113 protein-coding genes and 1 riboswitch (2 of these 114 only partly in view) are annotated in these 111,882 nt (G+C 66.4%); of the genes, 59 read left to right on the top strand and 54 right to left on the bottom strand.

The window, feature by feature from the left end:
- Positions 1-222 carry the 5' end (the start) of a YcgN family cysteine cluster protein gene (locus tag ACQR1D_RS10145; protein WP_315804199.1) on the bottom strand. It extends 291 nt beyond the left edge of the window, so the window shows 222 of its 513 coding nt (coding positions 1-222); it begins with the start codon at positions 220-222; its stop codon lies off the left edge, out of view.
- Positions 223-564: 342 nt separating this feature from the next.
- Between ACQR1D_RS10145 and ACQR1D_RS10140 the strand changes: the two genes are divergently transcribed.
- The 5 genes from ACQR1D_RS10140 to ACQR1D_RS10120 all read left to right on the top strand — a co-directional run bounded on the left by ACQR1D_RS10140 (position 565) and on the right by ACQR1D_RS10120 (position 6,243).
- Complete coding sequence (locus ACQR1D_RS10140; protein WP_434893817.1) at positions 565-2,844, top strand: transglycosylase domain-containing protein; 2,280 nt, start codon at positions 565-567, stop codon at positions 2,842-2,844.
- Between the two features lie 14 nt (positions 2,845-2,858).
- Complete coding sequence (locus tag ACQR1D_RS10135; RefSeq protein ID WP_315716128.1) at positions 2,859-3,440, top strand: DUF1214 domain-containing protein; 582 nt, start codon at positions 2,859-2,861, stop codon at positions 3,438-3,440.
- Positions 3,437-4,021, top strand: coding sequence for a DUF1254 domain-containing protein (locus ACQR1D_RS10130; protein ID WP_315716127.1), 585 nt, complete (start codon positions 3,437-3,439; stop codon positions 4,019-4,021). The genes ACQR1D_RS10135 and ACQR1D_RS10130 overlap by 4 nt, the downstream gene beginning before the upstream one ends.
- Positions 4,022-4,140: 119 nt before the next feature.
- Positions 4,141-4,644 (top strand): CYTH domain-containing protein, encoded by a 504-nt coding sequence (locus ACQR1D_RS10125; RefSeq protein ID WP_434893818.1) that lies wholly within the window; start codon positions 4,141-4,143, stop codon positions 4,642-4,644.
- A 108-nt stretch (positions 4,645-4,752) separates the two neighbouring features.
- Entirely contained in the window at positions 4,753-6,243 is a 1,491-nt protein-coding gene (locus ACQR1D_RS10120) for an acetyl-CoA hydrolase/transferase family protein (protein WP_316182583.1), read from the top strand.
- 27 nt (positions 6,244-6,270) lie between these two features.
- Here the strand turns inward: ACQR1D_RS10120 and ACQR1D_RS10115 are convergent, their stop codons facing one another.
- The gene (locus ACQR1D_RS10115) at positions 6,271-7,032 is read right to left on the bottom strand and encodes a hypothetical protein (RefSeq protein ID WP_315804205.1); all 762 of its coding nucleotides are present in this window, start codon (positions 7,030-7,032) and stop codon (positions 6,271-6,273) included.
- A gap of 19 nt (positions 7,033-7,051) precedes the next feature.
- Positions 7,052-7,240, bottom strand: coding sequence for a hypothetical protein (locus tag ACQR1D_RS10110; protein ID WP_315804206.1), 189 nt, complete (start codon positions 7,238-7,240; stop codon positions 7,052-7,054).
- Between the two features lie 398 nt (positions 7,241-7,638).
- Here ACQR1D_RS10110 and ACQR1D_RS10105 point away from each other — a divergent pair, with 398 nt between their 5' ends.
- On the top strand, positions 7,639-8,592 hold the full coding sequence (locus tag ACQR1D_RS10105) for a DUF2336 domain-containing protein (protein WP_315804207.1): 954 nt from the start codon (positions 7,639-7,641) through the stop codon (positions 8,590-8,592).
- Between the two features lie 31 nt (positions 8,593-8,623).
- Here ACQR1D_RS10105 and ACQR1D_RS10100 read toward each other — a convergent pair whose 3' ends face one another.
- Genes ACQR1D_RS10100 through ACQR1D_RS10090 form a run of 3 tightly spaced genes read right to left on the bottom strand, consistent with a single transcriptional unit; the run spans position 8,624 to position 11,472 of the window.
- Positions 8,624-8,974: a DUF1491 family protein gene (locus tag ACQR1D_RS10100; protein WP_315804208.1), complete on the bottom strand. Its 351-nt coding sequence runs from the start codon at positions 8,972-8,974 to the stop codon at positions 8,624-8,626.
- Positions 8,975-9,023: 49 nt separating this feature from the next.
- The gene (locus ACQR1D_RS10095; RefSeq protein WP_316182579.1) at positions 9,024-9,716 is read right to left on the bottom strand and encodes a peptidoglycan-binding domain-containing protein; all 693 of its coding nucleotides are present in this window, start codon (positions 9,714-9,716) and stop codon (positions 9,024-9,026) included.
- Positions 9,709-11,472 carry a PAS domain-containing sensor histidine kinase gene (locus ACQR1D_RS10090; protein ID WP_434893819.1) on the bottom strand — a complete coding sequence of 588 codons (1,764 nt, stop codon included), beginning with the start codon at positions 11,470-11,472 and terminating at the stop codon, positions 9,709-9,711. Before ACQR1D_RS10090 ends, ACQR1D_RS10095 begins: the two co-directional genes overlap by 8 nt.
- Before the next feature lie 452 nt (positions 11,473-11,924).
- On the opposite strand from ACQR1D_RS10090, the gene ACQR1D_RS10085 reads away from it, so the two are divergent.
- Positions 11,925-12,386 carry a DUF5330 domain-containing protein gene (locus ACQR1D_RS10085; RefSeq protein ID WP_434837908.1) on the top strand — a complete coding sequence of 154 codons (462 nt, stop codon included), beginning with the start codon at positions 11,925-11,927 and terminating at the stop codon, positions 12,384-12,386.
- A 74-nt stretch (positions 12,387-12,460) separates the two neighbouring features.
- Positions 12,461-12,886, top strand: coding sequence for a SufE family protein (locus ACQR1D_RS10080; protein WP_434837907.1), 426 nt, complete (start codon positions 12,461-12,463; stop codon positions 12,884-12,886).
- 9 nt (positions 12,887-12,895) lie between these two features.
- Here the strand turns inward: ACQR1D_RS10080 and ACQR1D_RS10075 are convergent, their stop codons facing one another.
- Positions 12,896-13,312: a MucR family transcriptional regulator gene (locus ACQR1D_RS10075; RefSeq protein ID WP_315716114.1), complete on the bottom strand. Its 417-nt coding sequence runs from the start codon at positions 13,310-13,312 to the stop codon at positions 12,896-12,898.
- Between the two features lie 229 nt (positions 13,313-13,541).
- Positions 13,542-14,462, bottom strand: coding sequence for a hypothetical protein (locus tag ACQR1D_RS10070; RefSeq protein WP_315804344.1), 921 nt, complete (start codon positions 14,460-14,462; stop codon positions 13,542-13,544).
- A gap of 441 nt (positions 14,463-14,903) precedes the next feature.
- On the opposite strand from ACQR1D_RS10070, the gene ACQR1D_RS10065 reads away from it, so the two are divergent.
- Positions 14,904-16,556 (top strand): glycosyltransferase family 39 protein, encoded by a 1,653-nt coding sequence (locus ACQR1D_RS10065; protein ID WP_316182575.1) that lies wholly within the window; start codon positions 14,904-14,906, stop codon positions 16,554-16,556.
- A 105-nt stretch (positions 16,557-16,661) separates the two neighbouring features.
- Entirely contained in the window at positions 16,662-17,441 is a 780-nt protein-coding gene (locus tag ACQR1D_RS10060; protein WP_316218097.1) for a class II aldolase/adducin family protein, read from the top strand.
- A gap of 107 nt (positions 17,442-17,548) precedes the next feature.
- On the opposite strand, the gene ACQR1D_RS10055 is transcribed toward ACQR1D_RS10060, so the two are convergent.
- From ACQR1D_RS10055 to groES, 5 genes are all read right to left on the bottom strand, one after another.
- A complete protein-coding gene (locus ACQR1D_RS10055; RefSeq protein WP_434837906.1) occupies positions 17,549-18,082 on the bottom strand; it encodes a hypothetical protein in 534 nt (177 codons plus the stop codon).
- Positions 18,083-18,172: 90 nt separating this feature from the next.
- Positions 18,173-18,622 carry an Hsp20 family protein gene (locus ACQR1D_RS10050; protein WP_315804216.1) on the bottom strand — a complete coding sequence of 150 codons (450 nt, stop codon included), beginning with the start codon at positions 18,620-18,622 and terminating at the stop codon, positions 18,173-18,175.
- Positions 18,623-18,887: 265 nt separating this feature from the next.
- The gene (locus ACQR1D_RS10045; RefSeq protein ID WP_315716108.1) at positions 18,888-19,118 is read right to left on the bottom strand and encodes a hypothetical protein; all 231 of its coding nucleotides are present in this window, start codon (positions 19,116-19,118) and stop codon (positions 18,888-18,890) included.
- A 265-nt stretch (positions 19,119-19,383) separates the two neighbouring features.
- The gene (gene groL / locus ACQR1D_RS10040; RefSeq protein ID WP_315804217.1) at positions 19,384-21,006 is read right to left on the bottom strand and encodes a chaperonin GroEL; all 1,623 of its coding nucleotides are present in this window, start codon (positions 21,004-21,006) and stop codon (positions 19,384-19,386) included.
- 40 nt (positions 21,007-21,046) lie between these two features.
- On the bottom strand, positions 21,047-21,361 hold the full coding sequence (groES, locus tag ACQR1D_RS10035) for a co-chaperone GroES (protein WP_316182572.1): 315 nt from the start codon (positions 21,359-21,361) through the stop codon (positions 21,047-21,049).
- A 222-nt stretch (positions 21,362-21,583) separates the two neighbouring features.
- On the opposite strand from groES, the gene ACQR1D_RS10030 reads away from it, so the two are divergent.
- Complete coding sequence (locus tag ACQR1D_RS10030; protein WP_434837905.1) at positions 21,584-22,678, top strand: trypsin-like peptidase domain-containing protein; 1,095 nt, start codon at positions 21,584-21,586, stop codon at positions 22,676-22,678.
- Positions 22,679-22,823: 145 nt separating this feature from the next.
- The gene (locus ACQR1D_RS10025; RefSeq protein ID WP_434837904.1) at positions 22,824-24,035 is read left to right on the top strand and encodes a diguanylate cyclase domain-containing protein; all 1,212 of its coding nucleotides are present in this window, start codon (positions 22,824-22,826) and stop codon (positions 24,033-24,035) included.
- Positions 24,036-24,095: 60 nt separating this feature from the next.
- On the opposite strand, the gene ACQR1D_RS10020 is transcribed toward ACQR1D_RS10025, so the two are convergent.
- Both ACQR1D_RS10020 and ACQR1D_RS10015 read right to left on the bottom strand, forming a co-directional pair.
- On the bottom strand, positions 24,096-25,499 hold the full coding sequence (locus ACQR1D_RS10020; protein ID WP_434837903.1) for a M20/M25/M40 family metallo-hydrolase: 1,404 nt from the start codon (positions 25,497-25,499) through the stop codon (positions 24,096-24,098).
- Positions 25,500-25,658: 159 nt separating this feature from the next.
- On the bottom strand, positions 25,659-27,266 hold the full coding sequence (locus tag ACQR1D_RS10015) for a helicase HerA-like domain-containing protein (RefSeq protein ID WP_316218103.1): 1,608 nt from the start codon (positions 27,264-27,266) through the stop codon (positions 25,659-25,661).
- 334 nt (positions 27,267-27,600) lie between these two features.
- Here ACQR1D_RS10015 and ACQR1D_RS10010 point away from each other — a divergent pair, with 334 nt between their 5' ends.
- The 14 genes from ACQR1D_RS10010 (at position 27,601) to ACQR1D_RS09945 (ending at position 39,412) form a co-directional block, all read left to right on the top strand.
- A complete protein-coding gene (locus ACQR1D_RS10010; protein WP_434837902.1) occupies positions 27,601-27,807 on the top strand; it encodes a hypothetical protein in 207 nt (68 codons plus the stop codon).
- A gap of 67 nt (positions 27,808-27,874) precedes the next feature.
- Positions 27,875-28,282 (top strand): DUF4332 domain-containing protein, encoded by a 408-nt coding sequence (locus ACQR1D_RS10005; RefSeq protein WP_315804224.1) that lies wholly within the window; start codon positions 27,875-27,877, stop codon positions 28,280-28,282.
- 74 nt (positions 28,283-28,356) lie between these two features.
- Positions 28,357-29,214: a dihydropteroate synthase gene (gene folP, locus ACQR1D_RS10000; protein ID WP_315804225.1), complete on the top strand. Its 858-nt coding sequence runs from the start codon at positions 28,357-28,359 to the stop codon at positions 29,212-29,214.
- Positions 29,211-29,579 carry a dihydroneopterin aldolase gene (gene folB, locus ACQR1D_RS09995; protein ID WP_315804226.1) on the top strand — a complete coding sequence of 123 codons (369 nt, stop codon included), beginning with the start codon at positions 29,211-29,213 and terminating at the stop codon, positions 29,577-29,579. Before folP ends, folB begins: the two co-directional genes overlap by 4 nt.
- Before the next feature lie 5 nt (positions 29,580-29,584).
- Positions 29,585-30,076 carry a 2-amino-4-hydroxy-6-hydroxymethyldihydropteridine diphosphokinase gene (gene folK / locus ACQR1D_RS09990; protein ID WP_315804227.1) on the top strand — a complete coding sequence of 164 codons (492 nt, stop codon included), beginning with the start codon at positions 29,585-29,587 and terminating at the stop codon, positions 30,074-30,076.
- A 102-nt stretch (positions 30,077-30,178) separates the two neighbouring features.
- Positions 30,179-32,047: a methylmalonyl-CoA mutase subunit beta gene (locus tag ACQR1D_RS09985; protein WP_315804228.1), complete on the top strand. Its 1,869-nt coding sequence runs from the start codon at positions 30,179-30,181 to the stop codon at positions 32,045-32,047.
- Entirely contained in the window at positions 32,044-32,508 is a 465-nt protein-coding gene (locus ACQR1D_RS09980; protein WP_315804229.1) for a GFA family protein, read from the top strand. The genes ACQR1D_RS09985 and ACQR1D_RS09980 overlap by 4 nt, the downstream gene beginning before the upstream one ends.
- Before the next feature lie 19 nt (positions 32,509-32,527).
- Positions 32,528-34,684: a methylmalonyl-CoA mutase gene (gene scpA / locus ACQR1D_RS09975; RefSeq protein WP_434837901.1), complete on the top strand. Its 2,157-nt coding sequence runs from the start codon at positions 32,528-32,530 to the stop codon at positions 34,682-34,684.
- A 125-nt stretch (positions 34,685-34,809) separates the two neighbouring features.
- The gene (locus ACQR1D_RS09970) at positions 34,810-35,586 is read left to right on the top strand and encodes a DUF3298 and DUF4163 domain-containing protein (protein ID WP_315804231.1); all 777 of its coding nucleotides are present in this window, start codon (positions 34,810-34,812) and stop codon (positions 35,584-35,586) included.
- A 50-nt stretch (positions 35,587-35,636) separates the two neighbouring features.
- Positions 35,637-35,951: a nucleotidyltransferase family protein gene (locus ACQR1D_RS09965; protein ID WP_315804232.1), complete on the top strand. Its 315-nt coding sequence runs from the start codon at positions 35,637-35,639 to the stop codon at positions 35,949-35,951.
- Between the two features lies 1 nt (position 35,952).
- Positions 35,953-36,294 (top strand): HepT-like ribonuclease domain-containing protein, encoded by a 342-nt coding sequence (locus ACQR1D_RS09960; RefSeq protein WP_315804233.1) that lies wholly within the window; start codon positions 35,953-35,955, stop codon positions 36,292-36,294.
- Between the two features lies 1 nt (position 36,295).
- The gene (gene meaB, locus ACQR1D_RS09955) at positions 36,296-37,279 is read left to right on the top strand and encodes a methylmalonyl Co-A mutase-associated GTPase MeaB (protein ID WP_316238696.1); all 984 of its coding nucleotides are present in this window, start codon (positions 36,296-36,298) and stop codon (positions 37,277-37,279) included.
- Positions 37,276-37,926, top strand: a complete 651-nt coding sequence (locus tag ACQR1D_RS09950) for a pyroglutamyl-peptidase I (protein ID WP_315804235.1) — start codon at positions 37,276-37,278, stop codon at positions 37,924-37,926. Before meaB ends, ACQR1D_RS09950 begins: the two co-directional genes overlap by 4 nt.
- Positions 37,927-38,038: 112 nt before the next feature.
- Positions 38,039-39,412 (top strand): TIGR03808 family TAT-translocated repetitive protein, encoded by a 1,374-nt coding sequence (locus ACQR1D_RS09945; protein WP_434837900.1) that lies wholly within the window; start codon positions 38,039-38,041, stop codon positions 39,410-39,412.
- Positions 39,413-39,416: 4 nt separating this feature from the next.
- Here the strand turns inward: ACQR1D_RS09945 and ACQR1D_RS09940 are convergent, their stop codons facing one another.
- From ACQR1D_RS09940 to ACQR1D_RS09925, 4 genes are all read right to left on the bottom strand, one after another.
- Positions 39,417-40,034 carry a TIGR03809 family protein gene (locus ACQR1D_RS09940; protein ID WP_315804236.1) on the bottom strand — a complete coding sequence of 206 codons (618 nt, stop codon included), beginning with the start codon at positions 40,032-40,034 and terminating at the stop codon, positions 39,417-39,419.
- A 467-nt stretch (positions 40,035-40,501) separates the two neighbouring features.
- A complete protein-coding gene (locus ACQR1D_RS09935; protein WP_315804237.1) occupies positions 40,502-42,145 on the bottom strand; it encodes a S8 family serine peptidase in 1,644 nt (547 codons plus the stop codon).
- 33 nt (positions 42,146-42,178) lie between these two features.
- Entirely contained in the window at positions 42,179-43,018 is an 840-nt protein-coding gene (locus ACQR1D_RS09930; RefSeq protein ID WP_434837899.1) for a hypothetical protein, read from the bottom strand.
- Entirely contained in the window at positions 43,015-43,584 is a 570-nt protein-coding gene (locus ACQR1D_RS09925; protein ID WP_008961196.1) for a sigma-70 family RNA polymerase sigma factor, read from the bottom strand. The genes ACQR1D_RS09930 and ACQR1D_RS09925 overlap by 4 nt, the downstream gene beginning before the upstream one ends.
- Positions 43,585-43,906: 322 nt before the next feature.
- Between ACQR1D_RS09925 and ACQR1D_RS09920 the strand changes: the two genes are divergently transcribed.
- Together ACQR1D_RS09920 and ACQR1D_RS09915 are read left to right on the top strand one after the other, a co-directional pair.
- The gene (locus ACQR1D_RS09920) at positions 43,907-45,070 is read left to right on the top strand and encodes a GGDEF domain-containing protein (RefSeq protein ID WP_434837898.1); all 1,164 of its coding nucleotides are present in this window, start codon (positions 43,907-43,909) and stop codon (positions 45,068-45,070) included.
- Entirely contained in the window at positions 45,067-46,176 is a 1,110-nt protein-coding gene (locus tag ACQR1D_RS09915) for a DUF2336 domain-containing protein (protein ID WP_434837897.1), read from the top strand. Before ACQR1D_RS09920 ends, ACQR1D_RS09915 begins: the two co-directional genes overlap by 4 nt.
- A 5-nt stretch (positions 46,177-46,181) precedes the next feature.
- On the opposite strand, the gene ACQR1D_RS09910 is transcribed toward ACQR1D_RS09915, so the two are convergent.
- Together ACQR1D_RS09910 and ACQR1D_RS09905 are read right to left on the bottom strand one after the other, a co-directional pair.
- Complete coding sequence (locus ACQR1D_RS09910) at positions 46,182-46,820, bottom strand: DUF1109 domain-containing protein (protein ID WP_315804241.1); 639 nt, start codon at positions 46,818-46,820, stop codon at positions 46,182-46,184.
- Positions 46,821-46,822: 2 nt separating this feature from the next.
- Positions 46,823-47,368, bottom strand: a complete 546-nt coding sequence (locus ACQR1D_RS09905; protein WP_315804242.1) for a sigma-70 family RNA polymerase sigma factor — start codon at positions 47,366-47,368, stop codon at positions 46,823-46,825.
- Positions 47,369-47,705: 337 nt separating this feature from the next.
- Between ACQR1D_RS09905 and ACQR1D_RS09900 the strand changes: the two genes are divergently transcribed.
- From ACQR1D_RS09900 to ACQR1D_RS09875, 6 genes are all read left to right on the top strand, one after another.
- Positions 47,706-48,095, top strand: a complete 390-nt coding sequence (locus ACQR1D_RS09900; RefSeq protein ID WP_315804243.1) for a hypothetical protein — start codon at positions 47,706-47,708, stop codon at positions 48,093-48,095.
- Between the two features lie 83 nt (positions 48,096-48,178).
- Positions 48,179-48,958 (top strand): enoyl-CoA hydratase, encoded by a 780-nt coding sequence (locus ACQR1D_RS09895; protein ID WP_315804244.1) that lies wholly within the window; start codon positions 48,179-48,181, stop codon positions 48,956-48,958.
- 249 nt (positions 48,959-49,207) lie between these two features.
- Entirely contained in the window at positions 49,208-50,620 is a 1,413-nt protein-coding gene (locus ACQR1D_RS09890) for a TolC family outer membrane protein (protein ID WP_434893820.1), read from the top strand.
- A 116-nt stretch (positions 50,621-50,736) separates the two neighbouring features.
- Positions 50,737-51,024 carry a DUF3303 domain-containing protein gene (locus ACQR1D_RS09885; protein WP_316182532.1) on the top strand — a complete coding sequence of 96 codons (288 nt, stop codon included), beginning with the start codon at positions 50,737-50,739 and terminating at the stop codon, positions 51,022-51,024.
- A complete protein-coding gene (locus tag ACQR1D_RS09880) occupies positions 51,021-51,428 on the top strand; it encodes a hypothetical protein (protein WP_434893821.1) in 408 nt (135 codons plus the stop codon). Before ACQR1D_RS09885 ends, ACQR1D_RS09880 begins: the two co-directional genes overlap by 4 nt.
- A gap of 127 nt (positions 51,429-51,555) precedes the next feature.
- Positions 51,556-52,563, top strand: a complete 1,008-nt coding sequence (locus ACQR1D_RS09875; RefSeq protein ID WP_434893822.1) for a hypothetical protein — start codon at positions 51,556-51,558, stop codon at positions 52,561-52,563.
- Between the two features lie 36 nt (positions 52,564-52,599).
- On the opposite strand, the gene ACQR1D_RS09870 is transcribed toward ACQR1D_RS09875, so the two are convergent.
- A complete protein-coding gene (locus ACQR1D_RS09870; protein WP_434893823.1) occupies positions 52,600-53,799 on the bottom strand; it encodes an adenylate/guanylate cyclase domain-containing protein in 1,200 nt (399 codons plus the stop codon).
- Positions 53,800-53,994: 195 nt separating this feature from the next.
- Complete coding sequence (locus ACQR1D_RS09865) at positions 53,995-55,341, bottom strand: carbohydrate porin (protein ID WP_316182525.1); 1,347 nt, start codon at positions 55,339-55,341, stop codon at positions 53,995-53,997.
- Positions 55,342-55,731: 390 nt separating this feature from the next.
- Between ACQR1D_RS09865 and ACQR1D_RS09860 the strand changes: the two genes are divergently transcribed.
- The gene (locus ACQR1D_RS09860; protein ID WP_434887708.1) at positions 55,732-56,238 is read left to right on the top strand and encodes a hypothetical protein; all 507 of its coding nucleotides are present in this window, start codon (positions 55,732-55,734) and stop codon (positions 56,236-56,238) included.
- 14 nt (positions 56,239-56,252) lie between these two features.
- Here the strand turns inward: ACQR1D_RS09860 and ACQR1D_RS09855 are convergent, their stop codons facing one another.
- The 4 genes from ACQR1D_RS09855 to alaS all read right to left on the bottom strand — a co-directional run bounded on the left by ACQR1D_RS09855 (position 56,253) and on the right by alaS (position 61,728).
- Positions 56,253-56,510 (bottom strand): hypothetical protein, encoded by a 258-nt coding sequence (locus ACQR1D_RS09855; RefSeq protein WP_434887709.1) that lies wholly within the window; start codon positions 56,508-56,510, stop codon positions 56,253-56,255.
- Positions 56,511-56,844: 334 nt separating this feature from the next.
- Positions 56,845-57,051 (bottom strand): hypothetical protein, encoded by a 207-nt coding sequence (locus tag ACQR1D_RS09850; protein ID WP_434887710.1) that lies wholly within the window; start codon positions 57,049-57,051, stop codon positions 56,845-56,847.
- 763 nt (positions 57,052-57,814) lie between these two features.
- Positions 57,815-59,044, bottom strand: a complete 1,230-nt coding sequence (locus tag ACQR1D_RS09845; protein ID WP_434837890.1) for a cyclic nucleotide-gated ion channel — start codon at positions 59,042-59,044, stop codon at positions 57,815-57,817.
- A 2-nt stretch (positions 59,045-59,046) separates the two neighbouring features.
- Positions 59,047-61,728, bottom strand: coding sequence for an alanine--tRNA ligase (gene alaS / locus ACQR1D_RS09840; RefSeq protein ID WP_434893861.1), 2,682 nt, complete (start codon positions 61,726-61,728; stop codon positions 59,047-59,049).
- A gap of 181 nt (positions 61,729-61,909) precedes the next feature.
- Positions 61,910-62,021, top strand: a riboswitch (glycine riboswitch).
- Between the two features lie 146 nt (positions 62,022-62,167).
- On the opposite strand from alaS, the gene gcvT reads away from it, so the two are divergent.
- From gcvT to gcvP, 3 genes are all read left to right on the top strand, one after another.
- Positions 62,168-63,316, top strand: a complete 1,149-nt coding sequence (gene gcvT, locus ACQR1D_RS09835; RefSeq protein ID WP_434837889.1) for a glycine cleavage system aminomethyltransferase GcvT — start codon at positions 62,168-62,170, stop codon at positions 63,314-63,316.
- A gap of 9 nt (positions 63,317-63,325) precedes the next feature.
- Positions 63,326-63,691 carry a glycine cleavage system protein GcvH gene (gene gcvH / locus ACQR1D_RS09830; RefSeq protein ID WP_316238711.1) on the top strand — a complete coding sequence of 122 codons (366 nt, stop codon included), beginning with the start codon at positions 63,326-63,328 and terminating at the stop codon, positions 63,689-63,691.
- Between the two features lie 154 nt (positions 63,692-63,845).
- Complete coding sequence (gene gcvP, locus ACQR1D_RS09825; RefSeq protein ID WP_434837888.1) at positions 63,846-66,719, top strand: aminomethyl-transferring glycine dehydrogenase; 2,874 nt, start codon at positions 63,846-63,848, stop codon at positions 66,717-66,719.
- Here gcvP and ACQR1D_RS09820 read toward each other — a convergent pair.
- A complete protein-coding gene (locus ACQR1D_RS09820; protein WP_434837887.1) occupies positions 66,698-67,777 on the bottom strand; it encodes a DUF1835 domain-containing protein in 1,080 nt (359 codons plus the stop codon). The two genes, gcvP and ACQR1D_RS09820, sit on opposite strands and share 22 nt — an antisense overlap.
- 287 nt (positions 67,778-68,064) lie before the next feature.
- A complete protein-coding gene (recA, locus tag ACQR1D_RS09815; RefSeq protein ID WP_315804259.1) occupies positions 68,065-69,153 on the bottom strand; it encodes a recombinase RecA in 1,089 nt (362 codons plus the stop codon).
- Between the two features lie 564 nt (positions 69,154-69,717).
- On the opposite strand from recA, the gene ACQR1D_RS09810 reads away from it, so the two are divergent.
- From ACQR1D_RS09810 to ACQR1D_RS09800, 3 genes are all read left to right on the top strand, one after another.
- On the top strand, positions 69,718-70,011 hold the full coding sequence (locus ACQR1D_RS09810) for a hypothetical protein (RefSeq protein ID WP_434837943.1): 294 nt from the start codon (positions 69,718-69,720) through the stop codon (positions 70,009-70,011).
- 1,267 nt (positions 70,012-71,278) lie between these two features.
- Entirely contained in the window at positions 71,279-71,518 is a 240-nt protein-coding gene (locus ACQR1D_RS09805) for a DUF6894 family protein (protein WP_012045383.1), read from the top strand.
- 182 nt (positions 71,519-71,700) lie between these two features.
- A complete protein-coding gene (locus tag ACQR1D_RS09800) occupies positions 71,701-71,838 on the top strand; it encodes a hypothetical protein (RefSeq protein ID WP_315828230.1) in 138 nt (45 codons plus the stop codon).
- 18 nt (positions 71,839-71,856) lie between these two features.
- On the opposite strand, the gene ACQR1D_RS09795 is transcribed toward ACQR1D_RS09800, so the two are convergent.
- Together ACQR1D_RS09795 and ACQR1D_RS09790 are read right to left on the bottom strand one after the other, a co-directional pair.
- The gene (locus tag ACQR1D_RS09795; protein ID WP_434837886.1) at positions 71,857-72,102 is read right to left on the bottom strand and encodes a hypothetical protein; all 246 of its coding nucleotides are present in this window, start codon (positions 72,100-72,102) and stop codon (positions 71,857-71,859) included.
- Between the two features lie 111 nt (positions 72,103-72,213).
- Complete coding sequence (locus tag ACQR1D_RS09790; RefSeq protein WP_315804261.1) at positions 72,214-72,510, bottom strand: hypothetical protein; 297 nt, start codon at positions 72,508-72,510, stop codon at positions 72,214-72,216.
- A gap of 271 nt (positions 72,511-72,781) precedes the next feature.
- Here ACQR1D_RS09790 and ACQR1D_RS09785 point away from each other — a divergent pair, with 271 nt between their 5' ends.
- Positions 72,782-73,222, top strand: coding sequence for a PaaI family thioesterase (locus tag ACQR1D_RS09785; protein ID WP_315804262.1), 441 nt, complete (start codon positions 72,782-72,784; stop codon positions 73,220-73,222).
- Positions 73,223-73,369: 147 nt separating this feature from the next.
- A complete protein-coding gene (locus tag ACQR1D_RS09780) occupies positions 73,370-73,621 on the top strand; it encodes a PilZ domain-containing protein (protein WP_315716061.1) in 252 nt (83 codons plus the stop codon).
- A gap of 15 nt (positions 73,622-73,636) precedes the next feature.
- Here the strand turns inward: ACQR1D_RS09780 and ACQR1D_RS09775 are convergent, their stop codons facing one another.
- Together ACQR1D_RS09775 and ACQR1D_RS09770 are read right to left on the bottom strand one after the other, a co-directional pair.
- Entirely contained in the window at positions 73,637-75,610 is a 1,974-nt protein-coding gene (locus ACQR1D_RS09775; RefSeq protein ID WP_434837942.1) for a pyrroloquinoline quinone-dependent dehydrogenase, read from the bottom strand.
- 279 nt (positions 75,611-75,889) lie between these two features.
- A complete protein-coding gene (locus tag ACQR1D_RS09770) occupies positions 75,890-77,386 on the bottom strand; it encodes a caspase family protein (RefSeq protein ID WP_434893824.1) in 1,497 nt (498 codons plus the stop codon).
- 242 nt (positions 77,387-77,628) lie between these two features.
- On the opposite strand from ACQR1D_RS09770, the gene ACQR1D_RS09765 reads away from it, so the two are divergent.
- The 3 genes from ACQR1D_RS09765 (at position 77,629) to ACQR1D_RS09755 (ending at position 80,650) form a co-directional block, all read left to right on the top strand.
- Entirely contained in the window at positions 77,629-78,018 is a 390-nt protein-coding gene (locus ACQR1D_RS09765) for a hypothetical protein (protein ID WP_434837884.1), read from the top strand.
- 210 nt (positions 78,019-78,228) lie between these two features.
- Positions 78,229-79,275, top strand: a complete 1,047-nt coding sequence (locus tag ACQR1D_RS09760; protein ID WP_434837883.1) for an HD-GYP domain-containing protein — start codon at positions 78,229-78,231, stop codon at positions 79,273-79,275.
- A 139-nt stretch (positions 79,276-79,414) separates the two neighbouring features.
- Entirely contained in the window at positions 79,415-80,650 is a 1,236-nt protein-coding gene (locus ACQR1D_RS09755) for a GNAT family N-acetyltransferase (protein WP_434837882.1), read from the top strand.
- Here ACQR1D_RS09755 and ACQR1D_RS09750 read toward each other — a convergent pair.
- Together ACQR1D_RS09750 and ACQR1D_RS09745 are read right to left on the bottom strand one after the other, a co-directional pair.
- A complete protein-coding gene (locus tag ACQR1D_RS09750; RefSeq protein ID WP_434837881.1) occupies positions 80,628-81,293 on the bottom strand; it encodes a DsbA family oxidoreductase in 666 nt (221 codons plus the stop codon). The genes ACQR1D_RS09755 and ACQR1D_RS09750 overlap by 23 nt on opposite strands.
- 66 nt (positions 81,294-81,359) lie before the next feature.
- The gene (locus tag ACQR1D_RS09745; RefSeq protein ID WP_434837880.1) at positions 81,360-82,178 is read right to left on the bottom strand and encodes a helix-turn-helix domain-containing protein; all 819 of its coding nucleotides are present in this window, start codon (positions 82,176-82,178) and stop codon (positions 81,360-81,362) included.
- A gap of 100 nt (positions 82,179-82,278) precedes the next feature.
- Here ACQR1D_RS09745 and ACQR1D_RS09740 point away from each other — a divergent pair, with 100 nt between their 5' ends.
- From ACQR1D_RS09740 to ACQR1D_RS09730, 3 genes are all read left to right on the top strand, one after another.
- Positions 82,279-82,509: a hypothetical protein gene (locus ACQR1D_RS09740; protein ID WP_316218128.1), complete on the top strand. Its 231-nt coding sequence runs from the start codon at positions 82,279-82,281 to the stop codon at positions 82,507-82,509.
- Positions 82,510-82,536: 27 nt separating this feature from the next.
- On the top strand, positions 82,537-82,935 hold the full coding sequence (locus ACQR1D_RS09735) for a hypothetical protein (RefSeq protein ID WP_434837879.1): 399 nt from the start codon (positions 82,537-82,539) through the stop codon (positions 82,933-82,935).
- Positions 82,936-83,053: 118 nt separating this feature from the next.
- On the top strand, positions 83,054-83,671 hold the full coding sequence (locus ACQR1D_RS09730) for a class I SAM-dependent methyltransferase (RefSeq protein WP_316182487.1): 618 nt from the start codon (positions 83,054-83,056) through the stop codon (positions 83,669-83,671).
- Positions 83,672-83,697: 26 nt separating this feature from the next.
- Here the strand turns inward: ACQR1D_RS09730 and ACQR1D_RS09725 are convergent, their stop codons facing one another.
- From ACQR1D_RS09725 to ACQR1D_RS09715, 3 genes are all read right to left on the bottom strand, one after another.
- The gene (locus tag ACQR1D_RS09725; protein WP_434837878.1) at positions 83,698-84,363 is read right to left on the bottom strand and encodes an SET domain-containing protein; all 666 of its coding nucleotides are present in this window, start codon (positions 84,361-84,363) and stop codon (positions 83,698-83,700) included.
- A 237-nt stretch (positions 84,364-84,600) separates the two neighbouring features.
- The gene (locus ACQR1D_RS09720) at positions 84,601-84,885 is read right to left on the bottom strand and encodes a hypothetical protein (RefSeq protein WP_316218132.1); all 285 of its coding nucleotides are present in this window, start codon (positions 84,883-84,885) and stop codon (positions 84,601-84,603) included.
- A gap of 45 nt (positions 84,886-84,930) precedes the next feature.
- Complete coding sequence (locus ACQR1D_RS09715; protein ID WP_434837877.1) at positions 84,931-85,647, bottom strand: TetR/AcrR family transcriptional regulator; 717 nt, start codon at positions 85,645-85,647, stop codon at positions 84,931-84,933.
- A gap of 121 nt (positions 85,648-85,768) precedes the next feature.
- On the opposite strand from ACQR1D_RS09715, the gene ACQR1D_RS09710 reads away from it, so the two are divergent.
- The 4 genes from ACQR1D_RS09710 (at position 85,769) to ACQR1D_RS09695 (ending at position 88,886) form a co-directional block, all read left to right on the top strand.
- Complete coding sequence (locus ACQR1D_RS09710) at positions 85,769-87,193, top strand: carotenoid oxygenase family protein (RefSeq protein ID WP_316238722.1); 1,425 nt, start codon at positions 85,769-85,771, stop codon at positions 87,191-87,193.
- A gap of 115 nt (positions 87,194-87,308) precedes the next feature.
- Positions 87,309-87,893 carry a hypothetical protein gene (locus tag ACQR1D_RS09705; protein ID WP_316182479.1) on the top strand — a complete coding sequence of 195 codons (585 nt, stop codon included), beginning with the start codon at positions 87,309-87,311 and terminating at the stop codon, positions 87,891-87,893.
- Between the two features lie 25 nt (positions 87,894-87,918).
- A complete protein-coding gene (locus ACQR1D_RS09700; protein ID WP_315804277.1) occupies positions 87,919-88,470 on the top strand; it encodes a septation protein IspZ in 552 nt (183 codons plus the stop codon).
- A gap of 119 nt (positions 88,471-88,589) precedes the next feature.
- Positions 88,590-88,886 carry a hypothetical protein gene (locus tag ACQR1D_RS09695; protein ID WP_315804278.1) on the top strand — a complete coding sequence of 99 codons (297 nt, stop codon included), beginning with the start codon at positions 88,590-88,592 and terminating at the stop codon, positions 88,884-88,886.
- Between the two features lie 847 nt (positions 88,887-89,733).
- Here the strand turns inward: ACQR1D_RS09695 and ACQR1D_RS09690 are convergent.
- Genes ACQR1D_RS09690 through ACQR1D_RS09680 form a run of 3 tightly spaced genes read right to left on the bottom strand, consistent with a single transcriptional unit; the run spans position 89,734 to position 92,720 of the window.
- Entirely contained in the window at positions 89,734-90,432 is a 699-nt protein-coding gene (locus ACQR1D_RS09690) for a DUF429 domain-containing protein (protein ID WP_434837876.1), read from the bottom strand.
- On the bottom strand, positions 90,426-91,061 hold the full coding sequence (locus tag ACQR1D_RS09685; protein ID WP_434837875.1) for a hypothetical protein: 636 nt from the start codon (positions 91,059-91,061) through the stop codon (positions 90,426-90,428). The genes ACQR1D_RS09690 and ACQR1D_RS09685 overlap by 7 nt, the downstream gene beginning before the upstream one ends.
- A gap of 3 nt (positions 91,062-91,064) precedes the next feature.
- Positions 91,065-92,720: a fumarate hydratase gene (locus tag ACQR1D_RS09680; protein WP_434837874.1), complete on the bottom strand. Its 1,656-nt coding sequence runs from the start codon at positions 92,718-92,720 to the stop codon at positions 91,065-91,067.
- A 116-nt stretch (positions 92,721-92,836) separates the two neighbouring features.
- On the opposite strand from ACQR1D_RS09680, the gene ACQR1D_RS09675 reads away from it, so the two are divergent.
- The 4 genes from ACQR1D_RS09675 (at position 92,837) to ACQR1D_RS09660 (ending at position 94,950) form a co-directional block, all read left to right on the top strand.
- Positions 92,837-93,517, top strand: a complete 681-nt coding sequence (locus ACQR1D_RS09675; protein WP_434837873.1) for an alpha/beta fold hydrolase — start codon at positions 92,837-92,839, stop codon at positions 93,515-93,517.
- 103 nt (positions 93,518-93,620) lie between these two features.
- Positions 93,621-93,938, top strand: coding sequence for a Kazal-type serine protease inhibitor family protein (locus ACQR1D_RS09670; protein ID WP_316238727.1), 318 nt, complete (start codon positions 93,621-93,623; stop codon positions 93,936-93,938).
- 144 nt (positions 93,939-94,082) lie between these two features.
- Positions 94,083-94,562, top strand: a complete 480-nt coding sequence (locus tag ACQR1D_RS09665) for a hypothetical protein (protein ID WP_316238728.1) — start codon at positions 94,083-94,085, stop codon at positions 94,560-94,562.
- Positions 94,563-94,725: 163 nt separating this feature from the next.
- Entirely contained in the window at positions 94,726-94,950 is a 225-nt protein-coding gene (locus tag ACQR1D_RS09660; RefSeq protein ID WP_434837872.1) for a hypothetical protein, read from the top strand.
- 296 nt (positions 94,951-95,246) lie between these two features.
- Here the strand turns inward: ACQR1D_RS09660 and ACQR1D_RS09655 are convergent, their stop codons facing one another.
- The 9 genes from ACQR1D_RS09655 to flgB all read right to left on the bottom strand — a co-directional run bounded on the left by ACQR1D_RS09655 (position 95,247) and on the right by flgB (position 103,619).
- A complete protein-coding gene (locus ACQR1D_RS09655) occupies positions 95,247-95,951 on the bottom strand; it encodes a glutathione S-transferase (protein ID WP_316218140.1) in 705 nt (234 codons plus the stop codon).
- Positions 95,952-96,058: 107 nt separating this feature from the next.
- A complete protein-coding gene (locus ACQR1D_RS09650; protein WP_434837941.1) occupies positions 96,059-97,030 on the bottom strand; it encodes a Tim44 domain-containing protein in 972 nt (323 codons plus the stop codon).
- Between the two features lie 154 nt (positions 97,031-97,184).
- Positions 97,185-99,752 carry a cell cycle histidine kinase CckA gene (cckA, locus tag ACQR1D_RS09645; RefSeq protein WP_434837871.1) on the bottom strand — a complete coding sequence of 856 codons (2,568 nt, stop codon included), beginning with the start codon at positions 99,750-99,752 and terminating at the stop codon, positions 97,185-97,187.
- A 155-nt stretch (positions 99,753-99,907) separates the two neighbouring features.
- Positions 99,908-100,987 carry a flagellar biosynthesis protein FlhB gene (gene flhB / locus ACQR1D_RS09640; RefSeq protein WP_434837870.1) on the bottom strand — a complete coding sequence of 360 codons (1,080 nt, stop codon included), beginning with the start codon at positions 100,985-100,987 and terminating at the stop codon, positions 99,908-99,910.
- Between the two features lie 12 nt (positions 100,988-100,999).
- Entirely contained in the window at positions 101,000-101,767 is a 768-nt protein-coding gene (fliR, locus tag ACQR1D_RS09635; RefSeq protein WP_315716025.1) for a flagellar biosynthetic protein FliR, read from the bottom strand.
- Between the two features lie 218 nt (positions 101,768-101,985).
- The gene (gene fliQ / locus ACQR1D_RS09630; protein ID WP_008965881.1) at positions 101,986-102,249 is read right to left on the bottom strand and encodes a flagellar biosynthesis protein FliQ; all 264 of its coding nucleotides are present in this window, start codon (positions 102,247-102,249) and stop codon (positions 101,986-101,988) included.
- A gap of 133 nt (positions 102,250-102,382) precedes the next feature.
- Positions 102,383-102,739 carry a flagellar hook-basal body complex protein FliE gene (fliE, locus tag ACQR1D_RS09625; RefSeq protein ID WP_315738761.1) on the bottom strand — a complete coding sequence of 119 codons (357 nt, stop codon included), beginning with the start codon at positions 102,737-102,739 and terminating at the stop codon, positions 102,383-102,385.
- Between the two features lie 16 nt (positions 102,740-102,755).
- The gene (gene flgC / locus ACQR1D_RS09620; protein ID WP_315716023.1) at positions 102,756-103,181 is read right to left on the bottom strand and encodes a flagellar basal body rod protein FlgC; all 426 of its coding nucleotides are present in this window, start codon (positions 103,179-103,181) and stop codon (positions 102,756-102,758) included.
- A gap of 30 nt (positions 103,182-103,211) precedes the next feature.
- Entirely contained in the window at positions 103,212-103,619 is a 408-nt protein-coding gene (gene flgB / locus ACQR1D_RS09615; protein ID WP_315804287.1) for a flagellar basal body rod protein FlgB, read from the bottom strand.
- Between the two features lie 356 nt (positions 103,620-103,975).
- Here flgB and ACQR1D_RS09610 point away from each other — a divergent pair, with 356 nt between their 5' ends.
- Both ACQR1D_RS09610 and fliP read left to right on the top strand, forming a co-directional pair.
- Positions 103,976-105,043: a flagellar biosynthetic protein FliO gene (locus ACQR1D_RS09610; RefSeq protein ID WP_434893826.1), complete on the top strand. Its 1,068-nt coding sequence runs from the start codon at positions 103,976-103,978 to the stop codon at positions 105,041-105,043.
- The gene (gene fliP, locus ACQR1D_RS09605; protein ID WP_316238731.1) at positions 105,040-105,795 is read left to right on the top strand and encodes a flagellar type III secretion system pore protein FliP; all 756 of its coding nucleotides are present in this window, start codon (positions 105,040-105,042) and stop codon (positions 105,793-105,795) included. Before ACQR1D_RS09610 ends, fliP begins: the two co-directional genes overlap by 4 nt.
- A 131-nt stretch (positions 105,796-105,926) precedes the next feature.
- On the opposite strand, the gene ACQR1D_RS09600 is transcribed toward fliP, so the two are convergent.
- The 4 genes from ACQR1D_RS09600 to fliM form a co-directional block, all read right to left on the bottom strand.
- Positions 105,927-109,721 carry a tetratricopeptide repeat protein gene (locus ACQR1D_RS09600; protein WP_434863772.1) on the bottom strand — a complete coding sequence of 1,265 codons (3,795 nt, stop codon included), beginning with the start codon at positions 109,719-109,721 and terminating at the stop codon, positions 105,927-105,929.
- 103 nt (positions 109,722-109,824) lie between these two features.
- Positions 109,825-110,595 (bottom strand): flagellar protein FlbB, encoded by a 771-nt coding sequence (locus ACQR1D_RS09595; protein WP_315804291.1) that lies wholly within the window; start codon positions 110,593-110,595, stop codon positions 109,825-109,827.
- Complete coding sequence (locus ACQR1D_RS09590) at positions 110,592-111,071, bottom strand: DUF6468 domain-containing protein (RefSeq protein WP_315804292.1); 480 nt, start codon at positions 111,069-111,071, stop codon at positions 110,592-110,594. The genes ACQR1D_RS09595 and ACQR1D_RS09590 overlap by 4 nt, the downstream gene beginning before the upstream one ends.
- Positions 111,068-111,882, bottom strand: the 3' portion of a protein-coding gene (gene fliM / locus ACQR1D_RS09585) for a flagellar motor switch protein FliM (RefSeq protein WP_315804293.1). 388 nt of this gene lie beyond the right edge of the window; the window shows 815 of its 1,203 coding nt (coding positions 389-1,203); its start codon lies beyond the right edge, outside the window; its stop codon occupies positions 111,068-111,070. Before fliM ends, ACQR1D_RS09590 begins: the two co-directional genes overlap by 4 nt.

The following is a 111,882-nucleotide window of genomic DNA, read 5'->3' as shown; positions in this document are numbered from 1 at the left end:
ATTCGGGTAGTCCTTGCAAGCACATAGCCCGGCATCCAAGAGTTTGCAGGAAATGTGGGTGAAGTAGATGTCGCCGGTATCCTCGTCTTCCAGCTTCTCCAGGCAGCAGCGCCCGCAGCCATCGCAGAGGCTTTCCCATTCCGCCTCGGACATCTCTTCCAAGATCTTGGTTTTCCAGAACATTCCCTCCTGGCCCGAGGGACGTTTGAGCGGTGCGGTCATCGGGCGATTCTCAAAGAGGGCGTGTGGCGTGGCCGCCATCTAGGTGCCCGGCCCCGAGCCGCGCAAGGGGCTTTGCCGGCTTCAGCGACACGTTAGCTTTGTGCATCAAATTGTGAGCGGAACCATTGGTTTGTGACCCCCGCTCGGCTAGATAGATGATTGAGTCACTCCGGCGGCGGCGCCGGCACGCGGCTTGGGGTCAGGTGCTCGGGTTCGGGCGGCTGACTGTGCAGTGCCATGGGTTTGCCGCAACAATCGCGCAAGACCCTTCGATGGCCCCCAGCCCACTTGCTGAGTGCTTTCGAAGCCAGCTGACACGCTTTCGAAACGACCAGGGTTCCCGTGCGGCAGATCATTCCAGACGATTGGAAGAAGCGGATCAACAATTTCCGCCTGGATCTCGACGCCCGCTTCGATTCGGCGCTGTTCTCCTCCCTGCGCGGCACCCGTGAACTCTACGAGCGCTATTCCGCGTTCATGGACCGCTTCTATGTCGGCGGCTGGAAGCGCTGGGTGTTCGTCGAGCCATTGTCGGAGGCCGCCACGATCGGCCTCGGCGGTCTGGTGTTGATGCTGGCGCTGGCGATTCCCGCCTTCCGGGAAACCGCCGACGAGGACTGGCTGAAGAAGTCCGACCTCGCCGTCACCTTCCTCGACCGCTACGGCAACCCGATCGGCAGCCGCGGCATCAAGCACAACGATTCGATTCCGCTGGAGGACTTCCCGGACAATCTGATCAAGGCGACGCTCGCCACCGAGGACCGCCGCTTCTACGACCATTTCGGCATCGACATCGCCGGCACGGCGCGTGCCCTCGTCACCAACGCCCAGGCCGGCGGCGTCCGCCAGGGCGGCTCCTCGATCAGCCAGCAGCTCGCCAAGAACCTGTTCCTGTCCAACGAGCGCACCATCGAGCGCAAGGTCAACGAGGCGTTCCTGGCGATCTGGCTGGAAACCCGCCTGACCAAGAACGAGATCCTCAAGCTCTATCTCGACCGCGCCTATATGGGCGGCGGCACCTTCGGCGTCGACGGCGCGGCACACTTCTATTTCAACAAGTCGGTGCGCGACATCAACCTCGCCGAAGCCGCGATGCTGGCCGGCCTGTTCAAGGCGCCGACCAAGTTCGCCCCCCACATCAACCTGCCCGCCGCCCGCGCCCGCGCCAACGTCGTGCTCGACAACCTGGTCGATGCCGGCTTCATGACCGAGGGCCAGGTGTTCGGTGCCCGCCGCAACCCGGCGTTCGCGGTCGACCGCCGCGACGAGAGCTCGCCGAACTACTTCCTCGACTATGCGTTCGACGAGATGCGCAAGCTGGTCGACACGTTCCCGAAGTCCTACACCGAGCGCGTCTTCGTGGTGCGGACCTCGATCGACATGACCGTGCAGCATGCGGCCGACGAGGCGATCGAGAACCAGTTGCGCCAGTTCGGCCGCGACTATCACGCGACCCAGGCGGCAACGGTCGTTTCCGACCTGGACGGCGGCATCCGCGCCATGGTCGGCGGCCGCGACTACGGTGCCAGTCAGTTCAACCGCGCCGTCGACGCCTACCGGCAGCCGGGATCCTCGTTCAAGCCGTATGTCTACACCACCGCGCTGCTGAACGGCTTCAAGCCGACCTCGATCGTGGTCGACGGCCCGGTCTGCATCGGCAACTGGTGCCCGCAGAATTATGGCCATTCCTATTCCGGCTCGGTGACGCTGACGCAGGCGATCACCCGCTCGATCAACGTCGTGCCGGTCAAGCTGTCGATCGCGCTCGGCGGCAAGGAAGGTCCGAAGGCCGGCCGCGCCAAGATCATCGAGGTCGCGCGGCGCTTCGGCCTCAAGGCGCCGCTGCCCGACACCCCGTCGATGCCGATCGGCTCCGACGAGGTCACGGTGCTGGAGCATGCGGTCGCCTATGCGACCTTCCCGAACAAGGGAAAGGCGGTGACGCCGCATTCGGTGCTCGAGGTCCGCACCGGCGCCGGGGACCTGGTCTGGCGCTGGGACCGCGACGGGCCGAAGCCGAAGCAGGCGATTCCGGCCTCGGTCGCCGCCGACATGGCCGGCATGATGAGCCACGTCGTCAGCGAGGGCACCGCGCGCCGCGCCGCGCTGGACGGCATTCCGACCGCCGGCAAGACCGGCACGACCAATGCGTATCGCGACGCCTGGTTCGTCGGCTACACCGGCAACTTCACCTGCGCGGTGTGGTACGGCAATGACGACTATTCGCCGACCAACCGCATGACCGGCGGCTCGCTGCCGGCGCAGACGTGGCACGACATCATGCTCGCCGCGCATCAGGGCGTCGAGGTCAAGGAGCTGCCCGGCGTCGGCATGGGCGAGAAGCTGCCGCAGTCCGCGTCCGCCGCGATGGCACAGGCCGGCCAGCCGAAGGCCCTGGAGATCAAGCCCGGTCCGCCGCCGATCCTGACCCGCCGCGGCGCCGAGGTGCTGGTTCAGGTCGAGAAGATGCTCGACGATGCCGCGCGCGTCGCCGAAAAGAGCGCGCCGGCGGATCCGCGCAAGCCCGCCAAGCCGGTCTCATCGAGCGCGCTGGCCTTCCCCGAGAACTACGCCGCGGCAACGGCCGACGGCGTCGCCACCCCTGCCCTGCGCAAGAACTGACGTCAGCGATCCCCGTGCGGCTGCTCTTCATCACCTTGGTCACGCTCCTGATCGCCACCGGCGTCGGCATCGGCGCGACCTGGATGACGACGACCCGCGGCACCGAATTCGGCACGCTGACGATCGGCGCCTGGACGGCGCGTCCGAAAACCGGCACGGCCGATGTCGACCCCTATGCGCGCGCGACCATCACCCGCAATGGCGAATTGCCGATCGGCACCGGCGACGGCGTGGCCTTCACCGCCACCACAGACGACAAGAGGAAGCCGCTCGACGGGCGCTGCGACATCCTCGTCAGCGGCGTCACGCCGCCCGCCCGCTTCTGGACGCTCACGCTCTACGACCGCAAGGGCCACCTCGTCGCCAACACGCTGCAGCGCTACGGCTTCACCAGCCAGGAGCTGGTGCGAGGTGCCGATGGCTCGTTCGAGATCCGCGTCGCCGCGCGCTCGCGCTCCGGCAACTGGCTGCCGACCGGCGGCATCGAACGCTACGCGCTGATGCTGCGGCTCTACGACACGCCGGTCGGTGTCGCGACCCGCACGCAGCGTGACGCGCCGATGCCCTCGATCACGACAGTAGGCTGCCCATCATGATCCGGCTGCTGTTCACGGTCGTGGTCGGCGTGCTGCTCGGCGGCGTGGTTCATCTCGTCAGCGTGCTGGCGCTGCCGCGGATCTCGACCCAGGACGCCTACTCCCGGCTGACGCCGATGACCAAGCTGAACGCCGTGACGCAATTGCCATTGGCCGACCCCGGCAATTCACCGATGCCGTTCATGGATCCGGCGTTCGCGATGGCGATCTGCCGCTACGATCTGTCGGACGGACCGCTGAAGCTCACGGTCCCGGTGAGCCAGGCCTATACGTCGGTGTCGTTCTACACGCGCAACGAGATCGCCTACTACGCCATCAACGACCGCTCCGCCGGCAAGCGCGTGATCGAGCTCAACCTGATGACCGAGGCGCAGCACGAAGACTTGCCCGAGGACGAGGAGATCACGGCCGCCGACCGGCTGATCATCGATTCGCCGACGACGACCGGTTTGATCGTGCTGAAGGCCCTGGCCGCCGAGCCGGGTCTCATGCCGCAGGCGCAGGCCTCCCTTGCAGCGGCGAGCTGCGGCGTACAGACCGAGGCACCGGCCAAGGCCGAGAAGCCGCGCGGCAAACGATAAGTCAATACGACGTCCGGAATGAATCTGACAACGCTCTCTTCATCCTTGGTGGCATAGTCGTCGTCGCGCGCCGCTGCTATGACGTATCAGGACGGCGGCGCTTCGCTCAACATCAGGTCATGCCTCTCGAAATCGAACGGAAGTTTCTCGTCAAGTCCGATGCTTGGCGGGATCAGGCGACGCACAGTGAACGCCTTCGCGACGGCCTCGTCGCACGTCAGGACGGCCTCAAGGTCCGCGTTCGCTGCTATGGCAACCGGACGACGCTGTGCGTGAAGAGCGGCCGCCGCGGTCTGGCCCGGGATGAATTCGAGTACGATATTCCCGCGGACCACGCAGCGGTGCTGTTCGCGCATTGCGCGGGACGCATCCTCGAAAAGACGCGTCACTACGTGCCGGCCGAAAGCGGCGTCTGGGAGGTCGACGTCTACCACGACGCGCTCGACGGCGTCGTCATTGCCGAGATCGAGCTGCCGACCGAAACGACCGTCGTGACCCTTCCCGACTGGGTCGGCGACGAGGTCACCGGCGACCCGCGCTACAGCAAGGCCAACATGCTGACGGAGCGCTCGCGCGCGGCGAAAGTCCGGGAGCTGCGGCGCGCGCGCCTTGCAGGGCTGTGATGCACGCACGGGCCGTTGCGGCTTGACCCCTGTCAAATCATACGTCGAGGGCACACCTTAAACAGCGCGGACTTGGCGGTCTGAACGATCGCGCATGGAGTTTGCACGATGAGTTCATCGCAGGTGATGTCACAGGCGCTGCGCGCCAAGATCATGTCGGCCGACGAGGCTGCCGCGCTGGTCGAGCCCGGCAACCATGTCGGCATGAGCGGCTTCACCGGGTCGGGCTACCCGAAGGCGGTGCCGCTCGCGCTGGCGCGCCGGATCGAAGCGGCGCATGCGCGCGGCGAGCCGTTCCGCGTCGGCGTGTGGACCGGGGCGAGCACCGCGCCCGAGCTCGACGGCGCGCTCGCCCGGGCTGATGGCATCGACCTGCGCCTGCCCTATCAGTCCGATCCGGCGACACGACAGCGCATCAACGCCGGCAGCATCGACTATATCGATCTGCATCTCAGCCATGTCGCACAGTTCGTGTGGTTCGGCTTTCTCGGCCATCTCGACGTCGCCGTGATCGAATGCGCCGGCATCCTGCCCGACGGGCGGCTGATCCCCTCGACCTCGATCGGCAACAACAAGACCTGGCTCGATCTGGCTGACCGCGTCATCATCGAGGTCAATTCGTGGATGAATCCGGCGCTGCTCGGCATGCACGACGTCTACTACGGCACCCGCCTGCCACCGCATCGCAAGCCGATCCCGATCGTGGCGCCCGGCGACCGCATCGGCGAGACCACCTATCGCTGCAATCCGGACAAGGTCATCGCGGTCGTCGAGACCCATGCGCCCGACCGCAACACCAGCTTCGCCGCGCCCGACGATAACTCGGGTGCGATTGCCGGCCACATCCTGGAGTTCTTCGAACACGAGGTGAAGCAGGGCCGCCTGCCGCGCAACCTGCTGCCGCTGCAATCCGGCGTCGGCAATGTCGCGAACGCCGTGATGGCCGGGCTCGATGACGGCCCCTTCCCGCATCTGACCGCCTATACCGAGGTGCTGCAGGACGGCATGCTGAACCTGATCCGCTCGGGCCGCATGGATCTGGCGTCGGCCACCGCGCTGTCGCTGAGCTCGGAAGCTGCGGTCGAATTCAACCGCGAAATCGAGTTCCTGCGCGACCGCATCGTGCTGCGGCCGCAGGAGATCTCCAACCATCCCGAGGTGATCCGCCGGCTCGGCGTCATCGCCATGAACGGCATGATCGAGGCGGACATTTACGGCAACGTCAATTCGACCCATGTGCGCGGCAGCAGCATCATGAACGGCATCGGCGGCTCCGGCGACTTCGCCCGCAACGCCTATCTGTCGATCTTCATGACGCCCTCGACCGCCAAGAACGGCACGATCTCCTGCATCGTGCCGATGGTCACCCATGTCGACCACACCGAGCATGACGTGCAGGTCCTCGTGACCGAGCGAGGCCTCGCCGATCTGCGCGGCCTGTCGCCGAAACAGCGCGCCCGCACCATCATCGACCAGGCGGCGCATCCGAAATTCCGGCCGGCGCTGGCGGATTATTTCGAACGCGCCTGCCGCGATTCGACCGGCAAGCACACGCCGCATCTGCTCGAGGAGGCCTTCCGCCTGCTCAGGCCGGATTGAGCGAAGCGGCGTGCGACCGCGTGCGGGCTAGCCCCGCGTCGTCAGCGGCCGTTCGATCAGGGGCCGCGCCGCGACCGGCGGATTGGCGGTCTGGGCCGCCAGTTCATGGATCAGGCGATCGGCCTCGGCGGCCATGCCGTCGGGCGCCTGCAGCACCAGGCGCTCCAGCGCCCAGCGATAGGACGAGACGCGCTGCTCCAGGCTGATCTGCACCCACTGTACGATCAGCGAGTTCTCCTGCATGCGCGCGACCGCGTCGGCCTTCTCGCGCGGCGAGAGCTCGGTCATGTATTTCATGCTGGCATCGCGCTTGCGGTCGAGATCGATGACGCGGATCGCCGAGGCGAAGAACGGCTCGAAGCGGGTGATGTCGTCGCGCACGTCGTCGATCAGTTGGGTGTAGCGCGAGGCGTGCGAGCGGTGCGGCTCGTCGATCAAGGCGCGGCCATAGGCGGTGCGGTCGAACACGACCTTCTGGCGCCAGGGCGAGGCCGACGGCTGATAGTCGCCGAACACGCTCTTCCAGGCGGGGCGCGAATGCGGCGGCTCGATCAGCGGATAAGCGAGATCGCGCAGCTGGCGCTCATTGTCGGTGAGCTGGAACTGCGATGGCATGACACCGACGCTGGCGGTGGCTTCCGCGCCGATCCATTTGTGCATGTCGTCATTGCGCATGTCGGCGCGGGTGCGGCCAAAATCGCCGCCGCTGCAGGCGCCGAGCAGGTCGCCGACGAGGACGAGCGCGAGGACCGGCAGCGCGCGCCGGACCGGATTGACGATGGCCGGCATTCCCATGTCCCCCGACCTGTCAGCGGCGACGGCGGCGGCGGCTTGGCGCTGTGCCCTCGCGGGGCCCGCGATCGTCGGTCGTGGTCTCGCGCTCGATCCGAACGACGGGAAGAATCAGGATCGTTCCCATGCCCTCCTGCGGCGCGCCGGTCACGGCAGGCCGCGCGCGACGCGAAACGTCCGCCGGGAATTCAATGATGGTCGCCATGTCCACTCTCTTTCGTGCCCGAAGTTCTTACCCCCTGAAAACTCCCCGTCGCCCGAACTTCGCAGGCAAGAGGGCACGCAGAACTGACGATCACGAATGCCGGCGCATGACGCTGCACTTTGGCATTCGGCGCGGCGAAGATCAGGCTGGGCGCGAGACGCGGCCAAGGCGAGATCATCGAACGGATCGATTAAGATCAGGACGTGGTTAAGAGGATATTAATGCGCGGGCCGCCCGACACGGATCGCGTGCACCGGTGGGAGAGAAGGCAAGCCGGCGTTGCGCCTTTGTCTCACCGGGTCATTTCGACCCATCTTCACCGATTGTTTTCCTTAACGCCGCATTAAAACAACTCCGCTCTAATCGGCGCAACGATTGCCGAAGTTGCGTACCCCGACATGACAAGATCATCGCTGTTCCCCGGCTTCGACGGGTTGCTCACGCTCTCGCGCCGCGAGGGCGTCGACATCAAGCCCACTCTGCTGCGCGTGCTGACCGACCTCTATGTCCAGGCGAGCGCGCATTCCGCTGACGAGGAGCGGCAGTTCGTCGAATTGGCTTCCCGTCTGGTCGACGACGTCGATGATGCGACCCGTGCGGCGGTGCGTGCGCGGCTGGCGATCTATCCGGCGACGCCGATCGAGATCCTGAACAAGCTGGGCTTGCGCCCGGCGCAGAGCGAGCCGGCGCCGCCGCTCGCCGGCCCCATTCCCGCATCGCTCCGCTCGTCGTCTCCGATGCCGCCGCGCGACGACGCATCGTCGGGACTGTCGATGCAGCCGAAGGATGCCGCCGAGCTGAGCGAGATGTTCATGCGCGCCGCCTCGCACGAGCGCATCGCCATCCTGCAGAACCTCGCCACCACGCCGCTGAGGCCCGCCGCGCCGACGCCGTTGCACCGCGCGGTGCATGCGATCGAGGCGCTGGAGATGGCCGCCTTCAACGCCGACGTCGAGACGTTCACGATCGAGCTCGGCGAGAGCCTGATCCTGCCCTCACGCATGACCCTCGAGGTGGTCAACGATCCCCATGGCGAGCCGCTGGCCTGTGCCGCAAAGGCGCTCGGCATGCCAGCGCCGGTGTTCGAGCGCGTGCTGCTGTTCCTCAAGCCGGAGATGGGCCAGTCCGTCCAGACCGTGTTTCGGCTGTCACGCTTCTACGAGCGCCTCAGCGAGCGCGCGGCGCTGATCATGCTGGCGGCCTGGCGCGGCTCGGGCATGGCGGCGATCAGGGCCAAACATCGCACGATGCTGTACGACGACGAGCGCCAGTCTGTCCGCGCAGGCGGAGCGCGGCCCGGCACAGCGACGCGACCGATCGTGCGCACGGGCACCGACGGCTTCAAGCGCTGACGCGCGATCACCGTCGCGGATCGGAGGATGATCAGGGACGCTCGCGCACGAGATCGAGGAAATGACGGCCCTGCCTGTCCTCGGTCTCGATGATCCAGGCGTCGGGATCGAAGCGCAGCTCCTTGACGAGACGCTCCTCGACCTGCGCTTCCGCGATCGGCTGCGGCGATACCGGTACGAAGAAGCGGTCGATCGGCCGGCTGTCGTCATAGACGGTCTGCGGCGCGGGGACATAGAGCTGCGCCGTGCCGTCCATCAGCGCGACCTTGACGAACACCGCGCCGGCCTCCTCGGCGCCGCGGTGGCGGATCGCGCTGAACGCGCCGGCCGACTGGCAGCGCCGCAGATAGGCGCTCACCCAGATGCTGGTCTTCAATCGCATGATGGTTCGATGCAGGAGCAAGCGCGCTGCACGTCGCAGCCGCCCTGCTCTATTCGATCGGGTGACCGATGACAATCGCAAGCTCGCGCACCAGGCGGTCCGACACCTGGCCGGTCACCGGCAGCTTGCGCTCACGCTCGAACTTCTGGATCGCGGCCTGGGTGTCGGAGCCGACCATCCCGGTGGGCTTCAACTGGCCATAGCCATATTCGGTCAGCGCACGCTGGACCGCCGCGACACGGCGGACATTGCCGCCCTGCTGCGTCGGCTGCGGACGCGGCACATTGCCCTGACCGCCGCTGACCGAGCGGACGAGATCGGCCAGGGGATCGGCATATTTCTGATCCGGACGCGCCTCGGTCGCGCGCTGCTCGACCGCCCTCTGCTCCGCCGCCCTGGTTTCGGCGGGCCGCGTCTCGATCACCTTCGGATCGAGCGGCGAGATGTCCATCGGCCGGGGCCGCGGCAGCGGATTGGAGCTCGTCAGATTGGGCGGAATGGTGACGATCGATCCGAACATCGGCGCCGGATGCGGTCCCGATTGCAGGAACACGGCATTGACGATGATGGCGCTGCCAGCCGCACAGGCCAGCAGGCCCGCAAACAGATCCTTCGGGCTGTAGAGCATGGCCCGCAGCAGCCAGCCGCGCTCCTCCGCCACGTCGACGACGGCCGCAGCCGCAGCGGCGCGCTTGCGACGGCGCGGCGGCGCCGGATCATCCTCTGCAGCTCGTCTAGGCACTCTTCTTCACCTGCATGACCTGCCCTGGCTGGGCGGAGCGCGAGGGTGACAGCGGCGTGACGGTGGCGCCGGCGGCCGCCTCGGCCACGAAGTTGATCGGCAGCGCGATCGTGACCGTGGTCCCCTCGTCGATCTTGCTTTCTATCGACATTTCGCCGCCGTGCAAGTTCACGAGGCTCTTGACGATCGACAGCCCGAGCCCGGTTCCCTCGTGGCGCCGCTGGTAGGTCTTGCCGGCCTGAAAGAACGGATCGCCGATGCGCTTGAGATCATCGGCGGCGATGCCGACGCCGGTGTCGGTGATTCGCAGCAGCAGGCGCGCGCCGTCGACGCCGGCAGAGACCGTGACACGGCCGCCGCGCTCGGTGAACTTGATGGCATTGGAGACGAGGTTGAGCACGATCTGCTTGAAGGCGCGCGGATCACCGGTGACCATCGGCAGGTCCTGCGGCACGTCGGCCGACAGATCGACACCGTTCTCGCGCGCCCGCAGCGCCAGCAGGTTGCAGCAATTGATCAGCGCAGCGCGCGGCGCAAACGGCTCCGGCGTCAGCTCGAAATTGCCGGACTCCATCTTCGACATGTCGAGGATACCGTTCACGACCGACAGCAGATGCTGGCCGGAATCGTTGATGAGCTGCGCGTATTCGCGGCGCCGCGCCGCATTCAGCACCAGAACCTGCTCCTGCATCAGCATCTCGGAGAAGCCGATGATGGCGTTCAAGGGGGTGCGCAGCTCGTGGCTCATGGTGGCGAGGAATCGCGTCTTCGCGGCGTCGGCGCGCTCGGCGGCGCTGCGCGCCAATTCGAGCGCCTGCTCCTGCAGCTTGCGGTCGGTGACGTCGCGCATGACCGCGACCACCTCCTGCTCCGATCCGCCCGGCACCACGCCGATGCGGTCGAGCGGACGGCAGCGCATTTCGACCCAGATGAAATCGACCGGATGATGAAAGCCGCGGCCCTCGCCCGGCGCATCGCGGCGCAGGCGGAACTCGACGCTCGAGGCTTCGCTGCCGCCCGCCGCTTCCGACAGCGCCGTGAGGTAGGCCGGCCGGTCGGCGACATGGACCCGTTCGAACAGGCCGTGGCCGTGCAACTGCGCGACCGGCGCGCCGAGCAGCGTCTCGGCCGCCGGCGAGATGAACATGACCGCGCCGTTGCGACGGTGACGGGAGATCACGTCGCTCATATTACGTGCGAGCAGGCGATAACGCTCCTCCTCCATCGACAGCAGCGTCACGCCGGTGCGCGCGAGCGTGTCGGCGGCAAAGGCGAGCACGGCCGCATAGAGCGTGGCCGAGGCGACGCCGAACGCGAGCAGCCCGGTGCGCAGGGCGGGGTTGATCTCGGGCTTCGGCAGCCACCCGAAATGACCGATGAGGATGAGCAGCAGCGCGCAGCACAGTGCGAGCCCCGCGGAGAACACGACGACGCGGCGCGAGGCCGAGAACGAGGCTTCCAGGGGTACGACGATCAGCCACACCGCGGCAAAGGATTCGATGCCGCCGGTCTCGATCGACACCGCCATGATCAGCGCCGACAGCGCCATCGACGACAGCGCGCAGGCGCTCTCGTAGCGGCCGGTGCGTGACAGATACCAGGACAGCAGAATGGGCGCGATCAGCCAGGACAGCGCGCCGACCTCGAGCGCGCTCGGCGCACCGCGTAGCGCGAGATAGGCGGGAAACACGGCGAAGGCGGCGAGGCTGCCCAGCAGGCGCGGCGCGATGAAGGCGCGATGACGCGCGCGCGTCATCGCATCAGTTCGAGCCGATGGATGCAATAACGCATCGAGACAATCGCGGATGATACTCAACACACTCACGGCTCTCGCGCCTCGGCCTAATCGGTGGTTCTCACAAAGAGAACGCGCCGGGACGCCCCCTGTCGTCGGAAGTCACCGTGTCAGACTCGCATTAAGCGAACGCTAAGGTCCAGACTGCGGTGAGCCCGCCATTCGGCCGGGATGGTGAATGCATCGTTTCCGGCCGGGCCTGCGGTTGCGAAAGCGGCGCGATCTACAGCCGGTTGCACGGCGCGGGCGCCCGACGCCAATGAAAAATTGACTCCGAAAAAAATCCAGCGCCCGGCTTCGCGAAATCTCAACCAATTAAGCCCAATGCAAGCAGTCGCGACATAGAACAATCAGCTGCGATCCCGTTGCGCGATTTGAGCACGCGAGATCAGCAGCACGGTCGGGGTTGCGTGATGTTCTTTCTGCTTCGGATGGCGTTCTGGCTCGGACTCGTGCTGGTGCTGCTGCCGCGCGAGAAGAGCCCGGACGCCGACAAGCTGCCGCAGATCAATGCACACGAAGCCGTGCAGGCCGCGACCGCGGCCGTCTCCGACATGAGCCAGTTCTGCAAGCGCCAGCCGCAGGCCTGCGAGGTCGGCGGCCAGGCCGCGACCGTGATCGGCCACCGCGCCCAGGAAGGCGCGCGCAAGATCTACCAGATCATCACCGACAAGGCCGAAGGCGCGGAGAAGCCCGCCGGCGCCGACAAGGTCATCGGCCCGGTGAAGCCGGCCAGTCTCGACAAGCGCGGCAACGATCACACCGGCTCGATCGACGCCCCCGTGCTCGAGGAGATTCCGCCGGGCGACGCGCCGGCCGATACGCTCTCGACCGACGATCTCGCCGTCGAATGGCATCTGCCGCCGACGCCCTGAACCGGCGGAACCGACTGTCGCTTTCGTCGTCCCGAACGCCTATATGAAAGCCGACATCGGGACCGAAGAGCATCATGACGATCGACGACATCCGCGACAATTTCGCCCTGCTCGACGACTGGGACGACCGCTACCGCTACGTGATCGAGCTCGGCCGCACCCTGGCCCCGATGCCGGAGGACGAGCACTCCGCCGCGAACAAGGTGCAGGGCTGCGCCAGCCAGGTCTGGCTGTCCAAGCACGTCGATCACAGCAGCGCCGTGCCGGTCCTGAACTATCTCGGCGACAGCGACGCCCATATCGTTCGCGGCCTGATCGCAATTCTGCTGACGCTGTATTCGGGGCGGACGCCGCAGGAGATCATGACCATCGATGCGCCCGCGGTGTTCGACGAGCTCGGGTTCCGCGAGCATCTGACGCCGCAGCGCTCCAACGGCCTGCGCGCGATGGTCGAGCGCATCCGCGCCGACGCCCGCGTGGCGCTCGCCGCGGCGTCCTGATCGGCTCGGCTACTTCTCCCGCTCGGGCCGCTGCTGGCCCAGGCCCATCTTCTTGGCAAGCTGCGAGCGGGTGACCGCGTAGTTCGGCGCCACCATCGGATAGTCCGGCGGCAGGTTCCATTTGTCGCGGTATTGTTCCGGCGTCATGTTGTACTGCGTGCGCAGATGTCGCCGCAGCGACTTGAAGCGCTTGCCGTCCTCGAGGCAGACTAGATAGTCCGGATGAATCGATTTCTTCACCGGCACCGCCGGCCGCGCCGGCTCCGGCGCGGGCTCGCTTCGTCCCGCTGCGACCCGCGTGAGCGCCGCATGCACCTGGCTGATCAGAGAGGGAATCTCGGCCGCCGGGGTCGGGTTGTTGCTGAGATAGGCCGACACGATGTCGGCCGTCAGATCGATAAAGCTCTTGCCGACCGCTTCGGTCATTGACCCCTCATCCCGCTCCGCCCTGTGACCGTCGATCGCAAGTATCCCTCGATCGCAAGTATCACTCGCGCCGAGTGGCAGCGTTGTCTCGCGATTCTGCAAGCAATATGGGCAAATGACTGGCAAAATGACAAGATAGTGAGGACTTCTTCTTGAGAAGTCTGTCACCCGCCAAGTAGTGTGTACCGTATGCCAGCCGGGTTCAACCTGACCGTGTGATCCCGCTGCCTCAGGTCCGGCCTTCGAGATGGGCGCGCAGCTCGTCGATCGACGCAAAGCGCATCATCCCTTCGGGCATCTGCGCCTCGATCGAGCCGTCGGAATAGAGCGAATAGGCCATCCCATCCACCACGCCCGACTTGACGATGCTGACGGCCGGCGCGTCCAGATCCTTCGGCTCAGGCGGCGGCGGGGTTGGCTCGGGATCGACGAAGGCCGGGGCGGCCCGCGCCAGGCGCCGCGGGAACGGCGGGCGCAGAGGCTCCGGCGTCCGCTCCGGTCGCGACCAGCCGTCCGACGCGCCCGGCTCGGTCGCGGCAGGTTCGTCCAGCGGCACGGGCGGCGGGGCGCTGAGGGGCGGTGACCGGAAATCCGTCGGCAGCGGCTCGGCGCCGCGCTTCTCCGCGCGTTCCCGCTCCCGGCGCGACGACGCAAACAGCAGATTGCGCTTGGGCCGCTCGGCGGGTTCGGACGGCGACTCGGCGGGATCCCGCAAGGACTCGGAAGCGCGCAGCGAGCTTGACAAGGGAGACGAGGACAGCGGTGAGGACGACGACAGCCCCGAGGACAAGGGGGCCGACAGGTCCGGCATGCGGGGACGCGGACGCGGCGAACCGCCTTCGCGCCAGACATCTTCTGTCGGCGGCACCGGGGCGGTCTCGAAGTCGGTCGTCCCGGCGGCAGGTGGGAGCTGCAGGGGCCTGGCCTCGGACTCGGCGCCCGAACGCGACCTCAGCCGGCTCGAAATCACCTTCAGCTCGTTGAGGACGGCCGCCAGTCCGAACAGGATCAGCCCGCTGCACACGCCAAGGGTCCCCGACAGGATCAGCGTATTACCGACGCTGAACTCCTTGACCGGAATTCCCCAGGCGATCGCCCCGAGCCCGGCCAACACGGCGAGGGCCCCGGCGGCCAACATTGCACTCATCATCGAACTCATCCCCTAATGCGCCGGTTCCGGGCGGTGTCCCGACCGAAATCACATTAGATAGCTGCGGTTGCGCGCGTCCTTGAATCCGGTTTCTAGTCCAAATCCGCGACGATTTGCAGCGGAAGTTCGTCCAAGACCGCCGAAGTTCGTATCCGACCTGTGCCGCCCGCCACGATCCCGCCACAATACGGTTCAGCCAACCCTCGGAATTCCTAGAGGTTCCTCTCGGGTTCTCCCGGTCCTTCTGGTTCAGCGGGCGTTCATTTGGCTGTGCCAATATGGCGCTTAGCAGCCGAAATTCGGGTCCCCGCTGCGCTGCGACAAGGCGTGCCTCCCATATTTTCGACACCTCCGAACACGGGACGCGCTATACGCAGGCGGGGAACACAAGCCTGAAACGCGGAAGCGGGGTCGCCAGGGGACGCCGGGTCACACTCAGCCATGACAACGATAACCACTTCGGTCCTCGAGACGCCGACGCGGCGGTCCCTCGAGCGGACGTATGACGATCTCGCCGTGTTCGTGCTCGCCGCAGTCGCGGTGGTGGCCGGACTGACGTTCCGGGATTACGGCCTCGGCTGGGACGATTACACCCATGCCGAATATGCCGATCTGTTGCTGCGCATGTACGGCTCCGGTTTCAGGGACCAGGCGGCGCTGTCGTTCGCCAACCTCTATATGTACGGTGGCGGCTTCGACATGGTTGCAGCCCTGCTGCACAAGATCATGCCGCTGGAATTGTTCGAGACCCGCCGGCTGGTCGGGGCCATCGTCGGGCTGATTGGCCTCGGCGTGACCTGGCGCCTGGCGCGCCGCATCGGCGGCCCCGTGGCCGGCCTCGCCGCGCTGCTGCTGCTGGCGCTCTGCCCGATCTTCTACGGCCACATGTTCATGAACCCGAAGGACGCGCCCTTCGCGGTCGCCATGGTGGTGCTGCTGATGGGCCTCGTGCGCCTTGCCGAGGAGTATCCCTACCCCTCGCCACGCACCATCCTGATCATCGGCCTCGGCGCCGGCTTCTCGATCGGCTCGCGGATCCTCGGCGGCATGGCCGTGGTCTACGCCATGGTCGGCTTCATGCCGCTGTTCATGGAGGAGTACCGCACGCAAGGGCCCCGCGAGGCGATCCGCCGCTTCGCCCACGTGCTCTACGTGCTGATCCCCGGCCTGATCCTGGGCTACCTGATCATGGGGTTGATCTGGCCGTGGTCGATCATCGAACCGGCCAACCCGTTCCGGGCCCTGACCTACTTCTCGCATTTCTTCGAGAAGCCGTGGAAGGAGATGTTCGACGGGGCGCTGGTCTCGGTGCCCGACATGCCCTGGTCGTATCTGCCGACGCTGTTCGCGCTGCAACTGCCCGAACTGATGATCGCGCTGTTCGTCGCCGGCGTCGTCGCCTCGATCATGTCGCTGTCGCGGCCCGACATGCCGGCGCGCCAGAAGAGCATCCTGTTGATGCTGACCCTAGCGGCGACGCTGCCGATCCTGATCGCGATCGTCAAACGCCCGGCGCTCTACAACGGCATCCGCCATTTCGTGTTCGTGATCCCGCCGATGGCGCTGCTCGGCGGCATCGCCTTCTCCTGGCTTCTGTCGTGGCTCAACGCCGACGAGCGCCGGAGCTGGCAGCCGGTGGCGATCGCCGCGTTCTGCTTCGGCCTGCTGCTGCCGCTGGCGGAGATGATCCGGCTGCATCCCTATCAGTACACCCACTTCAACTTCATCGCCGGCACCGTGCGCGAGGCCGACACCCGCTTCATGCTCGACTATTGGGGGCTGGCGCTGAAGCAGGCCTCCGACGGGCTGAAGGAACAGCTCGACGAGCGCCAGGAGGTGCCGCCGATCGGGCACAAATGGAAGGTCGCGGTCTGCGGCCCGCAGCGCCCCGCCCAGGTCGCGCTCGGCCCCGATTTCACCATCGGCTGGGACAGCCATGCGGCCGACTTCGCCATGACGCTCGGCGAGTTCTACTGCAAGGGACTGACGGCCCCGGTCATGGTCGAGATCAAGCGCGATGACGTCGTGTTTGCCCGGGTCTACGACATCCGCGGCCGCAGCATCTCCAGCCTGCTGTCGATCCCGGCGCCCTGAGCGGCCTGCTCAGCCGAACGGCATGACTGCTCCCCGGCCCCGCGTCTTGTCGCGCGGCGGCGTGCCGCCTAGGCTCCGATCAACTCTTGGAAATCGGAGAATGCCATGTCGCCAGCCGAAGCGCGCCTCAAGGAAGTGCCGTCGAACATGACCGAGGCCGAATGGTCACAGCGGGTCAATCTCGCCGCCGCCTACCGGCTGGTGGCGCTGTTCGGCTGGGACGACCTGGTGGACACTCACATCTCCGCCCGCGTGCCCGGCCCCGAGCATCACTTCCTGATCAACCCCTACGGCCTGCTGTTCGAAGAGATCACCGCCTCCAGCCTGATCAAGGTCGACCTCTACGGCAATCAGTTGTCCGAGAGCGAGTACAGCATCAATCCCGCCGGGTTCACCATCCATTCCGCGATCCACGAGGTGCGCGAGGATGCCGGCTGCGTCATCCATCTGCACACGCTGGACGGCGTCGCCGTGTCGAGCTGCGCCGACGGCCTGCTGCCGCTGAACCAGATCGCGCAATACGTGACCCACGACCTCGCCTATCACGACTATGAAGGCGTGGCGCTGGACCATGACGAGCGGCCGCGGCTGCAGCACGACCTCGGCAGCAAGAACCACATGCTGCTGCGCAATCACGGCACGCTGACGGTCGGCCGCTCCGTCGCCTCCGCCTTCGAGCGCATGTATCATCTGGAGCGCGCCTGCTCGATCCAGGTGCGCACCCGCACGCTCGGTCCCTCGGCCTATCCGGTGCGCGACGAGGTCATCGACAAGAACGCGAAGCTGTTCGACAACGAGGATCGCGTCGAGCTGCGCTCCAATCAGTTGGTGTGGCCGCCGCTGCTGCGCCGGCTCGATCGCCTCAACCCGGGCTACCGGAATTGATTTTTCGCCGATGATCGGCTAGCCTGAGTTCATCACCCTCTACGCTTTCGGAGTCAAACGCCGCCCAATTCCGGGCGGCGTTTTCATTCGTCCGGCGATGTCCCTCGTCAGCAGCACCCGGCCCGAGCCGAGCCATGCCGCTCGGCCGGGCCGTGCACTTGCTGCAGCTCCTCGGCCAGCCGGCGCTCGACGAAGCGCCGCTCGTGCTCGGCAAGGCGGGTGGCAAGCAGCTTGCGATAGCGCCGCACATTGGCCTCGCGCGAGAACCGCAGGCGGGCGGCGGGCCGCATCCTGCCGCTAGCGGTGCTGTCCATCGCAGCGCCATCGGCCTCGACATCGACGCGCGGAACGATGCGCATGGCCGCCCCGCCGCGCGGGCGCGGCGGCTGATCCTCGCGGTCGAGCTGACGCAGCGCGCCGAGCACATCGGCCAGATGCAGCGGCCTGGAGATGCCCGGAATCTTGCGCAGGCCCGGCTGCGACTCGACGGCATACATGTCCGACGCCCAGGACGACAGGATCAGCCGCTTCTCGGCCAGTGACAGCTTGCGGTCGTTCAGCAGGTCGGCCGGCGCCTCGTAGTGCGAGACCGGATGGAATCCGGCTCTGCCCGCGGTGATCGAAAAACGGTGCTCGCTCATGGCGTCTCTCCCCTTCCACTCCTTTCACAAGAGACAGATGCTGCAAGGGCGCGGGCGACACGCCGCCCGCGCCGCAACTCGAACAAGGCGTCAGGCCGCCTTCTGCTGCGCGATCTTCTCGACCGGCACTGTACCGATGGCGATGCGGCGCGGCTTCATCGCCTCGGGGATCTCGCGCACGAGCTCGATCCGCAGCAGGCCGTTGTCGAACGCCGCGTTGGTCACCTGCACGTAGTCGGCGAGATTGAACTGCCGCTTGAACGGCCGCGACGAGATGCCTTGATAGAGATATTCGCGGGTCTCCTTGTCGCCCTTGCGTCCTTCCACCGTGAGCACGTTGTGCTCGGCGGTGATCGACAGCTCGTCCGGCGCGAACCCCGCCAGCGCCAGCGAAATCTGGTAGCGGTCGTCGCCGAGCCGCTCGATGTTGTACGGGGGATAGTTGTCCTCGACCGCGCGCTGGGTCTCGTCGAGCAGATCGAACAGACGGTCGAAACCGATGGTCGAACGCCACAGCGGAGAGAAGTCGTAGGTCCTCATAGCCAAGTCCTCCTGAGAGCAAGATGGATACGAAGGAGCGCCGAGCCGATGCGGACTTCAAAGTCCCGGAGATGTCTGAGTACCAAGAGACTTGGTACAAGAGACTACTGAGTACCAGACAACCGGTCAGCGCCCAGATTTCGACCGGGCCCTGATGGCACCCGGCGCCGCCGAAGCGGCAGCAGACGAATTAGAACAACCGATATCCATTTCAAGAGGGGAAGATCGAATTTTTTGTCGCAGCCTTTTCGCGGCGCAACACCCGTCAGGCGGCCACGGCAGACAGCCGCTGCAGCCGCATCGTCGCCTCCCGGAGCACGCTGACCAGCCGGTCGCGCTCGCGCTGATCGATGTCACCGCGCGACAGCACGGCCTGGCAGTGTGCCACCACGCGCTGTTCGCTCTCGATCAGAAACCGTGTCAAGCGACGCGGATCGCCCATGCTCATGACGGAGGTCGGGTTGGGCGGCGGATGATCGTATTGCCAGGCTGGCATGATCGGGCCTGCGAGCTCGCGCTGCTGATGAGACCGGGCGGCGCGACAGCGCTCAACCACACCTCCCGTCGACCGTCGGTCCGTTCTCAGCCGGCTCACCGAATGCAATTGTGGCCGGTTGTGGACGGATTGCGGTCGTTGGCCTGATTGATAGCTGCGCGTTGTGGCCGATCCACGACCTCACGGGGCAGCGATCAGTTGTTTGTCGATATTTCTTTCGGGGAGCCGGGGGTGGCTGCGGCCAGCCGCCCCCGGCTGCATCGGATCAGAAGTCCATCGACGGCGCGGCCGCGGTGGCGTCGGCCTTCTTCGGCTTGTCCGCCACCAGCGCCTCGGTGGTGATCAGCAGCGAGGCGACCGAGGCCGCGTCCTGCAACGCGGTACGGACCACCTTGGCCGGGTCGATCACGCCGGCCTGCACCAGATCCTGGTACTCGCCGGTCGCGGCGTTGAAGCCCCAACCATAGGCATCCTTCTCCAGGAGCTTGCCGACCACCAGCGAGCCGTCCTCCCCGGCGTTCTGCACGATCTGCCGCACCGGCACCTGGATGGCGCGGCGGACGATGTCGACGCCGGCCTTCTGGTCGGCATTGGCGGTCTTGACGCCGTCGAGCACCTTGGTGGCGCGCAGCAGCGCCACGCCGCCGCCGGGCAGGATGCCCTCCTCCACCGCGGCGCGGGTGGCGTGCAGCGCATCGTCGACGCGGTCCTTGCGCTCCTTGACCTCGACCTCGGTGGCGCCGCCGACCCGGATCACCGCGACGCCGCCGGCGAGCTTGGCCAGCCGCTCCTGCAGCTTCTCGCGGTCGTAGTCGGAGGTGGTCTCCTCGATCTGCAGCTTGATCTGCTGCGCGCGGGCCTCGATGTCGGCCTTCTTGCCGGCGCCGTCGACGATGGTGGTGTTCTCCTTGTCGATCACGACCTTCTTGGCGCGGCCGAGCATCGACAGGGTCACGTTCTCCAGCTTGATGCCGAGATCCTCGGAGATGGTCGTGCCGCCGGTGAGGATCGCGATGTCCTCCAGCATCGCCTTGCGGCGATCGCCGAAGCCCGGCGCCTTGACGGCCGCGATCTTCAGGCCGCCACGCAGCTTGTTGACGACCAGGGTCGCCAGCGCCTCGCCCTCGACGTCTTCAGCCACGATCAGCAGCGGCTTGCCCGACTGCACCACGGCCTCGAGCAACGGCAGCATGGTCTGCAAGCCCGACAGCTTCTTCTCGTGGATCAGGATGTAGGGATCCTCGAGCTCGACCCGCATCTTCTCGGAGTTGGTGACGAAGTACGGCGAGACATAGCCGCGGTCGAACTGCATGCCCTCGACCACTTCCAGCTCGGTATCGAGGCTCTTGGCCTCCTCGACCGTGATCACGCCCTCGTTGCCGACCTTCTGCATGGCCTCGGCGAGGAAACGCCCGATCTCATTGTCGCCATTGGCCGAGATGGTGCCGACCTGGGCGATCTCGTCGTTGCTGGTGATCTTCCTGGCGTGCGCCTTGAGGTCCGCGACGATCGCGTCGACGGCGAGATCAATGCCGCGCTTGAGATCCATCGGGTTCATGCCGGCGGCCACCGACTTGGCGCCCTCCTTCACGATGGCCTGGGCGAGCACGGTGGCGGTCGTGGTGCCGTCGCCGGCGAGATCGGCGGTCTTCGAGGCCACCTCGCGCACCATCTGGGCGCCCATGTTCTCGAACTTGTCCTCCAGCTCGATCTCCTTGGCGACCGTGACGCCGTCCTTGGTGATGCGCGGCGCGCCGAACGATTTCTCGATCACGACATTGCGGCCCTTGGGGCCGAGCGTGACCTTCACGGCATTGGCGAGGATGTCGACGCCGCGCAGCATGCGGTCGCGCGCGTCGGTGGAAAACTTCACGTCCTTGGCAGCCATGTTCGTCGTCTCCTTTCCTTCGATGACTGTCAGTTGGGGATCAGGCGGCCTTCTTCGCCGCGGCGGGCGCGTCGATGATGCCGAGCAGGTCGCTCTCCTTCATGATCAGGAGATCCTTGCCGTCGATCTTGACCTCGGTGCCCGACCACTTCGCGAACAACACGCGGTCTCCCGGCTTGACGCCGAGGGCGACCTGCTGCCCCTGCTCGTTCCGCGCCCCCGGACCCGCGGCAACGATCTCGCCCTCCTGCGGCTTCTCCTTCGCGGTGTCGGGAATGATGATGCCGCCCTTGGTCTTCTCCTCGGCATCGATGCGGCGCACGAGCACGCGGTCGTGCAATGGACGGAAATGCATGCACATCCTCCTTTACAGATCAGCGATGTCATAAGCCTCGGGTCCCATCAGGCCCCCGGGCGAGCAACGACCTAGGAAAGCCGAACTTTTCGTTCAAGAGGGTCACGCAAATTTTTTGGCACTCTCGGGGAACGATTGCCAGCCCGGCTCTTGAACCGGGCCGGCCGCCTTCCCAGCTCTGTCGTCGCCAAAAAATCCTGATCGCGCTTGTTGGGGATCACGATGCAGCTTCCGCCTTCTCTCCGGGCCGTCCTGGCGCCTGCCATCCTGCTTTGCCTGATGACCGGGCCTGCCTTGGCCCAAATTCCCGATCTCAAGCTCGGCCGGGTGCCGACGCTCGCGCCGCTGGTCAAGGAGGTGACGCCGGCCGTCGTCAACATCTCGGTCGAGGGCAAGGTCCGCCAGGACAACCCGCTCTACCAGGACCCGCTGTTCCGCGAGTTCTTCGACGTGCCGAAGCAGGTCGAGAAGCAGATCAGCGCGACCGGCTCCGGCGTCATCGTCGATGCGCAGCGCGGCTACGTGATGACGGCCAACCACGTCGTCGAACACGTCACGACAGCGCAGATCCGCACCAAGGACGGCCGCAAATTCGCCGCCCGCCTGGTCGGGCGCGATCCCGCCACCGACATCGCGCTGCTGCAGATCAGGGACCCGATCGAGCTCAGGGCCATCGCACTCGGCGACAGCGACGCGCTCGAGGTCGGCGACTTCGTGATCGCGGTCGGCAACCCGTTCGGCCTCGGCCAGACGGTCACCTCGGGCCTCGTCAGCGCGCTCGGACGCACGGGCCTGGGCAAGCAGGGCTACGAGGATTTCATCCAGACCGACGCGGCGATCAATCCCGGCAATTCCGGCGGCGCGCTGATCAATCTGCGTGGCGAGCTGGTCGGCATCAACACCGCGATCATCTCGCCCGGCGGCGGCAATGTCGGCATCGGCTTCGCGGTGCCGATCAACATGGCGCGACGGGTGATGGAGCAGCTCGTCGCGAACGGCCGCGTCGATCGCGGCCGCATCGGCGTGACCCTGCTCGACCTCGACGCGCCGGCCGACGGCCGCATTCAAGGCGCGCGCGTCGCCGACGTCACCGTGGGCTCGCCGGCCGAACGCGCGGGGCTGCGCAAGGGCGACATCATCGTGAAGGCGAACGACATGCCGGTGCGCAGCGCCACGCAGGTGCGCAACCTGATCGGCCTCACACCGGTCGGGCAGCGCGTCCGCCTCGTGTTCGAGCGCGACCGCGCGCTCGGCAATGCGACAGTGGAGGTCGCGCCGGTCGCCGAAGAACGCGCACGTGCGCGGACTTCGGGTTGACAATTCAACTTCAGTACGCTGTGAGCTGCGCATACCACGTGGAGTAAATTTTTACCGTGCATCAAGCATGCAGCGAGACGCCGATACCTCTCTAAATGCCTGTTAAGTGCCGTCGCGCTTATTGCAACCCCGCGGAGGTATTGAAATGCGGGGTGATGGTTTGTCGTTCAGTTTGCCACGCTGGCGCGTGACGCGCTGGCTGGCCGACCCGGGATATCCGGTGTCATCAGATATCCGCGCCGCATTGACCGGCGAGCTCTACGGCTGCTGGTCGGTGTTCGCCGGCGGCGCCATCAACACCGTCGCCGTTGCTGCTGCGCTGGCGCTGCGCACACCGAGCCCGCTGTTCATCACCTGGTTCGTGCTCGAGGTCGCGGTCTGCCTGTCGCGGCTGGTCGTGATGATGATCGCCTACCGCCGGGCGCGCGAGCGGCTGGCGACGCCGACCGACATCCACATCCTGCTGTCGGTGGCCTGGAGCGCCAGCGTCGGCTTCGGCGTCGGCATCAGCCTCGCGTCCGGCGACTGGGTGGCCGCGTCACTGACCTGCATCTCCTCGGCCGCCATGGTCGGCGGCATCTGCTTTCGCAATTTCAGCGCGCCGCGCCTCGTCGGCACGATGATCCTGTTCAGCATCGGCCCCGTGATCCCCGGCGTCGCGACGTCGCATGAGCCGCTGTTGTTCGCGATGTATCTGCAGATGCCGGTCTACTTCCTCGCCATGACCGGCGCGGCGTTCCGGCTCAACAGGATGCTGGTGGCGGTGATGCAGGCCAAACGCGAGAGCGACGAGCGGGCGCGGCTCGATCCGCTCACGGGTCTGTCCAATCGCGCCGGCCTGATCGATGCGCTGCAGAGCAGGCTCAACGCCGGCGGCGATCGCAGCTTTGCCGTCCTGTATCTCGACCTCGATGGCTTCAAGCCGGTCAACGACACCTTCGGTCATGCCGCAGGCGATGAGCTGCTGAAGATCGTCGGCCGGACGCTGCGGCAGACCGCCTCTTCCGACGACGTCATCGCCCGGATCGGCGGCGACGAATTCGTCGTGCTCGCCGGTGATCCGGCGATCGACCACGCGCTGGCGCTCGGAGAGCGCATCATCGAGGTGATGACCGCGCCGATGGCCCTGCCGGGCGGCGCGCATGTCCAGATCGGCATCAGCATCGGCATTGCCGTCGCGCCCGAGCACGGCACCGATCCGGAAGCCCTGCTGTTCGCGGCGGACGCCGCATTGTATGAAGCCAAGTCGAGCGGGAAATCCTGCTGGCGATTGGCTTCGGCCGAAGCCAACCTCGCAGCGCTGCGCAAAATCGCCGGCGGCGATCTCGCGGCGAAGTCGGTCGCCAGCGCGGCTTGAGTTCAGCCTCGTGCAAAACAATCAGCGCCGTCGCGGTCGTAGCCCGGACGAGCGCCTGCACTACCGTGGCATCTCCGCGAGCGCGGCGAGGATGCGGGCCCAGGAGCGGATGCCCTTGTGGTAGCTCTTCAGGTCGTACTTCTCATTCGGCGAATGAATGTTGTCGTCGTCGAGGCCGAAGCCGACCAGCAGTGAATCGAGACCGAGCGTCTTCTTGAAATCGGTGACGATCGGGATCGAGGCGCCCGAGCCCATCAGGATGGTCTCCTTGCCCCACTCCTCGGTCAGCGCCTGCTTGGCAGCCGCCAGCGGCTTCATGGTCCAGTCGAGCGCGATCGCAGCGCCGGCCGAATGGTCGCCGAACTCGACCGAGCAGTCGCCGGGAATGCGCGCCGAGACGTAGTCGCGGAACGCCTTGCGGATCTTCAGCGGGTCCTGGCCCTCGACGAGGCGGAACGAGACCTTCGCATGCGCCAGCGACGGGATCACGGTCTTGGAGCCCTCGCCGATATAGCCGCCCCAGATGCCGTTGATGTCGCAGGTCGGTCGCGACGAGATCTGCTCGATCAGCAGACGATCCTTCTCGCCGGCGGGAATCGACAGGCCGATCGGCTTGAGAAAGCTCTCGGGCGTCAGGTTCAGCTTCTTCCACTGCTCCAGCACCTCAGGCGGAACGTCCTTCACGCCATCATAGAAGCCGGGAATGGTGATGCGGCCGTCGGCGTCGAACAGGCCGCCGAGGATCTCCGTCAGCACGCGGATCGGATTGCGCGCGCCGCCGCCGAACACGCCGGAATGCAGGTCGCGATTGGCGGCCTTGATCTTGATCTCCTCATAGAGCAGGCCGCGCAACGAGGTGGTGATCGCCGGCGTGTTCGGGTCCCACATGCCGGTGTCGCAGACCAGCGCGAAATCGGCCTTGAACTCGTCCTTGTTGGCCTCGAGGAACGGCACGAAGTTCTTGGAGCCGACCTCCTCCTCGCCTTCGATCAGCATGGTGATGTCGAGCGGCAGCGCCCCCGTCACCTTCTTCCAGGCGCGACAGGCCTCGACGAAGGTCATCAGTTGGCCCTTGTCGTCCTCGGCGCCGCGCGCGACGATGATCTTGCGGCCGTCGGCGTGATCGGCGACCACAGGCTCGAACGGCGGCCGGTGCCAGAGGTCGAGCGGATCGACCGGCTGCACGTCGTAATGACCATAGAACAGGACATGCGGCTTGGCGGCGCCATGACCGTTGCTCTTGCCGACCACGGCCGGATGGCCGGCGGTCGGGCGCACCTCGGTCGCAAAGCCGAGCGTCGCAAGATCCTTGGCGAGGTGATCGGCCGCCACCCTGCAATCGTCAGCAAAGGCCGGATCGGCCGAGATCGACTTGATGCGGATCAGCGCAAACAGCCGTTCCAGGCTGTTGTCGAAGTCGGCATCGATGTGATCGAGAACGGATTGAAGCTGCGCATTGGCCATGGCCACCGGATCCTTCGCATGTAACGGCTATTGGCCCGCTTGTAGCTCCGTTGCGCGGTCCGGGCCAGCCTCATGCAAAGGCAGAAGATGCCGCCTGCGCCGCAGTCGGCGCAGAGGACATGACAAGGCCATCACGCCGGCCGGGAACAAGGCGCCCTGTCAACGCCGCAGCAGTCCACCAAGCGCGCCCCGCACGAGAGAACGGCCGATCGAGCCGCCCAGCGAGCCGCCGACCTGCTTGCCGAGATCGGCCGCGATGCCGCCGACCACCTTGTCCGTGACCGAGCGCGCGACGTTGCGCGCGATCACCTGCGTGGTCGAGAGCTGGCCGCGCTTGACATTCGTGCCGAAGATCGTGGCGGCGATGTCGCTGATCTTGCCGAGCACGCCGCCGGAGGAGGCATCCGTCGTCACGGCGGTTCCGCTAATCCGCTTCTGCAGCAGCTCGTAGGCGGACTCGGCGTCGATCGCGGTGTCGTATTTGCCCTTGACCGGGCTTGCAGCGATGACCGCCTTGCGTTCCTCCGGCGTGACCGATCCGATGCGCGCCGACGGCGGCCGGATCAGGACGCGCTCCACCATCGCCGGCGTGCCATTGCCCTCCAGGAACGACACCAGCGCCTCGCCCTTGCCGAGCTCGGTGATCACCTTGGCGGTGTCGAGCTTGGGGTTGGGACGGAACGTATCGGCGGCGGCAGCGACGGCCTTCTGATCGCGCGGCGTGAAAGCGCGCAGCGCATGCTGCACGCGGTTGCCCAATTGACCGAGCACGCGATCGGGAACGTCGAGCGGATTCTGCGTGACGAAATAGACGCCGACCCCCTTGGAACGGATCAGCCGCACCACCTGCTCGATCTTGTCCATCAGCGCCTTGGGCGCATCGTTGAACAGCAGATGCGCCTCGTCGAAGAAGAAGACGAGCTTCGGCTTGGCGACGTCGCCGACCTCCGGCAGCTCCTCGAACAGCTCCGACAGCATCCACAGCAGGAACGTCGCGTAGAGCCGCGGGTTCTGCAGCAGCCTGTCGGCGACGAGGATGTTGATCATGCCGCGGCCGTCGCGGTCGGTCTTCATGAAGTCGGTGAGCGCCAGCGCCGGCTCGCCGAAGAACTTCGTGCCGCCCTGGTTCTCGAGCACGAGCAACTGGCGCTGGATCGTGCCGACGGTCGCGCGCGTGACATTGCCGAACGACTGCGCCGCCTTCCGGATCGGCGCCAGCGGGTCGGCGTCCGCATCCGCGCCCTTCTTGGCTTCCGGAATGATGGCGTCGAGCAGCGCGCGCAGATCCTTCATGTCGATCAGGGCGAGGCCGTTCTCGTCGGCGACGCGGAACGCGACGTTGAGCACACCTTCCTGGACATCGTTCAGGTCGAGCATCCGCGCCAGCAGCAGCGGTCCCATCTCGGTGACGGTGGCGCGCACCGGATGCCCCTGCTCGCCGAACACATCCCAAAATACCGTCGAGAACTGATCGGGTTGATAGGTGAGGCCGAGCTCGGTGGCGCGCTTGAGGATGAAGTCCTTCGCTTCGCCGGTTTGCGAAATGCCCGAGAGATCACCTTTGATATCGGAGGCGAAGACCGGAACACCGGCACGGGCAAAACCTTCGGCCATCACCTGCAGCGAGACCGTCTTGCCGGTGCCGGTCGCGCCGGTGACCAGTCCATGACGATTGGCAAGCGCAAGTGTCAACCAAGCCGGCTGCTCGCCGGCACCCACGAAGATCTTGTCGTCGGTATCAGCCAGGGGTTTTCCGGATGGTGCCATGATGATCCATCTTTCGAGAGAGAATGTTTCGCATCACACGTGGTGCGGAGCATCGCGTACGATAACATAGTTGAGTTTCGCGAATTGGAACCGGCGTCAGGTGCCTCACCTCTTCGCACGGCACGCACTTTTCTTAGCATTGGTGCCGCGCGATGCGCACGTTTGGTACGTAGATTCAACATCCGGTCTTGCATCGCTGCAACAGTTCATCGTCGATCGCGAATCGATTCGCGCACCGACCCGGCTCCTCGCTTGTAATTCACGGATCGTCCGATCAAGATGAATTCAGCGAGAGGACGTCCGGTCGTGGGGGACCGGATGAGACGGGGTTCACATGAACGAGTTGATTGAGCCGCTGGCCAGAACGGCCGGCATCAGTAAAGTCGTGGCTGAAATCATCGGCATCGGGCCTGACCTCCTCAGCGATATTGGATGGCGACGGCAGGGGCAGCAGCCGTCAGCCGGTGAACTTTTTGCGTTCGGCCGCGACCAAATCGAAGCCGATCAGTTGGCACGATCGCGACAGGCACACCCGGCCTGAGCCGGTTGCCCCAAGCCCGACCGCCTGGGCCAGATCATCTGAAGCACCTTCGCGCGCGCCGAGTATCATGACATATCCGATCACCGAACTCGAAGGCATGACGACCTTCTATGCCGCCAAGCTGAAAGCTTTGGGCATCCGGACCACCGACGCATTTCTCGAAGCCGCCCGGACCGTGAAAGGGCGCAAGGCGCTGGCCGCCAAGACCGGCATCAGCGAGCAGCAACTGCTCGATTGGGCAAACGCCGCCGATTACATGCGCATTCCCGGCATGGGCAAGGCCAAGGTCTGCCTCGTCCGCGCAGCCGGCGTGACCACCGTGCGCGAGCTGGCGCACCGCAATCCGGCCCGGCTGGCGCAGAACATCAAGGAAGTGAACACCCGGCGGAAGCTGGTTCGCATCCTGCCGTCGGAGAGGTCGGTCGGCCAGCTCATCGAAAAGGCGCGGCGGCTGGAGCCGAAGATCAGCTATTGATCGGCTCTGGATTGACCGCGCTTGTGCAGTGCGACACCTTGACTTGACGGTGCCAACCGCGCAAAGCGGCGCCCATGAGCGCCATTTCGCCGCACTCCGCCCCGGACCTCGCGTCGAGCCACCCGCTGCTGCGGCCGTGGCTTTCGCGTCCATTCCCGGCGGTGATGGGCATTCTCAACGTCACACCGGATTCGTTCTCGGACGGCGGCCGTTTCGATGCGCCGGAACGGGCGATCGCGCAGGCCGAGCGCATGATCGCGGCCGGCGCCGACATCATCGACATCGGCGCCGAGTCGACCCGCCCCTACAAGGGCGCGGTGCCGGTCACGGCCGAGGAGGAACTGGCGCGCCTGCGACCGATCCTGCCTGCGATCGTCGCACTCGGCGTGCCCGTGTCGATCGACAGCATGAAATCTCAAGTTGCAGGTTACGCGCTGGACCATGGTGCCGCGATCGCCAATGATGTGTGGGGCCTGCAGCGCGATCCCGCGATGGCCACGGTCGTCGCCGCGCATGGCGCGCCGGTCGTGGTGATGCACAACCGTGCTGCCGTCGATCCGGAGATCGACATCATCGAAGACATGCTGGGCTTCTTCACGCGCTCGCTGGACATCGCGGCCAAGGCCGGCATCCCCATTGGGAACATCGTGCTCGATCCCGGTATCGGCTTCGGCAAGACGCCGCAGCAGAGCATGACGGCGCTGGCCCGGCTCGATGCATTCGCATGCTTCGGGCTGCCGCTGCTGGTCGGCGCATCGCGAAAACGTTTCATCAGCACCGTGGTGGCGTCGGAGCCGCAGGAGCGGCTTGGCGGCTCGATCGCGGCGCATCTGATTGCGGCTCGGCGCGGTGCTGCAATCATCCGGGCGCATGACGTCGCCGAGACGGTTCAGGCCGTGCGCGTGGCCGCGGCAATCGAGGCACTGCGATGACCGATACGATCTTCATCAAGGGCGTTCTCATCCACGCGCGTCATGGCGTGATGGAGCATGAGAGCGAGGTCGGCCAGCGCTTCGTCATCGACCTCGAACTCTACACCGATCTGTCGGACTCCTCGCGCAGCGACCGCCTCGCCGACACCGTGTCTTATTCCGACGTGGTGGAGACGGCGACGGCGGCGTTCAAGGACACCAACTACCGCCTGCTCGAACGCGCGGCCGGCGCGGTCGCCGATGCGATCCTGTCGACCTTCGCCCGCATCCGCGCCGTCAAAGTGACCGTGCACAAGCCGCATGCGCCGATCGCCGCCATCTTCGAGGATGTCGGCGTGGTGCTGACGCGCTCCCGGCATCCGTAACCCCGATGGCGAGCGCGCTGATCGCTCTCGGCGGCAATGTCGGCGACGTCAGGGCGACGTTCCGGCGCGCCATTCCGGAGATCTGCGCGCGTGCCTCGGCTGCGCTCGTTGCGCGGTCGTCCGACTACACCACGCCGCCTTGGGGCGAGGAGCAGCAGCCGACCTTCATCAATGCCTGCATCGAGATCGCAACCGCGATGCCCCCACGGCGGCTGCTCAGCGCTCTGCACGCGGTCGAACGCATGTTCGGCCGCGATCGCACGCAAGAGACGCGTTGGGGCCCGCGGACGCTCGACCTGGATCTGATCGCCTATGACGACATCGCGGTCGACACGCCCGATCTGACGCTGCCGCACCCCCGGCTGTTCGAACGCGGCTTCGTGCTGGTGCCGTTGTCCGAGATCGTGCCGGCGCGACGGATTGCCGGGCGCCGCGTCGACGAGGCCGTGCTCGCCGTTTCGCGCGACGGAATCCGGCCGCTGCCGTCAGCCGAATAGCTGACATCTCCGGCCAAACAACCGTTTGGCTTGGCCGCCCTGACGTGGCATTTTGCGCCACAACAATCGCGATAACAGACGCCCCGGGAGACGCGTACCGACATGACGACCGAGACCGACGATCTGCGACTGGCTGCCGATTTCGCTCCGGCCGGCGAGGCGGACTGGCGCAAGCTGGTCGATGGCGTGCTGAAGGGTGCGGCCTTCGAGAAGCTGGTCGGCAAGACCTATGACGGGCTCGAAATCCAGCCGATCTATCCGCGCGCCAAGCATGCCGCGCCGGTCGCGGGCCGCGCACCATCGTCGCCATGGCAGATCATGCAGCGCATCGATCATCCCGATCCGGCCAAGGCCAATGCGCAGGCGCTGATCGACCTCGAGAACGGCGCGACCGGTTTGTCGCTGGTGTTTGCCGGCTCGAATGCCGCGCATGGCTTTGGCCTCGCCGCCAACGCCGACGCGGTGGCGCGCGCGCTCGACGGCGTGCATCTCGATGCTGCGATTGCAATCGAATTGCAGCTCGGTGACTCGCTCTCGCCCGCCTCGCTTGTCGCCGATATCGTCAAGCAGCGCGGCATCACGGCCGCGGCCTGCGACATCCGGTTCGGCCTCGATCCGATCGGGGACGCCGCTGTTCGCGGCGCAAGCACGCATGACGCATCGACGCTCGGCGGCAATTCGGGCGCGCTGGTCAGGCAGCTGCACGAGGCCGGCTTCAAAGGCCCGTTCTTCGCCGCCGACGGCCGCGTCGTGCACGTCGCCGGCGGATCGGAGGCGCAGGAGCTCGCCTTCGTGCTCGCCTCTGGTGTCGCCTATCTGCGGGCGCTCGAAGCCGAAGGCATCGCGCTCGAGACCGCGCGCGGCATGATCTATGGCCGGCTCGCCGCCGACACCGATCAGTTCCTCACGCTGGCGAAATTCCGCAGCCTGCGCCGGCTGTGGGCACGCGTCGAGGAGGCGTGCGGGCTGGCACCGAAGCCGCTCTTCATCTCGGGCGAGACGGCGTGGCGCATGCTCACCCGGCGCGATCCTTACGTGAACATGCTGCGCGCCACCATCGCCGTGTTTGCGGCCGGGCTCGGCGGCGCCAACGCCGTGACGGTGCTGCCGCATACGACCGCGCTCGGCCTGCCCGACGCGTTCGCGCGCCGCGTCGCCCGCAACACGCAACTGGTGCTGCTGGAGGAAAGCAATCTCGCCCGCGTCGCCGATCCGGCCGCCGGCGCCGGCGGCGTCGAGGCGCTGACCAGCGAGCTGTGCAGCGCCGCCTGGGCCCTGTTCCAGGAGATCGAGAAGGCCGGCGGCGTGGGCGCGGCTCTGCAGACCGGGCTGATCCAGTCCAAGGTCGCCGCGGTCAAGGCGGTGCGGGATGCCAACATCGCGAGGCGCCGCGACGTGCTGACCGGCGCCAGCGAGTTTCCAAATCTCAACGAGGCCGCGGTCGCGGTCGAAGCGCTCGCACCGGTGGCGCCGCAACCGATCGACAAGGCTTCGCTCACCTTCGCCGCGCTCGCGCCGATCCGTCTCGCGGACGGTTTCGAGAAGCTGCGTGATCGCTCGGACGCGCTGTTGGAGCGCCAGGGACAGCGCCCCTCGGTGTTCCTCGCCAATCTCGGCACCGCCGCCGACTTCACCGCGCGCGCCACCTTCGCCCGCAGCTTCTTCGAGGCCGGCGGTATCGCCGCGATCGACGGCCAGGGCGGCGCCGATCCGGCCGCGCTCGCAGATGCCTACCGCGCCTCCGGCGCCGCGATCGCCTGCCTTTGCTCGTCCGACAAGGTCTATGCCGACGCCGCGGTTCCCGCTGCCAAGGCCCTTCAGGCCGCCGGCGCGCGACATATCTATCTGGCAGGCCGCGGCGGCGAACAGGAAGCTGCGCTGCGCGAGGCCGGCATCGGCAGCTTCGTCTTTGCCGGCGGCGACGCATTGAAGACGCTCGCGGACGCCTACGCGCATCTGGAGTCAGCATGACCGACGAAAGCAAACCCGTCCTCACCGGCGGCTGCCAATGCGGCGCGATCCGCTACGCGCTGATGTCGGCGCCGAGCAAGGTCAGCATCTGCCATTGTCGGATGTGCCAGAAGGCTTCGGGCGCGCCGTTCGCGTCGTTCGCTGAAATCAACAATGAGAGCTTCGCCTGGACCCGCGGTCAGCCGGCCGCGTTCCATTCCTCCTCGATCGCGATGCGCGACTTCTGCAGCCAATGCGGCACGCCCCTGAGCTTTCGCCGTATCGACGGACCGCGCATCGAGATCATGACCGGGACCTTCGACCGGCCGGACCGGGTGGTGCCGACGCGGCAATATGGCTCGGAGTCGCGGCTCGGCTGGGTGGTCGCGATCGCCAACCTGCCGAGCCAGACCACGCAGCAGAACTACGGACCGGAGAAGATGGCTGGTGTCGTCAGCCATCAGCATCCGGATCATGATTAAGCGATGAGGACACGAGGCCATGAGCCGCATTCCTGATTTCAGCGCCATCGCATTCGAACCCATCGCAGCCCCCGCGCCCGCGGGGGCCGCCGAGCCGTGGCTGACGCCGGAAGGCATTCCGGTGAAACCGGCCTATGGCGAGGCCGATCTCGCCGGCATCGACTTCCTCGACACCTGGCCCGGCATTGCGCCCTATCTGCGCGGTCCCTACCCCACGATGTATGTCAACCAACCCTGGACCGTCCGGCAATATGCCGGCTTCTCCACGGCGGAGGATTCCAACGCCTTCTACCGGCGCAACCTCGCCGCCGGCCAGAAGGGCCTGTCGGTCGCGTTCGATCTCGCCACCCATCGCGGCTATGATTCCGATCATCCGCGCGTCGGCGGCGACGTCGGCATGGCCGGCGTCGCGATCGACTCGATCTACGACATGCGCACCTTGTTCGCCGGCATTCCGCTCGACCAGATGAGCGTGTCGATGACCATGAACGGCGCGGTGCTGCCGATCCTCGCGCTGTTCGTCGTCGCCGCCGAAGAACAAGGCGTGCCGCCGGAGAAGCTGTCGGGCACCATTCAGAACGACATTCTGAAAGAGTTCATGGTGCGCAACACCTACATCTATCCGCCCTCGCCCTCGATGCGGATCATCTCCGATATCTTCGCCTTCACCTCGCAGCGGATGCCGAAGTTCAACTCGATCTCGATCTCCGGCTATCACATGCAGGAGGCCGGCGCGACGCAGGACCTCGAGCTCGCCTACACGCTCGCCGACGGCGTCGAATATCTGCGCGCCGGCATCGCGGCCGGGCTCGACGTCGACCGCTTCGCGCCGCGGCTGTCGTTCTTCTGGGCGATCGGCATGAACTTCTTCATGGAGGTCGCCAAGCTCCGCGCCGCGCGGCTTCTGTGGGCCAAGCTCCTGAAGCCGTTCAATCCGAAGGACACGCGCTCGCTGTCGCTGCGCACGCACAGCCAGACCTCGGGCTGGTCGCTGACCGCGCAGGACGTCTACAACAACGTGGTGCGCACCGCGGTCGAAGCGATGGCCGCCACGCAAGGCCACACACAGTCGCTGCACACCAACGCGCTCGACGAGGCGCTGGCGCTGCCCACCGACTTCTCCGCGCGCATCGCCCGCAACACGCAATTGTTCCTGCAGCAGGAGAGCGGCACCACCCGGATCATCGATCCCTGGGGCGGCTCGTACTATGTCGAGCGCCTCACCCGCGATCTCGCCGCGAAGGCCTGGGGCCACATCCAGGAGATCGAGGAGCTCGGCGGCATGGCCAAGGCGATCGAGGCCGGCGTGCCGAAGCTGCGCATCGAGGAGGCCTCGGCCAAGACCCAGGCGCGGATCGACACCGGCCGCCAGTCCGTCATCGGCGTCAACAAGTACAAGCCGACCGACGAGCCGCCGCTCGACGTTCTCAAGGTCGACAATTCCACCGTGCGCCGGCTGCAGATCGACAAGCTGTCGCGGCTGAAGTCCGAGCGCAAGCAGGCCGAGGTCGACGCGGCGCTGGCGGCGCTGACGCGCTCGGCCGGCGACGGCAACGGCAACCTGCTGGCGCTCGCGATCGACGCCGCGCGCGCCAAGGCCACCGTCGGCGAGATCTCCGACGCGCTGGAAAAGGTGTTCGGCCGCCACCGCGCCGAGATCAAGTCCATCACCGGCGTCTACAAGCGGGAGATCGCCGCCATGTCCGGCAAAGCCGAGAAGCTGCAGGCGCTGATCGAGGCGTTCGAGGAGGCGGAAGGCCGCCGGCCGCGCATCCTCGTCGCCAAGATCGGCCAGGACGGCCACGACCGCGGCCAGAAGGTGATCGCGTCCGCTTTCGCCGACATCGGCTTCGACGTCGACATCGGGCCGCTGTTCGCTACCGCCGACGAGGCGGCGCGGCAGGCCGTCGAGAACGACGTCCACATTCTCGGCGTGTCGTCGCTCGCCGCCGCGCATCTCACCGCGGTGCCGGAGCTCAAGGCCGCGCTCAAGAAGCAGGGCCGCGAGGACATCATGATCATCGTCGGCGGCGTGGTGCCGCCGCAGGATTACGACGCGCTGTACAAGTCCGGCGCGGAAGCGATCTTCCCGCCGGGCACCGTGATCGCCGACGCCGCCGAGGAACTGATCCACAAACTCAACGCGCGGCTCGGCCACAGCCAGGCAGCGGAATAGTTTTTCGAATCCGCGAGCGCAGCTCTCCGGCGTACGATCGTCAGATCGTGCGCCGCTACGTTTTTGCAGATGAACCTCAGCATTCCCTGGCGATACGCATCTTCACCCATCGGATATTGATAGCCATGACCCGTTCGACACTTTGCGTTGCTGCAATCCTTGGCCTGTTTTCGTTCGCACCCGCCCTTGCCGCCGATCCCAAGCCGGACGCCAGCATCAACACGAAGGCGGTCGAGGCCAACGTGACGCTCGATGCCCGGATCAAGGCTGATGCGCCGCTCGCGGCCTATTGCCTGGCCGACGGCAAGAAATGGATCGACAAGAACGCCGCCGACGCCGCCAAGGAGCGCAAGGAAGATCCGGAAACGTTCCGCGACGGCAAGTGGTCGTTCGAGCGCAAATATTCCGTGCGCTCGGTGGTCGCCGACCGCTACGTCAGCATCCTCCGAGACGACTACATGGACACGCGCGCCGCGCATCCCAACAGCGACGTCAACACCATCCTCTGGGACAAGGCCGCGGCCAAGCCGATCAGCATCCGCCCGTTCTTCACCGAGACCGCCGACAATGGGCCTGCGATGAAGGCGATGCTGAATGCGGTGGTCAGCTCGCTGAAGGCCGAGAAAAAGAAGCGCGACGCGACGGAGACCGCGACCGCCGAATGGTTCAAGGGGCTGGAGCCGAAGCTGCTCAAGATCGGCGCCGTGACGCTCGCTCCCTCCACGGAGGCCGGGAAGAGCTCCGGCCTGACCTTCCACTACCCGCCTTACGCGGTCGGCCCCTACGCCGAAGGCCAGTACGTCGCCTTCGTGCCGTGGGAGACGCTGAAGCCGTATCTGTCACCGGAGGGCCAGGCGATCTTCGGCGGCGCCAGGCCGAAGGGGGATGCGGAAGACCAGTGAAGCCAACCGGCGGCCGTGCAGCCGATGGCTGGATATGCTAGACTGTTCTCATGAACGACGTCGCTGACATTCGCCTCATGACGATCATCGGCCGGCTGCAGGCCCTTGCGCCGGCCCTGCGAAAGGCCGGCATCACGCGACTGTCGCTGTTCGGTTCGCGTGCGCGCGGCGACTCCCGTCCTGACAGCGACCTCGACGTTCTCGTGGAAACCACGCCCCCCGGACTCCCTCCCGCGTTCGATCACTTCAAGGCGCAGCACCTTATCGAGGACGACATCGGACTGCGCGTCCAGATCACGCAACGGGCGCTGTTGAAGCGGCGGATCGCCGATCGAATTGCCGATGACCTGATCGAGGTGTTTTGAGGTGCCTCCGACCGTCGAAGACCGGCTACGGGACATTGCCGAAGCCATTGCGGAAATCGAACAGCTTGTCGCCGGCGCCGATCTCGCGGCCTTCAGCTCTGACCGCCTGTTGCGCCTGGCAACCGAGCGCCTGCTCGAGATCATTTGCGAGGCCTCCCGTAGCATTCCAGACAGCATCAAGAGCGAGAGTCCGACCATCCACTGGCGGAAAATGATCGACTTCGGAAACCTGCTGCGGCATGCCTATCATACCACCGACGTCGCCGTCGTCTGGGATGTCATAGCCAGTGAACTGCCGGCTTTGAAAACGTTCGTCAGCGGCAAGCTCACCGACTTGAAGTAGAATGATCTCGCGGGGCACCGACACCACCTCATTGGCCGATGCGCTCCGCGCCGGCAGCCGCGCCGCGCTGGCGCGCGCGATCACGCTGGTCGAGAGCCGCCGTGCCGACCACCAGGCCGCCGCGCGCGAGCTGGTGCAGGCGCTGCTGCCGCAGACGGGGCACGCGATCCGCGTCGGCATCACCGGCTCGCCCGGCGTCGGCAAGTCGACCACGATCGATGCGCTCGGCATGTACCTGATCGGACAGGGCCACAAGGTCGCGGTGCTCGCGGTCGACCCGTCCTCGGCGCGCACCGGCGGTTCGATCCTCGGCGACAAGACGCGGATGGCGCGATTGTCCCATCACGAGCACGCCTTCATCCGCCCCTCGCCCTCGTCGGGCACGCTCGGCGGCGTCGCCGCCAAGACGCGCGAGGCGATGCTGCTGTGCGAGGCTGCGGGCTTCGACGTGATCCTGGTCGAGACCGTCGGCATCGGCCAGTCCGAGACCGCGGTCTGCGACATGACCGACTTTTTCCTTGCGCTGATGCTGCCCGGCGGCGGCGACGAGCTGCAGGGCATCAAGAAAGGCCTGGTCGAACTCGCCGACATGATCGCGATCAACAAGGCCGATGGCGACAACATCAAGCGCGCCAACATCACCGCCGCCGACTATCGCGGCGCGCTGCATCTGCTCAGCCCGCGCTCCGAGCACTGGCATCCGCCGGTCGTCACCTACTCCGCGATATCAGGCACGGGCATCGCCGAGCTGTGGCAGAAGGTGATCGATCATCGCAAGGCGATGGTCGCGTCCGGCGAGTTCGCCGCGCGCCGCCGCGACCAGCAGGTGAAATGGATGTGGACCATGCTGGAGCAGCGCCTGATGGCCCGGCTGCGCACCGACCCCTCCATTCGTACGAAAGTGAAGAAGCTGGAGACCGACGTTGCCGAGGGCCGCGTCGCGCCGGCGCTGGCCGCCGAGCAGCTTGCGGAGATGCTGAATTGACCGAGCGGCTGCGCCTCCTGATCACCGGATTCGGCCCGTTTCCCGGCGCGCCGTCCAACCCGACCATGCCGCTGGTGAAACGGCTCGCGGCGCTGCGGCGCCCGGCGCTGGCTGATGTCGACATCTCCAGCCACATCTTTCACGTGACCTACGATACCGTCGATCGCGAGCTGCCCGCATTGATCGCCGAGCGGCGCCCGCATGCGCTGTTGATGTTCGGCCTCGCGGGACGAACATCCTATCTGCGGATCGAGACCCGTGCCCGCAACGCGGTCACCACCACCTTTCCCGATGCCGACCGCCACGTCGCGCGCAAGGGCCTGATCGTCCCGGGCGCGCATCCGATGCTATTCGGCCCGCACATGGCGCGACTGCTGCGCGCGGCACGCGCTACCGGCATCGATGCGCGGGCTTCGCGCGATGCCGGCAGCTATCTTTGCAACTATCTGAGCTGGCGCGCGATCGAGGCGACCAGGGCCGCCGACGGCCCGCGGCTCGCCGCCTTCATCCACATCCCGCCGCTGCCGCGCTCCGGCACGGTACTGCCACAAGGCAGCCCCCGCATCACGCTGGACGCGCTGGTCGATGCCGGCGAAGCCATGCTGATGGAGCTGGTGAAGCTGGCGCGGCATCGAGGCCGAGCGTAAAGATTTAACCCTACCCGCAACAAACAGCCGCTGCAACCGTCCGACCAAGCCGGCCGTGAGCGCTTTTGCGTTATCTCGGCAAGCGAGAACTGACCAACGCGAGCCTGACATCATGGACGTCAACCGCCGCAACCTGCTCGGGACTTCAGCGGCCGCCGCTGCCGCCGTGCTGGCGCTGCCGAGTGAACCGGCGCAGGCTGTCCCGCTGATCTCCACGCTCGGCCGCGACGCCACCCAATTTGGCGTCAAGCCCAACAGCCCGGATGACCAGACCCGTGCCCTGCAGCGCGCGATCGACGAGGCGGCGCGGGCGCAGGCGCCGCTGGCGCTGCCGCCGGGCACCTACCGGACCTCGATGCTCAGGCTCGCCAAAGGCAGCCAGTTGGTCGGCGTCCGCGGCGCCACGAAGCTCGTGTTCACCGGCGGCGGCCCGTCGCTGCTCTCGGCAGAAGGCGCCGATGGCCTCGGTATCAGCGGCATCGCGCTCGACGGCGGCGGCATCGCCCTGCCCCAGCGGCGCGGCCTGCTTCACGTTGCAGCCGGCAACGATGTCAGGGTCCAGGACTGCGAGGTCACGCGCTCCGGCGGCAGCGGCATCTGGCTCGAGCAGATCTCCGGCGATGTCAGCGGCAACGTCCTGACCGACGTCGCCGTCACCGCGATCGTGTCGTTCGATGCCCTCGGCCTGATCGTGTCGCGCAACACCATCAAGGGCACGCGCGACAACGGCATCGAGATCCTGCGCACCGCGATCGGCGACGACGGCACCATGGTGCTCGACAACTTCATCGCGGACATCAAGGCCGGCCCCGGCGGCTCGGGCCAGTACGGCAATGCCATCAACGCCTTTCGCGCCGGCAACGTCATCATCAGTGGCAACCGCATCAGGAATTGCGACTACTCGGCGGTGCGCGGCAACTCGGCCTCCAACATCCAGATCGTCGGCAACAGCGTCAGCGACGTGCGCGAGGTCGCGCTCTATTCCGAGTTCGCGTTCGAAGGTGCCGTGATTTCGGGCAATACGGTGGACGGCGCCGCCTTCGGCGTCTCCGTCTGCAACTTCAACGAAGGCGGCCGCATCGCGGTGGTCCAGGGCAACATCATCCGCAACCTCATCCCGAAGCGGCCGATCGGCACAGCACCCGACGACGATGCCGGCATCGGCATCTATGTCGAGGCGGACTCCGCGGTGACCGGCAACGTGGTCGAGAACGCCCCGTCCTACGGCATCGTCGCCGGCTGGGGCCGCTATCTGCGCGACGTCGTGATCTCCGGCAACGTCATTCGCAATGCGCTGGCGGGCGTCGGCGTGTCGGTCGTCCCAGGCGCGGGCACGGCCATGGTCAGCAACAACATGATCTCCGGCACGCCGCGCGGCGCCGTGATCGGGCTCGATCACATCAAGCCGGTCACCTCGGACCTGACGCAGGACGGCGCGCAGCGCTTTGCGCAGCTGACCGTCAACGGCAACGCCGTCACACGATGAGAAACTAGTACGCGACCGCCAGCGCCGGATAGCGGCGCTCGATGGCGTCGAGATCGACAACGGGCTCGTCATACTCCGCATCGGATTCGATGCCGATGCTCAAGGCCTGCTCTAGCGCCGACATGTCGATGCGCGGCGCCGCGAGGGTCAGTTCCGCGGCGAGGTCGTCTGCGGCGACATGGTCCGGTTCGATAACCTCATGGGGCTCCAGATCCTCTGTGCCGAGTTCGACCTCGGACTCGACGATGATCTCGGACGCCGCGAGGATGGTTTCGAGCGAGCGCGGCAGAGCGATCGGCCGGTGCTCGTGCGGATGGACGTGGCGCGCGATCGGCTCCGGCTCGGCGAGGCGCACGGGAGCCGGTGGCGCGGCCAACACCGGGGCCGGCCTCTGACTCGGCACGATGCTCACCCTCTCGGGTTCGGCGCGGGACAGGGCCTGCCAGGTCTGCACCGCAGCCTTGGCGTGCCGGAGATCGTCGAGAAACGACTGCTCGGTGTAGTAGCGGCGCCAGCGGCCGCTATCGAACAGCTCGGTGAGATGGTCGAGGCGTCGTTCGGCAAGCGCGCACCAGCGCGCAGCCAGTTCGCGGCTGCAAGCCACGTCCGGTCGATGTGTCATAGGGGAGCCCGCAGAAAATGGGACGGACGCACTCGGCACGAATCAACGCAACGTGACGTGAATATTTTGTGGAAAAGGTTAACAAAGTCTAGCTAATGCCATGTTGTTTGGTGGCCAAACCGTAGTCGTGCGGAAATTTTGTCCGTGTTTTTTCGGGCATTGGCCAGGCGCGGCAACACGAACGCGACCAACGGCATCCCTAGATAACCCAAAGATGTTCCCCTCGGGGGGCGAGACACTGCCGGATGTCGACGTTGCCGGGCTTCGACCTCGCCCAAAATGAAAGACCCGTCCGGGGGGACAACCGGACGGGTCGAGCCATATGGGCGCTTGGGGTGGATGGGCGCTCGCGCCGTATATAGCCTTGGGGAGGGGATCACCGCTCCCACATGCTTTCTGTCGTGACCGCCCCGCTGCACGTTCAAAGCGAGCGGGAGAATTTCGGAACGTTCACGAAAACGTTGGCGTCATTGCTGCGCGGGCCGGAGCGCGGCGCCGGCTGGAGATGCCTCTGTCACCGCGGCCGATGCCGGGCGCAGCTCGCGAGCCGCCGCGGGCTCCGTTTGCAGCCCCGCGGAAGGCACAGCAGCAGCAGGCGCATCCTGCGGCGAGACCACGGCCTGGACCGCCGCGAGGGCATCCGCCTCCCCTGCTCCGAACAGATCGTCACGTCCGGGCGTGCCGAGATCGCGCGCTGTGCGCGTCAGCACGGTCCGCACCGTCTCGGGCTTCAGCGCCGGATTGCGCTCCAGCACCAGCGCCGCAAGCCCGCTGACATAGGCCGCGGAAAACGAGGTGCCGGAGATGATCTGATATTTTCCGTCGGGCGCCGGCAGGAATATCCCGGCGCCGGGCGCGGCCAGCGCGATGTAGTTGCCGCGGTTCGACGCCGGCAGCAGCTGGTCCCTGTCGTCGGTGGCGCTGACGGCGATGACGTTTGGATTGCCCGCGGGATAGAGCGGCGGCGACTTGGCGCCGGCATTGCCGGCGGCCGCGACCATCACGACGCCCTTGGCAGCGACGGCCGCGATCGCGCGCTCGATCACCGCATCCTTCGGGCCGGCGAAGCTCATGTTGACGATCTGGGCGCCGTGCAGGGCCGCGTAGTCCAGCGCCTTCAGGATTACATAGGAGCTGCTCTCCGGCCCGCCGCCCTTCTTGCCGACGCCGAACGCACGGATGGCGATGATCCGCGCATAGGGCGCGCTGCCCATCAACCGCTTGTGCGATACGATCACGCCGGCGATGCCGGTGCCATGCACATCCGGCCCCTCGTCGCCGCCGAGCGCGTCGAACACGTCGAACGACGCGTCGGCGAATTCCGGGTGCCTGAGATCGACCCCAGAATCGATCACTGCGATGGTGACATTGGAGCCCTGGGCCAGCCTGTGCGCTTCCGGCAGCCGCAGCTTCGCCAGCGCGTATTGCGCCGGATCACCCTCGACGGGTGCTGCGCTCTGCTGCTGCAGCGTATAGCGATAGTTCGGCTGCACCGAACGCACCCTGGCATCTGCCGCGAGCGCACGGCTGACCGCCTGCACCGAGCGGCGATCGGTGATCCTGAACAGACCGATGGTGGCGCCGATCAGCGGAAAGCGCTGCGAGCTGATGCGCTGCAGGCCATGGCGACGCGCCAGCGCATCGGCCTGGTCGGTCGAGAGAGAGTCATCGATTTCGGCGACGATCTCGTTGGCGATGGTCCGTAGATCGACCGCGGCCGCAACCTTCGGCTCGCGCCGCTGCGTCACCCTGGCGGAGCTGCCCTTGTCCAATTTTCCCTGGGCTCGCCGACCCTGCCCATCCCCCGTCACCGACGGGTGGTCGAGACATTCGCCCGAGACGCTGCGATCCGCCGGGTTGCAGGACGCCTGCAGGTTCGGTGCAAATCGCGCATTGGGCAAGGCCGGGCGCGGCGCCATCCCGGTCGGCGGCGGCGCGCGCAGCGCGGTGCCCGGGTTGATGCTCGGCACCCGGCTCGGGATGTTGATGGTGGGCGAACGCATCATCGCCTGGGCATGGGCACTGAGGTCGCCACCTGCGAAAGCAGGCATTGTGACGACGATCAGCATCGCAACCGATCTGGCGAAGCGTAGCGGCGAACTCGACGACATGAAGCCTCCGAATGAATTTCGGACGGCGCGGGCCTATTGCGCGGCCACCGCGAGGCTGACGATCTTCTCCCGCGCCAGACGGCCGATCAGGCTGTCGGCCTCGGCCTTCGACAACGGCCGGTCGCCGAGTTGCAGCTTGAACAGGCCGCCCTTGGCGCCCTCGACGATCGAGGCCTGGTAGCTGTCGAGCAGCGCCGAGATGTCCGCCATGCGCGCCTCCGGCGCGAACCGCACCAGCGCATAGGCGGGCGCGGTCGATCCGGCGACCTGCGGTCCAAGGCCGCGGATCAGCGGCGCGGCCGGCGCGGGTGCTTCGGCCATCCGCGACCGCGTCATGCTCTCGGGCGCCCGCTCCGCCGGGGCCGGCGCAGCGGCGCTCGGCGGCGGCGCGGCCATCGGCTTGCTCGCGGGCTCGGGCGCGGCGGTCTTGTCCTGGACCGAGGCGGTCTGATAGGTCGCGGTCTGCGAGCGCATCAGCACGGCGCCGATCACGCCGGCCTGCGCCAGCACCAGCAGCGCGCCGAGGCTGACGGTCCACGCCAAGGTCCGCGGCGACAGGCTGTCGAAGAAATCCATCAGCCGCGCGCTGAAGCCGCGCGGCGCGGCAGGCTTCTGCACCGGATCCGCCTCGATCGCCGCGAACAGCTTCTGCATCGCACGCATCGACGGCGCGCCGAGGCTTTCGTTCAGCGCGATGGTCTCGGCATATTCCTTCTGGATTTCCGCATACTGCCTGGCCAGATCGGCATCGTTGGCGAGAGCCTCCTCGACCCGGCGCATGTCGCGCGCATTCAGCGTGCCGGCGGCATACCACGGCAGCAGGAGTTCGATCTCTCCGGGCTCTTGCTCCAGCATCTTGCTCAAAGCCATCATGGCCAGCCTCTCTCAATGCCGGCCGCTTTCAGGAGTTCGGCCAATTTCTTGCGCGCATAGAACAGGCGCGTCTTGACGGTGTTCTCCGGAATTCCGACGATCTCGGCCACCTCCTCCACGGACTTCTCGTGGTAGTAGACGAGATCGACGATCTCCCGGTGATCAGGCGAAAGCGCCGTCAGGCACTTGCGCAAGGCTTCGCCGGTATTCTTCTTCTGGACCGCGACCTCCGGATCGTCGGACGTATCCTCGATCGCGTTCGCGGCCTCGTCTTCCAGCTCAACGTCCTTCCGGCGCCGAAGTGCCGACAGGGCCTTGAACCGCGTGATCGCCAGGAGCCAGGTGGAGACGGCAGAACGGCCTTCGAACTTGCCGGCCTGACGCCACACGTCGAGAAAGACCTCGCTGATGAGGTCTTCCGCGACCTGCTCGTCCCGCACGAGCCGGAGCCCGAAACGGTACACCCTGACATGGTGCCGTCCGTACAGCACCTGCATGGCGAGCCGGTCGCCTTGAGCGATCCGGGCAATCAGGGTTTCATCTGACGCCGCTGCTGTCACGCTCAATGGCCGTCTCGCAAGATTGGTCTGGAGGATTGACGTCGCGGTTCGAACACAACCGCAAAAATCTTCAAAATACCGGAAAGATACGTCCCGAAATGTGAGTTGGCGCACAGACTTGCAGATTTCGCTGCAGCGCCCAGGTCGATCGCGACCAGCGGGTTCCCGCCTACCATGTTCCGCCCGTTCCCGCCAACTACCCGCCCTGAAAGCCGTAGATTCCCGGTCGCAGCACCACGGCGGCGGCCTCTTCGTCCATGCCCATAGATACCAAAGTTAAATGCTTTCCCACGTAGATATTAAGCCAACGACGAAGAATCGCGAGCACATGGGCACGACGGCACCGCCTTTTCCCAGTCCTGATATCGCTGAGGCCGGGGACGCGCAGCCGTCTCCGTCCAGCGACCTGCGCGCGCGTCGAGCCGGACGGCGCCGGCAGATGCTGGCGCTGGTCGCCGGATGCTACCTGATCGATGCCGTCATCCTGCTGATCTACGCCCAGGCGGGAACCGTCCCGGTCACGATCGCGCCAGCCTACGCAGCGATCGGCATTCTCACCGTCGCGCTGTGGACCGTCCTGTCGGAGAGCGGTTTCAACGACCGTTTCCGCGACCACTACCTCGTGGTGCCGCAATCGCTCGCCAGCATGATGCTCACGGTCGCGTTCTGCTACATCGCGCCCGAAGTCAGCATCCTGTTCCTATGCACGCTGTACATCGTCGTCGCCTTTGCCTCGCTGCGGGCGACGCCGCGCCAGAGCGCGATCTGCTGGACGTTCCTCGCGATCGGCCTGGCGGGATTGTTCCTGCTCACCGACAAGCCGCTCGGCATGCCGCACGGCAGCGGCCTCGAGCGGCTCGCGACGCTGCTGGTCTTCCTGCTCACCATCGCCTGCTGCATGTTCCTCGGCATCTTCTCCAGCGCCCTGCGCGAGACGCTGTACCAGCGCGGACAGAAGCTCAAGGAAGCCTACCGCCGCATCGAGGAGCTGGCCGAGCTCGACGAGCTCACCGGCGCGCTGAACCGGCACTCGATCATGCATGTGCTGGACGAGGAGATCGCTCAGGCGCAGCAGGGCGGCCAGCCTTGCTCGGTGGTGCTGATCGATCTCGACTGGTTCAAGCGCATCAACGACACGCATGGCCATCCGACCGGCGACGATGTGCTGCGCACCTTCGCCATCACCATCTTCGCCAACATTCGCGGCAGCGACCGCTTCGGCCGCTACGGCGGCGAGGAATTCCTGCTGGTGCTGCCGGGCGCGCCGGCCGACGCCGCGACGCGGCTCACCGAACGATTGCGCCAGATCATCGCCGGCCTCGACTGGAGCGCGTTTTCGACCGGCCTGCAGGTCACGTTCTCGGCCGGCGTGGCCACCCCGCGCGGCGACGAGACCGCCGATTCGCTGCTCGCCCGGGCCGATCGCGCGCTCTACGACTCGAAGGCGCAGGGCCGCAATCGCGTCACCAGCGCCTGCGCCATCCCGGCATGACCCCGAAACCCGCCCCGAACGAAAGCCTGCTCGACGAGCTCGAGGACACGCTCGCGCACGGCACCGTCGCCCGGCGGGTCGAGACCCTGCGCAAGGTAACGGACCTGTTCGTCGACGGCGCGAGGGACTTCGCCGATGATCAGGTCGCGCTGTTCGACGACGTGTTCGAATGCCTGGTCGAGCACATCGAGATCTCGGCCCGCGCCCTGCTCGCGCGGCGGCTGGCGCCGCTGGCGTCGGCGCCGCCGCGGACGCTGCACCGGCTGGCCGATGACGACGCCATCGATGTCGCAGGTCCCGTGCTGTCGAAGTCCGACCGGCTCGATGAGGCCGCGCTGATCCGCACAGCCGAGACCAAGAGCCAGGCGCATCTGCTCGCGATCTCGCTCCGGCGCGTGCTCAGCCGCGCCGTCACCGACATCCTGCTCAGGCGCGGCAACGACGAGGTCGTTCACAGCACCGTCAGCAATCCCGGCGCCGACGTCTCGGAGGCCAGCCTCGACACGCTGGTCGATCGCGCCGCGCTGGACGAAAACCTCGCCGCCTGCCTCGCCATGCGGCCCAATCTGCCGCGCCACCTCTATCTGAAGCTGGTCGCCAAGGCGTCGGCCACGGTCCGCACGCGGCTCGAGGCGGCAAATCCGAAGCTCGCGCAGGAGGTCCCCTCGGCAGTGCGCATGGCGGGCCGGCGGGCGCGATCGAGCGCGGTGGCGCTGACCAGCCAGACCGAGATCGCGCACGCGCTGGTGCGCTCGCTGCATGCCGAGGGCCGGCTCGACGACCGTCTCGTCGTGCAGTTCACCGAGCAGCGCAAGTTCGACGAGGCCAATGCGGCGCTTGCGGCCATGGCCAACGTGCCGGTCGCGGTCGCCGAGAGCATCATGATCGAAAGCCGCGCCGAGGGCGTCATGATCCTCGCCAAGGTCGCAGGCCTGTCATGGCCGACGGTGAAGTCGATCATCCTGATGCGCGATGAGCTCGCCACCACCGCGACCGCCGATCTCGACGCCTGCAAGGCCACCTATGAACGGCTCCGGCGGTCCACCGCGCAGCAGGTGCTGCGCTTCCATCGCGTGCAGGACGCCGCGACGCCGGTGCAGGCGTAGCGCGCTCAATAGCGCAGCACCCTCGCGCCGATGAGCGCGCCGAGCCCGGCCACGATCAGCGCCGCCACCGTGTACCAGGTGGCCACGAACAGCGGCGAATCGTCGGTGCAATGCGCGGCATAGAGCGTCGCCGCCATGCCCGCCGAGACCAGCCCGGCGATCGCGCCGGTCATCGCCGGACGCGACGGCGCGCCATGGCGCAGGCCGAACAGCGCCGCGCCCAGCAGCGGCAGCGACAGCACGGGGATGGCGCTCATGCACACCATCGAATTGTGGCCGACCAGCCGCGCCATCATCGGCGTGCGCTGCGGCAGCATCATCTCCGCCGCCATGCCGCCGACGAGGACCACGATCGGCGCGATCAGGAGCCAGCTCCAGCCCTGCAGCGAGGCCTCGGGGCGCGACAGATGCAGGCTGATGATCAGCGCCGGGATCGCCAGCGCCGTGGTGACGACGAACTTCAGGTCGAAGAACGGATTGCGCACCGCGAGCCAGATGTCCGGCCGCACGCCGAGGCCGATGAGCAGCATCGCGGTCGAGACCGGCGTTGCCGCCATCAGGGCCAGCGCCAGCACGATGCCGACCGGCTGCGCGCGCTGCGCATTGTCGGCCGCGAGGGTGCGGATGAGCTGATCGGTGTCCATGGTCAGGTATCCCGTAGCTTGGCCGTGAGGCTTGCGAGTGCCCGGTGCAGCGCCACCCGCACCGCGCCCTCGCTCATCGAAAACTTTTCCGCGGTCTGCTTGATCGAGGCGGCCTCGACCGCGATCGACTGCAGCACGTCGCGCTGGCGCTGCGGCAACGTCTTCAGCTGCGCCTCGACCTCGCCGGCCGAGACGGTGGGTGCCGGAGGCTCGTCGGCCAGCGTCTCCGAGAAATCGTCGATGTCGACGAACACCCGGCGGCCGCGCCGGCGCAGCATGTCGATCAGCTTGTTGCGCGCGATCGCGAACAGCCAGGGCGCGAACGGCGCATCGACGTCCCAGGTGTGCCGCTTGAGATGAACCGCCAACAGAATTTCCTGCACGATGTCCTCGGCCTGGTCGGGGGGCTGGCCGGCGCGCGCCAGCCCGCGCCGTGATGCTGCGCGCAACACCGGCGTGACCGCCCTCAGCAGGCGATGATAGGCCTCGTCGTCACCGGCGACGGCCTGGCGCATCCAGCCCGTCCACTCGTCGTCACGCTCCCGCAATTCCGCTCCACCCCCAGCAATTCGCCCGAATCGTCAGCTTGTTACTCTCGCGGCATCATGATCACTAATTCGTGATGCGGACATTGGCCTCGGAACCATCCGAGTTACGCCACACCGAGAGCACGCCACCGGGCAAGTCTTGGAACAGTTTCCTTGGAACCGCTCCATAGCACCGAATCGAACGGCGCATGATCAGGTTTAATGGGCCGCGCCGCAAAGTGCGGCGCCGCCCAGCTTTTGCCGTGAGCGGCAGGAAGATACCCATTTTCTGCCCCGTTCTCGACATCTGTCGGGGTCTCACTCCGGCTTGGGCTGGCGGGATGGGGAGAAGCCGACGATGACGATCCAAGCCAGTGGACGTTCAGCATTGATCATTGCCGCCGCGTTCGTTCTGGGCCTCGTTGGCACTGGATTGGCGCGCGCGGCCGAACAGCAGAGCTACAGTCCGTTCCTGCCGGTGGGGGCCGAGAGCGCCCCGGCAGCGAAGCAGGACGGATTCCCGGCGCCGATGCCGGCCGAGGCCCAGGCTCAGGCCGCGCCTGCGGCGGAATCGGCCGACGCCGCGCCGAGCGATGCGCCGGCGGCCTCGGACGTCACCGTGAACATGGTCACGGTCAGCAATGACGACAGCTCGGGCTGGGACAAGGCCTCGATCATCGGCAAGATCTTCATCGCCTGCGGCACCCTGCTCACCCTGGGCTCGGCGGCGCGGATGTTCATGATCTGAGGCGCCGCGCGGCGCCCCACCTACTTGATGCGTAACGATCCAGCGGGCACATTGCCCGCTGTTTTGATTTGCGGGGTGGGATCATGAGCGTTTACGAGCACATCATCGTCGAAGGCAAAGGCGCGGTCGGAATCATCACCCTGAACCGGCCGAAGATGCTCAACGCGCTGTCGTTCGGCGTCTTCCGCGAGATCGCCGCAGCCGTCGACGATCTCGAGGCCGACGATGCCATCGGCTGCATCGTGATCACCGGCAGCGAGAAGGCGTTCGCCGCCGGCGCCGACATCAAGGAGATGCAGCCCAAGAGCTTCATCGACATGTTCTCGAGCGACTTCACCGCGATCGGCGGCGACCGCGTCGCGCGCTGCCGCAAGCCGACGATCGCTGCGGTTTCGGGCTATGCGCTCGGCGGCGGCTGCGAGCTCGCGATGATGTGCGACTTCATCATCGCCGCCGACACCGCCAAATTCGGCCAGCCCGAGATCACGCTCGGCACCATCCCGGGCATTGGCGGCACCCAGCGCCTGACGCGCGCGATCGGCAAGGCCAAGGCGATGGACCTCTGCCTCACCGGCCGCATGATGGATGCGGCCGAGGCCGAACGCTCCGGCCTCGTCAGCCGCATCGTGCCGGCCGACAAATTGATGGACGAGGTGATGGCCGCGGCGGAGAAGATCGCATCGATGTCGCGCCCGGCAGCGGCGATGGCCAAGGAGGCCGTCAACCGCGCCTTCGAGACCCCGCTGTCCGAAGGCATGAATGTCGAGCGCAACCTGTTCCACGCCACCTTCGCGCTGGAAGACCGCGCCGAGGGCATGGCCGCGTTCATCGAGAAGCGCAAGCCGGTGAATAAGAACCGGTGAGATGGCTGCGGGTCACTCGCAGCTGAACGAATCGCTCGGCCTCTCGCGTCGGCGGGTGCACCTCACCCGCTTACCAAGCGCGTATTTGCGCGGCCATGTCGCAGCACTGCGACAAACGGTCTGTGGCGAGCACGCCACAACAAATCATGGAAAAGCCCGCCGGATTCCACATCCGCGGTTTGTGTGTGGCCGCCATCCGCCCTAAACAGGTAAACAACTGGTTAAGACAGTGAGACGCGGCGGAGTCGGATGGTGGGTCGAGCCAAACAATTTGGCGTCGGCAAGGTGCATGCGCGGCGGATCGGCCTGATCCTGGCCGCCAGCCTTGCCGTCATCTGCTCGCCCGCGCGCGCCGAGGATCTCGCGGCCGCGCTCGTGAAAGCCTATCAGACCAATCCGGCGCTGAACGCCGAGCGCGCGCGCCAGCGCGCCACCGACGAGAACGTGCCGCAGGCGCTCGCCGGCTATCGCCCGCAACTGATCGCAAGCCTCGGCGCCGGCCTACAGGCGGTGCGCAATCTGCTGCCCAACAACACGATCCAGACCGCAACGTTGAAGCCCTGGACCATCGGCGTCACCGTGACGCAGACGCTGTTCAACGGCTTCCGGACCGCCAACAGCGTCCGCATGGCCGAGTTGCAGGTGCAGTCGGGCCGCGAGGCGCTACGCAATGTCGGCCAGGGCGTGCTGCTCGACGCCGTCACCGCCTACACCAACGTGCTCGCCAACCAGTCGCTGGTCGAGGCGCAGCGCTCCAACGTCGCCTTCCTGCGCGAGACGCTCTCCGTCACGCAGCGCCGCCTCAATGCCGGCGACGTCACGCCGACCGACGCCTCGCAGGCCGAGGCGCGGCTGGCGCGCGGCCAGTCCGACCTCAACGCCGCCGAGGTCAACCTCGCCATCAGCCAGGCGACCTATGCCCAGGTCATCGGCATGGCGCCGGGCCAGCTGCGCGCGGCCGACCCGATCGATCGCCTGCTGCCGCGCAGCCGCGAGGACGCGATTGCGCTTGGCAACAAGGAAAATCCAGCGGTGGCTGCGGCGAGCTTCGACGTCGACGTGGCCTCGACCTCGATCAAGGTCGCCGAGGGCGCGCTGCTGCCGACCGTGACCCTGCAAGGCAATGTCAGCCGCAGCCGCGATTCGGATCAGACGCTCGGCACCTTCGGCACCGACCAGGCCTCGATCGTCGGCAGCGTCACCGCGCCGATCTATGACGGCGGCACCGCCGCGTCGCAGACCCGCCAGAGCAAGGAGCTCGCGGCGCAGAGCCGCCTCGTGCTCGACCAGGTCCGCAACCAGGCCCGCACCGCGGCGGTCAGCGCCTGGGTCGCCAATGAAGGCGCCAAGGTCGCCGTCAGCGCCTCCGAGGCCGAGGTGAAGGCCGCCACCGTCGCGCTGCAGGGCGTCTCGCGCGAGGCCCAGGGCGGCCAGCGCACCACCGTCGACGTGCTCAACTCGCAGGCCGATCTGATCCAGGCCAAGGCGCGGCTGATCGGCGCGCAGCGCGACCGCGTCATCGCCTCCTACACGCTGCTCAGCGCGGTCGGCCGGCTCGACGTCAAGAATCTCAATCTGAATACGCCGGACTATCTGCCCGAGGTTCACTACCATCAGGTGCGCGACGCCTGGCATGGCCTGCGCACGCCGTCGGGACAGTAGAGCTCCCTCACCGCCGGTGCCGCAGCCGGTCTTTCAGACCGCGAGGCCACGCGCGAGACCTGGAACACCTGCTCGATTCCGTCCACACTCTGCGCCGGACCCAGGCGGAGGCGCGCATGCTGTTCATGGTGATCGAGCGTTTCAAGGACCGCGATCCGATTCCCGTCTACCGTCGCGTTCGCGACCCCGGCATCACCTTTCCCGACGGCTTGAAATATCTCGGCAGCTGGATCGAGCCGAATTTCGACCGCTGCTTCCAACTGATGGAATGCAACGACGCCCGCCTGCTGCAGCAATGGATCCTGTCCAACGCCCGCGACACCGGCATGACGTTCGAGATCGTCCCGGTGGTCACCAGCGCGGAGACGCGCGAGGTGGTGGCGCCGTTCCTGGATGAGAGTTGAGTCGCGCGACGATGCTCGACGTCCTGACGCAGATGCTCGCCGTCTGCCTGATCTCCTATGCGATCGCGGTGCTAATGCCATCGTGGCGGGCGCTGCTGGCGGCAACGCTGCTGCTCGCGCTGGCGACAATGATCGGCGGCCTGCGAGAATGGTGGACGCTGGAGCAAGGCAGCTGCAGCCGCGCGTGTACGCTCGAATATCTGCTCGACATCCCGATGCTGCCGATCGCTAGAGCGGCCTTCATCACCGGAGCGATCGTCCGGGCGCTCACATTCCTGCCGCAGGCCCGCGGCCTGTCGCCGCGCGCCATCGTCACGATCTGTATTGCCGGGGGCGCATTTGCGCTCGCTGTGGCCTTGTTCGCGCCGAGCCTCGTCTGGTGGCGGCCGCTGCGAATCCTCTAGGCACGGCGACAGAGTCGTTCATTGCTGCGGCGAGCTGCGATGGCCTACACTGCGTCTCGCGCGAACGTCAGACGCCGAGGCGATTTCGCCGTATCTTGTCGGCTAGCAAAAACGAAAGGCTGATGTCGTGGACTGGTTCGAACGCCTGACCGGCTTCAAGGAGACCGACTATGCCTCGACGCGCGCCAGACTGGCCTGCGAAGACGGACGGCTGACGTCTCTGGTCAATGGCAAGAGCTACCAGACCGGGCGGCTGGAGCTTCCGAAATTGTCGGAGCTCCGGACCAGGGTCCAAGACTCGGCCTGTCGAACCGGGCGGCTCGGCGTGAGTCTCGTCAGCGGCGATGTCCGCACCCTTCATCTGGTCCCGGAGTTCGCCGGCGCCCTGTTCCAGGTCGCCTCTCAGTTCAATCTGCTGGAGATGATCGGCCCCCACGCGACCCCGGAAGACGGCGTGACGATCTACCAGCATGATCCGACGCAGGGGCCGGCCTGCGCGATCGCCGCCGGCGCCGCAACGATCTATCGCAACTACTTTGCCCCGGTCGGCGGTGAATCGGGCCAGACCCGCGACCGTCAGCTCGACGCGCTCGCAGATGTCGGGGCGGCTCTGAAGTCCCGTCTATCCCGCGGCGGCGAGCTTTGGGCGATGACGAACGGGTACGCCCTGTGCACGCGGACCGGACTCGAGACCATCACGGCCATCCTCGACGCAAGCGATGGCGATGAGATCGACGCATTGCGCGGACACCTTCGGATCGGCCTGCATTCCGACGTCGAGCTGACCGACACGGGCGAGCCCCGACCGACAGTGTCACAGGCCTTCTGCTCTGCGCTCCCCGTGGCCTACTGCTCCCCTGCCCCCCGATATTGGCAGACATTCGCTCGCCTGATCCTCGAGGCCAGCTACGAGGCAACGATCTGGGCGGCGGTCCTCAACGCGACACGCGGCTCGAACATTGCCCTGCTCACCAGCGTCGGCGGCGGCGCATTCGGCAATGAGGAGAGCTGGATCGAGGACGCGCTGCGCCGCGCGCTGCTGCTGGCGTCCAGCTTCGAACTCGACGTCAGGCTCGTCAGCTATGATCGCCCGACCGAGACATTCCTGCGGCTTCAGGACGAGTTCGGCCGCTGAGCCATGCCGTGAGCACGGCACAGCTCGTACGACGCCCTACCCCTCGAACGCAAACAGCTCGATCGGGTCGTTGAAGCCGCGCACCGGGTATTCGCCGACGCGTTCGAGCGCGAACGGGCCTTCGACGAGTTCGGCGAAGGCCCGCGACATCAGCACGGGACGACCGACCTGCTTGGTCAGCGCCTCCATGCGCGAAGCCATGTTGACCGCGGGTCCGATCACGGTGAAATCCAGCCGCTTGCGCGAGCCGATGTTGCCGTACATGACGTCGCCGACGTGGATGCCGATGCCGTAGCGCAGCGGCGCACGGCCGCCTTCCGCATGCCGCGCGTTGAGCTCCGCCATCGCCTGCCTGGCGCCGGTGACCGCGTGCAGCAGGTTCTCGCAGGCGCCGGGCTGGCTAAGCGGAAAGATGGCGAGCAGGCCGTCGCCGATGAACTTCAGGATCTCGCCTCCATGCTCTGTGATCGGCTCGACCATCGCGTCGAAATAGCCGTTGAGGAGATCGATCACGTCGTCGCGCGGCCAATTGTCGGAGATCTTGGTGAAGTCGCGGAGATCGCAGATCATGATCGCGGCGCTCACGGTCTCGCCGCTGCCGCGTCGGGTCGCGCCGGCCAGCACCATCTCGCCGGCATGCGGCCCGACATAGGTCTCGAGCAGGGTGCGCGCCAGCCGGTTCTTGATGCGGATCTCGCTGACCAGCGCCAGCACCGGCAGCAGCCGCTTCAGGGCGCCGATCTCGGCATGATCGAAGCCGCCGCGCTGGTCGGTCGCGAAGGTCACGCAGTGGCGCTTGCCGAGCGTGTGAAAGATCGGCCAGGCGACATAGTCGGTCAGCCCCTGCGCGCGCATGTCGTCATAGATGCCATGCTGCCGGCCGAGCGCGGGATCACGCGCCAGGTTTTCACGGATCTCGTCGGCGCCGTTGTAGACCTCGCTCACCGGGCTGCCGATGAACTCGGAACGCGAGCCGACGTCATAGTCGACGCGATTGATCTCGGAGCTCTCCATCCCGTCGCTCCACAGGATGCGCGCGCCGAGCCATTGCGGATGGTTGATCTGCACGTGCAGCGACGCGCGCTTCACCGGGATTCCGGCGCGCTGCAGGCGGATGCACATCTGCGCGAAGATGTTGTCGATGAAGCGTTCGTCGCGGGTGCCGCTGGTGAGCCAGTCCACGACCTCGTCGCCCAGGCGCTGGCCGGCGGCGAGACGGACGTCGGTTGCGGTCATGGCGGTCTCCTGGGCCGGCGCGGCAATGCCAGGGAGATGTCGTGTCGCAGCGCAAAAGAGTCAACCGATACCAACGCATCGCGCCCCTACCCCGATGGGCAGGCCCACCAGGTTCGGCGCCGGCAAAGGACGGCTCATCGTCTCAGCCCAGCGAGGGACGGATGCTGCACATCCGCCCCTCGCCTGACAGGCTTCTCAGAAATGCACCACCGTCCGCAGGCCGAGCACCACCGCATTGCCGGTCTTCAGGCCGGCGGCGTTGAAGCCGCGTCCGCCCGGATTGATGACATACTGGGCGTCGAACTTCAGGTTCATCCAGCCGGTCGCCTGCCAGCCATACCAGGCTTCGATCGGCACTTCGTTGCCGCCTGCATTCGGCGTCAGCGCCGCCGAGTTGACATGCGTGGTGCCGACCGCGAAGCCGACCTCGTCGTCGGGACGGAACGAGAAGGTGCCGGTGTGCTTGACGCCCCAGGAGATCTGGTAATCCTGATAGGACGTGCGGTGATCGGCCACGCTGGTGTTGAGGAAGGTATACCAGCCCTGCGCCTTCGGACCCTCGACGGTCAGCCGCTGCAGGATCGATTCGTAGAAGCCGTAGCGGCCGCGCTGGCTGCTGAGGTTCTGATCGCCCACGCCGGGACCGCCGGCGTAGACCCCGGTGATGCCGGGCAGACCGCCGTCGATGGTCGAAGCGCTGTCATACCAGCCGCCGAAGCGCCAGGTGCCGTTGAGCGGACCGCTCGGCTCCCACACCACTTCGACCGGCACCAGGACGCCCGAGGCCGGATTGGAGCGCGCGATGCCCGGCGCGAGATACACGCCCGCGTCCGACGTCGTCAGGTAGTTCGGATTGGCATCGTAGACGCCGACCGACAGCTTCCACTCCTTGGTGAAGTTGTAGTGCACGACGCCGGCCCACTGGCTCACGGGCCAGTTGTAGATGTAGCCACCCTGGATGTTGCCCGGCTGGCCGCCGCAGAAGGTCAGGTTGATGAACTCGCACTGGCCGAAGAAGAAGTCGGAGCCGACCGGCAGCCGGCCGCCCTTGAGCACGAGGCGGTCGTCGAACAGCTTCTGCTGATAGTAGAACTCGGTGAGGCGCAGGATGTTGCCGCGGCCGAACACCTCGTTGGTCAGCTGCAGCGCCGGAATGCCGGCTTCGCTGTTGAGATTCTTGCCGAAGCGGTCGACCAGCGTCACGCCGATCAGGCCGCCCTGGATGCCGGCGAGCTTGGCCATGTCGAACTTGGCCTCGAACCACAATTGCCCGGCATTGGCCGCGGTGTTGCGCGAGCCACCTGACAGATTGGTGACGGCTTCGTCGCCGAGCGTGAGCGCGAGCGAGATGCCCTGCTCCTTCAGCCTGGTCCGGCCGAGATCGCCGAACAGATACGGCCGCGTCCAGAAATCATCGACACCGGCATAGGGAACCGGCGGCGCCTTCATCGGCAGATCGGCAGCGAGCGCACCGCCGCCCAACAAACAAGACAAAGCAACCCCTACGCCGCACATGCGTGCGGTCGTCGCAAACCCACTCATTTTTCCTGCTCCTCGCAGCGTCCCCAGGCTCTGGCTGTTGTTCTGTCGCGTCCGGCCCAGAGCCTCCGTCCCGGCACGCGCTTCCCCACGGCTCAATCCCGGCCGCCGCCCATTCGAGGAGCGCATTCGTCAACCTGAGATTGGAAGGCGATCCTAGCAAGCGCCGAGGTGCCTTTGAATAGTCATATTATATTGGGGAGTCGGTATAACCGTAAGTGTGACATGAGTGTCACATACCGCATTGCGGAATATTGTGTTCCGCGCCGTTGCGGCTCTCGGGATGCGTCGGACGCACGACAAGGCAACCAATTTGGAGAACCGTGGCGTGGCTGTTGACCTGCGCCTTTCAGCTCGCATGAGATCACGCCCAAGCTGGACGAGACTTGCTGCATGAAAGTGTCAGACCCCGATTTGTCAGAAGCGCGCTGGGCCAGCCTCCTCGGCGGCTATCGCGTTCCCTACGACCCGCGCCCAGCCCTGCAACGCCTCGAAGGTGGCGATAGCTCAGCCTGGGACGAACTCTGGAATGAGCTGCACCACCAAGGTGACGTCGGCGAAGCATCCTTCGCCGCCGTACCCGGTCTGGTCCGAATTCGCGAGCGCCGCGGTGTTGCCGACTGGCAGACCTACACGATGATCGCGATCATCGAGCTTGCGCGAGACGGCTCTCGCAATCCGGCGATGCCGGCTGACCTGCGCGAGAGCTACGAAGCGGCGTGGGGCCAATTGCTCCACATGGCACTCCGCGACCTCACCACGGCGCAGGATGCCGACGTTGTCAGCCAACTCCTCGGCGTTATAGCGATCGCGCGCGGCCAACGCGCGCTGGGACGCATTGCGATCGAATTCACGGAAGATGAACGGGCTGCAATGCTGGCCGGCGAATGGCCTCCATGAATCACAACGCGACCTCACGGGTAGAATCGCTTTAGGAAGGCATCGATCTCGTCGTCATCTGCCTGCCAGTCGGCGCCGCGCTCCATGTACATCAACGCAAGTCCAAGCAACTGCAGGGGGCTCTCGGCGACGAGTTGAAGCGTCCCCTTCGTTGCGCTCCAGAGTTCGCCGTCGCTCTCATAGCGACGATCGATTTCGTATCCGAGCTTGATCAGCGTCAGATATGCCGGAATTTCGGTATTGCCTGCCGCCGCGATGGTTTGGGTAAACACGGAGTTCTCCCGTTCTGGATGGAGTCCCCGGCCTGCCGACTGCGTCAATCAAACAGACTGGATCTGATTTGGCACGCGTGGAGCACTACACCCCGGATCTCGACCACATCAGCCGATATCGTGTAGTAGACGACATGCGCCTGGAATCGAAACCGTCGTAGCCCGCGCCGGAAGTCCTCGGCTCATTGACCTTTGGCCGGGAATCTGAGAGCAGCTCGAAGGTCCGGATCAGCCTGGACGCGCGTAGGCTTCCGCCTGGTAAGCACCAAATTGCAGTTCGGTGTATTCGTAGATCTGAGCGAGTTGATCGCGTGCTCGAATGGTGAGGCGATAGCTACCCACGGCGCGCAGCAACACGCTGCCGAGCAGCCGCGATGATGTCCTCAGCAGTCTCGGCAGTGAACGTCTCGCAATCAGGGTGCGCGAAGAACTCTTTGAAGCGAGCGATCTGCTCCTCGCGACTCAATGCCTGCCAATCCGCAAGCTCGGCTTCACTGGGCGGCAGCGCCGACGGGACGACCCGAGACTTGATTTGCGACATTGGTCCTTTCCGAGAGAACGGAGCCTGAAACATAAAGGTAGCACCTCCCGGTGGAATTGCGAGATCGGCCGCCATCTTCGACGAGGCATCGAGCTTGGCCGATTTTGCCGGGCGGGCATTATCGCGCCGACGAAAGCACGGGACCGTTCCTGATCACGGGTCAAAATCGCCTGCGTCAATGCTTCCATTTTCCCATTCCGTTCAGCCACATCTTTCGTTTCAAGAGCTTCGCGCAAAAATAAATCACTTCCGAAAATCAGCAAATCATGTCTATTCTATCCGCGTTCCGGTCCGGATGAGGGGCGTACGCGTCGTCACGAGACGTTGGGCCGGCAATGCGGTGGACGTGAGGACATCAGCGCGCTTTCGGGTGCGGACGAATGATGCGCTCGCGGACGTGAAGTCGCGTGGTCCTGGCATCCCGATGCTGATGTCCCGCGCGATGCGCTTGAAGCGCATTGTGCGAACGGTGGCCAACAAGCCCGGTGCACCGAGGAGATCGCGTATAAGCGTTAAAACCGCCGCGCAGGGAATGCCGGATGAACCGGCTTTGCCTGTGGTACCTGCCGCCTGCATTTTTTCCGCAGGCGGGCCATGGGTGAGGCCCTCACCCGGCATTCCCTGCGCCCTCATCGTCTTTCGAGGGCGAATGCTTTCCGCATCCCCCGGGCGCGACCGCGCCGCGGGACCGTGTGTGCACGCCCGGCTGTTTGACTGGTTGGAAGATGGGACGGGGGACTGCGAGCGATCCGGGAGCAGCGTCCTACGCGTCCGGCTGGTCGTCGCGTTCGGCCTGCGACAGCTCGGCGAGGGCAAGATCGCCGGAATCGGCCATGCGCGCCTTGGCGATGGTCCGGACATGCGCGGCGAGCGCCGGCATGCGCGCGATCAGCGCATGGAAATCCTGCGCGTCGAGCACCAGCAGCCGGGTCTTGCGCGTCGCCGTCACAGTGCCCGAGCGCTTGGTCCGGTGCAGCAGCGCGATCTCGCCGAAGAAGGTGCCGTCGGCGAGCTTGACGCATTGCGTCGGCAGCTCGATCTCGACCTCGCCCGTGGTGATGAAATACATCGAGGACGCCGGATCGCCACGCCGCACCAGCACCTCGCCGGCTTCGATCGTACGCGCACGCAACAGCCGCATGATGTCGGCGATTTCGGACGCCGAAAGATGCGAGAACAGCGGCACCCGCGCCAGCATGCCCCAGGTGACGACGAAATCGCGCCGCTTGATCTCCTCGGCGAACGCGGTGGAGATGATCGCGACCGGCAGCGCGATCATGGCAAAGCCCCAGATGATCGCGAACACCGTGATGATGCGGCCGAGCGGCGTCACCGGCACGACGTCGCCATAGCCGACGGTGCCGAGCGTCACGATCGCCCACCACATCGCATGCGGGATGGTGCCGAACTTGTCGGGCTGGACGTCGCGCTCGACCGCGTAGAGCAGTGAGGCGAACAGCAGCACCGCGCCGGCCAGGATGACGAGGCAGCCGATCAGGATGCGCCGCTCGGCCTGCACCGCCGACAGCAGCGAGCGCAGCGCCGGCGAATAGCGCACCAGCTTCAGGAACGGCAGCACGATGCACAGCGCTTCCAGCGTGCGATCGCCGAGCACGAGCGCGATGGACGCCGGCACGAAGGACAGGAGATCGATCAGGCCGAGCGCGGACAACGCGTAGGCGAGCCGCTCGCGGTGCGGCGACTGGCGCCGCGGCATGTGCCCCGCCACGCTCCAGAGCCGAGCGACATACTCCGCGGCAAACACGATCAGCGAACAGACCTTGATCGCGCGCAGCAGTCCGCCAATGGCGGCCGCGATGTCCGGGTCCGAGGCCAGCACCACCGCCAGCACGTCGAGCGTGATGACGAGCACGATGAACTGGACGACGCGCGAGCCGTGCGTGCTCGGCAGATGGTCGTGCTCGAGCAGCTCGTACAGCCGGTCGCGCAGATCGGGATCGCGAACGCTCTCGCCCGGCCCGAGCGGCGGCACGGTCAGCCGTCCCGGCCGATCGCGCTCTCGATCGCGGCCAGCGCAGCCTCCGCCTTGGTGCCGTCCGGGCCGCCGGCCTGGGCCATGTCAGGACGGCCGCCGCCGCCCTTGCCGCCGAGCGCCTCGGACGCGGCGCGCACGAGGTCGACCGCATTGAAGCGCGATGTGAGATCGGCGGTGACGCCGACCACGACGCCGGCCTTGCCGTCCTCGGAGGTCGCGACCAGCGCGACCACACCGGAGCCAAGCTGCTTCTTGGCCTCGTCGGCGAGCGACTTGAGGTCCTTCATCTCGATTCCGGAGACGGCGCGGGCCATCAGCTTGATACCGGAGACGTCACGAATCCCGGCCGCCGGCGAGCCGTTGCCCATCGAGGTGCCGCTGCCCATCGCGAGCTTCTTGCGCGCGTCCGACAGCTCGCGCTCGAGCTTCTTGCGCTCCTCCATCAGCGCGGTGATGCGCGCTGGCACATCCTCGACCGTGGTGCGCAGCTCGGCTGCCGCCGCCTTGGCGAGCGAGAGATTGTGGTTGGCATGCGCCCGCGCGCCGCGCGCCGTCAGTGCCTCGATGCGGCGGACGCCGGACGCGACAGCGCTCTCCGAGGTGACCGCGATCAGGCCGATGTCGCCGGTGCGCCTGACATGGGTGCCGCCGCACAGCTCGACCGACCAGCCCATGGCATTGGCGCCGTGGTCGCGCGCGGCGTTGCCCATCGAGACGACGCGGACCTCGTCGCCATATTTCTCGCCGAACAGCGCGCGAGCGCCGGCCTCGCGGGCATCGTCGAGGCCCATCAGCCGGGTCGTGACCTCGGCATTCTCGAGCACGACGTCGTTGGCGATGTCCTCGACGCGGGCGAGCTCCTCCGGGGTGATCGGCTTCGGATGGACGAAGTCGAAGCGCAGGCGGTCCGGAGAGACCAGCGAGCCGCGCTGGGCGATGTGGTCGCCGAGCACCTGGCGCAGCGCCTCGTGCAGGATATGGGTCGCGGAGTGATTGGCGCGGATCGCCGAGCGCCGGGAGTGATCGACGTCGAGCTGCAGCGCGGTGCCGAGCTTGAGCGTGCCCTGCTCCACCGTGCCGATATGCGCGAACAGGTCGCCGGCCTTCTTCTGGGTGTCGGTGATACGGACGCGGACGCCGTCGCCGGTCATCACGCCGGTGTCGCCGACCTGGCCGCCGGACTCGCCATAGAACGGCGTCTGGTTCAGCACGATGACGCCGGTCTCGCCGGCCTTGAGGCTGTCAACCTCAGCGCCGTCCTTGACCAGCGCGGTCACCGCGCCCTCCGCGGTCTCGGTCTCATAGCCGAGGAACTCGGTGGCCCCGAGCTTCTCGCGCAGCGGGAACCAGACAGTCTCGGTCGCCGCCTCGCCGCTTCCGGCCCACGCCGCGCGCGCCTTGGCCCGCTGGCGGTCCATGGCATCGGTGAAGGAGGCCTGGTCGACGCTGATGCCGCGCGACTTCAGCGCGTCCTGGGTGAGATCGAGCGGGAAGCCGTAGGTGTCGTACAGCGTGAAGGCGACGTCGCCGTCGAACATGTCGCCCTTCGAGAGCGAGGCCGACTTCTCGTCGAGGATAGCCAGCCCGCGCTCCAGGGTCTTGCGGAAGCGGGTCTCCTCGAGCCGCAGCGTCTCCTTGATCAGCGCCTCGGCACGGATCAGCTCGGGATAGGCCTGGCCCATCTCGCGCGAGAGCGTGCCGACGAGCTTGTGCATCAGCGGCTCACGGGCGCCGAGCAGCTGGGCGTGGCGCATCGCGCGGCGCATGATCCGGCGCAGCACATAGCCGCGGCCCTCGTTGGACGGCAGCACGCCGTCCGAGATCAGGAACGACGAGGCGCGCAAATGGTCGGCGATCACGCGAAGCGACGCCTTCTGCGGCCCCTGCGGGTCGGCATTGGTGAGGTCGGCGATGGCGCGGATCAGGGCGACGAACAGGTCGATGTCGTAATTGTCGTGCTTGCCCTGCAGCACCGCGGCGACGCGCTCGAGGCCCGCGCCGGTGTCGATCGACGGCTTCGGAAGGGGATTGCGGACCCCGCCCTCGAGCTGCTCGTACTGCATGAACACGAGGTTCCAGATCTCGATGAAGCGGTCGCCGTCCGCCTCCGGCGATCCCGGCGGGCCGCCCCAGATCTTGTCGCCGTGGTCGTAGAAGATCTCCGAGCACGGGCCGCACGGGCCGGTGTCGCCCATCTGCCAGAAATTGTCCGAACCGGCGATGCGGATGATGCGCGATTCCGGCAGGCCGGCGATCTTCTTCCAGAGCCCGAACGCCTCGTCGTCGTCGATGTAGACGGTCGCGGTCAGCTTGTCCTTCGGGAGGCCGAACTCCTTGGTGACCAGCTTCCAGGCGAGCTCGATGGCGTTCTCCTTGAAGTAATCGCCGAAGGAGAAGTTGCCGAGCATCTCGAAGAAGGTGTGGTGCCGGGCGGTGTAGCCGACATTGTCGAGGTCGTTGTGCTTGCCGCCGGCGCGGACGCACTTCTGCGACGTCGTGGCGCGGTTGTAGGGCCGCTTCTCGACGCCGGTGAAGACGTTCTTGAACTGCACCATGCCGGCGTTCGTGAACATCAAAGTCGGGTCGTTGCGCGGCACGAGCGGCGAGGACGGCACGATCTCGTGGCCGTTCGCAGCGAAGAAATTGAGGAAGGTCGACCTGATCTCGTTGACGCCGCTCATAGCAATCCAATCGAAGAAGTCCGGGAATTCGGCGGCAATGCTTTTAGACAAGGCGACTTCGCGTGTCCAGAAACTGTGCAGAAACATCATGGGCTTGCTGCACGGCTCCTAAAGCTGGTTGAAAGCCGCCGTGACGCGTTGACAGCTTGCGCGGGCTGGTGTTTGGTCCCGGACATAGACGACAGTCGCGTCGGGAGAGACTGGCCTTCTGAGGTTCTGGTTGAACGTCAAGGGTCGGCGCCGAAGGAGCAACCGCCCCGGAAACTCTCAGGCAAAAGGACCCTCGCGACTGCAACTGCATCTGGAAAGAGACGCTGGCCGGGCCTGATCCCGGGACGCGTCCGCCGACGGGATAATACTCTCAGGCACAGCGACAGATGGGGCTTCGGTGGCGTTTTTCGGGACTGGTCCCGAGGAACCGCGCGAGGACCCCTGATCGATGGCTGAACCGGCTGCCCCCCTTTCTTTGAAGCGAACGCCGCTGCATGCGCTGCATGTCAGCCTCGGCGGCAAGATGGTGCCCTTTGCGGGCTATGAGATGCCGGTGCAATACGCGCCCGGCGTACTCAAGGAACACCTCCATACCCGCAGCGCGGCCGGGCTGTTCGACGTCTCCCACATGGGCCAGGTCGCGCTGCTGCCGAAATCCGGCAACGTCGCCGACGCCGCGGCGGCGCTGGAGCGGCTGGTGCCGCAGGACGTCATCGGCATCCCGCCCGGCCGGCAGCGCTATGCCCAGTTCACCAACGCCGAGGGCGGCATCCTCGACGACCTGATGGTGGCGAATTTCGGCGAGCACCTGGTGCTGGTGGTCAACGCCGCCTGCAAGGAGGCGGACATCGCGCTGCTGCGCGACGGGCTGTCCGACGTCTGCGAGGTCCAACCGCTGACCGACCGCGCGCTGCTGGCGCTGCAGGGGCCGAAGGCGGCGTCCGTGCTGACGAAATTCTGTGCAGAGGCCGAGGCGATGCGGTTCATGGACGCGGGGCCGCGCAGCGTCGATGGGCTCGCCTGCTACGTTTCGCGCTCGGGCTACACCGGCGAGGACGGCTACGAGATCTCGGTGCCTGCCGATCAGGCCGAGCGGCTCGCCGAGGCGATGCTGTCCGACAAGGACGTGCTGCCGATCGGGCTGGGCGCCCGCGACAGCCTGCGGCTCGAGGCCGGGCTCTGCCTCTACGGCCACGACATCGACACGGCGACAACACCCGTGGAAGCTGCGCTGGAATGGTCGGTGCAGAAGGTCCGCCGCACCGGCGGCGCGCGCGCCGGCGGCTTCCCCGGCGCTGACAAGATCCTCGCGCAGTTCGATGGCGGTGCGACACGCCGCCGCGTCGGTTTGCGGCCCGAGGGCCGCGCGCCGGTGCGCGAGGGAGCAGCGCTGTTCGCTTCGGCCGATTCAGGCCAGCCGGTCGGCAAGGTCACCTCTGGTGGCTTCGGCCCGACGCTGAATGCGCCGGTCGCGATGGGTTACGTGCCGACCGCCTTGTCTGCGCTCGACACCCCCTTGTTCGCCGATGTGCGCGGCCAGCGTCTGCCGCTGCGCGTCGCCGCCATGCCTTTCGTTCCCAACACCTACAAGCGCTGAAGGACGTCCATGACCACGCTCTACACCTCCGACCATGAATGGCTCAGCATCGACGGCGACACAGCCACCATCGGCATCACCGACTATGCGCAGGCCCAGCTCGGCGACGTCGTGTTCGTGGAGCTGCCGCAGGTCGGCCGCGCGCTGAAGAAGTCGGAAGCCGCCGCCGTGGTGGAATCGGTCAAGGCCGCCTCCGACGTCTACGCGCCGATCACCGGCGAGGTGGTCGAGGTCAACCAGGCGATCGTCGACGAGCCTGCGCTCGTCAACACCGACGCCGGCGGCAAGGCCTGGTTCTTCAAGCTCAAGATCGCCGACAAGAGCGAGCTCGGCGGCCTGATGGATGAGGCCGCCTATAAGGCGCACACGGCGTGAGACGGGCGAAGCGCAGCCCGCATGAGCGGAGCGATGCGGGACCGGCGGTCCCGGGTCGCTGCGTTCGCCCGGGCTGCGCTCTGCCGATCTCGCCGTCGCTGTTTACTGGATGCCCCGCCGTCGCGGGGCATGACGAGGCATAGAGGATTTGCTCATGACCACGCCGCTCAAGCCGCTTGATGATGCCGCCACCAGCTTCGCCCGCCGCCATATCGGTCCCTCGCCGCGCGACGTCGCGGCGATGCTGGAGACCGTCGGCGCCAAGAGCGTCGCGGAGCTGATGGCGCAGACGCTGCCCGGCACGATCCGGCAGGCGGCGCCGCTCACCCTCGAGCCGGCGCTGAGCGAAACTGAAGCCTTGTCGCACATGCGCGCACTGGCGACGCGGAATCAGGTTTTCACCTCGCTGATCGGCCAAGGCTATTCCGGCACGCTGATGCCGGCGGTGATCCAGCGCAACATCCTGGAGAACCCGGCCTGGTACACGGCCTACACCCCCTATCAGCCGGAGATCAGCCAGGGCCGGCTGGAGGCGCTGTTCAACTTCCAGACCATGATCTGCGATCTCACCGGGCTCGACGTCGCCAACGCCTCGCTGCTGGACGAAGCCACGGCGGCGGCGGAAGCGATGGCGCTGGCCGAGCGGTCGGCGCGGGCGAAGACCAAGGCATTCTTCGTCGACCGGAACGTGCATCCGCAGACGCTGGCGGTGCTGCGCACCCGCGCGGAGCCGCTCGGCTGGCAGCTGATCGTCGGCGATCCCGCCAAGGATCTGGACGGCGCCGAGGTGTTCGGCGGCCTGCTGCAATATCCGGATACGACGGGCGCGCTGCGCGATCCACGCGCCGCGATCGCCAAGCTGCACGACAAGGGCGCGCTGGCGATTCTGGCCGCCGACCTGCTGGCGGTGACCGTGATCGCCTCGCCGGGCGAACTCGGCGCCGACATCGCGATCGGCTCGGCGCAGCGCTTCGGCGTGCCGATGGGCTATGGCGGTCCGCATGCCGCCTACATGGCGGTACGCGATGCGCTGAAGCGCTCCCTGCCCGGCCGCATCGTCGGCCTGTCCGTCGATTCGCGCGGTGCCCCCGCCTATCGGCTGGCGCTGCAGACCCGCGAGCAGCACATCAGGCGCGAGAAGGCAACGTCGAACATCTGCACCGCGCAGGTGCTGCTGGCGGTGATCGCCGCGATGTACGCGGTCTATCATGGCCCGGACGGGCTGAAGGCGATCGCCCGCACCGCGCATCGGCGAACCGCGGTGCTGGCTGCAGGGCTGCGCAAGCTCGGCTTTGCGCCGGAAAGCGAGACCTTCTTCGATACGATCACCGTCGAGGCCGGCGCCAAGTCCGGGTCGATCATCGCTCGCGCCGAAGGCGAGCGGATCAATCTCGGCCGCGACGGCAGCAGGCTGCGGATCGCACTCGATGAGACCACGACGGCCGATGTCGTCGAAGCCGTCTGGCGCGCATTCGGCGGCGACCTCTCCTACACGACGATCGAGGCGGAAGCCCGCGAGGCGCTGCCGGCCGAGCTCAAGCGGCAGCGGCCGTACCTCGCGCATCCGGTGTTCCACGCGCATCGCTCCGAGACCGAGATGCTGCGCTATTTGCGCAAGCTTGCGGACCGCGACCTCGCGCTCGATCGTGCGATGATTCCGCTTGGCTCGTGCACGATGAAGCTGAACGCGACCACCGAGATGATCCCGCTGACCTGGCCGGAATTTTCCAGCCTGCACCCGTTCGTGCCGCGCGCGCAGGCGGCCGGCTATCACACGATGTTCGCCGATCTGACCGACTGGCTGTGCCGCATCTCCGGCTATGACGCCGTGTCGCTGCAGCCGAACTCGGGCGCGCAGGGCGAATATGCCGGGCTTCTGGCCATTCGGGGCTACCATGCCGCCCGCGGCGAGGGCCACCGCACCATCTGCCTCATCCCCTCCTCCGCCCACGGCACCAACCCGGCCTCGGCGCATATGGCCGGCATGGAGGTGGTCGTGGTCGGCTGCGATGCAGGCGGCAATGTCGATCTCGCCGATCTCAAGGCCAAGGCGGAAGTGCATAGCGCCAAGCTCGCCGCCATCATGATCACCTATCCCTCGACGCATGGCGTGTTCGAGGAGCACATCCGCGACATCTGCGACATCGTCCATGCCCACGGCGGACAGGTCTATCTCGACGGCGCCAACCTCAATGCGCAGGTCGGCCTCTCCAGACCCGGCGATTACGGCGCCGATGTCAGCCATTTCAACCTGCACAAGACGTTCTGCATTCCGCATGGCGGCGGCGGCCCTGGCATGGGCCCGATCGGCGTGAAGGCGCATCTGGCGCCCTTCCTGCCCGGTCACCCAGCGACCGACGGCGCGAGCGCGCATCCGATCGGGCCGGTCTCGGCCGCCCCCTACGGCTCGGCCTCGATCCTGACCATCTCCTACATCTACATGCTGCTGATGGGCGGCGACGGCCTGACCCGCGCCACCGAGATTGCGATCCTCAACGCCAACTACGTCGCGGCGCGGCTCGATGCGCATTTCCCGGTGCTCTACCGCAATGAGCGCGGCCGCGTCGCGCATGAATGCATCATCGACCCGCGGCCGCTCAAGCAGAGCAGCGGCGTCACCGTCGACGACATCGCCAAGCGGCTAATCGACTACGGCTTCCACGCGCCGACCATGAGCTTCCCGGTGGCGGGCACCCTGATGATCGAGCCGACGGAATCGGAGTCCAAGGCTGAGCTCGACCGCTTCTGCGACGCCATGATCGCGATCCGCAAGGAGATCGCCGAGGTCGAACAGGGCCGCTTCGGAATCGAGGCCTCGCCGCTGCGCCACGCGCCGCACACGGTGCACGACATCGCCGACGACGATTGGAACAGGGCCTACCGCCGCAGCGAGGGTTGCTTCCCCGCGGGCACCTCGCGCACCGACAAGTACTGGTGCCCGGTCGGCCGCGTCGACAACGTCTACGGCGACCGCAATCTGGTGTGCTCCTGCCCGCCGGTGGCGGACTACGCCCAGGCGGCGGAGTAAGCTTCCTCACGCATGTTCCGAGCGATCGGGCGCCACGGCTCGCGGCAAACAATGACGTCAGACGTGCCCGGATCCGGAGCGATGAGCACCGCATGCCAACGCCAGAGATTGGCGTTGATCAATTCGGTGCCGCCCCACCAGCGCCGGATCGGATTATGGCTGCTGAAATCCTCCTCGCCGGCGAGGATTGCCTTGCCGAGCGGCGTCAGCGACAGCGTGCTGGCCTTGTAGCGCTCGAGGCGTTCACGGCTGTCGTGCATCTCGACCGAGAACGGCCATTCGTCGAGGCCCGAAATTGCCGGCACCGGCGCGAGTGCCAGACCGTCAAGCAACGTGCCTCCTTCCCAATAGTCATAGACGCGGCGTTGAAAGCGATCCCGATGATGCGGCAACAGGTCGAAGGGGTGCTGATAGCCGGCTGACAGCAATTCGAGGATTCGCAGTTCCGATGCTCCCAGGCCCGTGGCAACACCGGGAAGCTCATCGAGCATCTCCTGCACGCAGCGGCGAAGCTGCGGCAGTGCACTGAGATCCTGCTTCAACAGATCGAACCAGGCTTGCGGCGTCGGCGTCCGAAACGCCTGCCATGCCAGATGGCCCAGGTCGAGATGCTCACGCGCGAGCGCCACGCCGGCAATGGTCCGGCCGGCGGGTTGTCTGGCCAAGGCGTCGAAGACTGGCGCATCGAGGTGTCGCAACACGATCTTCGTCGCGATCTCGGCGTAATCGCGCAGATAATCCAAGAGCCAGATCAGCACCAACTGATCGTTCGGACGGGTCCCCATCCACAGTTCGACGCTATCGCAACGGTCGACAAGTTCGAGAAAACTCTGACTCCGCCCGCCGACCGCCATGAAGTCGACGCGCGAGGCGAAATCCAACCAATGCCCCCGCTTCCGTCGCACGGTGCGCTGGACGAGATAAGCCGATAATTCGGCATCGGATGGCAGCGGTCCCCACACGAAACGATGGAGAATTGGCACCACCAGGTCGGCAAAGCCGCCCCTCCGAAGCGCTCCGGCGCTGGGATCATCGGCCGCTAAAATCAAACGTGTCATGCTGTTGGCTCCGGCACGACCTGATTGGCTCAAGGCGCTATCAACACGTTCGCAATCGGCTCCCGGCGCCCAGGACCGGCGCCGGAAACGTCGGTGCCGCCGCGCGGATCCGGTCCGCTCGCACGTTTTCGATTATTCGCACTGAAGATCGTATCCGGCGCTCAGAAACCCGGGCTCACTGCATTGGTCATGCAGCAACGCAGATTTCGGCAGAACACCACACTTCTGCAAACGGGCGCCGGAACGTCGGCAACACGACGTCCACGGCACCCGCCGCCGTCGTACCTCTACTCCTCCGCCGGCTCCTCGCCGTCGGCGTCGCGCTCGGCGTTGCCGGCCAGGATCTGCTCGGCGATCAGGCCGGAGTTCTGGCGGATCGCGGCTTCGATCTTGGCGGTCATGTCCGGATTGGTCTTGAGGAACGATTTCGAATTCTCACGTCCCTGCCCGAGACGCTGGCTATCGTAGGAGAACCAGGCGCCGGACTTCTCAACGATGCCGGCCTTGACGCCGAGATCGAGGATTTCGCCCATCTTGGAGACGCCCTCGCCATACATGATGTCGAACTCGACCTGCTTGAACGGCGGCGCCAGCTTGTTCTTCACCACCTTCACACGGGTGGAATTGCCGATCACCTCGTCGCGCTCCTTGATCGCGCCGATGCGGCGGATGTCGAGGCGGACCGAGGCATAGAACTTCAGCGCATTGCCGCCGGTGGTGGTCTCCGGCGAGCCGTACATCACACCGATCTTCATGCGGATCTGGTTGATGAAGATCACCATCGTGTTGGACTTGTTGATCGAGGCCGTCAGCTTGCGCAGAGCCTGGCTCATCAGGCGGGCCTGCAGGCCCGGCAGCGACTCGCCCATCTCGCCTTCGAGCTCGGCCTTCGGCACCAGCGCCGCCACCGAGTCGACCACCAGCACGTCGACCGCACCGGAACGCACCAGGGTGTCGCAGATCTCCAGCGCCTGCTCACCCGTATCCGGCTGTGAGATCAGGAGCTCATCGATGTTGACGCCCAGCTTGCGCGCATAGACCGGATCGAGCGCATGCTCGGCATCGATGAAGGCACAGATGCCGCCCTTCTTCTGCGCTTCCGCCACCGTGTGCAGCGCCAGCGTGGTCTTGCCCGAGGATTCCGGACCGTAGATCTCGACGATGCGCCCTTTCGGCAGCCCACCGATCCCCAACGCGATGTCGAGCCCGAGCGAGCCGGTCGACACCGTCTCGACATCCATCGAGCGGTCGTTCTTGCCCAGCTTCATCACCGAGCCCTTGCCGAACTGACGTTCGATCTGGGACAGCGCAGCAGAGAGCGCCTTACTCTTATCCATTGAGGAACCTTCGACGATACGCAGGGCGGTGGCGGACATTGGCGCTCCTTATGGCGGGGATTCGCGAGATGGACAAACGGTTAACGAGGTCGGCCAGCAATCTTGAGGTGAATGTACTCCATCCGTTCTTTGTTCGCAATATGTTCTTCTCGACAATCACGCCTCTTCTCTTCGCAAACCCCTGACAACCGCGGGGACACGCCTGCCGCTCGAGGGGCCGGCGCCCAGTGCACCGAGCACCGCCGAGGAAGCGCTGCCCGACGAGCGCGCCCGGAAGCGAAGTCGGACGCCGATGACGGCGACCGCGAGAGGATCCTGGCTCGGCTGAAGGCGGAGGCCATGCGCGCGAGCGGCGCAGCCGCCGACCGGCGATCATGCGAATTACGACCGGCCTGTCCGAGCGCTCCAACCTCGCCTCTCGCGCCAGTGACAGACGCCACTTCAATTATAAGTTGTTATTGTGGTCTCGACCGTGCCCTATCATCCTGCTGGTCCTTCTCTGTGAGCCCCCTACCGCTTCCAATTTTCGGGACCAGCATGACCGGATCCAACAAGGAACAGACCCTCACGCTGTGGCGCCCGGTCGGCCCAAAGGAGTTCGCCTTGATCGCAGCCTCGGGCATGCGGGCGTTTCCGCCGCGCCTTTCGGAGCAGCCGATCTTCTACCCGGTGCTGACCGAGGCCTATGCCGTGAAGATCGCGAGGGACTGGAACGTACCGGCGAGCGGCTGCGGCCATGTGCTGCGCTTCGCGATCCTGCGACGCTTCATCGACGCGTACGAAGTGCATGAGGCCGGCGGCCGAGAGCATCTCGAGTACTGGATTCCCAGCGAAGACCTCGCCGACTTCAATGCCGCGATCGTCGGGCCGATCGAGCTCGTCAAGACTTTTCCTTGAAACTACCAAACTCCTACACGCGTGCGTAGATCGCACGGTCCGTGGTTCTCCTGAGAAGAACGAAGTTCCCTCGCCTCTTCTGCTTTTGTTCGGCTCATCGTGCGTGCAGACGCACGATTTCGATGCAGATGTGCAGCCGCCCTGCAAGCAGAGTCCGGCCACGAAGTTCCGCACCAAGCGGCATCCGAGCAGCTCGACGACCGCCATATGACGAGCGACAGATGAAACGACGAACCTCGAACGCCCCTGTGTCGGACCATGCCCGAGGATGGGCTAGCGCGCCATTCGCGCAGCTCCTGATGCCGGCCTGAGGAATGGCCCGGACAAGACCCGCGTGATCCGCATCACGCGGCACGCCGGCGCTCACGACATCTTCAAGCCACAAACCATTGTCATAAACTTTGGGTTGCGTTATAGGATCGTGGTTGTCGTACGTCTGAGCAAATTTTTGATCAGCCCCGGATTTGTTTGTTCGTTGCGATGATGGCTGACCCGTATTGTCCGTGATGTATTGTCAGTGATGCGGCGTCGACCGATCCCTTGCAGCCTGCCAGCTCCAACATTTGCAGGCTCCGTCACCCGTAGGCGCACGGCCCTGAAACCATCCGCGCCGAAAGAAAGCCCCGGACGACGTCCGGGGCTTTCGACGTTGATAGCTCCGCTCGGGATGCATCTCCCTCCGTCATTGTCGTGATGTCGGGGAACGGATTGCGGGCGCTGCGCTTCATATCGGCGATGACAAGAGATGACGTGACGTGTCCGTCCTGCAGGGCCGGCCTTCAAAGGATCGAGCTTCACTCGCAGCAAGGCGCCGCGGGAGAGAGGCGTTGTCCGGCCTGCGACGAACTCCTGGAAATGGTCGACGGCGCGACGCAGATTGCCTACCGACTGACAGTCGTGCCGGAACGGATCTTCGACCGCAGCCAAGTGCGTCCCGCGGCGGTTGATCGAGATTGCAACCTTGATCTGACGCAAGGCACGCCGACAGGTTTCGTACTAATTTAATTGTGTCATTGCCGAACTGCCCTTGCTGGGAAGCTACGACGTTGACGCCGAGCCTCGGACCGCGGCGGTCCGAGGCTCATTCGTCGGCCTTCGCTGTGCCCGGTTGCGCCGCACATCACCAACGGCAATCAGCCTAACCGAAGCGAACAGCGCGACCGACCGTATTTTACCGGAATTGATCCGAGTGGGTTTTGCGCTTCCATTTGTGGTGCGTCCATCAAACCCAGCGGCCTGGGGCGGTCAGGGCTCACCGGTTTTGGCAATGCCGCTCTATTTCTTTCGTATCCGCAACGGCCACTTCTCAGGCGCGTCCGAGTATGGGACCGAGTGCGCCGACCGCAACGCAGCCTGGAAAGAGATGACCACCGTCTGCGCCGACATGGCCAGCAGCATCTCGCGCAAGCTCGCCGAAAACTCCGAATGGCAGATGGAGCTGCTCGACGAGGCACGGCAGCCGGTCTTCCGCATCCGGATCGTCGCCGAGTCGCTGGATCAGGCCTGACGGCTCGCCAGGCCTCTTGTGGATTGTCACCGACGAGAACCACAACCTCAGCCTGTGGCCGCGAGGTCGACTGCGCGTCATTTCGGCAGCCGAGCTTGATCGAGATCAAAATGCCTGTCTGCATCCTGGCAGACATTTAAATTTGTATGGGTAATCTGATCTTCAAATGTCCGCGAACGGGGATGAACGTGCAGCATTGGCTGGAAGAGCCGAAGCCAGGCGATCCCACGTGCTCCTATGAAACCGTGGTCTGCAAGGCCTGCACGCGGCTTCATTTCATCAATCGCGACACACGCAAGCTGCTCGGCGAAAAGGAATGAGGCGCTTGCCGGAATCGTTCAATCGGCGCTGGGAAGCCGCCGCATCGTGAACTCGATCGCCCCGTCGGGAAGCTCGCGCCAGCTTTCGACGGCGCTCATGTAGCCGGCCTTGGGATAGCGGGTCAGATAGTCGCGGGCCTTGGCGCGCGCTTGCTCGCGCGGCAGCGTGAACGTGTCGCGAACGTAGCCGTCGCGAGCCTGTGCGGCGCCCTTCTGGCGCCGGGCCACCATCCGGCTGGCAATGTCCCGGGGCCGCATCCCCATCGACGAACTCCAACGCGCTGCCACACCGTCAATATAGACGGGGCCGCGAGGAATCCGAGTCCGCAATCGGCCCGGAGGGTCAGAGCCCGCCCGACCCGAACGCGATGAATCTCAATTGGTGCTGCCGACAGCCTTCGGCTTCTTGGCCGCGGTGGTCTTCATGGCAGGCGCCGCCTTGGGCTGCTCCGCCGCACGGACGTTGCCCCAGGGATCGGCGCTCGTCTTGGCATCCGGAATCTTGCGCATGGTGTCCCTGTAGGCCTGTTCCCGCGCCGCTTCAGCTTCCTTTTCCTCGGGCGTCTTCGAGGGACCGTCGGCGAGAAGGTTGATATTGGGCATTTGCGCCATCGCGGGAACCGCCCAGCCGGCCAGCACGGCGACCGCCATCGTCACGATCAGCTTCTTCATTGGTTACTCCCCGGTAGAGGCGCCTTATACCATCGCCTCGCCATGCGCCAAGCCCGCGACACTGTGCCGAAACGGTGGACCGCAGGCGGGATGTTCGCGGCCGCACCGTCTGCGCGCACCTGCCGTCTGTTCCACGGTGTGCCATCATCATAGTTTTCCAACTCCGGCCTTTTCAAGCCGCCGCTCTGCGGCAACATTCCGGCGGCTCCGCCGATCGCGGCGACAAAAGTCGACGAGACAAATCGACAAGACCATGGGAGGACCTCCGCGCGTGCCGAATGAGACCCCGAACTTCACCATCGACGACGCGAGGCGAATCCTCGATGACGTGTTCGCTCCCTGGATCAAGGATCTTGGCCTGATCGTCGAGGACATCGCGCCGTCCCCGCTGGGCGAAGCCGGCGCCATCCTGCGCATGCCGTTCTCGCCGCGGCTCTGCCGCGACAATGGCGTTGTCTGCGGCCAGGCGCTGATGGCTTTTGCCGATACCGCGATGGTGATCGGGATGGTCACCGCCAGCGGCGGCTACCGGCCGATGACCACTGTCGACCAGACCACGCATTTCATGCGCGCCATTGCTTCCGCCGACGTGCTGGCGGATGCCCGCGTGGTGCGGATGGGCCGCACTATGAGCTTCGGCCGGGTCACACTGACCAGCGCCGGCGATGGCAAGCCGGTGGCCATGGTGTCGAGCGCCTTCGCGATGCTCTGATCCGCGCGGCCCGGCCGGGGTTAACGAAACGTGAAGGCGACGGCCCGGGCCTCGCGGGCCGGATTCATCTGATCGAAACGCGAGCGTGATTTATTTTAGGTGCTTTTGACGCGAAAGGTGACGCCATTCGGCACCGGGTTACAGGCCATGAGCGAGACGAGTGACAAGCGCATTGCACCGAGGCATCGGGTGCTGAAGCAGGGCAGGCTGGCGTTCGACGGCGGCGGCGCGGTCGATTGCATGGTCCGCAACATGTCCGATACCGGCGCCAGGGTCGAGGTGGTCAGCCCGGTCGGTCTGCCCGAAGCCTTCACGCTGGTGATCCCGGCCGACAAGTTCACGCGGCGCTGCCACGCAGTCTGGAGCCACGACAAGCGGATCGGCGTCGCATTCGACTGATGGCGGTGCGGAGGGCTAGGCCCGCCGCAGGCGCCATCGCCACAACGCCACGAACAGACCAACCAGCACAATGGCCGCGAGCAGCACACCGGCGGCAAACCGTCCGCCGGGGCGATCAATCGTCCGTGACCATAGCGAGGGCCCTTCGCCATCCCGCGCCAGCCGAAACGCCACGACGCTGTCGCCGAGCGACGTTCCCGCCTCCGAATGCCCCCCCGCTGCGATCACCACGAATTGCTCGCCCTTCCATTGATAGGTCATCGGATTGGCGACGCCCGGCGCGGGCAACCGGCCCTGCCAGAGCTCCTGACCTGAGACAGCGTCGAAGGCGCGCAGATAGGCGTCCATCGCGCCGGTGAAGACGAGGCCGCCGGCTGTGACCACGACGCCGTTGACGAGCGGCGTGCCCCACTTGAACGCCAGCCCGAGTGGAGCGCGATCCTCGGTGGTGCCGACGGTCGAGCGCCACAGGATCTTTCCGGCCTTGAGGTCGACCGCAACCATTTCGCCCCATGGCGGCCGGTTGCACAACAGGCCGAGCCTGGACATCGCGACCGCCCGTGTCACCGCGAACGGCGCTCCGCGCTGCAGCCCAAAATCAACACCGCGCGGCGCCTTCATCCGGTCAGCCTCCGCGCGCGGGATCAGCCGGACGATGTGGATGGCGCGGCTGACATTGGCGTAGAGGATCTGGTGGACGGGATCGAACGCCGCACCGCCCCAGTTCACGCCGCCGCCGGTCATCGGAAACAGCAGCGTGCCCTGAGTCGTCGGTGGTGTGTAGAGACCCTCATTGCGCAACGGCGCGAGCTGATCGTCGCAGGAGGAATCCAGGACGCGCGGCACGGCCCTGAAAATATCACCCGCCGCGAAGCGCTGATCGAGCAGCGGCGGCACATGGGTCGGGAACGGCTGCGTCGGCGACAGAACCTCACCCTCGACCGCGCCTTGCGGCACTGCGCGCTCCTCCACCGGCCAGACCGGCGCGCCGGTGTCGCGGTCGAGCACGAACACGAAGCCTTGCTTGGTCGGCTGCATCACGACGTCACGCGCCCCCTGCCCGGTCTCGATCCGCGCCAGCATCGGCTGCGCCGGCAGATCGTAGTCCCAGACGTCATGATGGGTGGTCTGAAACGACCAGGCCAGCGCGCCGCTTTCGATCCGCAAAGCGACCACGGAATCGGCGTGCCGGTTGTCACCCGGACGCGCACCACCGAAGAAATCCGGACTGGGCGAGGAGGTCGGAAGGAACACGAGGCCGCGCGCCTCGTCGACCGACATCGGCGCCCAGACGTTCGCATGTCCCGCCGCGATGCCGTCATGGATCAGCGGATCGAAGCTCCAGCGCAGCTCGCCGGTGCGGGCATCGAAGCCGCGGACCGTGCCTCTGGGCGCATCGACCCGCACATTGTCGCCGATCGATGAGCCGACCACGACGACGTCCCTGCCCGCCACTGGCGCCGAGGTGATCTGGAACTCGCCCGGCCACAGCAGGTCCTTGCCGATGTCGATCCGCACTTCGCCGTCCGCTCCGAAGCCGGCGCAGGGCTGTCCCGTTTGCGCATCGAGGGCGATCAGCCGCGCATCGACCGTACCCATGAACAGCCGGCTGCGGCATGCCGTGCCGGCGGGCGCCCGCTGGTCCACCCAATAGGCAACGCCGCGGCAGGCATAGCGATTGGCCGGGCGCCGTCCGCTACCGACCTTGGGATCAAAACGCCAGCGCTGAACGCCGGTGCCTGGGTCGAGCGCCACCACCTCGTTGAACGGCGTGCAGAACACCAGGCTGTCCTCGACCAGGATCGGCGTCGCCTCGAACTTGGTGCGCAGGGCTGCCGCGGGCGGCCGGCTCTGCAGATCCCCGGTGTGATAGTCCCAGGCGGGCACCAGCCGATCGACATTGGAAGGCGTGATCTGCGCCAGCGGCGAGAACCGCGTTCCACCGGCATCGCCGCCCCAGTGCTGCCAGCCAAAGGCCGGCACGAACATCAGCTGGCTCCAGACGAGGCCCGCGCAAACACCCGCTCGACGCAACGACATGACCCTTCCCTCCCTCAGACGGCATCCGAAGCGACGCACCGGCACGATGAAAGCAGCCTTCGCGGACGGATCGAGCGGGATGGGACGGACGGCGGCATCCGCGGGACGAGTGGTGAGGAGCGATGACGAATGGCGGAACCCAGAGGATGACCCGAACGAACGCCTCCCGCCCAACGTCAATGGCCGCCCCTGCGGGCGGCCACATCGATGCACGGATGTCAGCAAGCTTCAGTAGCCGTAGCCGCGCCGTGCCGGATAGTTCTGAGGCACCCGTCCATAGCCGCCGCCATAGCCGCCGCCGATCCCGATGCTCACCGGCGGCGCCACGCGCACCGGCGGTCCATAATACACGCGCGGCGGAGGCGGCGGCGCATAGACGACGACATCGTCGCCAGGGTCGCGCCGGGGCGGGCGGCCGGCGCGCTTGGGCGGGTCCTCGTCGCGCTTCCTCGCCGGCTTCTCCTCGACCCGCTTCTCCAACTTCCGGGCCGGCGGAGGCGTCTGCGAGCATGGGCAGGTGGGGCCTGCCGCGGCCACAGCCGGCACGACCGGCGGGGCTGCCGAAGCGGCCGGGATCGCCGCATTGGCGGCCGCCACGACCGGCGTCACCACGGGCCGGTTGCGCAGGCGCTCGATCAGCTTGCGCGCGGTCGGGGTCAGGTCGCTGTTCGGATAGCGGTCGAGAAAGCCCTGATAGGACGCCACCGTATTGATCAGCACCGCCTCGTTCCAGGCGGCCATCCTGTTGTGGAGGTCGAGCCATTCCCGCGCCTGCGGGCCATAGGGCGGCGCGGTGTAGAGCGCCACGAACGCCTCATAGGCCTCGACGCTGCCGTCGCCGACGATGATTTCGTTGGCGGCCTCGATCGGCTTGCCTTCCAGGCTGCGCTTCCATTCGTCGACGCTGCGCTTGGCGACGGCCGGCCGCGGGCCCGCATTGGCAGCGCCCGCATCCGTCGCCCCGACGAAGCGAAAATCCTCCGTCAGGGACGACGAATCCCATGGCGTCTGACGGCCCTCAGTGACCTTGTTCACCGCGACGCGCACGCGCTTGAATGCCTGCTCGATCGGGAGGCCCGGCTCCCGCGCCGCCTGCAGCAGTGCCGTGGTGTAGGGGCTGTTGGCGCCGGTGCCATCCTCGGCTTCCGCGCCGGGCGAGGTCGAGTAGGACAGGAAGGTGCCCGGCGCTCCGGTCTTGGTGTCGACCAGCGCAAGGCCGCGGCCCGCGTTCTGGCTGATGGCGGGAAACGGATTGTTGCGGCAGGCGTCGAGCAGCAGGATGCGCATCCGGCTCGGCACCGAATTGAGCGTGTTCAGGAGATCGTTGAGACGCACGGCCTGCAGCGGAATGTCGGCTTCACGCCGCGGATCGACGTCGACGGGTACGAGATAGTTCTCGCCATCGATCTGCAAGCCGTGGCCGGCATAGAACACCAGCGCCACCGTGTCGGGTCCCTTGGCCGCGATCTTGGCAGCAAAGTCGCCCACCTCCTTGTTGAGGTCCCGCTGCGACAGATCGGCGGCGGTCGTCACGTCGAACCCCGCTTCACCCAGCATCTTCGCCATTGCCTTGGCGTCGTTGGCGGGGTTCGGCAGCGGCGTCACCGAACGATAGGCCGACTGCCCGATCACCAGCGCCAGCCTGCTGCCTTCGGCCAATGCGGGAGCAAGGCCGGCAAACAGGCCGCCGGCGAGCAATGCAGCCCTGAGAGCGTGCCGAAACATGGGATCTCCAATCTGCTCATGGCGTGCCCTGTTGGTCGAGCCGGTTCACGGCCCGGTTCATGCCGACGGGCACAATCCGGTGGGCACGATGCCGCACGGCAGGCGCCGTTCGCGCGCATGACGGCCTCCGGCCGCGACCGGACATCGTTGCTTCACGGGATCCCCGCAGCAATGCCGCGATCACCCGCTAGCGTCCGCGCCGAAACGGGGGGCGAGGCGACATGCGGCGGATTGCGTCACACGTGGGGCTGCTCTCGGCCCTGCTTCTGACCGGCTGCGCCGCCGACAGCAATGCGCGCCTGCCGGCCTTCATGCGGGCCAAGGCGCCCGAGCCGCCACCGCCCGAAGCCGCGCCGGACGTCGCGCTTCTCGTGCGCAAGAATCTCGACATGATCTTCGTCGCAACGACGCTGCCGCGCGATCTCGAGGCCACATCCGCCCGACATGCCGATGGCGGCGATACATGGACCGCCTGCGTGCGGGCTCAGATCACATCCGCCAGTGGAACCGCGCTTCGGCGCCAGACCTATCGGCTCATGATCAGGCACAACGAGATCATCGACCGGCGGCGCGCGGCGGCCAGCAACGACTGTGTTTCTGAAGATTACAAAGCCGTCCTGCCGACGAAGTAATTCCCTCCGAAGACGAGCTGGATCCGCCAACTCGACTGGAACTCGCCCTGTCGGCGGGCGTGCAGGAACGGACTACCGCACCGATCGCAGATTGTTAGTTCTTAGCTAACGCAAATCCGCAACCGCACAGCGAACGAATGGCTCAAATTTAACGATTCCTGCGGAACATCGGGGCCCACAAACGCGGAATGACCCTGGACCTGGTTTTCCATGAACGTTCACCTCGTCGGCGATAACACGGCCAAGCTCGCTATGCTTCGCGGCATGCTGGCCGAACGCTGCTCGCTCACATCTGAACTGATCGGTGATGCCGACTTCAAAGGCGGCGACATCGACGCGATTGTCGTGGCCGCCGATCTGCGCCACGTCGACAACATCACCGCATTGAAGGAAATCTCCGACCGGCTCTCGCGTATTCCGCGGCGGATCTTCCTGACCAACAACAAATCCCGTCTGTCGACGGTCCAGGCCTATGCGCTCGGTGCGACCAGCGTGCTGTCGAGCACGCCGAGCCGCAATCAGTTGCTCGGAAAGCTGCTCGATGCGCGCCCCGGTTCTGCAGCCAAGAGCATCGCGACCGACGACCGCCAGGCTGCATTTGCGGGCGCGTCCTGCATCGCCTCGATGTTCGCAGCCGTGCTGGGCGGTACTGCGATCGACGTCGAGGAGACCCGGCGGGCGGGCAAGCGGATCGCCGACTGTATAGCGGAAAACGGTCTGTCCGACTGGCTCGCCACCGTTCGCCGCCATCACGAAGGCACCTATCAGCACTGCCTGCTGGTGACCGGCATCACCGTGGATTTCGGCTTGAGCCTCGGCGTCCACAGCTCCGATCTGGAGCGTCTCTACATGGCCGCGATGTTCCACGACATCGGCAAGGCCAAGATCCCGCTCACCATTCTCGACAAGCCGGGCCGGCTCGACGTCAAGGAACGCACGCTGGTGGAAACCCATCCCGTGGCTGGTTACGATGCACTGAAGGACAACGCAGCGATCACCGACGAAGTGCTGAAGGCGGTACGCAACCATCACGAATTTCTCGACGGCAGCGGCTATCCCGACGGGCTGATGGCCGACAACATCCCGGACCTGACGCGCATCCTCACCATCTCCGACATCTTCTCGGCGCTGATCGAATATCGCAGCTACAAGCCGGTGATGACGCGCGAGAAGGCCTATGAGATCCTCCAGGGGATGGAGGGCAAGCTCGAGAAGCCGCTGATCGGCGCCTTCCGCGAGGTCGCGCTGATCCGCTGACCGCATCCAGCGACATGCTGAACCGGCCGTTAACGCATCGATTCGAATTGTTGGCCGGCGGCAAGCGTCTCTTGTCAGCTTTGCGCTAGTGTCGCCCACGCGGTGCGGGTTGTCCGCCTCGCGAGGGGATTATCGGGACGTGGCCGAGATCATCGATCGCGCGATGGCGACTGCTTCATCGACGGCAGGGAACCAGCAGGCCGGTCCGCTCGCGCGCGAGCGCGCCGCCGACCTGGTGCCGTTGGAGACCGTTTCACCGCAGTCATGGCAGGATCTGGCGGAGCGTGCGCGCGAGCCGAACGGCTATTACCTGCCCGGCTGGGAACGCGCGGTGAATGCAACGGCGCGCGGCCGCACCGGAACATCGGCGCTGTGCGCATGGGATGACGATCAGCCCTCGCGTCTCATCGGCCTGATGCCCACGACCTCTTTATGGCATGCCTGCAGGCTTCCCCTGCCTGCGCTCGCCAGCGGCCATCCCTACGGCACGCTGTGCACGCCGCTGCTCGACGCCGGGCGCGCGGAGCGGGCTGCGGCGCAACTGCTCGATGCTGCGCGACGAACGGGCGCTCGGGCCCTGCTGCTGCGCGACATGTCGCTGGCAGGCTCCGTGATGCAAGCGTTCGAGGCGGCGCTTCGTCGCGGGGATCTGCGCCCGCGTGTGCTGCAATCCTATGAAAGAGCCTTTCTCGATGCGACCGGCGTCGGCGACCAGATGCTGCAAGACGCGCTTGGCGCCAAGAAGCTGAAGGAGCTGCGCCGCCTGCGTCATCGGCTGGCCGAGCATGGCGACGTCCGCTTCGAGGTCGCGCGCTCTCCCGGCGACGTCTCCACTGCGCTGGAGACGTTTCTGGTGCTGGAGGCGAGCGGCTGGAAGGGACATCGCGGCACTGCGCTGATCCAGCACGACGGCGACGCGGCGTTCATCCGACGCGCTGCACCGGCGCTGGCACAGCACGGGGCCTGCGAGATCATCAGCCTCATAGCGGGCGACACCACCGTTGCGGCGGGCGTCGTCTTGCGGCATCAGGATCGCGCCTTCTTCTTCAAGCTCGGCGTCGACGAGCGCTTCGCGAAATACTCGCCCGGTGTCCAGCTGACGCTTGACCTGACGCGGCACCTTTGCGCGGATCCGAAGATCAACGCCGCCGACTCCACCGCCGGTCCCGACCATCCCATGATCAACCCGATATGGCGCGAACGCCTCGCCGTCGGCGACGTGATGATCCCGCTCTATGCGCGCGATCCGGTCGTCGAGCTTATTCACGGCGCGTTGACTGCGCGACGCGAAGGCCTGGCCATCGCGCGCCGAGCGGTGCACGGGATCCGCGCCCTCCGAAAGCGCCGGCCGACTACTCAGCCGCCTCGGCGTTGACCTCCGCCGACACCTGCCGGATGGCGCGCGCCAGCATCTGCGGATCCTGCGCGCCGGAGACGGCGTATTTCTGCGCGAAGACGTAGGTCGGCACTCCGGAGATGCCCTTCTCTGCGGCCTCCTGCGCCTGGGCCGAGACCAGCGCCACATCCTCGTCCGTCGCCAGCATCTTGCGGACCACCTCGGCATCGAGCCCGCAATCCGCTGCGGCCTGTACCAGCACCTCGACGTCGGTCAGATCACCGCCGTCGCGGAAATACAACTCCATCAGCCGCTGCTTCATCTCGGGCGCCCTGCCGATCTCGCCGGCCCAGCGGATCAGGCGATGACAATCGATCGTGTTGGGCTGACGGGCGACACGATCGGGATGATAGCTCAGCCCCTCCTGCTCCGCGGCCGCGACCACGCGGCCTGCGATTCCCTTGTAGGCTTCGACCGATCCGAACTTGGTCGTGAGGTACTGCTCGCGGCTAATGCCCTCGCGCGGCACCCAGGGATTGAGGAAGAACGGCCGGAAGTTCACCTCGACCGGCACGTCAGGCACGAGCTTCAGCGCCTCCTCGATGCGCTTCTTGCCGATGTAGCACCAGGGACAGACGACATCGGAGACGACATCGATGATCAGCGGCTTCAAGGTGCTCATGCGCGTGCCTCCAAGTTCCCATGGCTGCGCCCAACATAAGCCCACGCGCGGCCAACACAAGCGGGGTCACGGCGAGGTAACCACCTCCTTCAGCCTGAGCGCAGTGAGCTCATCGGCGGGAAAGAAGGTCTCCAACGCCAGCTCCGACAGCGTGATGTCGACCGGCGTGCCGAACACCATCGTCGTCGAGAAGAAGCTCAGCACGTCATCGCCGACCCGAAGCCGCAATGGGATCGCGACGCTGTCGGCCGCGAGCGGCGCCGATCGCGCGGGGAATGGATAGGACTTCAGCTCCTCATAGAGCTTCAGCAGATCCGCATCCGCGGTGGCCTCGCATTGCCGGTGCAATCGCTCCAGCAGATGGCCGGCCCATTCGGCGAGGTTCACCGTCCGCGCCGCGAGCCCCTCCGGATGCAGCGCCACCCGCAGCACGTTGAGCGGCGGCGCAAGCAGCCGCTCGGAGACCCCTGTCAGCAGCGGCGCGATCATGCGGTTCGCCGCGACCAGGTTCCAGTGCCGGTCGATCGCCAACGCAGGGTTGGGCTCGTGCGCCTTGAGCACGAGGTTCATCGCCTCGCGCGCGGGCTTGAGCGCCGGATCATCCAGCGGGCGCTGCTGGAAGGCGGGCGCGTAGCCGGCCGCCACCAGCAAAACGTTGCGTTCGCGCAATGGCACGTCCAGTCGCTCCGCCAGTTTGAGGACCATGTCGCGCGACGGCGCGGAGCGGCCGGTTTCCACGAAGCTCAGATGTCGTGCCGAGATCTCGGCATCGAGTGCGAGATCGAGCTGGGACAGATGCCGGCGCTGCCGCCATTGCCGCAAGTGCTCGCCGACATGAGCGGGTCTGGCGCGGTCGGCGCGCGCCGAAGCAAGCTGTGCATTCATGATCCGAGACCTATCACGCTGACGTCAGCGCCTCCATGATCTGCCAGGTAATCGAAATGCCTCCCGGCGCAGGTCATCGTCCTCACCACAGGAGATGACGATGAGCAGGCAGCGCGATCCCGAGACCCTTTCCTTCCCCTTCACCGCCGCCAGCCAATGGCTGGCGGGTCTCGCGACATCGCTGCTGGCGCGCTCGCTCAACATGCCGGAGTCGCTGCTGCACGTCACGGGCAGCCTCGTCTTCGCACAGGTGTACGCGATCGAGACGAGAGCCGCGCGCTCGCTGCGCCCGGCGCGGCTACGGCGTCAGCTCCTGGCCTGGTTCCGTTGAACCGCCCCCAACTGAAGGAGACCCGACATGATCACCTCGTCCGCTCTGCTCCGCCGCGCCCTGCTCGCCGATGCCGCCTTCAGCGGCGTTGCCGGACTCGCGCTCACCTTCGGCGCTTCGCCGCTGGCGACGCTGCTGCAACTGCCTGACGCGCTGCTGCTCGAGACCGGGCTGCTCCTGATCGTCTACGCGGGCTTCGTCGGCTGGCTGGGCTGGCGGCAGATGGCTCCAAGGCCGCTGATCCTTCTGGTCATCGCCGGCAATGCGGCGTGGACGGTCGGCAGCATCGCGTTGCTGTTCTCGGGCGTCGTCACACCGAACGTGCTCGGGGAGATATTCGTCGCGGTGCAGGCGGTGGGCACCGGCGTCTTCGCCGAATTGCAGTATATGGGCTTGCGCCGGAGCACCGTCGCGGTCACGGCCTGACCGGTGGTGAGCGCCGGGCTTCATGATCGAGCGGCCCGGCGCTCGCGACCGAACCGAGATTGACATGCGCGGCGAATGCATCTTCTGCATAATCTGAGATCGACAGGGGATCGCAGCGATGCAGCCGCAGGTGATCGGAACGGAAGGCTACGCCACCGAGGCCGACAGTCTCTTCGTGCGCTACGAGAGCATTCCGTCGGAACAGGTCCATTCCGCCGTGCTTCACCTGCTGCCCGCCGCGCCAGCGCGCGTGCTCGACATCGGTGCGGGCACGGGCCGCGACGCCGCCTGGTTTGCGAGCCTTGGACATCAGGTGGTGGCCGTCGAGCCGACCGAGGCACTACGCGTCGGCGCCATGCAACTGCATCCCTCCCCCGCCATCACCTGGATCGACGACAGCCTTCCCGATCTGGCCGCACTGGCCGCTCGTGACGAGCAGTTCGACCTGGTGATGCTGACCGCCGTTCTGATGCATCTCGACGAGGCGCAGCGGCGACGCGCGCTGCCCAACATCGCGGCACGGGTCGCCCCCGGCGGACTGCTGATCATGACGCTGCGGCATGGGCCGGTGCCGCCGGGCCGGCGGATGTTCGAGGTCGCGGCCGAAACGATCATCGAGCCGGCGCGCCAGCTCGGGCTGACGCTCCGGCTCAACCGCCTCGGCGAGTCACTCGGCGCAGAGAACCGGGCGGCCGGAATCACCTGGACGACGCTGGCCTTCGGCAAGCCGTCCTGAGAGATCCCGGAAACGGGCCCGCCAGATCAGGCCGCCTTGGCGCGGCTGGTCAGCGTCTTTGCGGGAGTGGATTTGGTCTTGCCGCGACTGCCGGCAGCCGGCCGCCGGGACTTGGCTTTGCCGCGAGCCGCCTCGCCCGATTGGGCTTTTGCCTTGGACCGCTGCTTGGCCTTGTCCTTGACCAGCTTCTCGGCCTTTTTGTTCGCCTTCTTCTCGGCCTTGCGCGCGTCCTTCGCCTTCACCCGCGCCCGCTCGGCGCGCGCCTCGGCCTTCTTCTTCGCCCGCTTCTTCTCGCAAGCATCGCATTTGCAGCCGATCGGCTTCAGATAGGCTTTGAAGTAGTCCGTGCCGTAGTCGTAGTTGATCTCCTCGCCGGGCTCGATGTTCTTGATGGCCCGGATGAAGATCTTCTTCTTGCGCGGCTTGACGTCGGACTCGGCGTTCGGCTTGCAGGAATGATTGATGTAGCGGGCGACGTTCTCGCGGATCGAGCCGTCGATGGTCCAGCGCTTGTCGAGCTCGAACAGATATTTGTTCTCGATCGCATCCTCCTCCGCCTTCTTCGAATCCAGGAGCGGTCCGAAATAGCGGATGATCTTGGTGCCCTTCTTGATCGGCTGTGTGGCAAACAGGCCGAGCCCCGTCTTGGAGCGGCCGATGCGATAGGGTTTGGATTGCGGGATGACAGGCATGAGTGATGAGAAGACTTGGACCTCGCGAGGCCGTCGTTCTAGGATAAATTCGCGACGCTGTCAGGTGTTTCCCGCCGCCGTTTCGCGCCGTCCCCAGCTTGCAGCGTCCTGCGCCGCACCAGTTCCGGTCATCAGGGGCCCCGCCGCTCGAAATCCTTCGACATCGCGACGTGGCGCGAATCGGCGCCGCGCTGATGCTCTAGGCTGCGTCCGTCGGCCGGGCGGCCGCAGCGAGCGTCACTTCGCGGTCTTGCGCACGGCGGATGTGCGCCTGCTCGCCGGCTTCGATGCGCTCTTCCCGGTCTTCGATTTCGCCGCCCGCTTGCGGCCGCTGGTCTTGGTCTTTGCCGCCTTCTTGGCCAAGACGCGCATGTTGTCGACCAGATTGGGATAGCGCCGTCCGGCGCGCCGGGCGCGGGCCTTGGCCGTCGCCTTCTCGGCCGGAGTGAGATGGGTGGAGGCCTTGCCGGCGCGCTTGCGCGGATTGGCCTTGCTCCAGGGAGCGCGTGGGGTTCGTGCCATGCTTTGCCAACGCATGATTCCCCACCCGGTTTCCGGTGCGTCGACCTACGCGCCCGGCGGCAGCTTCGGCACCGTGGCCCTGAGCATCGCCTCCAGCAGCTTTTCGGCCGTGGTGCCCGGCGGCGAGCGGCGCAGGATGTCGGCAAGGCGGCCGTCGAGCAGCAGCATCGTGTAGCCGTGCACCAGCGACCAGGCGCGGGCGATCGCCGCCGACTGATCGAGCGACAATTCCTCGTCGCCGACCGGGCCTTCGCCGCGCGCGGCGACCGAGCCCGCGAGTCCGGCAAACGAGGCTTCCGCGGCCTCGTGCAGCGCGGGGCGAGAATAATCCAGACGCTCCGTCCGGAACATCAGTCCATACATGCCGGGATTGGCCTGCGCATAGGCGACATAGGCGCGGGCCCGGGCCATCGCCCGCTCGATCGGCGTGCCCGGCTGCTCGCCGGCCGCTTTCATCGCCGCATTGAACCGCGTGAATCCGATCGCCGCGAGCTCGCTGACCAGCCCGGTGAGATCGCCGAAATGATGCGTCGGCGCCGCATGCGACACGCCGGCCTCGCGCGCCACCGCGCGCAAGGTCAGTCCGGCCAGCCCGTCGCGCTCCAGCACGCGCTCGGCCGCTTCGAGCAGCGCATCGCGCAGCGCGCCGTGATGATAGGGGGCGGCCGGCTCGCCCGCGCTCACCGCGCGCCGCGATCGCGTCCGGGCCGCCGCCGTCGTTGTCCGGTGCCTGCTCAGTCTTGCCTGTTCGATCTTCGTCATGCTTCTCCTTATACAAGCAATTTTGACAGCGTAAAGATTAGCCTTGACCTCGGGCTTCTCGGCCGGTAGCTTTATCTTTACATCGTAAAGATAAAGCTGGCATCGAGGGGAAGGACACGCCATGAATGGACCGTCGAAAGAAACAGTCCAGCGCCGCACTCCGCGCGACAACATCGCGCCGATCCCGTTCGAGGCCGACGCGCCGTTCCTCGCCATCACCGGCGAGCTGCCGCGCGAGCTGAACGGCACGCTCTATCGCAACGGCCCCAACCCGCAATTCTCTTCGCCAGGCTCGCACTGGTTCGTCGGCGACGGCATGCTGCACGCGTTCCATCTGGAGAACGGCCGCGCGTCTTATCGCAACCGCTGGATCCGCACCCCGAAATTCGAGGCCGAGCGCAAGGCCGGCCGCGCCCTGTTCGGCGGCTTCGGCCGCAGGCTGCCGGATGCGCCGGCCGACGTCACCGATGGCGGCGTCGCCAACACCAACGTCATCGCCCATGCCGGCCGCCTGCTCGCGCTCGAGGAGGCGCATCTGCCGACCGAGATCGAGCCGGGCACGCTCGCCACGCGCGGCTATCATGATTTCGGCGGCCGCCTCCGCGGCGCCTTCACCGCGCATCCGAAGACCGATCCGGTCACCGGCGAATTGCTGTTCTTCGGCTACAACGCCGCCGGACCGCTGACGCCGGCGCTGTCCTACGGCACGGTCGATGCGGCCGGCAGGCTGACGCGCCTCGATCGTTTCGAGGCGCCCTATGCCAGCATGGTGCACGACTTCATCGTCACGGCCAACCACGTGCTGTTTCCAATCCTGCCGCTCACCGGCAGCATCGAGCGCGCAATGTCCGGCAGGCCGCCTTATGCCTGGGAGCCCGACAAGGGCGCCTACGTCGGTGTGATGAAGCGCAGCGGCGACATCAAGGACATCGTCTGGTTTCGCGGTGACGCCTGCTACGTCTTCCACATCATGAACGCCTGGGAGGACGGCAACCGCATCGTCGCCGACGTGATGCAGTTCGAGGAAGCGCCGCTGTTTCCGCATCCCGACGGGCGCCCGACCGATCCGGCCAAGTCGGTCGCGCGGCTGTGCCGCTGGAGCTTCGACCTCGCCGGCAACACCGACCGCTTCTCGCAGAGCTATCTCGACGACCTCACCGGCGAATTCCCCCGCATCGACGACCGCCGCGCCGGTCTCGCCAGCCAACATGGCTGGTACGCCTGCGCCAATCCCGACGGGCCACAGTTCGGCGCGCTGTCCGGGCTCGCCCATGTCGACGGCGCCGGCACGCGCCGGGCGACGCACCTGCTGCCCGCTGGCGACACCCTGTCCGAGCCGGTGTTCGTGCCGCGCAGCCGCGATGCCGCCGAAGGCGACGGCTGGCTGCTCACGGTGGTCTGGCGCGCCGAGAGCAACACGTCCGACCTCGCGGTGTTCAACGCCACCGACATCGGCAATGGGCCGGTGGCACTGGTGCATCTCGGCCATCGCGTGCCCGACGGCTTCCACGGCAATTGGGTCGGGGCTGACGATCCAAGACATTGAAAAGCCTTGGGTAAATTGCGAAGTCACAAGATTTTGACACTGTCAAGATTTGCTTGACCCGACGCCGTACGGACTCTAAGTATCTTGGCAGTGTAAAGATTGGCCGGGCGAACTTATGACGATCTTCCTCATCCTTGCGCCCTACGGCGTCTATGCTGCGCTGATGATGGTGGTCTCGGCCACGCTCAGCCTGGCCGTCGGCGCCGCGCTGTGCCTTGCGGTGGTGGCGCTGGATGTGATCAAGGGCCGGTCGATCAAGATCCTCGGCCTCGGCTCGGCCGTCGTGTTCGCCGCCGTAGCCGCCTACCTCCAGCTCATCGATCCCACGCCGAGCGCCTCTATGGTGCGTCTTGCGGTCGACTGCGGCATTTTCGCGCTGTCGCTGGGCTCGATGCTGCTGCGCATGCCGTTCACGCTGCAATATGCGCTCGAGGCCGTCCCTCCGGAAACCGCGGCGATTCCGGGCTTCCTGCGCGCCAATTACGTCATCACCGGCGCCTGGACTGTTTCCGCGCTGCTGATGATCGTCGGCAATCTGATGACGCTCTACGTGCCCGGCCTGCCCTATTGGACCGGCCTCGCCATCGCCTTTGCCGCCCGCAACAGTGCACTTTATTTCACGCGCTGGTATCCTGACTACCGCCGAACAAAGGACGTGGCAGCGCAGACTGCCGCCGCAATGTCCGGCCAAGATTCGTGACCGGGGTCTGCTGCAGGAGACGTGCGTGAAAGTCGTGTTTGCCAAGCTGATTGCCGACTTCCTGTCGGCCGCAGTGTTCTTCCTCCTTTACATCGCGACCGACGACGTGGTGCTGGCGACCGCCGTCGCGGTGGCCGTCGCCGTGGTGCAGGTGGTCTGGGCGCGCATCAAGGGCGTGCACCTCAGCTTCATGGCCTATGCCAGCGTCGGCCTCGTCATCGTGCTCGGCGGCGTGACGCTCCTGACCAACGATCCCCGCTTCATGTTCGCCAAGCCCGCGATCGGGCATTTCGCCATCGGGCTGATCATGCTGAAGCGCGGCTGGATGCTGCGCTACGTGCCGCCGATCGTGTCGGAGACCATCCCGGAATACGTCACCATCGCCGGCTATGCCTGGGCGGCGCTGATGTTCGCGCTCGGCCTCGGCACCATCGCGGTCGCCATGACCGGCGACATCAAGCTGTGGGTGCTCTACATCACCGTGGTTGCGGGCGGCGCCAAGGTCGCGGCCTTCGCGCTGCAGTTCATCGCCTTCCGCTTCGTGGTCGCCAACCGCCTCAGGGCGGCCCGGGCCTGACCGCTGCATCCGATCGCCGCAATGGGCTTACGCGCAAAGATGCGCTATAGGGGCGGCCGAACGCATCCTCGAGGCCGCCGCCTCGAGGTCCGCAAAGCGCAACGCCAGGAGAACGATCGATGGCTGTGGACGGCAACTGGAATCTGACCTTGAACACGCCGATGGGCGAGCGCAGCGCGACCCTGAGCGTGAAGAGCTCGGGCGCGACGCTGACCGGCACCCAGGCCGCCGAGGGCGATTCCGCCGAGATCTTCGATGGCACCGTCAACGGCGATGACGTCGCCTGGAAGGTCTCCATCACCAGCCCGATGCCGCTGACGCTCGACTTCAAGGGCAAGGTCGCCGGCGACACCATCTCCGGCGAGATGGGCATCGGCTTCATGGGCAGCTTCCCGTTCACCGGCGCGCGCGGCTGAATCCGTAAGGTGGGCAAAGGCGCGCCCACGCCGCCACTCGATGGCGATGTGCTCTCCCGCGCCGTGCCCACCATTCGCTCCGCAATGCTCCGACTGACGGTGGGCACGCGACCGCCTTGCGGGCGGCCGCTTTGCCCACCCTACCGCCGCGCCGCTCGGGCTTGTTCCGCTTCACATCTCAAACAGCATGGACAAGCGCGCGCGCACTCGCGGCGAACATCGCCCGAGGGATACATCGGCATGTCCCTCTCCAAATGCAGAGGGCGCAGGGAAGGCCAGGCGTCGGCTGACGCCTGCGGCCCGCCTGCGAAAGAAATGCAGGCGGCAGGTACCACAGGTGCAGCCGAGAACACCCGGCCTTCCCTGCGCGATGGTCTTCACGCTTATACGCGATCTCCCCGGTGTCCGGCTTGTTAGCCACCGTCGCCCGAAGGATCATCATCCTCCGGACTTGGCGCCAGCTTCGGGGCGCCAGGACCACGCGACTTCGCGTCCGCATATCGCCGTTCGTCGGCACACCCCGAGGGCATGCTGCGACAATCCGCGGCCATCGCCTCCCCGCCTCGCGTGTCGTGACGATCGCGCGCAACGCCCCTCCGCAGTGAGGCGGGATGGCGAGAGAGAACCATAATTTCCGAAATTTGGCAAGTGGTTTATTTTTTTCGGAAATAGGAGCCGCCATCTCGCCTCCCCGGCCGGGCATCACGCAACACTCTCTCTTTTGTCATCGAGCCCGGACTCCATCGTGCGGCAATGCGCGCGGCAAAATGGATTCCGGGCTCGCGCTGCGCGCGCCGCCCGGAATGACGGCTGAGTTTGTCGCGGCCGTCGTGCCCATATGCCGCGTTCAAAACCAGATCTGCATCGGCACGCCATGCGCGTCGCGCGGCGGCTCGCCCTCAGGGACGCTGCCGACGCAGTCGCAAGCGGCGAGTGCGACGGCGCAGGCGTCGAGCACGTCGTCTTTCTTGGCGCCGGTGCCGCGACGCGCGATGCCGATCCAGTCATCGATCTCGGCAAAGCCCCCGCCGATCAGCAACTCGCGCCGCAGCGCGGCGCCCTGCTCCGTCTTCTTCGACGGCAGCGGCGCGCCGTGGAGGCGCAGGAACACGAGCTCCGGATGCACCTCGCGGATGTCGAGATCGCGATGCGCGCGCACGAAGGCATCGACCTCCATGATCTTGCGGCCGAGATGCCAGAGCTGGCGCGAGGCGCGCGGCTGGCGGCGGCGCGAGGCCTCGATATTCGCCTCATCGGGATCCGTGTACTCCTCCCACAGCCAGCGCCGCGCGCCAGTGAAGACGCGGGAGCGATGCGGCGTCAGCTTGTCGCGGGCGAGCTGGTCGCAGTCGCGATTGCCGTCGTCGGTCATGCCAATCGGCATATCGATGGCGGCACGGGCGAAGGGGGCTGCAAGCGCGGTCGAGATATCAGCCGGGAAGCTGATCGCGTGATCATCGCCATCGATCGAGACAGCGACCCAACCGTTGCGGAATCCGTCGAGCCCGACGACCAAGGGCCGCGAGTGGAAATTCCCGCCTAGCACGTTCGCGTAAGCTTGTGACGCGGAGAGCAGCCACAAGACTGCAGCCGCGGCTCGGGATGTGTGCGCTTGTTAGGTACTTGGACGCCACTTTCTCTAAACCACGCGAGAAGCGCCCTTTTTGATGTATCACCTATTTCGCTTCGGCGATGACCACGTCGAGCACCGATCTCGATGCGAAATTTCAGAAATTTCGCGGGCAATACAACGCCGTTCCGGCCGAAATGCCATGCGGCCTTCATGACCAAAACATTGCGCCCACCGATATCCCGAGACTGGTCTCCCAGCTGATGGACAGAGTTCCGAACCTGAATATATCCGCCGGCTCTAGGGCGATAGATATTGTCAGGACGCGAACTCCGGTCGGGCTTTTTTGTCTGAAAGCGCGAATCCCGCCAATATTGATCGAAGCTCAAGATTTCGCCGACCTCTCCAGCCCAAATGACTGCATCAGGATGCCACTTTCCATCCTTTCCCCTTAGCAGCGAGCGCCCCGCGAATGCCATCACGAGGTCGCCCACCTCAGCCAGCCTGCGTATTTCCGGCTTGCATATGGCGAGCGTTACGGAGGGCGGACCATAGTTCGGTGCGCTACCGTGATCCACTGTGATGACGTATCGCCACAAGTGCATGATCTAGCCGAGGTTCAGCTCCTTGAAGAAGTCGTTGCCCTTGTCGTCGATGATGATGAAGGCCGGGAAGTCCAACACTTCGATGCGCCAGATCGCTTCCATGCCGAGCTCGGGATATTCGACCACCTCGACCTTCTTGATGCAGTGCTCGGCGAGGTTCGCCGCGGCGCCGCCGATCGAGCCGAGATAGAAGCCGCCGTGCTTCTTGCAGGCTTCGCGCACGGCCGGCGCGCGGTTGCCCTTGGCGACCATGACCATCGAGCCGCCGGCCGCCTGGAACTGGTCGACGAAGGAATCCATGCGGCCCGCGGTGGTCGGGCCGAACGCGCCGGAGGCGTAGCCGTCCGGGGTCTTGGCGGGACCGGCGTAGTAGACCGGATGGTTCTTGAAGTAGTCCGGCAGCGGCTCGCCGCGATCGAGACGCTCGCGCAGCTTGGCGTGCGCGGCGTCGCGGGCGACGATCATGGTGCCGGTCAGCGACAGCCGGGTCTTGATCGGGTTCTTCGACAGGGTGGCGAGGATGTCCTTCATCGGCTGATTGAGATCGATCTTCACGACCTCGCCGCCAAGCGCCTGCTCGACCTCCGGCAGATACTGCGCCGGATGGTGCTCGAGCTCCTCGAGATAGACGCCGTCCCTGGTGATCTTGCCGAGCACCTGGCGGTCGGCCGAGCAGGATACGCCGAGACCGATCGGCAAGCTCGCGCCGTGGCGCGGCATGCGGATGACGCGGACGTCATGGCAGAAATACTTGCCGCCGAACTGCGCGCCGACGCCGAGCGACTGCGTCATCTTGTGGATTTCCTGCTCCATCTCCAAGTCGCGGAAGGCATTGCCATCCGGGGAGCCCTGGGTCGGCAGCGCATCGAGATAACGCGCCGACGCCAGCTTCACCGTCTTCATGCACAGCTCCGCCGACGTGCCGCCGATGACGATCGCCAAGTGATAAGGCGGGCACGCCGCGGTGCCGAGCGTCAGGATCTTCTCCTTCAGGAACGCCAGCAGCCGATCCTTGGTCAGCACCGAGGGCGTCGCCTGGAACAGGAAGCTCTTGTTGGCCGAGCCGCCGCCCTTGGCCATGAACATGAACTTGTAGGCGTCCTCGCCCTCGGCATAGATCTCGGTCTGCGCCGGCATGTTGTTGGCGGTGTTCTTCTCCTCGTACATCGACAGCGGCGCGACCTGCGAGTAGCGCAGGTTGCGACGTAGATACGCGTCGCGCGCGCCTTGGCTGAGCGCCGCCTCGTCGTCGCCGTCGGTGATGACGTTGCAGCCCTTCTTGCCCATGATGATCGCGGTGCCGGTATCCTGGCACATCGGCAGCACGCCGCCGGCGGAGATGTTGGCGTTCTTCAGGAAGTCGAGCGCGACGAACTTGTCATTCGGGCTGGCCTCCGGATCCTCCAGGATGCTGCGCAGCTGCTTCAGATGGCCGGGGCGCAGGAAGTGGTTGATCTCGCCGAACGCGGCCTCCGACAAGGTCCGCAGCGCCTCCCGCGACACCACCAGCATGTCGCGGCCCAAGACCTTCTCGACCCGCACGCCGTCGGTGGTGATCTTCTTGTAGGGCGTGGTGTCCGGCCCCAGCGGAAACAGCGGCGTGTGCTTGTAGGGCGGGACGGGCTTGGACTGGTCGGGGAAGGCGGTCGGCGCGTTCATGGCGAGCTCGTGGGGTTCTAAAGATGGCCGCCCAAAGCGGTCTTGACAGGTCTGATACGCTACCCGTCGGAAGCCTTGCAAGACATGTCTCCGTACAGCAGCCGAGGAGTAAGATCATGGCGACTTTTGTCCTGATTCCAGGAGGTTGGCACGGCGGCTGGATGTACGCCGCGCTCTCGGCCAGGCTCCGGCAGGCCGGTCATGACGCCTATGCCTTGACCCTGAGCGGATTGGAGGAAACGCCCGCCCGCACCCATGCCGTCAATCTCGATACCCACGTCACCGACGTCGTCGAGCTGCTGACGACCGAAGATCTGTCCGAGGTCATCCTGTGCGCGCACAGCTATGGCGGCATGGTCGCGACCGGCGTCGCCGACCGCGTGCCGGAACGGCTCGCCGCACTGATCTATCTCGATGCCTTCGCACCCGAGAACGGTCAGTCATGGTGGGATCTCGCCGGTGACGCGTATCGCCGGTTCGTGATCGAACGCGCCGGGCATGACGGGCTGACGGCGCTGCCGCGCGAAGGCTCCGATCCGCGCCGCCGGCCACATCCGCTCGGGACCTTCATCCAGGCCCTGAACCTCCGCAGTCCGGCGCCGCCTACTCTGCGCCGCACCTTCGTCTACGCCAGCGGATGGAGCGCGACGCCGTTCACCGCGCAATATGAGCGGCTGCGCAGCGATCCCGCGTGGCGCGTGCTGGCATTTGCGTGCGGGCACGATGTCGTGCAGCACGCCCCCGACGAGACGTTCGACCTGCTGGTCGAGACGGCCCGCGAGGTCGCCGCAACATGACGCCGCGAGCAGCGCAGTGTCGTGCGGCGAGATCGATTGCGATCGGCTGCCAAATTATGTAACCTTAGATTGTTGACATATTCATTTTCTTCCTGGAGGCGTCATGACACGAGGTCTCGTTTCCATCATCGCATTCGTCCTCGCCCTGATCACCCTGCTCCCGAACTCCGCTGGTGCCGTCGGTCCCGGCCGCGCGTGCGGCGGCTTCGCCGGCATTCGCTGCAATGCCGGTCTCTATTGCGAATTCCCAGCCGGCCAGTGCGGCCGGTTCGACATGATGGGCGTCTGCCGCCGAAAGCCGACGCTCTGCCCACGCATCTACATGCCGGTCTGCGGCTGCAACTTCCAGACCTACGGCAACGACTGCGAGCGCCGCGCAGCCGGCGTCTCGCTCGCACATCCGGGCCGCTGCTGGTTCTGAGCAAGCGATCGCGCCGCTGCAGCCGGCATGTGACCGCCGTCCCGTCAACACGCGGCCACACCCGCTGATGATCTTGTGCAGCTGCGGCGCATCGCGCTTGCATGCCCCCCTCGCGCAGGCTTCAATGGCGCGGGGGTATTTGGAATGCAGTCATCGCTTTGCTCATTTGGCCGCTTGGCCGGTTTTGTTTTTCTCGTTGCGTTGAGCAGCGCGCTGCTGCCGCGGGCGGCACGGGCCGATCGTTGCGATGACGTTGCCAAGGAACTGAAGAACGGCATCGACGGCATCAAGATCGGCCAGACCGCGGCCGGCACGGTCTATCTCGCCCATCCCAAGGCACGCGAGATCACGCTCGGCTGCTCATCGAAGAATGTCAGCAACCAGTTGTTCGGTAAATCCGAACGCAAGCCGACACCGGCCTTCATCGAGCTGATGGCGAGCGCGGCGGCGATCGTGTTCACCTTGCCGAAGGACGACATGCAGCGCGGCGTCACACGCTGTTACCGCCGGCTCGGAATCTTCCGCGGCGACGACGTCGCCAGCCGCTACCGCCGGCTCGACATGCGTTGCGCCCGAACCAAGACCGAGTCCTCGATCACGATCAGCCGCAGCAAGGACCAATAGGCCGGGGGCGAAGCGATAGCCCTGTCGTTTCTGCGCCGGCGGCAGCGACCCGTTCACTATTCGCCGCGCCACTGACAGTTGCAGACAATTCGAACGATCTGCTTGACGAAGTTTTCGTCAGGGATGGCCACGCTTGTCGCAACACCAAGCGAGGAGCTGGACCATGTCCGTTTCGAGCGTTTCGTCGTCATCGCCGCCGCCCTCACCGCCGCCGGTCTCGACCGAGACGACCAAGCCGCAGACCCAAGACACCCAGGCGCGGAACCAGACGCAGCAGAGCCAGGCCGTGAATCCCGCCAAGACCGGCGACGAGGCGGCCGCGGAGAAGCAGGCCTCGCGTCCGCCGCTGCCGCCCGGCCAGGGCACCCGCATCGACATTCTCGCCTGACGATCCCACACCCTCAGGCCAACTTCGTATAGCGGCGGCGCCCCAGGCGCCTGCCGCTATACGTGTGAGCGGGGCCCTGGCAGCGCGGCGATCCACGTGGTTTTGGAGCACGCGCGCGGCTCGCTCGGGTGAGGCGTTACAGGTCTACCGACACCCACTTCCCGTGCGGCCGCCCCTCACCCCAACCCTCTCCCCGTGAAGAACGGGGAGAGGGAGCGCAGCGCCGACGAGGCGCCAGCGAGGCTCTCAGAGGAGCACGCGAAGCTCGCTTCAGCATGACTGCACGCCCTCAGCCCTCAGGCATCCAGCGCCTTGTAGTGGCGGAAGATGCCGTCTTCGTTGAAGGGGATGCGGCGGTCGCTGGCCAGATAGGCCGAAATGTTCGGCCTGGCGGCGACGCGGTCGTGCAGCGCGACGAGGCCTGGAATGTTGCGCTCGAATGCCGTCATGCGATGGGGAAAGGCGTAGCGCAGGCCGGCGACGATCTGGAACAGCGACAGGTCCACATAGGTGAGCCGGCGCCCGGTGATGTAGGCGCCACCGCTTTTCGATAGGAGCTGCTCGAAATAGCCGAGGAATTTCGGCACCCGCTCGCTCCAGAACTCGGCGGTGCGCTTTTTGGCCGGCGCGCGCTGGTCCTCGTAGTACAGCGTCGGCCCCAGCGGATGATGCGTGTCATGGATCTCGACGACGAAGTCGGTCACGGTGAGCTGCAGCTGATGCACCCAGAGCTGGCCGGCTTCGGTCTTCGGTGCGAGGCCATGGCGGCTGCCGAGAAACAGCAGGATGTTGGCGGTCTGGCCGATGACGCGGCGGCCCGCTCTCAGGAACGGCGGCGCGAAGGGCGGCGTGTCGCTGTCCGCCGCCATCATCGCCGTCATCGTACCGATGCCGTCCTCGCGCGCGACATCGCGATAGGCGGCGCCCGCCTCCTCCAGCGCGAGACGCACATATTCGCCGCGGCCCTGGATCATGGGCCAGTAGTAGAGCTCGTAACGCATGGGCCATCCTCATTGCCTGTTCATCGCGGCACGCCACTATAACCACGCGCAAAGCAAAAGCGCCGCGGATTGCTCCGCGGCGCCCGATGATCGTTCGACCTATGGCGTCAGCCGACCTGCTGGATCGCCGACAACTGCCAGTCGGCGCCGGGGTGACGCAGGAAGGTCCAGATCTCCGTGACCTCCTGCGGCTGGTCGGAGCCGTCGACAACGCGGCCCGAGGCGCGCTCGATGGTCTTGTCGGCCAGGGTGAAGCGCATCGCGACCGTGGCGTAGTCGGCGCCATTCTCGCGCCAGGCTTCGGCGAGGTCGCCCTGCAGCAGCTTCACGGCGCTGACCTTGTTGACCACGCCGCGGGCCTGGTTCTGCTCGAGATCGCGCTCGAAATACGAGGCCATCTCGGGCGTCGAGAGCAGGCGCAGGCGGCCGACATCCTCGTTCGACCAGGCGGACTGGATCTCGCCGAGCAGCCGCTCGAACGCCTCATAGTCGGCCGGCTGGATCTGCAGCGGCGGCACAGTGTTGCCGCCGCCCAGGCCGCCGAAGCCGCCGAGACCACCGAAACCGGAGCGGAAGCTCTGCTGGCCGTCATTGGGGCCCGGCGACGGGCCGGCCGCATAGGCCGGCTGGTTACGGCGCTGCCACCAGGCCATCGCGAAGCGCACGGCGACCACCACCAGCAGGATCTGCAGGATCAGGCCGATGAACGAGGCGAAGCCGCCGAGGCCGGAGAACAGGCCGCCGCCGAACAGCATGCCGAACAGGCCGGCGCCGAGGAAGCCGGCGGCGAGGCCGCCGAGCAGGCCACCGGCGCGGCCGCCGAACAGGCCGCCACGCGCGGGCGCAGCCGTGTTGAAGCCGCCGGGCTGGCCCGGCTGGGTGATCGTCCTATTGAACTGCGACGCCGATCCCGGCGCGGTCGTGGTCGAAGGCGGAGCCGAGAAGGTGCGCGTGCCGCGGGAGCCCGAGCTGGAGCCGCCGCCGATCCGGGCGTCGGCCGCCGAGACGGCGAGCACCGTCGGCAGCGCCAGTGAAAGGGCCACGGCCATCGCCTTGAGGAGGCCGCTTTTGCGCTGCATGAAGCTCATCTGTGTTTCCCATAATCCCCGGAATGGGGATGCCCGTAAGATGGGCACAACCCACGAAAAAGGAAGGCGGCACGAGGCCGCGCGGCTGCGGCGCTGGGTCGCGGGATGAACGCGCTCGGCCGGCTGGCGAAGGAACTCCGGTAACCTATTGTGGCGCCATGGTTTCCTTGACCGCCGCCACGAGCTGGCTGAGCGTGAAAGGCTTCGGCAGGAACGCAAACTGCTGGTTCTCCGGCAGGCTCTTCTCGAACGCATCCTCGGCATAGCCCGAGACGAAGATGATCTTGATCTCCGGATTGCGCTCGCGCATCGCCTTGAGCAGCGTCGGCCCGTCCATTTCCGGCATCACCACGTCGGACACCACGAGATCGAGCACGCCGTCGCACTCCTCCAGCGCCTCCATCGCCTCGACGCCGTTCGACGCCTCGATGACGCTGTAGCCCCGCGAGCGCAGGCCGCGCGCGTTCAGCGCCCGCAGGCCCTCCTCGTCCTCCACCAGCAGGATCGTCCCCTGCCCGGTCAGGTCGGCGCGCGGCTTCGGCGCATCGGCGGCAGCCGGCTCCTTGGCGGCGCCGTTGGCGGCGTGCGGCTCGACCTGGACCTCCGGCACGACGATGTGGCGCGGCAGGAAGATCTGGAACGAGGTCCCCTTGCCGACCTCGCTGTCGACATAGATGAAGCCGCCGGTCTGCTTGATGATGCCGTAGACGGTCGAGAGCCCGAGGCCGGTGCCCTTGCCGACCTCCTTGGTCGAGAAGAACGGCTCGAAGATCTTCTCGCGGATCTCTGCCGGAATGCCGGTGCCGGTATCGCTGATCTCGATGCGGACGTAGTCGGCGACCGGCATGCCCTTGTAGGCGGCCTGCGCGACCTCGTCGGCCGAGACGTTGGCGGTCCGCACCGACAGCTTGCCGCCATCGGGCATCGCGTCGCGGGCGTTGACCGCGAGGTTCACGACCACCTGCTCGAACTGCGAGACGTCGACCTTGACCGGCCAGAGGTCGCGGCCGTGAACCAGGTCGAGCTTGACCTTCTCGCCGATCAGCCGGCGCAGCAGCATCGTCAGGTCGGACAGTGCGTCGCCGAGATCGAGCACCTGCGGCCGCAATGTCTGCCGGCGCGAGAAGGCGAGCAGCTGCCGCACCAAGGTCGCGGCGCGGGTCGCGTTCTGCTTGATCTGCATGATGTCCTGGAACGACGGGTCGGTCGGCTTGTGCGCGTTCAGCAGGAAATCATTGGCCATCATGATGGCCGAGAGCACGTTGTTGAAGTCGTGGGCGATGCCGCCGGCGAGCTGGCCGACCATCTCCATCTTCTGCGACTGGTTGATCTGGTTCTCGAGCGCGCGGCGCTCGGTGGTCTCCAGCATGTAGACGATCGCAGCTTCCGTCTCGCGCTCGTCCTCGTCGACCGCGGTGACGAAGAACTGGCCGAAGCGCTCCTTCGGCCCGTCCAGCATCACCTCGACCGGCGGAATGTCCGCCTGCCCCTCGGCCGCCTGGTTGATCGCGGCGATCAGCAGATGCCGGTCGCGCTGACTGACGGCGCGGAAGATCGACTTCGCCGCCGCCGCATCGCCGCTGACGCTCTGCGCGAGCTTGGCGAAGCGGGCGTTGGCGCGCACCACGGCGCCGCCGCGGTCGACGGTCGCGATCGCCATCGGCGTATGGTCGAAGAAGCGCATGAAGCGCACCTCGGCGGCGCGCTCCGGATCGGAGCGCTCGTCGCGGGCGCGGCTGATGACGAGCGTGCGCGAGGCGCCTGGCTTGCCGTCGGCGCCGAAGGCGAGCTTATGGTAGAGCCGCGCCGGCATGGTCTTGCCACCGCGCATCTTCAGGTCGATGTCGAACACCTCGGTGCGGACCTCGCCGGGCACCGCGACGATCGAGCTGAGCAGCGAGGCACCGTCGCCCGAGACGACGTCGGCGAGCTTCAGCCCGCCCGAGCCGATCTCGGCGAGATCATAGTCGAGCCAGTTGGCGAGCGTGGCATTGACGTAGACGAGGCTGCCTTCCGGATTGACCGAGAAGAAGCCGCACGGCGCATGGTCGAGATATTCGATCGCGTGCTGCAGCTCCTGGAACACGTCCTCCTGGCGCTCGCGATCCCTGGTGATGTCGGCGATCGACCACACCGCGTAGCGGGCATGGCGCTTGGTCTGGCCGAGCGGGCGCACGCGCATCCGCAGCCAGCGCCCCTGCGCGCCTTCGGCCGCGGTGATGCGGACCTCCTCCTGCTGCCGCTTGCCCTCGCGCGCCGCCTTGAGCAGGCGGAACACCGCTTCGGACACATCGGGATTGCCGATGAAGACGCGCTCGACGGGACGCGCCTCCTGCGCGGTCGCTGCTCCCGTCATGTTGAGATAGGCGGCGTTGGCGTAGACGACATGGCCGCGCGGATCGGTCACCGCGAGGCCATCGAAGGCATGATCGGCGATCGCGCCCAACACCGGATCGTCGGTCGACTTGTCGGCGAAGCGGACGATGCCGGCGGCGAACGCGAACAGATTGAACAGGCCGACGGTGGCGAGCAGCGACAGCAGGCCGAGAATGTAGGGCTGCGCCTGGGCGCGGCCGATCGTCATCAGCGCGATCGCGACCGCGACGAGGCCGAACGCCACCAGAAGGATCAGCAGAATGCTGCCGCTGCGGCGCGGCCGCTCCGGCAGGCCCGCCTGATCCTGTAACCCATCATTGTCGGAATCGGCGCTCATGGCTCGGGGACGCGACCTGTCGGCTGGGAGCCCCAGCCCGTTCGCGCGGCTCCCCCTTCCACCTGCCTGAATCGACGGGTCAAGCGCAAGCCCGTCAAGCCGATATTCCATGATTTATCCGTATTTTGCGGTCCGTCCGGGGACCTGCTCGGTTGTCATTGCGGGCGCCCCGAGAGGTTGCGCCGCAGCCCCATCACGTAGCCGATGATCTCAGCGACCGCGTGATAATGTTCCACCGGGATCTCCTCGTCGATCTCGACCGTGGCATAGAGCGCGCGCGCCAGCGGCACGTTCTCGACGATCGGGATGTCGTGCGCCTTGGCGACCTCCCGGATCTTGAAGGCGATGTTGTCGACGCCCTTGGCGACGCAGACCGGTGCCGACATGCCGCGCTCGTAGGACAGCGCGACCGAGTAGTGCGTCGGGTTGGTGATGATCACGGAGGCCTTGGGAACCGCGGCCATCATGCGCTTCTTCATGCGCTGCTGGCGGATCTGCCGGATGCGGCCCTTGACGTGCGGGTCGCCTTCCGACTGCTTGAACTCCTCCTTCATCTCCTGCACCGACATCTTCTGGCGCTCGTACCATTGCCGGTACTGGAACAGGTAGTCGCCGATCGCGACCAGGGCGAGCAGCGCGACCACCGAGCCCATCAGATGCGTCGTCAGCGAGATCGTGACGCCGAGCAGCTCGCCGACGTCCATATGCAGCAGCGATTCCAGGCGCAGCCGCTCCGGCCACAGGATCATGACCATGACCGTGCCGAGCAGCACGAGCTTGAAGAGACCCTTGGCGAAATTGGCCGCGGCCTGCTTGCCGAACAGGCGCTTGGCGCCGGCCAGCGGAGAGATCTTGCTCAGGCTCGGCTTCATCGGCTCGCCCGACCAGACCAGGCGATGCTGCATCATGTTGCCGGCGATCGCCGCCAGCATCACCATCAGGATCGGCACGCCGATCGCCGCGATCACGGCGAACGACAGGCTGCGCGCCAGCGACAGCAGGCCGGCGCCGTCGGTCTGGATCATCCAGGAATTGGCGATCAGGTTGCGCATCGGCACCAGCACCGCGGTGCCGATCGAGCCCGAGAAGGTCGACATCACCAGGGTCGCGGAGGCGATCACGAACCAGGTGTTGAGCTCCTGGCTCTTGACGACGTCGCCGCGTTCGAGCGCCTGATCGAGCCGCTTTTGCGTCGGGTCTTCTGTTTTGTCTTCGGAATCGGCTTCATCGGCCATCGGTCAGGCCCCTCACCGCGGCATCATCTCGTGCATGACGCCTTCGAAATAGCCGAGAAACGTTCCCATCATCGCGGTCAGGACCAGCGCGAAGATCAGGAAGCCGATCAGGATCGAGAGCGGCGCGCCGACGAAATAGACCTGCATCTGCGGCATCAGCCGCGCCAAGACGCCGAGCCCGATGTTGAAGACCAGCCCGAACACCAGGAACGGCGCCGACAATTGCAGGCCGATCTTGAAGGCCGCGGCAAACGCCTTGGTCGCCAGCGAGGCGACGTCGCCGCTCGGGATCAATTCGCCGGGCGCGAAGATCTTGTAGCTGTCGCTGAGCGCGGCGATCACCAGGTGATGGCTGTCGGTCGAGAACAGCAGGGTCACGCCGAGCATGGTGAGGAAGTTGCCGATCAGGACGCCCTGCTGTCCCTGCGTCGGATCCACCGCGGTGACGAAGCCGAGCCCCATCTGCTGCGCGATCACGGAGCCCGCGACCTGCAGCGCCGACAGCGTCACCCGCGCCGTCGCGCCGAGCACGATGCCAATCACGATCTCGTGCACCATCATCACCAGCAGCGGCGACAACGCCTGCAAATCGACCTGATAGGCCTGACGGTGCAGCGGCAGCACGATCATCGTGAGCAGCAGCGCGGTCGCGAGCTTGATGCGGACGGGGATGTTGACCTCGCCGAGGCCCGGCAACAGCATCACCATCGCGCCCACGCGCGCGAAGGCCAGCATGAACACGGCGGCCAGCGCCGGAAGGAAGGAAATATCGATGCGCATCGTCCGCCGTCACGGCCCTTTCGACCGCATGCTGGTGCGGCACGGCGGTCTTTGAAGAGACAACCTGCGAATAGACAGCCTCAGACGAGTCAGCCTGCGAAGAGCTCGCCCGAAAGGCTGCCCGCGCACGGCCGAAAGCAGCAGCGCCCCCCGCACTGCTCCTTACGACCGCTCGCAGCGCCCTCACGCAGGCCTGCCCTGCCGCCCCGGACATTGCCTCATCCGCCGATGATTCGCGACGAGATCCGCATCATGTGCGAATGCAGCGCATCGGCCATGAACGGCAGCGCCAGCAGCAGCGTCACGAAGATCGCGATGATCTTCGGCACGAACACCAGCGTCTGCTCCTGGATCTGCGTGAGCGCCTGGAACAGCGAGACGACCACGCCGACCACGAGGCCGACCACCATCAGCGGCGACGACACCAGCACGATGGTCCAGATCGCATCGCGCGCCACATCGAGCGTTTCAGCTCCCGTCATGTCCTGTCGTTCCTCACTGTCGATCGGCTCCGGTCCGGCCCCCGCCTCAGCGCGCATCGCGCGCAGTCGCGGCAGACGGCAAATCCTCTGGGCGCATCAGGCACGTGGCGGCCTGAAGCGTTACGAGCTGCGCCTAGATCGTCATCTTCATCACGTCTTCATAGGCCTGGATCACACGGTCGCGCACCGACACCAGCGTCGACACCGCGACGTCGGTTTCGGCGACCGCCGTGACGACATCCATGACGTTTGCCTTGCCCGCGGCCATCGCGACCGCCTGACTGTCGGACTTGCGTCCGGCCTCCATCACGCTGCCGATCGCGTCCTTCAGCACCGCGCTGAATGACGGACCACCCTTGTCGGCGCCGTTGCCGCTACCGAGCACGTCGCGCACGCGCCCAAGGCTGCCGAAGGCACCGCTCGAGCCGCCGGCGTCGAGCACGCGGGCGGAATTCGCATAGGCATTCGCTGCGGAGATTGGGGAGGCCATGACTTTCGTTCCTGTCCTAGGTCTTCAGAATGTCGAGTGTGCGCTGGATCATGCGGCGCGTGGCGCCGATGATGTTCAAATTCGCCTCGTAGGACCGCTGTGCATCACGCATGTCGGTCATCTCGATGAGCGGATTGACGTTGGGGTACTTGACATTGCCGGACGCGTCCGCGGCCGGGTTACTGGGGTCGTATTTGACGCGGAACGACGATTGATCGGGCACCACCTTGCCGAGCGCCACCACCTTGGCATCGAGCGCACGGTCGAGCGCCGAGGTGAATGTCGGGACCTTGCGGCGATACGGATCGCCACCCGCCTTGGCGGCGGTCGAATCGGCATTGGCGATGTTCTCGGAAATGACGCGCATACGTCCCGCCTGCGCACGCAGGCCGGAGGTCGCGATGCTCATCGAGCGCAGGAAATCGCTGGAGTCGTTTGCCATGCTTGTCGGTCTCCGTCCTTAAACCCGAGCTCAGCCCTTGCCGATCGCCGTCTTCAACAGATGCAGGCTCTTGCCGTACAGCGAGGTCGCCGCGGCGTAGTCCATCTGGTTGGCGGAGACCTTCAGCATCTCCTCTTCGAGGCTCACCGCGTTGCCGGCGGGCCTCGTCTGAAATCCGACCTTGCGGTTCTGGTCGAAGCTCGCGCTCTCGCCCGACGACGGTGCGATGTGCGCGGTGCTGGTCCGGGTCAGCGACAGCGGCGCAAAGCCGCCGACCGCCTGGCCGGTTGAATCGAACTTCGGCTCAACCAGATCCTTCGGCTTGAAGTTGGGCGTATCCGAATTGGACACGTTCTCGGACAGCACGCGCTGGCGCTCCTGATGCCATTGCATCTTGGTCCGCAACGCCGACAACACGGGGATATCGTTGATGGACATGGCGCTGCTCGGTTGTGTCCGACTACCGGACGGTTTGGGTAGGTAGAAATTGCCGTGCATATGGTTAACAGGGAGTTAAGAAACGGTGCGGTGACCCCCGGGATGATCCCGGTGTTTTGACGATTTCTTAGGAAAGTGCCGGGCTCCCGGCCGACCGATGCATCATTCCGGGACGGCACGGCTCGCCAAGAAGTCGTTTTGGCCCGGCCGATTCATGGGTTATTAAGAGGCCGAGCGGCAGTTCCTGCCGTCATGCGTTAACAGGTTGGTTCCGGTTCTGAAGCTCCGTTCGCTGCCGGCGATGCGTTGGACAGACGAGAGACTTCGAAAGGACGCGGTATTTGCCGGGGACAGAGATGCAGGCACTGACGTTCTTTTTTGCATTCGTAGCGGTGCTGGCGCTGATCGGCCTCGCCGCGTGGCTGGTTCGTCGATTCGCGGGGAATCGTCTCGGCACCAACCCGAATCGCGGCCGCATGCCCCGGCTCGCCGTGATCGATGCCGCCGCCGTCGATGGCCGCCGCCGTCTCGTGCTCGTGCGCCGTGACAACATAGAGCATCTTCTGATGATCGGCGGGCCCACCGACATCGTGGTTGAGTCCAACATCGTGCGCGCCATGCCGGCGCGCGAGCAATTGCCGCAGCGGCCGGGCATCAATGCCGAGCCGCCGGCGGCGCGCATTGCGCCACTGCCGGATGCGCCGTCCTGGGCCGACAACGAGCCGAAGACCGAGGCCGCCGAGCCTGCCGAGCTGCAGATGCCGGAGCCGCCGCAGCGCCCGATGCGGCCGTCGTTCATCGATGAGGTTCGCCGCACGGCGCCGGCTGCCGCAGAGCGGCGTGAGCCGGCACCGGCATTCCCGCCGGAACCACCGCTCCCTCCGCGCCGTCCCGATCCCCGCCAGGACCTCCGGGCGGACGTCCGTGGAGAACCGCGCGGCGGAGACGAAGCCCGCCTGGAGCCGCGCCCCGAGCGGGTGGCCCGCGGTGAACCGGTGATGCCGCGCCCGCTGCGCCCCGCCGAGCCGCAACGCCAGGCCGAGGCGCCGCGCCCTTCCGAGGGGCCCCGGCTACCGCCGGTGCGGAATGCTGAGCGCGCAGCCGAGCGCGTCGAGCGCGTGGCGGCACCGCCGCTGCCGCCGGTGGCCCAGATGCCGCCGCCACCACCCCCGGCTGCCCCACCGCCCGTAGCGGCCGATTCGAGCGCCGAAGCCAATCTGGCCGAGATGGCGCAACGGCTCGAGGCCGCGCTGCGGCGTCCGTCAGCCGATCCGTCGGCTGCTCCGGCCTCGGGTCCCCCGGCGCTCCGGGCGGCCACGCGCAACGAGCCGGCTCCGGCGCAAGCCGCGCCGGTCAAGACCAGCTTCGAGAATCTGGAGGACGAGATGGCCTCGCTGCTCGGACGTCCGAAGTCGTCGCAGTGAGATCGCTGCTTCCCCCGCGTAGAGTTGTCTTCATCGCTGTTCTGACTGCCGCCGGTTTACTGGCGGGACCTGCTGCTGCGCAGGACATCAGCATCAATCTCGGCGGCGGTGGTGGCGGCGGCGTCACTGAACGCGCGGTCCAACTGATCGCGCTGCTCACGGTGCTGTCGATCGCGCCGTCGATCCTGATCATGATGACGTCGTTCACGCGCATCGTGGTCGTGCTGTCGCTGCTGCGCACGGCGATGGGCACAGCGACCGCGCCGCCCAACTCGGTCATCATCGCGCTCGCGATGTTCCTCACGGCCTTCGTGATGGGCCCGGTGCTGCAGAAATCCTATGATGACGGCATCCGGCCGCTGGTCGAGAACCAGATCGGCGTTGAGGACGCGCTGCAGCGCGCCTCGGTGCCGCTGCGCGGCTTCATGCAGAAGAACGTGCGAGAGAAGGACCTGAAGCTGTTCATGGACCTCTCCGGCGAGCCGCCGCCGGCGACGCCCGACGAGCTGTCGCTGCGCATCCTGGTGCCGGCCTTCATGATCTCCGAGCTGAAGCGCGCCTTCGAGATCGGCTTCCTGCTGTTCCTGCCGTTCCTGATCATCGACCTCGTGGTCGCCTCGGTCTTGATGTCGATGGGCATGATGATGCTGCCGCCGGTCGTGGTGTCGCTGCCGTTCAAGCTGATCTTCTTCGTGCTGGTCGACGGCTGGTCGCTGGTGGCAGGCAGCCTGGTGCAGAGCTATGGCGGGTAAGAAGAACCATGGCGCCCGATCCGGGCCTCGCCCTTCGAGACGCCCGCCTATGGCGGGCCCTCAGGGTGAGGGGAAGTAGCTTTCCCTGGCCGGCTTGGTCATCTGATTGGATCTCCCGCTCTGCGCTGAGATCAACGGCCGGCGATCGCCTGCTTGACACCCTGGATGCGCGGCAGGGCGCCGGTCGCCTCCGACGGGGCCTTCGCAGCATCCTTGCCGCCGTCCGGTCCTTTGCCGGTGGCATCCGGGAAGCGCGCGCGCATGTCGCGCAGGAAGCCGTCCAGCGTATCGACGCTCGCCGCCATCTTCGCGATCTGGGCGAATTCGGCGCTGGAGCCGCTCGCCGGCTTGCTGGCGACGTCGAACGCGATCTTGTCCGCCTCGCCGGTCATCAGCGGCGCATATTTCTCGCGGAAGCGGGCGAGGCCGATGGCGTCGTCGGCGAGCGCATAGCCGACCACGGCGCGCAGGATGTCGCCGCGCTCGGCCGGATTGAGCGGGCGGAAATCGCGCCAGCGATCGCCGTAGTAGAGCTCGATCTGCTCGGACGCCTCGCGCCAGCGCCGCGACGCCCAGTAGATGTCGGAGCGCAGCCGGATCGCCTCGCGGCCGCCGATGTTGCTGATGATGTCCAGCCCGAGGTCGTAACGACCGATGTCGCTGTTGGCGCGCGCCTCCAAGAGCAGCCGCTGCTGGCGCAGCTCGCCCGCGAGATCGGCGATGCGGGTGGTGCGCAGCGCCTCGATGGCACGGTCCGGCTTGCGGTTGGTGAGGTAGACCATGGCGAGACGCGCGGCGACCTGGGCGCGCGCCGCACCTTCGAGGCGATGGTCGACCTGGTATTGCAGAAGCTCGGCGGCCTGGTCGAGCAGGTCGATGCCGACCAGGCGGTCGGCGAGCTTGCGGATCATCTCGTCGCCGCGGCGGCCGATCGGAGTCAGCTCGCGAAACCCGTAGAAGATGCTGAGCGCATCGACCGGCGGAAGCTCGTCGGCCTTGCCGCTCAGGAACAGCTGCGAGAACAGGCGGGAGGCTGCATCCTGGGCCTGCCGCGCCAAGTCGGAGTTGGGCATCAGGCGGGTGGCCTGGCGCGCGGCCTCGAGCGAGTCCGCGTAGCGCCCGGCCTCCTCATAGAGCTGCGCCATCATCTGCAACGTCTGCACCTCGATCGCATCGCCGCGCCAGATCGCCTGCAAGGTCTCCAGCTCCTTCAGCGCGTCGGACGGCTTGATCTCGCCGCGCTTCTGCAGGAGCTTGATCTCCAGCAGCTTGGCCTCGGCGGCTGCCGGGCGGTCGTCGGAGTTCACGGCGAAGCGATAGTCGTCGAGCGCGTCCTTCTCCTGCGCCATCGCCTCGGCGAGCCGGCCGCGCAGCACGGCGATGTCGGGCTTCATGTCTGCGGGCACGCCGATCACGTCGATCTCGGCGCGCCGCTTGGCGGCACCGGCGAAATCCTTGATCTCGAGCGCCGACTTCATCGCATCCGCGATCACGATGCGCTGCAGGTCGAGCGGCAGCGAGGCGATGGCGAACTCGACGTTCTTCAGCTTCTCGCGCGCGTCCGCAAACTTGCCTTGCCGGGCGAAAGCGAGGCCCTTCCACATCTGGGAGTCGAAATTGTTGCCGATCGACGGCGTGGCGAGATCCTTGAGGCCCTGGTCCGGCCGGCCCATCAGGATGCTTGCCACCGCGTGGATCATCAGCATGGCGGTCTCGTCGGTGCGCGGATCGGCGTCGGAGATCATCAGATTGGTGACACCGCGCGCTTCCGGATACATCGCTCGCGCCATGTAGAAGCGCGCCAGCGCCAGCCGCGTCTGCGCCCGCCGCTCCGGCTCGGCGTTGGCCGCGGCCTTGATCAGGAGATCCTCGCGCGGCACGAACGGCTGAGTCTGGTTCTGCTGCCATTCGTCGATGTCGAACATCGGCCTGACAGCGGTCGGCGCCCGTTCCGGCGAAAAGCCGATCGACGACAGCGTCAGCCCGCCCGGCCGGCCCAGGATCACCTTGTCAGGCGCGATCTCGACGGCGATGTCATCCGAATTCGGACGCACGGCGATGCCGTGGATGGAATCGAGCAGCGACAGATCGACGAAATCCTGGCGCTTGATGAAGCCCCGGATCGGCGGCGGCGCCGTCACGACCAGCAGCGTGTCGCCGGCATCCGGGTCGGTCAGGCGGTGCAGCATGCCGGCTCCGGGATTGGCGAGCGGCACCATCACATTGGCAAGCGCGGGATCGGTGACGTTGCGCATCACCATCAGCGGCTGCTGATTGGCCTGGCCCTTGTCGGCGAACGACAGCGTCCAGCTGCGCCCGCCATCATCGCTGCCGAGCGAATGCATCTGCGGGCGGTTGAGCCGGATCCGGATCGCCTGCCCGTTATCGAGCGGCATCCTGTTGACCTCGCCGATGATGGCGCCGCCCTTGGCGCGGATGGGCTCGACGTCGACGGGCTTGGTCGAATCGAACACCATCCATACCGTATCGCCGCGGCGGAACAGCGCCGCCGGCGTAACCTGGCCGAAGCCGAAGGTGAGCCGCAGGCCCTCGCTGTCGCGCAAGGCCTCCAGGGTGGCGGCTCCATTGGCTGCCTTCTCGGCCGGCTTGGTTTCGGCAGGCTTGGTTTCGGCCGACTTGGTTTCGGCCGACTTGGCCTCTACAGCCTTGGCATCGGCCGACTTGCTCTCGACGGGCTTGGCGGCTTCGGCTTTGCCGGCCTCCGGCTTCATCGCCTCGGGCTTCGCCGGTTCGGATTTGGCCGCCTCGGATTTGACAGCTTCAGGCGCAGCAGCTTCAGGCTTGGGGAGCTCGGGCGCGGCTTCGGCCTTCGCGGCGGCCGGCGCGGCAGCAGCAGCTGCCGACGGCGCAGGCTCGGCCGCGGGCTCGGTGGCTGGCGCCGCGACCGCAGGCGCCGGCTTCGCCTCCGTCTTCATCTCCTTGGCGATGGTGTCGGAGGTCGGCGGCACGATCTCCGGCTGCGCAGCCTGCTTCGGCTTGTCACCATTGGGCTTGCTGCCGTTGGGTTTCTCGGCCGCGGCCGCCTTGGCGCCCGGCAGCGTGTCCGAGGAGACTGCGGAAACCTTCTTGTCCGGCTGCTGATAGGCGACGTCGATGTTGTAGTTCTTCTCCTCGCGGAAGGCGCGAACGTCGACCTCGCCGATCAGGCCGATCTCGACGACGGTCCTGCTGCCGTCGATGCGCTGGTTGATCGCGGCGACGTTGGGCGGCGAAACGATCTTGGCGTCGGCGAGATCGAAGGACAGCGGCGCGGTGAAGAACAGCGACAGCTTCTGGTCGTTGAGCACCGAGGAGATGCCGACGCCGTCGGGGATCTCGAACACGAAGCGCACGAAGGTCGGCTGCACCAGCGCGCGCACGCGGATCGGCGGCCGCTTCTTCGATTCCGCCTCGGCGCGCTGCAGCCGCAGCGCCTTCTCGGCGGCGCGCGCGCGCTCGGCGAGCTCGCGCACGACCTCGGCCGGCAGCGGCGGCGGCGGGCCGGTCCAGCTGTCGGGCAACAGGTCGATGAAGACGCGCTCGCCCGCGGTCATGGTGTTGACGCGGACCTTGCGCGACAGCGACAGCCGCAGCGCCGAGCCGTCGGGGTCGCCGCGGGCCGACGAGATGTAGTCGGGCGCCGCATCGACCCAGCGGTCGATCGGAACGGTGGCGGGGCGATCGAACCTGATCAGCAGAATCGAGCCGGCGGTGGTGACGTCGGCGCTGACGTCCTCGGCGAATTTCAGCACCAGCCGCGCATAGCCGTCCTGAGCCGACAGGCTCGCCTCGCCCGGCACCGGTGCAGCGCCCGCCGCGACCGTGGACAGCACCAGGCCGATGACGATGGCCGACAGCAGCGCGAGGCCGGCGCGCGCCCGTGCGCGGGCCTTCGACCGCAATCCAATGGGAGTCGTGCGCGCCATGGTCACAAGCTTCCGGTTCGACATCCGCAACTTGACGGATACGCCTGCCCCGCCACGCCGGAAATCTAGGTGCCGGCGTTTAAGGGCGCATTAAACATGCGGCTCAATTGCTCTTCACGGGCACGATCTTGCCTTCGATCTTCGGCAGCTCGGCGCTCGCCTCGGGCCGTTCGGCGCCGGCCCGGCGGGCGAGCTCGACCGTGAGCCGTTCGGCCGCCTCCGGCGTCATCAGGCCGAGAATGTCGGACATCTTGCGTGGCGCGATCTGCGAGGCGATCTCGATCAGCACCGACATCTCGAGCCGGTCGAACACCTTGGCGGCGTCCTTCGGCTTCATGCCCTCGTACATCGTGACGATGCTCTTGAAGCGGGCGTTGTCGGCCTCGGTCTTGGCGGCCTGCGCGCCGGAGATGCGGCCCTCGATCGCCTTCATCTCCTCGGTCTTGGACTGGATGCGCTGCTCGGCGGCGCGCAACAGGCTCTCGCGGATGTCGATCTCGCGCGCGCGCGCGTCGAGCTCCTGGCGGCGCGACTGCAGCCGCTCGAGGATCGCCTTCTCCGCCGGCGACACCTGCTGCTGGTTCTCCTCGGGCTTGATCACGACGCCCTCGGGCTTGGTGTCCGGAGCGGCGGGCTTGGGCGCCTCCTCCTTCTTCTCCTTCGGCGCGCCGTGCGTGGAGCCGGTGACGATGTCATTGTCCTCGCGGCCTGGATAGCCGAGGTTCTCCTGAGCCCAGGACCGCTTGGTCGGGTGAGGGTCGTAGTCGAAAACGTAGCCGCCATCGATCACCAGGCCGGCCACCTTCAGGACGGCGAGGCAGGCCACCGCGATCAGGACGACGGGAATGACGCGGATGTTACGAAACGCATTCATGCGGCAAGGCCACCAGTCCTTCGACGTTCGGAGAATGCCTGGGCCGCGGCGGCAACCGCCTTGGCACCGGAGACGCGCACCGGCTCGGTCGTGATCGCCGGCACAGGCGCCGGCGCCGGCTCGGGCGCGGCGTCAGGCGAGGTGATGGGTCGCGCGGCGCTGGCGATGCGCGAGAGACGGCGCACCACGCCGTCGCTCTCGGCGAGCTGCTTGCGCAACTGGTCGGACATCTGCGTCGCGGCGGCGAGCTGATTGCCGAGATTGTCGTTGACGTCGCGCACCGCGAGCTTGAGGCCGCCGATCGCGCGCTCGGCGATCTCGGTCGCGGTGATCAGCTCAGCGATCACGGCCTTGAGCGAATGCTCGTCGGCCTTCAGCCGCTTCAGCCTGGAATTCAGCAGCATGCAATAGCCGATGGTCAGCACCAATAGGACCGCCACCAGGCTTTCGATGATCAATCCGAGGGAGTGGTTCATTGGGCCTCCATCAACTTGTTCTGGCCTTCGGCGCCTTCGAACATCGCAAGCGTCGTATTCGGCTTGCGCAAATTCTTGGTGACACGGATCGCGACGCGGTCTCCGACCCGACCCATCCGCCCCTCCGTCAGCATGGTGCTGCCGCAGCGGACCGCGACCAGCGCATCGGGACGGATGTCGAGCGGCAGGGTGTCGCCGACCTTCAGCTTCATGAGCTGCTTCAGCGGCACGTCGGCCTCGTAGAGCACGGCGTCGACGGCGATCTCGGCCTTGGTGATCTCGGTGGCGAAGTGGCCTTCCCAGACGGGATCGCGGCCGAACTTCTCACCCATGAACATCTGCAACAGCACCGGCCGGATCGGCTCGATGGTCGCGTAGGGCAGCAGCAGCTCGATGTTGCCGCCGCGGTCTTCCATGTCGATCCGCAGCTTCACCAGGATCGCGGCGTTGGCGGGCCGGCTGATCGCGGCGAAGCGCGGGTTGGTCTCGAGCCGGTCGATGGTGAAGCGCACCGGCGACAGCGGCCGGAACGCCTGCTCGGCATCGCTCAGCACCACCTCGATCAGGCGCTTGACCAGGTTGGTCTCGATCGTCGTGTAGGGGCGGCCCTCGACGCGGAGCTGGGTGTTGCCGCGGCGGCCGCCGAGCAGCACGTCGATGATCGAATAGATCAGGGTCGAATCGACGGTGGCGAGCCCGAAATTCTCCCACTCCTCCGCCTTGAACACGCTGAGCACGGCCGGCAGCGGGATCGAGTTCATGTAGTCGCCGAAGCGCACCGAGGTGATGCGGTCGAGCGAGACTTCGACGT

Origin of the sequence: Bradyrhizobium sp. HKCCYLRH2047 (assembly GCF_051168175.1) — a bacterium.
In the GTDB taxonomy this organism is placed as follows: domain Bacteria; phylum Pseudomonadota; class Alphaproteobacteria; order Rhizobiales; family Xanthobacteraceae; genus Bradyrhizobium.
Note: the sequence above shows the minus strand (reverse complement) of the source record. Positions and strands in the feature narration are given on the sequence as shown.

Coding starts and splice junctions, on each gene's coding strand:
- ACQR1D_RS09970 (WP_315804231.1), top strand. CDS start 34,810: ATGACCCGTTCGACACTTTGCGTTGCTGCAATCCTTGGCCTGTTTTCG.
- ACQR1D_RS09725 (WP_434837878.1), bottom strand. CDS start 84,363: ATGCCTGTCATCCCGCAATCCAAACCCTATCGCATCGGCCGCTCCAAG.
- meaB (WP_316238696.1), top strand. CDS start 36,296: ATGATCTCGCGGGGCACCGACACCACCTCATTGGCCGATGCGCTCCGC.
- ACQR1D_RS09660 (WP_434837872.1), top strand. CDS start 94,726: ATGTCCGTTTCGAGCGTTTCGTCGTCATCGCCGCCGCCCTCACCGCCG.
- alaS (WP_434893861.1), bottom strand. CDS start 61,728: ATGAGCGGCGTCAACGAGATCAGGTCGACCTTCCTCAATTTCTTCGCT.
- ACQR1D_RS09940 (WP_315804236.1), bottom strand. CDS start 40,034: ATGACACATCGACCGGACGTGGCTTGCAGCCGCGAACTGGCTGCGCGC.
- ACQR1D_RS10060 (WP_316218097.1), top strand. CDS start 16,662: ATGTCGCCAGCCGAAGCGCGCCTCAAGGAAGTGCCGTCGAACATGACC.
- ACQR1D_RS09695 (WP_315804278.1), top strand. CDS start 88,590: ATGGCTGTGGACGGCAACTGGAATCTGACCTTGAACACGCCGATGGGC.
- ACQR1D_RS10030 (WP_434837905.1), top strand. CDS start 21,584: ATGCAGCTTCCGCCTTCTCTCCGGGCCGTCCTGGCGCCTGCCATCCTG.
- ACQR1D_RS09665 (WP_316238728.1), top strand. CDS start 94,083: ATGCAGTCATCGCTTTGCTCATTTGGCCGCTTGGCCGGTTTTGTTTTT.
- ACQR1D_RS10090 (WP_434893819.1), bottom strand. CDS start 11,472: ATGACGCGCGCGCGTCATCGCGCCTTCATCGCGCCGCGCCTGCTGGGC.
- ACQR1D_RS09780 (WP_315716061.1), top strand. CDS start 73,370: ATGAGCGAGACGAGTGACAAGCGCATTGCACCGAGGCATCGGGTGCTG.
- ACQR1D_RS09920 (WP_434837898.1), top strand. CDS start 43,907: ATGGGCACGACGGCACCGCCTTTTCCCAGTCCTGATATCGCTGAGGCC.
- ACQR1D_RS09850 (WP_434887710.1), bottom strand. CDS start 57,051: ATGTCGCAAATCAAGTCTCGGGTCGTCCCGTCGGCGCTGCCGCCCAGT.
- ACQR1D_RS09915 (WP_434837897.1), top strand. CDS start 45,067: ATGACCCCGAAACCCGCCCCGAACGAAAGCCTGCTCGACGAGCTCGAG.
- ACQR1D_RS09715 (WP_434837877.1), bottom strand. CDS start 85,647: ATGACGAAGATCGAACAGGCAAGACTGAGCAGGCACCGGACAACGACG.
- groL (WP_315804217.1), bottom strand. CDS start 21,006: ATGGCTGCCAAGGACGTGAAGTTTTCCACCGACGCGCGCGACCGCATG.
- ACQR1D_RS10070 (WP_315804344.1), bottom strand. CDS start 14,462: ATGATGAGTGCAATGTTGGCCGCCGGGGCCCTCGCCGTGTTGGCCGGG.
- ACQR1D_RS09790 (WP_315804261.1), bottom strand. CDS start 72,510: ATGAAGAAGCTGATCGTGACGATGGCGGTCGCCGTGCTGGCCGGCTGG.
- ACQR1D_RS09675 (WP_434837873.1), top strand. CDS start 92,837: ATGGCGACTTTTGTCCTGATTCCAGGAGGTTGGCACGGCGGCTGGATG.
- ACQR1D_RS09590 (WP_315804292.1), bottom strand. CDS start 111,071: ATGAACCACTCCCTCGGATTGATCATCGAAAGCCTGGTGGCGGTCCTA.
- ACQR1D_RS09935 (WP_315804237.1), bottom strand. CDS start 42,145: ATGTCGTCGAGTTCGCCGCTACGCTTCGCCAGATCGGTTGCGATGCTG.
- ACQR1D_RS09680 (WP_434837874.1), bottom strand. CDS start 92,720: ATGAACGCGCCGACCGCCTTCCCCGACCAGTCCAAGCCCGTCCCGCCC.
- ACQR1D_RS09980 (WP_315804229.1), top strand. CDS start 32,044: ATGACCGACGAAAGCAAACCCGTCCTCACCGGCGGCTGCCAATGCGGC.
- ACQR1D_RS09735 (WP_434837879.1), top strand. CDS start 82,537: ATGATCACCTCGTCCGCTCTGCTCCGCCGCGCCCTGCTCGCCGATGCC.
- ACQR1D_RS09745 (WP_434837880.1), bottom strand. CDS start 82,178: ATGAATGCACAGCTTGCTTCGGCGCGCGCCGACCGCGCCAGACCCGCT.
- ACQR1D_RS10120 (WP_316182583.1), top strand. CDS start 4,753: ATGAGTTCATCGCAGGTGATGTCACAGGCGCTGCGCGCCAAGATCATG.
- ACQR1D_RS09795 (WP_434837886.1), bottom strand. CDS start 72,102: ATGGGGATGCGGCCCCGGGACATTGCCAGCCGGATGGTGGCCCGGCGC.
- recA (WP_315804259.1), bottom strand. CDS start 69,153: ATGTCCGCCACCGCCCTGCGTATCGTCGAAGGTTCCTCAATGGATAAG.
- ACQR1D_RS09685 (WP_434837875.1), bottom strand. CDS start 91,061: ATGCACTTGTGGCGATACGTCATCACAGTGGATCACGGTAGCGCACCG.
- ACQR1D_RS10110 (WP_315804206.1), bottom strand. CDS start 7,240: ATGGCGACCATCATTGAATTCCCGGCGGACGTTTCGCGTCGCGCGCGG.
- ACQR1D_RS09730 (WP_316182487.1), top strand. CDS start 83,054: ATGCAGCCGCAGGTGATCGGAACGGAAGGCTACGCCACCGAGGCCGAC.
- ACQR1D_RS09760 (WP_434837883.1), top strand. CDS start 78,229: ATGAACGTTCACCTCGTCGGCGATAACACGGCCAAGCTCGCTATGCTT.
- ACQR1D_RS10075 (WP_315716114.1), bottom strand. CDS start 13,312: ATGACCGAAGCGGTCGGCAAGAGCTTTATCGATCTGACGGCCGACATC.
- ACQR1D_RS10050 (WP_315804216.1), bottom strand. CDS start 18,622: ATGAGGACCTACGACTTCTCTCCGCTGTGGCGTTCGACCATCGGTTTC.
- ACQR1D_RS10100 (WP_315804208.1), bottom strand. CDS start 8,974: ATGCGATTGAAGACCAGCATCTGGGTGAGCGCCTATCTGCGGCGCTGC.
- ACQR1D_RS10005 (WP_315804224.1), top strand. CDS start 27,875: ATGACATATCCGATCACCGAACTCGAAGGCATGACGACCTTCTATGCC.
- ACQR1D_RS10045 (WP_315716108.1), bottom strand. CDS start 19,118: ATGCCAGCCTGGCAATACGATCATCCGCCGCCCAACCCGACCTCCGTC.
- ACQR1D_RS09670 (WP_316238727.1), top strand. CDS start 93,621: ATGACACGAGGTCTCGTTTCCATCATCGCATTCGTCCTCGCCCTGATC.
- ACQR1D_RS10105 (WP_315804207.1), top strand. CDS start 7,639: ATGACAAGATCATCGCTGTTCCCCGGCTTCGACGGGTTGCTCACGCTC.
- ACQR1D_RS09900 (WP_315804243.1), top strand. CDS start 47,706: ATGACGATCCAAGCCAGTGGACGTTCAGCATTGATCATTGCCGCCGCG.
- ACQR1D_RS09740 (WP_316218128.1), top strand. CDS start 82,279: ATGAGCAGGCAGCGCGATCCCGAGACCCTTTCCTTCCCCTTCACCGCC.
- flgB (WP_315804287.1), bottom strand. CDS start 103,619: ATGTCCATCAACGATATCCCCGTGTTGTCGGCGTTGCGGACCAAGATG.
- ACQR1D_RS10080 (WP_434837907.1), top strand. CDS start 12,461: ATGACGATCGACGACATCCGCGACAATTTCGCCCTGCTCGACGACTGG.
- ACQR1D_RS10130 (WP_315716127.1), top strand. CDS start 3,437: ATGATCCGGCTGCTGTTCACGGTCGTGGTCGGCGTGCTGCTCGGCGGC.
- ACQR1D_RS09890 (WP_434893820.1), top strand. CDS start 49,208: ATGGTGGGTCGAGCCAAACAATTTGGCGTCGGCAAGGTGCATGCGCGG.
- ACQR1D_RS09930 (WP_434837899.1), bottom strand. CDS start 43,018: ATGATGGCTTTGAGCAAGATGCTGGAGCAAGAGCCCGGAGAGATCGAA.
- ACQR1D_RS09965 (WP_315804232.1), top strand. CDS start 35,637: ATGAACGACGTCGCTGACATTCGCCTCATGACGATCATCGGCCGGCTG.
- ACQR1D_RS09610 (WP_434893826.1), top strand. CDS start 103,976: ATGCAGGCACTGACGTTCTTTTTTGCATTCGTAGCGGTGCTGGCGCTG.
- cckA (WP_434837871.1), bottom strand. CDS start 99,752: ATGAGCGCCGATTCCGACAATGATGGGTTACAGGATCAGGCGGGCCTG.
- ACQR1D_RS09770 (WP_434893824.1), bottom strand. CDS start 77,386: ATGTTTCGGCACGCTCTCAGGGCTGCATTGCTCGCCGGCGGCCTGTTT.
- ACQR1D_RS09775 (WP_434837942.1), bottom strand. CDS start 75,610: ATGTTCGTGCCGGCCTTTGGCTGGCAGCACTGGGGCGGCGATGCCGGT.
- fliQ (WP_008965881.1), bottom strand. CDS start 102,249: ATGACGGGAGCTGAAACGCTCGATGTGGCGCGCGATGCGATCTGGACC.
- groES (WP_316182572.1), bottom strand. CDS start 21,361: ATGCATTTCCGTCCATTGCACGACCGCGTGCTCGTGCGCCGCATCGAT.
- ACQR1D_RS09870 (WP_434893823.1), bottom strand. CDS start 53,799: ATGACCGCAACCGACGTCCGTCTCGCCGCCGGCCAGCGCCTGGGCGAC.
- folK (WP_315804227.1), top strand. CDS start 29,585: ATGGCGAGCGCGCTGATCGCTCTCGGCGGCAATGTCGGCGACGTCAGG.
- ACQR1D_RS09710 (WP_316238722.1), top strand. CDS start 85,769: ATGAATGGACCGTCGAAAGAAACAGTCCAGCGCCGCACTCCGCGCGAC.
- folP (WP_315804225.1), top strand. CDS start 28,357: ATGAGCGCCATTTCGCCGCACTCCGCCCCGGACCTCGCGTCGAGCCAC.
- ACQR1D_RS10065 (WP_316182575.1), top strand. CDS start 14,904: ATGACAACGATAACCACTTCGGTCCTCGAGACGCCGACGCGGCGGTCC.
- ACQR1D_RS09805 (WP_012045383.1), top strand. CDS start 71,279: ATGCCGCTCTATTTCTTTCGTATCCGCAACGGCCACTTCTCAGGCGCG.
- gcvH (WP_316238711.1), top strand. CDS start 63,326: ATGACCACGCTCTACACCTCCGACCATGAATGGCTCAGCATCGACGGC.
- ACQR1D_RS10115 (WP_315804205.1), bottom strand. CDS start 7,032: ATGCCGGCCATCGTCAATCCGGTCCGGCGCGCGCTGCCGGTCCTCGCG.
- ACQR1D_RS09885 (WP_316182532.1), top strand. CDS start 50,737: ATGCTGTTCATGGTGATCGAGCGTTTCAAGGACCGCGATCCGATTCCC.
- ACQR1D_RS10125 (WP_434893818.1), top strand. CDS start 4,141: ATGCCTCTCGAAATCGAACGGAAGTTTCTCGTCAAGTCCGATGCTTGG.
- ACQR1D_RS09945 (WP_434837900.1), top strand. CDS start 38,039: ATGGACGTCAACCGCCGCAACCTGCTCGGGACTTCAGCGGCCGCCGCT.
- ACQR1D_RS10015 (WP_316218103.1), bottom strand. CDS start 27,266: ATGGCACCATCCGGAAAACCCCTGGCTGATACCGACGACAAGATCTTC.
- ACQR1D_RS09750 (WP_434837881.1), bottom strand. CDS start 81,293: ATGAGCACCTTGAAGCCGCTGATCATCGATGTCGTCTCCGATGTCGTC.
- ACQR1D_RS09655 (WP_316218140.1), bottom strand. CDS start 95,951: ATGCGTTACGAGCTCTACTACTGGCCCATGATCCAGGGCCGCGGCGAA.
- ACQR1D_RS09800 (WP_315828230.1), top strand. CDS start 71,701: ATGAACGTGCAGCATTGGCTGGAAGAGCCGAAGCCAGGCGATCCCACG.
- fliE (WP_315738761.1), bottom strand. CDS start 102,739: ATGGCCTCCCCAATCTCCGCAGCGAATGCCTATGCGAATTCCGCCCGC.
- ACQR1D_RS09650 (WP_434837941.1), bottom strand. CDS start 97,030: ATGCAGCGCAAAAGCGGCCTCCTCAAGGCGATGGCCGTGGCCCTTTCA.
- flgC (WP_315716023.1), bottom strand. CDS start 103,181: ATGGCAAACGACTCCAGCGATTTCCTGCGCTCGATGAGCATCGCGACC.
- ACQR1D_RS09865 (WP_316182525.1), bottom strand. CDS start 55,341: ATGAGTGGGTTTGCGACGACCGCACGCATGTGCGGCGTAGGGGTTGCT.
- ACQR1D_RS09985 (WP_315804228.1), top strand. CDS start 30,179: ATGACGACCGAGACCGACGATCTGCGACTGGCTGCCGATTTCGCTCCG.
- ACQR1D_RS10020 (WP_434837903.1), bottom strand. CDS start 25,499: ATGGCCAATGCGCAGCTTCAATCCGTTCTCGATCACATCGATGCCGAC.
- ACQR1D_RS09595 (WP_315804291.1), bottom strand. CDS start 110,595: ATGAATGCGTTTCGTAACATCCGCGTCATTCCCGTCGTCCTGATCGCG.
- gcvP (WP_434837888.1), top strand. CDS start 63,846: ATGACCACGCCGCTCAAGCCGCTTGATGATGCCGCCACCAGCTTCGCC.
- ACQR1D_RS10055 (WP_434837906.1), bottom strand. CDS start 18,082: ATGAGCGAGCACCGTTTTTCGATCACCGCGGGCAGAGCCGGATTCCAT.
- ACQR1D_RS09600 (WP_434863772.1), bottom strand. CDS start 109,721: ATGGCGCGCACGACTCCCATTGGATTGCGGTCGAAGGCCCGCGCACGG.
- scpA (WP_434837901.1), top strand. CDS start 32,528: ATGAGCCGCATTCCTGATTTCAGCGCCATCGCATTCGAACCCATCGCA.
- ACQR1D_RS09895 (WP_315804244.1), top strand. CDS start 48,179: ATGAGCGTTTACGAGCACATCATCGTCGAAGGCAAAGGCGCGGTCGGA.
- ACQR1D_RS09860 (WP_434887708.1), top strand. CDS start 55,732: ATGAAAGTGTCAGACCCCGATTTGTCAGAAGCGCGCTGGGCCAGCCTC.
- ACQR1D_RS10010 (WP_434837902.1), top strand. CDS start 27,601: ATGAACGAGTTGATTGAGCCGCTGGCCAGAACGGCCGGCATCAGTAAA.
- ACQR1D_RS09910 (WP_315804241.1), bottom strand. CDS start 46,820: ATGGACACCGATCAGCTCATCCGCACCCTCGCGGCCGACAATGCGCAG.
- folB (WP_315804226.1), top strand. CDS start 29,211: ATGACCGATACGATCTTCATCAAGGGCGTTCTCATCCACGCGCGTCAT.
- flhB (WP_434837870.1), bottom strand. CDS start 100,987: ATGGCCGATGAAGCCGATTCCGAAGACAAAACAGAAGACCCGACGCAA.
- fliR (WP_315716025.1), bottom strand. CDS start 101,767: ATGCGCATCGATATTTCCTTCCTTCCGGCGCTGGCCGCCGTGTTCATG.
- gcvT (WP_434837889.1), top strand. CDS start 62,168: ATGGCTGAACCGGCTGCCCCCCTTTCTTTGAAGCGAACGCCGCTGCAT.
- ACQR1D_RS10025 (WP_434837904.1), top strand. CDS start 22,824: ATGCGGGGTGATGGTTTGTCGTTCAGTTTGCCACGCTGGCGCGTGACG.
- ACQR1D_RS09720 (WP_316218132.1), bottom strand. CDS start 84,885: ATGGCACGAACCCCACGCGCTCCCTGGAGCAAGGCCAATCCGCGCAAG.
- ACQR1D_RS09705 (WP_316182479.1), top strand. CDS start 87,309: ATGACGATCTTCCTCATCCTTGCGCCCTACGGCGTCTATGCTGCGCTG.
- ACQR1D_RS10085 (WP_434837908.1), top strand. CDS start 11,925: ATGTTCTTTCTGCTTCGGATGGCGTTCTGGCTCGGACTCGTGCTGGTG.
- ACQR1D_RS09820 (WP_434837887.1), bottom strand. CDS start 67,777: ATGACACGTTTGATTTTAGCGGCCGATGATCCCAGCGCCGGAGCGCTT.